Origin of the sequence: Actinoplanes sp. NPDC051343 (assembly GCF_044455125.1) — a bacterium.
In the GTDB taxonomy this organism is placed as follows: Bacteria; Actinomycetota; Actinomycetes; order Mycobacteriales; family Micromonosporaceae; genus Actinoplanes.
Genome location: NZ_JBITEL010000015.1, coordinates 1 through 113,052, shown reverse-complemented (window position 1 = coordinate 113,052; position 113,052 = coordinate 1). Strand labels below are relative to the sequence as shown.

Below are 113,052 nucleotides of genomic sequence, written 5' to 3'. Positions count from 1 at the left end.
ACCGACGTCGTCGCGGAGTATCTGCACGAGGTCGACCTGCGGTTGACCGGGCTGCCGGTGCTGCAGCGCCGCGAACTGCTGGCCGACCTCGCCGCGCACATCGCGACCGAGCGCACCGAACGCAACATCCAGTCCGAGGGCGAGCTGATCGAGGTGCTCGAGAAGCTGGGCAGCCCCGAAGTGGTGGCCAACGCGGCGTACGAGGAAGCCGGCACCCGGCCGCCGAGGCCGGCTCCACCGCAGAAGCGGAACTGGATCCCGTACGCCGTCGCGGCCGGTGTCCTCGTGGTCGTGCTGCTCGTCTGCGGGTTCCTCGCGTTCTTCGCGACGGCCAGCCACGACGGACCGCCCCGGCCGATGCACGCCGTGCCGGGACCCCGCTAGTCGATCGGGCGCTGCTAGTCGATCTGCGGGATCGGCGGGCCGAGCACGTCGTCGGCGTCGACGATCGTGTACGCGTAGCCCTGCTCGGCCAGGAAGCGCTGCCGATGCGCGGCGTACTCGGTGTCGATCGTGTCGCGCGACACGACCGTGTAGAAGTGGGCCTGGCGGCCGTCGGCCTTGGGTCGCAGCACCCGGCCGAGCCGCTGGGCCTCCTCCTGCCGCGAGCCGAACGTGCCGGAGACCTGGATCGCCACCGCTGCCTCGGGCAGGTCGATCGAGAAGTTGCCCACCTTCGAGATCACCAGCGTCTTCAGCGAGCCTTCCCGGAACGCATCGAAAAGTCGCTCGCGCTCCTTGTTGGTCGTGGCGCCCTGGATGATCGGGGCGTCGAGGTATTCGCCGAGCTCGTGCAGCTGGTCGATGTACGCGCCGATCACCAGCGTCTGCTCGCCGGCATGGCGGGCGATCAGCGCCCGTACGACCGGCAGCTTGGTGCGGGCGGTCGCGGCGGCCCGGTAGCGCTCCTCGGCCTCGGTCACGGCGTACGACATGCGTTCCGCGTCGGTCAGCGTGACCCGCACCTCGACGCACTCGGCCGGCGCGATCCAGCCCTGGGCCTCGATGTCCTTCCACGGTGCGTCGTACCGCTTGGGGCCGATCAGCGAGAAGACGTCGCCCTCCCGGCCGTCCTCCCGGACGAGCGTGGCCGTCAGGCCGAGCCGGCGGCGGGCCTGCAGGTCGGCGGTGAAGCGGAAGATCGGCGCGGGCAGCAGGTGGACCTCGTCGTAGATGACCAGTCCCCAGTCGCGGGCGCCGAACAGGTCGAGGTGGGTGAACGCGCCGCCCTTGCGCGAGGTCAGCACCTGGTAGGTCGCGATGGTGACCGGACGGATCTCCTTGCGCTCGCCCGAGTATTCGCCGATCTCGTCCTCGGTCAGCGACGTGCGGGCGACCAACTCGCGCTTCCACTGCCGCCCGGCCACCGTGTTGGTGACCAGGATCAGCGTCGTGGCCTTCGCGGTGGCCATCGCGGCCGCCCCGACCAGCGTCTTGCCGGCGCCACAGGGCAGCACGACGACGCCCGAGCCGCCGGCCCAGAAGCCGTCGACGGCCTCCTGCTGGTAGGACCGCAGCGTCCAGCCGTTCTCGGCCAGCTCGATCTCGTGGGCCTCGCCGTCGACGTAACCGGCGAGGTCTTCGGCCGGCCAGCCCAGCTTGAGCAGCGCCTGCTTGAGCCGGCCGCGCTCAGACGGGTGCACCGCGATGGTCTCGTCGTCGATGCGGTCGCCGAGCATGCCGGCCAGCTTCTTCGACTTCGCCACCTCGACCAGTACGATCTTGTCGAGGCCGCGCAGGACCAGGCCATGCGTCGGGTCGTTGACCAGTTGGAGCCGGCCGTAGCGGTCCATCGTGTCGGCCACGTCGACCAGCAGCGCGTGCGGCACCGGGTAGCGCGAGAACTTGATCAACGAGTCGACCACGCCCTCGGCGTCGTGCCCGGCGGCCCGCGCGTTCCACAGCCCGAGCGGGGTCAGCCGATAGGTGTGCACGTGCTCGGGGGAGCGCTCCAGCTCGGCGAACGGCGCGATCGCCATCCGGCACGCCTGGGCGTCCGGGTGATCGACCTCGAGGAGAAGGGTTTTGTCCGACTGCACGATCAGTGGTCCGTCGCTCACCTGCGCGCCTTTCGCTGCGAAACCGACATTCGAGCCTACTCCCTTTCCGGGGGCTGCTAGTCCTCCGGAACAGCGGCCGTGATCCGGTGCAGGGCGAACGTGTGCAGCGTCTCGGTGCGCTCGTCCTCGGCCCGCAGGTAGCCCGCGCTCAGCGACACCGGGCGGACCAGCCGGGACAGCGTCGCGCCGTGCGAGTCGACATAGCCGACCCAGACCCGGACCTTTTCCCGCACGGCCTGCTGGAGCACGGCCATCGCCTGCCCGTGCTGCTGCACCGCGGAGAGACCGGGCACGCCCTGGCCGTTCGCCGCCCGCACGGCCACCGGGGCGCGCCGGGCGGCGCGGGTCGCGATGTCTCCGCGACGGATCTGCTCGACCACCCCCGCCAGACGGGGTCCGGCCAGGACCGGCGGTCCGGCCTGGTCGGCCACTCGCGCCGCGACGGACGTACGCGTGGGAGCCCGCCGGACCTTAGGGCGCGAGAGCACGGTCGCCCCGCCCGCGTCCTCGGCGACCGGGGCGAAACCGGCATCCCGGAGCGCGCCCAGCAACCGGGCGGTCGGTGTCGGACTGACCAGAACAGTCGGTGCGATCTGCCGCAGACTCAGGCCGGTCAGCCGCTTGTCGGTGAGCACCTCGGCGATCAGCGCCTCGTCGTCGCCGCGCAGATAGGAACCGGCCGAACCCGACCGCAGGCCGCCATGCTTGCGCGCGGCGTCGTCGATCATGTAGCTGAGCGTCTGCGGCACCGGGGTGCGCGACCGCCGCTTGAACAGGGTGTGCAGGTCGGCGGCCGAATATCCGGCGTCCAGCGCCCGGCGCACGCTGGCCGCGGTCACCCGGAACACGCTCGCCCCGCCGGCCGACTCGGGCTCCGCCACGACATCGAGCTCGGTCGCCAGGTCGGGCTCGGGCGGCCCCGGCACCACCACCGAGAGGTCGGCCTGCACCAGGATGTGATCGACCGGGGCGGGCAACTGGGCGTCGAGCACCCGGATCGCCTCGCTGACCGGGTGGGCCCGGCCGCGGCGGATCCCGAGCGGGTCACTCTCGCCCTGATCGGGATCCTCGAGCAGCAGCCTGGCGTACGACGTGATCGCTCCCAACGCGACGACACCGAGCAGGGCGGCCCCACTCAGCGCGTCCCGGTGAGCCGCCTCCCGACCACGCGCCCGGCGCGGTGCCTGCCAGGTCAGCAGGCCCAGCACCTCGTCGGCCGGGGGAGCGGTGCCCGGGGCCAGGTCGGCCAGCACGAGCAGGGTGTCGCGGCGCGCCTCCGCGGCGACCGAACGCTCGACCTCGGGGGCCAGCGCGCTGATCGGGCGGTCACGCTCGTCCCGCTGGCCGATCAGGCCCGGCTGCCGGGTCATCACCAGCCACGAACGCACCAGCGTCTCCCAGCGGTGCGCGATGCTCAACGCCCGCCACAGGTCGTAAGCCCCGGTCGGCAGGAAAATCTCCTCGACCCCGCCGGCCGCCCGGCTGATCGTGACCGCGCGGGAGATGCCGGACGCGTCGCTCTCGCCGACCAGGCCCGCCGCGTACGCCACCTCGAGCAGCAGCGCCGCCACCGGCTCGTCCAGCCCGGCCGCCCGCGCCAGCCGCTTCAGATCGCGGACGCCGAGACCGCCGGCCCGCAGAATCGGGGCCGGCTCGGCCCCGAGAGCCTCGAGCAGCGCCTCGGTGCTGCGGACCGCCTCCATGACCTGCCCGGCACCGGCCGAGTCGACCGACTTCGGGTCGCGGACCGGGCCGTCGGGCAGCGGCGGGAACGGCCGCAGTACACCGAGCGGGCCGGTGTCGCGGCGCAGCAGCATGCCCACCTCGCGGGGCAGCTCGACCAACTCGCCGTCGGCTCGGGGCGCTCGACCGGCGTCCGAGATCGGCACCAGCACGTGGTGATCGACCAGCCAGCGCACCGGCTCGGCGGCCGTCTGGAGGCTCAGCGCGCCGATCGGCGGCCCGGCGGCCAGCCGATCGAGGACGGCCCGGGCGCCGGGCGGCGCGGCCATCACCGTACGGCGGAGCTTCGCCCGGTCGGCGCACAGCGCGGCCGCCTGCGGGTCGAGAAAGTCGGCCGGACGTCCCAGCTGGGCCGGGTATGGCGACATGACCTCGTCGACCGCACCCGTGACCTGGAGCGCATCGTCGGAGCCGTGCAGCAGGAACCGGACGCGGAGGCGGTCGATCGCGACGCGTACGTCATCCGGTGCGGCCCCCGACGCCAGCGCCAGAATCTCGGAGACCGAGGTCAACGCGGTCTCGACGCCGCGGCTCAGCCGCGCCGCGTCGAGGATCTGCAGGGTGAACTCGTCCAGCGTGTCCAGGCAGCGGGCAACCGAGCCGCGGGACTGGGCGCGCACCGCCAGCGCGGAGATGTCCGCGGGCAAGGGCACGACGAGGTCGGGGCGCAGCTGCACGAGCGCGCCCAGGGCCTCGTCGGTGAGCGCCCGCAGTTGATCGGCGAATGTGGTGGCCATCGTTCTCAACGCTACTGGCCATGGGACGATGATGAGGTGTCCGGTCGCCGCCGGACCCGACTTGAACTCGTGAAGGGGATCGCTGTGGCCGCACAGAACAAGCTCCCGGGCACTGCCGTTCGCGGTGGCGCGGGAGACCGGAAGACCCAGCCGGTGGACGTCAAGGGCCACCTTGACGTCTCCGAGCTGCTGTCCAACCGGGCCGCGGCGCCATCACCCTTCGGCGACGAGCAGACGTTCCCGCTGCCGGTCGAGAGCCTGACCTACATCTCGTCCACCCCGGCGTGACACCTGCGGTCGGTTTCGATCTGGACATGACCCTGATCGACTCCCGACCGGGTATTCGCGCGGCCTACCAGGCGCTGACCGCACAGACCGGTGTGTACGTCGACGCCGATCTCGCGGTCTCCCGCCTGGGGCCGCCGCTGCGGCGCGAGATCGGCGAGTGGTTCCCGCCCGACCGGGTCGAAGAGGCGGTGACCACCTACCGGAAGCTCTCCGCGCAGTACGCGATCGAGCCGACCGTGCCCATGCCGGGCGCGCGCGAGGCGCTCGAGGCGGTGCGCGCCCTCGGGCTCCGCGTGGTGATCGTCACGTCGAAGCTGGGCCGGCTCGCCCACCTGCACCTCGACCACCTCGGCCTGGTGGCCGACGAGGTGGTCGGTGACCTCTTCGCCGAGGGCAAGGGCGCCGCGCTCGTCGAGCACGGCGTGCGCTGGTACGTGGGTGATCACGTAGGCGACATGGTGGCCGCACGCACCGCGGACGTACCCGGCGTGGGCGTCGCCACCGGACCCTGCACGGCCGACGAACTGCGCACGGCCGGGGCGGCCTACGTCCTGCCCGACCTGACCGGCCTGCCCGCGCTGCTGCGCGAGATTGCAGTTGGGTCTTAGACCGCGGCTTAAGTAGCCTTGCCGTGAGCAGTTGTTTCCATTGAGTGAAGTTGAGGTCACCGGTGCCCACGGGACGAGTGAAGTGGTACGACGCGACGAAGGGATTCGGGTTCGTCACCAGCGATGAGGGCGGCGACGTGTTCCTGCCCAAAGGTGCGTTGCCGGCGGGGGTCGCCGAGCTGAAAACGGGCCAGCGGATGGAGTTCGGGGTTGTCGACAGCCGCAAGGGCGCCCAGGCGATGGGCGTCAAGCTGATCGACGCGCCGCCGTCGCTGTCCGAGTTGCGCCGCCGTCCGGCCGATGAGCTGCACGGCATGATCGAAGACATGATCAAGCTGCTCGAGGCCCAGGTGCAGCCGGGCCTCGCCCGAGGCCGCTACCCCGACAAGAAAACAGCGCAAAAAATCGCGCAGCTGGTCCACGCGGTAGCCGGCGAATTCGAGGTCTAGCCCCAACCCCCAGCCCACAGCCAACACGTGTCGACAGGTGGCAAGTTCAAGCAGCGCGTGTCGACAGGAGTGGAGTCCCTGATAGTGGTGTAACGCGGTTGGCGTGATCGTCGGACAGCCCGTCCGGCATAGAGCGCGGCCATCGCGTGATCTTTCGAGCGAACGTCTCACGGAACTCTCGAAAGGTTTTATCGCGATGACCGCACCACACATCATCGACCCTGCCGGTCTGCTCGGCCAAGCGCTGAGCGACGCGTCACCGGATCTGATGCGGCACCTGCTGTCCACCGTCATCAACTCGCTGTTGTCGGCCGAGGCCGACGCGGTGTGCGGCGCCGAATACGGCATGACCAGCCCGGAGCGGGTCAACTCCCGTAACGGCTACCGCCATCGCGAGCTCGACACCCGGATCGGCACCATCGACGTGGCGATCCCGAAACTGCGGTCGGGCTCGTACTTCCCGGAATGGCTGCTGGAGCGCCGGAAGCGGGCCGAGGCAGCGCTGGTCAGCGTGGTCGCGACCTGCTGCTTGCTCGGCGTCTCCACTCGGCGGATGGACAAGCTCGTGCAGAGTCTGGGGATCACATCGTTGTCGAAGTCGCAGGTCTCCCGGATGGCCGCCGACCTCGACGAACAGGTCCACGCGCAGGTCTCCCGGATGGCCGCCGACCTCGACGAACAGGTCCACGCGTTCCGGACCCGGCCACTGCACGAGTCCGGGCCGTTCACCTTCGTCGCCGCCGACGCGCTGACGATGAAGGTCCGCGAGCAGGGCCGGGTCGTCAACGCCGTCGTGCTCGTGGCGACCGGCGTGAACGCCGACGGGCACCGCGAGGTCTTGGGCGTCAAGGTCGCCACCAGCGAGACGAAACAGGCGTGGAACGCGTTCTTCGCCGACCTGGTCGCCCGCGGTCTGACCGGTGTCCTGCTCGTGACCAGTGACGCTCACGCCGGTCTGGTCGACGCGATCGCTGCGAACCTGCCCGGCGCCTGCTGGCAGAGATGTCGCACCCACTTCGCGGCCAACCTCATGGGGATCTGTCCGAAGTCGGCGTGGCCGGCGGTCAAGACGATGCTTCATTCGGTCTACGACCAGCCCGACCCGGACTCGGTGCACGCCCAGTTCGGCAAGCTGCTCGACTCGACCGGCAGATCGCTGCCGACGGTGGCCGCCTACCTCGATGACGCCCGCGCCGACCTGCTCGCTTTTACCGGCTTCCCGCAGCAGATCTGGCGCCAGATCTGGTCCAACAACCCGAACGAACGTCTGAACAAGGAGATCCGCCGTCGCACCGACGTCGTCGGTATCTTCCCCGACCGCGACGCCGTCATCCGCCTCGTCGGCGCGGTCCTGGCCGAACAGCACGACGAATGGACCGAAGGCCGCCGCTACTTCGCCCTCGACGTCCTCGAACGCGCCCGCAAAACACCCGCCGCAGCCGCCACCACGGACCAGCCCGAACTGGAGACCGCCGCATGACCCACCCGACCGGCGACCCCGCCATCCCCGACCCCGCCGAACGCGCACGGCGCAACGCCGCCCTGCACACCGACAACATCGAGACCGGCTTCTTCGACGAGGACGGCCGTCCCGCGCCCTGGCCCGACGACATCGACCAATGGCGACCCGAAACCGGCGAACCCGTCACCGGCCAAGCCGGCGACCACCCCTTCTAACCAGAACAACTCGAAAGATCAGCCGTTACACCACTCCCAGGGGCTTGACCTCGACAGGTGGCACGTTAAAGCCAGCGCGTGTCGACAGGTGGCACGTTAAAGCCAGCGCGTGTCGACAGGTGGCACGTTAAAGCCAGCGCGTGTCGACAGGTGGCACGTTAAAGCCAGCGCGTGTCGTCAGGTGACAGGTTTTAGCAAGCGCCTGTCGATGAGATGGCAGCCGATTTCCTGACGCCCGCCGGTTTTGCGGGTGACAGGAAATCGTCTCCCATCTCATCGACCTAAAAAGGCGCTTGTACGCGGAGCGAAGCGCAGCCAGCAAATACAGCCAGCAAATACAGCCAGCAAGCTCAGACAAACGGCTTGATGGGCGGCGTCAGGCCCGCCGCCGCCGCCCGTCCGAGCAGGGCGTCGGCGGCGGCGAGTCCGTCTCGGCCCAGTTCGAGCGTGAACTCGTTGACGTACAGCTGGATGTGCTGGTCGACGACGTCGGGCTCCATCTCCTGCGCGTTCGCGAGGATGAAGTCACGGCTCGCGGCCGGGTTGGCCCAGGCCATGCTCACCGAGGTGCGGATCCACTCGGTCGCCTCGGTCGGGTCGACGACGCCTTTCCGGGCCAGGATCGCGCCGAGCGGGATCGGCAGGCCGGTGTCGCCCTCCCACCACTCGCCGAGGTCGGCCAGCGAGACCAGGTCGTAGCGCTGGTAGGTGAAGCGGGCCTCGTGAATGACCAGGCCGGCGTCGTAGGTGCCGTCGGCCACGCCCGGCATGATCTGGTGGAACGGAACGACCTCGATGCGGGCCGGCGGAGTTTTCGCCGCCCAGAGGCGGAAGAGCAGGTAGGCCGTGGTGCGGTCACCCGGCACGGCGACGGTTTTGCCGGTGAGGTCGAGTTTGCCGTCGCGGGCCAGCACGAGCGGCCCGCAGCCGCGGCCGAGCGCGCCGCCGGTCGGCAACAGCTCGTAGTCGTCCATCAGCCAGGGCAGCGCCGCGTAGCTCACCTTGACCAGGTCGAACTCGCCTCGTTCGGCCGCCGTGTTGGTGACGTCGACGTCGGCGAACGTCAGGTTGACCTCGGGGGCCGCGGGGATCAGCCCGTGCACGAGGGCGTGGAAGACGAACGTGTCATTGGGGCACGGGGAGACCGCGAGTGAAAGCGCCACGTTGTTCACGCTAAACGCGTCCGGCCCCGTTCGTCCGTAGCGGCGCCTGTCTGTAATCCCACAACCGGTTATCCACAGGCTGTCCACAGAGCCTCGGAAGCTGTGGACAATGCGGCGAACGCCTCTTTGAGCCGCCAGGCGGCGCGGTCGCGGGGACCGATCGGATTGGAGATCGCGCGCAGCTCGGCGAAGGGCAGGTCACCGGCGGCGACGGCCACGCCGAAGCCTTCCATGGCCTCGGCGACCGCGGCCGGGTAGCGGCTTCGGAGCTGCTCGGCGGTTGTCGCGGTGCCGGTGACCGTGGCCAGGGTGAGCACGTCGCCGACGATGGCGCCGGGCAGGGCCGAGGTCAGGTTCTTGAGCAGTGCCGGGTCGGCGTCGACGCGGCTGAGGCCGAAGCCTAGCTCTTCGATCGGCAGGAAGCCGTCGGGCGATTCGGCGCCCAGGTCGGCGGCGATGCTGCGGGCGCCGATCACGGTCGCGCCGACCGGGGCGCGGCCGGGGAAGCCGCCGGCGATGCCGGCGCTGATGACGGCTCGATAGCGGCCGGTGGCGAGCAGCCGGGCGGTCCCGGCGGCGGCCGCCGCCGGTCCGACCCCGACAGGCTCGACGACCACGTGGCCGGCGTCGGCACCCGCGCGCACGGCGTCGGCCTCGGCGGCGACCGCGGTCACCACGAGCAGGGGAAAGACCATGAGGAAAGCCGTCCTTGCGGTGCCTGTGGAAAGCGGTGCCTGTGGAAAGCGTGCCGGTTGGAAGCGTGCCTGTGGATAACTGCCGTCAGAGGTCGTCTTCGTCGTCCGGCAGAGGAGGGGTGCCCGGAGTGGATCGCCCGGTCGAGGTCGGCCGGTAGACGTGGAAGCCGGGCGGGGCCAGTGCCGGATCGGGCTGGGTGGGAGCGGGGTCGGCCGGCAGGTCGTCCGGGACCGGAGCGGCCGGGACCGGAGCGGCCGGGGTCGAATCTCCCGGCGATTGCGGCGGCACGTCCTTGTCCTTGCGGCGGCCGAACCAGCCCTTGCGGGCCGGCTTCGGGTCGACCAGCGTCGGGTCGATCGGCCGGTCGGTGGCCCGAGCGCCCGGAGCCGGCGGTGCCAGGCCGGACCCGGCGGGTCGTGCGGGCCCTCGCGCGCCACCGCGGGCCGGTGGAGGTGGCACCCGTTCGCTCCCACGGGATCGCCGGGGCGGTGCCGGTGGGAGGTCGGAGGTCGAAGCGTTGCGGGGATGGGGCGGGTTGGGTCGGGTTCGCTCGGGCACCGTCGGCGCCTCGGGCCACGGGTCGGCCGGGGCGCTTCGGCGACGTTCGGCGGTCGACGGCTCGGCCCACGAACCCCCGATGCCGCCCGACGACCCACCGGCGGCTCCCCCTGACGGCCCACCGGCGGCTCGGCCCGATGGCCCAGTGGTCGCTCCGCCCGACGACCCGCCGGCGGCTCGGCCCGACGACCCAGCGGTGGCTCCGCCTGACGGCCCAGCGGTGGCTCCGGCCGACGGGCCAGCGGTGGCTCCGGCCGACGGGCCAGCGGTGGCTCCGGCCGACGGGCCAGCGGTGGCTCCGGCCGACGGGCCAGCGGTGGCGCGGGCGGGCTCTGACGGGGCGGTTTCTCCGGCGGCGGCGGAGGGCTCGGTGTCGTGGGAACGGCCGCTCAGGCGCTCGTTGTGGAGGCGGGTGGCGACTATCCCGGCGCGTACGGCTCCTGCGACCGCGAGAAGCGCGCCCAGCGCGACCCCCAGGCGGCCCGGCAGCGGGATGAGGCCGATTCCCCCGCCGGTCACCCAGGCGATCATCAGGACCGTTTCGGAGTGGGCGAAGGCGCTCGCCCGCAGCCGCTCGGGGATTCGCTCCTGGATGCTCGCGTCGATGGCCAGCTTGGCGATGCCGCTGAAGATGGAGGTGATCAGGGCGAACAGCGCGACCATGAGCAGGCTGTAGAAGACGGCGGCCAGCACGGCGACGGCGGCCGTGACGGTCAGGCCGGCCGCCTGCAGGGCGAGCGGGCGGCGGATGCGCAGGCGGGTGCCGACCGCGGTGGAGAGGAACGTGCCGACCGCGAGTGCGCCGCCGACCACGCCGACCGCCGCCTTGTGGCCGACGTCGGTGCCGAAGATGTGGGTGTCGAGTTGGTTTCCCACCACCACGAAGGTGAGGAACAGCAGCAGGAAGCCGTAGAGCAGCCGCAGGCTGGCGCTGCCGATCAGGCTGGCCACGACGAGTTTGCCGGACAACGGGCGGTCGGCGCCGCGGCCCAGGCGCAGCATGGCCCGCCATGGCTGGGGGACCGCCTCGGGCGGATCGGAGTCGGCGCGTGGGGGCAGGCGGAGCGCGATGACCATGCCGACGATGAAGATGATCGAGGACACCCGCAGTGGCCACTGCGGACCGAACTTGAACGCGAGCAGGCCGATCGGGGCGACCACCGCGCCCGCGAACGTGCCGTAGACACTGGCCCGGGCGCCGACCTGGGACAGGCCGACGCCCTCCGGCAGCAGTCGGGGGACGGCGGCCGAGCGGGCTACGCCGTACGCCCGGGAAAGCGCAAGCACCCCGAAAGCCGCCGGATAGAGTCCCCAGCCGAAAAGGTGATCGGAGATCACATAGGCCAGGAAGGCCCGGCCGAGCATGGTGACCGCGAGCGCATAGCGCCGGCCGTGCCGGAAATGGTCGAGCAGCGGGCCGACCACCGGCGCCAGCAGGGCGAACGGCACCATGGTGATGAGCAGGTAGAGCGCGACCTTGCCGCGCGCCTCGCCCAGCGGCACGTTGAAGAAGATTGTGCCCGCGAGTCCGATGGCGATCAGCGCGTCGCCGGCACAGGAGACCGCGTGCAGGTCGAAGAGCCGGATCATGCCGATCTCGCCGGCGGCGCCGCGGGCGCGAGCCGACCCGACCCGGCGGGTCGCCCACGCGCCGGAGCGCACCGAACCGCGCACCAGCATGCGGGTGGCCTTGACCGCGGTGCCGACGGTGCGTCCGATCGAAGGAAGCAGCGGCATGGGAACCATCCTGACTGATCGAGGCGACCCGCGTCGCCTCCCGGGGGCCGGTTATCTGGGGGAGTCGCTGCGGACAAGCCGTGCGAGTAGGGGACAATGGATACGTGACGACCAGGACCACCTCTCGCGCTGCCCGTCTCGACCAGGTTTGTGCCGATGCGGTGGGGATCGCGCGCGGCGCGATCACCGACGTCGATCCGGCCGACATCGGTGAACATCTCGACGCGATCGCCGAAGGCGACCGTGTCGTGACCCACTTCTTCGAAAGTCATCTCGCGGGCTACCGCGGATGGCGCTGGGCGGTCACCGTCACCCGGGCGCCGCGCAGTCGCCATGTGACGATCTGCGAGACCGTGCTACTGCCCGGCCCCGACGCGCTGCTCGCCCCCGGCTGGGTGCCGTGGAACGAGCGCCTGCAACCCGGCGACCTGGGCGTCGGCGACCTCATGTCGACCGCGCCGGACGACGAGCGGCTCGCACAGGGCTATGTGCTCAGCGACGATCCGGCGGTCGAAGAGGTCAGCTGGGAACTCGGCCTCGGCCGGTCGCGGGTGATGTCCCTCGAGGGTCGCATCGAGACCGCCCAGAGGTGGTACGACGGTGACTCCGGCCCCGAGGCGCCGATCTCCACCGCTGCCCCGCGCAACGCCCGCTGTGGCACCTGCGGGTTCTACCTCCCGCTGGCCGGCTCGATGCGGTCGATGTTCGGCGTCTGCGGCAACCTCTACGCCCCCGACGACAGCCGGGCGGTCAGCGCCGATCACGGCTGCGGCGCGCACTCCGAGGCGTTGATGGGCACTTCCGAGCCGCCGGTCGACGAGCTTCCGACGGTCTACGACGACAGCGAGGTCGAGTCGGTCGCGGTCAGCCGCGGCCACGGCTCGGTCGAGTCGGACGAGCCGGCCGAGGACTACGGTCACAGCTAGGACGTGACGCGGAACTCCGGGTGTGTCAGTGCGCGGCGCCGGCGACGGTGCCGGTCGTGCACGATCATCGTGATCAAACCGGGGATGCCGACGAAGAACCCGGCGATGCAGATGTCGAGCCATCGGTCGGGTCCGTGCGCCAGCCACACCACCAGAGCGGCCACCGCGAAACCGATCATGCCGCCGACGGCGAACGGGACCATCGGCGGGTCGAGCGGCTCCACGCGCGGCTTGCGCTGCTCAGTCACGCGGTCAGACTAAACGATCACCGGTCGGACGCTCTAAAATGCCTGCCGGTGACTGCGGTCATAGGCGTTTTCAATGTCGTTAGCCTAGCTCATTAGCTAGGCTAAGTATCGTGATGGAGCGGCTGGTGTCGGAGCCCCGAACGGCAGACGATCTGGCCAAGACGCTGCGCGAGGCCATACAGCGCCTCAACCGGCGGGTACGGCAGGCACGCCCGGTCGGTGATCTCACCTTCGGTCAACTCTCCGCGCTGACCAGCATCCTGCTGGCCGGTGCGTTGACCCCGCGGGAACTCGCCGACATCGAGCGGGTCCAGCCTCCGACGATGACCAAGATCGTCGGAAAGCTGGAGGAGCGGGGGCTGGTGATCCGGTCCCCGCACCCGACCGACGGGCGGCAGGTGATCCTGGCGCCCACGGAACAGGGGCGGGCGATCTATGCCCAGTTCGAGCTGGCCCGCAATGCTTGGCTGTCCGAGCACTTGGAACAACTGGGGCCCGAGGATCGGGACGTGTTGTTCCGGGCGGCCGAGATCATGCAGCAGGTCGCCCGGTCCTGACGGCTCACGGTCGGCGCGCTTCGTCACGCGACGATGACGCGTACGACCGAACGGAGGCCCGCGTGCGGGCAGTACTGAGCACCACATTCCGGTCCCTGAGGGTTCGCAACTATCGATTGTTCGCCACCGGCCAGCTCGTGAAGCTGATCGGCGTGTGGATGATGTTCACCGCGCAGGACTGGCTGGTGCTCGACCTCTCGCACAACTCGCCGGGCGCCCTGGGTGGCGTCTCGGCCCTCCAGTTCGCCCCCGTGCTGCTGCTCACCCTCTGGGCCGGGAAGCTGGCCGACCGGTACGACAAGCGGTTCCTGCTGATCGCCGCCAACGCCGTCTTCGCGGCCACCGCGATCGTGTTCGCGCTGCTGGTCGCCAGCGGGGCGGTCGAGCTCTGGCACGTTTTCCTCTTCGCCGCCCTGCTCGGGGTGGCCAATGCCATCGAGACCCCGGTACGCCAGTCCTTCGTCTCCGAACTGGTCGAACAGCCGCTGCTGCCGAACGCCCTGGCGCTCTCCGCGGCCACCTTCAACACCGCCCGGATCGGCGGCCCGGCCCTGGCCGGCGTCGCGCTCGCGCTCTTTCACACCGGCCCGGTCTTCCTGATCGCGACCGCACTCTCCATCGCCCCGGTGTTCAGCTACGCCGTGATGCGCCCGGCCGATCTCTACCGCGGTGAGCGCCCGGGCAAGAAGGACACCCGCATTCTGGACGGCCTGCAGTACGTCTGGAAGCGCAACGACCTGCTGCTGCCGATCGGCGTGATGGCGGCCATCGGCATGATCGGCTTCAACTTCCCGGTCACGCTGGCCTCGCTGGCAAAGATCAACTTCCACGCCGGACCGTCGTCCTTCGGACTCCTCACCACCTGCCTCGCCCTCGGCTCGCTCGGTGGGGCGCTGGTCGGGAGCCTGCGGCGGGCGCGGCCGGGCGCGTACGTCGTCCTGCTCGCCGCGATCGCGTTCAGCGTCCTCGAGTTCATCGTCGGGTTCTCGCCGAACTTCGTCACCGCGGCTCTGCTGCTGGTGCCGACCGGGTTCTTCTCGATCTTCCTGGCCCAGGCCGCCAACCACCGGGTGCAGATGGGCGTGGACCCCGAGTTCCGGGGCCGCGTGATGGCCCTCTACGTGCTGGTCTTCCTCGGCTCGACACCGATCGGGGCGTCCCTGGCCGGCTGGTGGGGGGAGCGGTTCGGGGTGCCGTCGAGCATCTGGGGAGCCGGACTGGTCTGTCTGATCGCGTCGCTGGCGGCGCTGGCGTGGCAGTTGCGCACCAGCGGGGACCGCTTGCGCGTGCGATTGTCGCCGCGGCCGCGCCTCGAGGTGCGGTCCGCCGGCGCCATCGACGCCCTTGATTCCACTCCGGTCGTCGCCGACGTGTTGGAGGACCGCACGCCTTCTAAAGTCTGAAGACTGACACGTAGCCGATTGACGGGTCGCTGTCGATCACCCAGGAGAGGTATACCGAGGTAGATTGGCATCTCGAGTCGGCCGAACGGTTATTCCGGCCGCTTGAGCCCGAGGCATAACGTCGGTTCCGTGGGCCTGACGGAAGCGGCGATGTGGGGGGCAGCGGTCGTGGCGCTGTTCGCTCTCCCGTGCGCGCTGATCGCTCTGCGGGCCGCCGACGAGGTCGCCCTGCGCCGCCGCGAGTGGGCCCGCCGCCCGCTGGAGGAAACGCAGGCCCTGCACGAGCTTGACCGGGCCATGCAGCACCGCGAAGGGCCGCCGCTGCTCGACGACGCCCCGGCCCAGGCGATCGATGACATCGCCCGCGATTTGCGGCGACTCGACCGGCAGCGCCGCGGTGGTCCGACGCTCGAGTCGGAGCGGTGGCTGGAGGCCGTACTGCAGGCCTACGACGACGGGCTCTGCCGGGCCTGCCGCTGCGTGGGCGTGCCGGAGCACCTGGAGCCGCTCGAGGGCATGGACCGCGAGATCGAACGCGTGCGGGTCGAGGGCGCGCTCGAAGCGGCCGGTGTGACCCTGCGCTGAACCGATCTCAGGACGACTCGCGAGCCGCCGGCCCGCCGCCGAACAGCACGTCGTCCCAGCTCGGCAGCCGCTTGCGCGGCTTCGCCTCGTCGCTCTCGGCCGGCTGGTTCTGCCCGACGGTGCGCCGCGGCCGCAGGACCGCCAGCGACGGCACGGCCGGCACCTCCTTGGGCAGGTCGGCGTCGTCGTCGAAGGCCGAACCGGAACCGCCGAGCAGCGCCGCGGCGCCACCGGCGACCGGGCGCCGGGACTCGGACGGCCCCGCGTCGAGACCGCGACCGGGAGTCTGACCCCCGAGCGGACGATCGAGGGAGGCGAGCAGGGCGTCGCGACCGGACCGGATCGGATCGCGGACCGGACGCGGCGCCGACACCGGCTCGGCCGCGGGCAGCCCGTGGCCACCGCGAGCGGGCTCGTTGCCGCGGGCCGGACCGGGCAGGCCGTGGCCACGGTCGGCACCGAAGCCACGGTCGGCGCCGAAGCCCCGGTCGCCGCCGAAGCCGCGCTCGGGCACCGGGTCCTGACCGAGAATCTGGGTCGGCCGCTCGGCGCAAAGGTATTGCGCCATGTCGTCGTGGGGCGAGACCACCTGGCGACCCTTGTCGAGGTCCCAGATCGCCTGGGCGGTCGCCTTGCCGGACGGCCAGGTCGCGACGATGCGCCAGGTGCCGTCCTCGCGGCGGAACGCGTCCCAGGAGATCTTTTCGGCGTCGATGCCGTGCTGGGCCAGGCGGCTGTCGACCACGTCGGCCAGCGGCGCGCCGGAGTCGGACGTCTTGAGGCGGGTGCGCCGGGCGTGCTGGGCGAGCATGGCCCGCTCCTGCAGCACCGGGCCCGCGTAACGCAGCACGCGGTCGACCGGGACACCGGCGATGCGGGCGACGTCCTCGGCCGACTCGCCGGAGCGGATGCGGGCCTGGATGTCGCGCGGCGACAGCGATGCGGTGATCTCGGGCGCCATCGTGGCGAGCGAACCGCCGGAGTGCGGCGGATGCGTCTCCTGATTGAGGGCGCCGTTGATCCGGTCGTCGAGAGGAAGTGCCAGGAGACGACCCACCTCGTCGGCGAGCACGAGAGCCTGACCGTCCTCGGAGAGGGCGACGAAGCGTACCGGCCGCATGCGTTGCCTCCGTCTCGTCGCGTTGGCGCCGTTGGGCTGTGCTCCCGAGAGTCAGCCACCCGGGCGCGCTTGGGAACACGCTACGCGCCCCGATCACCCAATGGAGGTAGGCGCGCCGTCTATTAATTCATTGAGCAGCCAAGATGATCTTAAAAGCCTTCAGGCGTACGCCCGAAGCCCTACCCGCAAGCAGGCGGCCCGAACCCGGTTCGTCGACGCGACGATCTGCCGGGTGCGGGCCGCAACGCGCCTCTCGCGATGGCGGCCGGCCGGGCTCAGATCCGCTCGGCCACGTAGTCGATGCACTCGGTCAGGGCCGTCACGTCGGCCGGGTCGACGGTCGGGTAGAGCGCCACCCGCAGCTGATTGCGTCCCAGCTTGCGGTAGGGCTCGGTGTCGACGATGCCGTTGGCCCGCAGCACCTTGGCCACCGCGGCCGCGTCCACGCCCTCGGCGAAGTCGATCGTCGCGACCGCGTGCGACCGCAGCGCCGGGTCGCCGACGAACGGCGTCGCGTACGAACTGCGGTCGGCCCAGCCGTAGATCGCGGCCGCGCTCTCCGACGACCGCTTGGCCGCCCAGGCCAGGCCGCCCTGCGCGTTCATCCAGTCGACCTGCTCGGCGGCGAGGAACACCGTGGCCAGCGCCGGTGTGTTGTAGGTCTGCTCGAGCCGGGACTGCTCGATGGCCGTGACCAGGTCGAGGAACTGCGGGATGTAACGCCCGGTCGCCTTGATCTCGAAGGCCCGCTCGATCGCGGCCGGCGACATGAGCGCCAGCCAGATGCCGCCGTCCGAACCCAGCGCCTTCTGCGGGGCCAGGTAGTAGACGTCGGTCTCGCGCAGGTCGACGTCGAGACTGCCACCGCCCGAGGTCGCGTCGGTGAGCAGCAGCGCGCCCTCGTCGGCCCCGGCTACCCGGCGCACTCCGACGGCGACGCCGGTCGACGTCTCGTTGTGGACCGACGCGTACACGTCGACGCCGGCCTCGGCGGTCAGGAAGGCCGCCTCGCCGCCCGGTGCCCTGTGCACGGTCGGGTCGGCCAGGAACGGCGCGTCCTTGGCGGCCTTCGCGAACTTCGCGCCGAACTCGCCGAACTCGGCGAACTGGGCCCGGTCGCGGATCAGGCCGAAGACCGCGGCGTCCCAGAACGCGCTGGTGCCGCCGTTGGAGAGGATCACCTCGTAGCCGTCAGGCAGGCCGAAGAACGTGGCCAGGCCGCGGCGCAGGCGGGCGACCTGGTCCTTGACCGTGCGCTGGCGGTGCGAGGTGCCCATGAATGTCCGTGACACCGCGGACAGCGCCTCGACGCCCTCAGGGCGGACCTTGCTCGGCCCGGAGCCGAACCGTCCGTCGACCGGTTTGATTTCGTCGGGAATCCGGATGTCAGTCACAGCGACTCATTATGGGCGAGAGCGTTCCAGCCCTCCACGTCCTGCGGCTTGCGCGAATTCGGTCCCACATAGCGGGCGCTCGGGCGCACGATGCGGCCCAGGCGCTTCTGCTCGAGGATGTGCGCGCTCCACCCGGCGACCCGGGCGCAGGTGAACATCGAGGTGAACATGTGCGACGGCACCTCGGCGAAGTCGAGCACCACGGCCGACCAGAACTCCACGTTGGTGGCGAGCACCCGGTCGGGCTTGCGGGCCCGCAGCTCGGCCAGCGCGGCCCGCTCCAGCGCCTCGGCGACCTCGAACCGGGGCGCGCCCAGCTCGCGGGCGGTCCGGCGGAGCACCCGGGCGCGCGGGTCCTCGGCCCGGTAGACCCGGTGACCGAAGCCCATCAGCCGCTCGCCGCGGTCGAGGACGCCGCGGACGTACCCCTCGGCGTCGCCGCCGCGCTCGACCGCCTCGATCATGTGCAGCACCCGGGACGGCGCCCCGCCGTGCAGCGGGCCGGAGAGCGCACCGATGCCGGACGAGATGCAGGCCGCCACGTCGGCGCCGGTCGAGGCCACGACCCGGGTGGTGAAGGTGGACGCGTTCATGCCGTGCTCGGCGGCCGAGATGAAGTACGCGTCGACGGCCTTGACGTGCCGCGGGTCCGGGTCACCCCGCCACCGCCGCATGAACCGCTCGACGATCGTCCCCGCCTTGTCGATGTCCTTCTGGGGCACCGCCGGCAGCCCGAGCCCGCGGGCCGCCTGGGCGATGAACGACAGTGCGGTCACCGACACCCGGGCCAGGTCGCGGCGGGTCTGCGCGTCGTCGATGTCGAGGAGCTGGGACAGCCCCCAGTAGGGCGCCAGCATGGCGACCGCGGACTGCACGTCGACCCGGATGTCACCGGAGTGCACCGGCACCGGGAACGGCTCGGCGGGCGGCAGGCCGGTGCCGAACCGGCCGTCGACCAGCAGACCCCAGACGTCGCCGAACGAGACCTGGCCGATCAGGTCCTCGATGTCGACGCCCCGGTAGCGCAGCGAGCCACCGGCCTTGTCGGGTTCCGCGATCTCGGTTTCGAACGCGATCACGCCCTCGAGTCCGGGTTTGAAATCGGTCACGGCACTCCCTGCGGCTCAATCCGGCTGCGACTAAATCCGGTAAGTGTTTCATCTTCCCCGTCGGGTACCGGGTGGTCGAGGTCGCGCAGTGTGCTCTCCGCGACATCCCATCCTGACCGACCTGACGGACGGCTCGCGGCGACTTACGGTGATGACCGAGAGTCAGCTAGGAGCGTGGTGAGTCTGCAACCCCCCTCACCCGCAGGGATGCGCCGCGATTACGCGCAGCACGAGGCCCTGCTCGAGACCGGGCTGGCCGCCGACTGGACAGCCCAGTTCGCGGTCTGGTTCGCCGACGCGGCGGCCTTCGGCCTGCCGGAACCCAATGCCATGGTGGTGGCGACGGCCGACCGGGACGGTCGCCCTTCCGCGCGTACGGTGCTGCTCAAGGAGTACGACACGCGTGGTTTCGTCTTCTTCACCAACTACGAGTCCCGCAAGGGCCGCGAGCTTGCCGCCAACGCGTACGCAAGCCTGGTCTTTCCCTGGTTCCCCATGCAGCGCCAGGTGCTGGTGGAAGGGCCGGTCGAGCGGGTGAGCCGGGCCGAGACCGAGGCCTATTTCGCCTCCCGGCCGCGCGGCTCGCAGCTCGGCGCCTGGGCCAGCCCGCAGTCGCGGGTGCTGCCCGACCGGGCGGCGGTCGAGGCCGGGCTGAGCGCGGCGGTCGAGCGGTTCGGCGACGGACCGGTGCCGGCGCCGCCGCACTGGGGCGGCTTCCGGGTGGATCCGGCGACCGTGGAGTTCTGGCAGGGCCGCAGCAGTCGGCTGCACGACCGGTTGCGCTACCGGCGCACCGGGGAACGGGGCTGGATCGTGGAGAGGCTGGCCCCGTGAGCCAGGAGTCCGTCGAGTCGACCGAGCAGGTCGTCGAGGAGCACGAGCAGCACAAATCGGCGTTGATGGACATCCGGCCGTTGCGCGTGACGGCCTACCGCCGCCTCTGGGTCGGCAACGGCGTCGCGTACTTCGGCTTCCAGTTCACCTCGGTGGCCGTGCCGGTGCAGATGTTCGCCATCACGCACTCGTCGGCCTGGGTCGGCCTGATCGGCATCGCGGGCCTGGTCCCGCTGCTGATCTTCGGGCTGTGGGGCGGCGCCGCGGCCGACGTCGTCGACCGGCGCAAGCTGCTGCTCGCCAGCTCGACCCTGGCCTGGCTGTCGACCGTCGGACTGCTGGTGCAGGCCCTGGCCGGGGCACACAGCGGCTACCTGCTGCTGGGGCTGACCGCGGTGCAGTCGGCCGGTTTCGCGGTCAGCTCGCCCGCCCGGCAGGCGATCATCCCGCGGATCGTGCCCGGTCCGCTGGTGCCGTCGGCCAACACGCTGAGCTATACGACTACGACCGCGGGTGGCGTGCTCGGTCCGCTCGCGGCCGGTCTGATCTTCGGGGCGTACTCGACACACACCGGCGTCGTCGCGGCCTATCTGGTCGACGCCGCGCTGTTCACGATCTCGTTCTGGGCGACCTGGAGGCTCCCGGCGATCCCGCCGGTCGAGCACGAGGAGGGCATGCAACGGCCGACCGCCGGGCTGAGCGGCGTCATCGGCGGCCTCAAGTTCCTGGTCACCCAGCCGGTGCTGCTGCTCTCGTTCGGGGTCGACATCATCGCGATGGTCTTCGCCATGCCCCGCGCGCTGTTCCCGGAGGTGGCGGCCGACCGGTTCCACAGCAGCGCCGCGGTGGGTTACCTGTTCAGCGCCATCGCGGTCGGCTCGGTGGTCGGCGGCATCTTCTCGGGCTGGATCGGCCGGGTGAAGCGGCAGGGCGTGGCCCTGGTCGGCGCGGTGGTCGCCTGGGGTGTCGCGATCGGCTTCAGCGGGTTCGCCCACCAGCTCTGGCTGGCACTGCTGCTGCTCGCCGTGGGAGGCGCGGCCGACCTGGTCAGCGCGGTCTATCGACAATCGATCCTGCAGGTCTTCGCGCCCGACCAGCTCCGCGGCCGCCTTCAGGGCGTGTTCACGGTCGTGGTCGCCGGCGGCCCCCGGCTCGGCGACCTGCGGGCCGGCGCCACGGCGTCACTCACCGGCTCGACCGCGTCCTGGGCCGGAGGCGGCTTCGTCGCGGCCGGCCTGGCCGTGGTGCTCGCCCTGGTCTTCCCGGCCCTCGTCCGCTATCGGCCACCTTCCTCGCCGACCGGACCGAACCGATAATGTCCAACCCATGACGAGCGTGGTAGCCGCGACATCCGGAACGCAGTGGTCGATCGAGGCGGACGGCCATCGCGCCGTCGTCGTGGAGGTCGGTGGCGTGCTGCGCCACTATTCGGTCGGTGACACCGAGGTCCTCGACGGGTTCTCGACCGAAGAGGTGTCGCCGGCGTCGGCCGGTCAGATCCTCGCCCCCTGGCCCAACCGCATCCGCGACGGGCACTACGAGTTCGGCGGCCAGACGTACCAGCTGCCGCTGACCGAGCCGGCCCGGCACAACGCGATCCACGGCCTGGTCAACTGGTCCCGGTGGAGCGCGGTCGAGCAGTCGGCCGACGCGGTGATCCTCGAGGTCGACGTGCCGGCCCAGATCGGTTACCCGTGGTGGCTGCGGCTGCGCACCCGCTGGTCGGTCTCGTCCGCCGGCCTGCGCTGCGACCAGGAGGTCGTCAACAACAGCGGCACCACCGCGCCCTGGGGCTACTCGATCCACCCGTACCTTCAGCTCCCCGGCGTGTCGGTCGACGAAACGCTGCTGCAGGTGCCCGGGAAGACCCGCATTGTGGCCGACGCCCGGCTGCTGCCGATCGGCGCGGTCAAGGTCGCCGGCACCGACTACGACTACTCCGAGCCCCGCCGCATCGGCATCCAGGTCCTCGACACCACGTTCGGCGACATCGATCACGACGCGAACGGCATCACCGAGGTGACCATCGCCGACCCGCACTCGGACGCCAAGGTCACCGTCTGGGCGGACGACAAGTTCAAGTACTGGCAGGTCTTCTCCGGCGACACCCTGCACGGCGAGCGGTTCCGCCGGTCGGTCGCGATCGAGCCGATGACCTGCCCGCCCGACGCGTTCCGCACCGGCCGCGACCTGATCGTCCTCGAACCGGGCGAGACCTGGACCGCCTCCTGGGGAATCCGGCCCTGATGGAGTTCGACGAGGTAGTACGCCGTCGCCGGATGATCCGGCGCTACGACCCGGACCGCCCGCTCGCGCCCGAACTCATCGACAAGATCGTCAACCACGGGCTGCGGGCGCCGTCGGCCGGGTTCTCCCAGGGCTGGAGCTTCCTGGTCCTCACCGAGCCCGCCGACCGCGACCTCTACTGGGCGGTCACCACCGGCGGCAAGGCCGAGGAGGGCTGGCGCGGGGAATGGCTCGAGCGCATCCGCACCGCGCCGCTGCTCGTGGTCTGCCTCTCCAACAAATCGGCCTACCTCGACCGGTACGCCGAACCCGACAAGGGGTGGACGGACCGGGACGAAGCGCGCTGGCCGGTGCCCTACTGGGACATCGACACCGGGTTCGCCGCGCTGCTGATGCACCTCACCGCGGTCAACGAGGGGCTCGGGTCGTGCTTCTTCGGGCTGCCGCCGGTGACCATCCCCGACTTCAAGAAGGCCTTCGGCGTACCGGACGAATTTGCCCCCATCGGCACCCTGACCGTCGGATATCGGGCGGACGACAAGAGGTCACCGTCACTTAAGCGCGGGCATCGCCCGGTAGACGATGTGGTGCATCATGGCCGATGGGTCGAATCGCCGATCACCGTCGCGGAGCGATGAGGGGTGACCGGAGCCGGACTAGGCTGGCACCCGCAGGCAGCGCGGGTCGATGTGGGAGGGGGCAGCCGCCGTGATCTTTAAAGCGGTCCGAGACGGAGCCCCGTACCCCGATCACCACACCACGCTGAAGGCGTGGGCCGAGATCCCGCCCCGGCCGATCCGGCTGGCCGATCTGATCACCACGAAGCGTGAGCTGGCGCTCGACAAGCTGCTGGCCGAGGACTCGACCTTCTACGGCGACCTCTTCCCGCACGTCGTGGAATACAAGGGCGCGCTCTACCTCGAGGACGGCCTGCACCGCGCGCTGCGGGCCGCGCTCCAGCAACGCAACCAAATCCACGCCCGGGTGCTGGTGGTCCAATGATTCCCCCGCTCGACCTGATCGACTTCGACGACCTGCTCTCCGACGAGGAACGCGAGATCCGCGCGCTCACCCGCCGGGTGGCCGACGACCGGGTCCGCCCGTTCGTCGCCCAGTGGTACGAGGAGGGTCGCGTCCCCGTCCGTGAGCTGGCCGTCGAGTTCGGCAAGCTCGGCCTGCTCGGCATGCACCTGACCGGTTACGGCTGTGCCGGCGCCTCGGCGGTCGCCTACGGCCTGGCCTGCCACGAGCTCGAGGCGGCCGACTCCGGCGTCCGCTCGCTGGTCAGCGTGCAGGGTTCCCTCGCGATGTACGCGATCTGGAAGTACGGCTCCGAGGAGCAGAAGCAGCGCTGGCTGCCCGGCATGGCAGCCGGCGAGCTGATCGGCTGCTTCGGCCTGACCGAGCCCGACCACGGCTCCGACCCGGCCAACATGTCCACCCGGGCCCGCCGCGACGGCACCGACTGGGTGCTCAACGGCGGCAAGATGTGGATCACCAATGCCCCGGTCGCCGACGTCGCGGTGATCTGGGCGCGGACCTCCGACTCCGTCCTCGGCTTCGCAGTGCCGACCGACACTCCCGGCTTCCAGGCCCGCGAGATCAAGCACAAGATGTCGTTGCGGGCGTCCAGCACCGGCGAGATCACGCTCGACGACGTACGCCTGCCGGACGGCGCCCGGCTGCCTGATGCGGCCGGGCTCAAGGCGCCGCTGTCCTGCCTCACCGAGGCGCGGTTCGGCATCATCTGGGGAGCGATGGGTGCGGCGCGCGACTGCCTCGACACGGCCCTCTCCTACGCGACGACCCGCGAGCAGTTCGGCCGTCCGATCGGCGGCTTCCAGCTGACCCAGGCCAAGCTCGCCGACATGGCCGTCGAGCTGCAAAAGGGCATGCTGCTGGCGCTCCACCTCGGCCGGTTGCGCGACAGCGCCGGCAAGCTGAGGCCCGAGCAGGTGAGCGTGGGCAAGCTCAACAACGTGCGCGAGGCTCTTCTGGTGGCACGCACGTGCCGCACGATCCTCGGCGGCAACGGCATCAGCGGCGAATACCCGGTCATGCGGCACGCCAACAACCTCGAAAGCGTCCTCACCTACGAGGGCACCTCGGAGATCCACCAGCTGGTCATCGGCCAGAAATTGACTGGTTTGAACGCCTTCGCCGGCTGACAAGTCGAAATTGTCGTACGCGTCTTCTACCTTTGAGTCATGGCAAACTCACCGGATGTCGAGGAACCGACCAGGGAGTACCCGGTCCCCGACGAGGCCGCCGGTCCCGCCGTTCCTCCCCCCGCCACCCCGACCGCTGACGACCCGACCGCCGACTCGCCGAGCCGCCCCAGCGGCTTCGCCCGGCTGCTGATCTTCACGGCGTTCGTCTTCGCGCTGATCGTCGCCGCCTGCCTGGGGCTCCGCGCGGTGCACGTCCTGCCCAGCTTCAGCAACCCGTTCGCCGGCAAGACCACCGACCGCAGCCAGCCGGTCCTCCTGCAGTCCATGCGCGACCTGAGCCGTTACGTCGCCGCCGACGGCACGTTCCAGGTGATCGTCGACCTCCAGCAGGACAAAAACAACATCCCCGACTTCCTGATCAACGACCGCACCCTGTTCGTCGGGTCGGGCACCGTCGAGGAGTACGTCGACTTCGGCGCGCTGAGCACCAACGCCCTCAAGGTCGACGACACCAAGAAGTCGGTGACGATCACGCTGCCCCCGCCGCAGCAGTCCACGGCCGCCCTCGACATGAACAAGAGTTACGTCGTGGCCGAACAGCGGGGCCTGCTCAACCGCATCGGCGACGCCTTCAAAAACAATCCCAACCAGCAGCAGAAGGTCTACCAGCTGGCCCAGCAGCGGATCACCGACGCGGCCAAGGGCAGCGGCCTCGACCAGCGGGCCCAGGCCAACACCGAGAAGATGCTGGAAAGCCTCTTCACCCGCCTCGGCTTCACCTCGGTCTCGGTAACCTTCACCAACCCATAGCCCTCACCCGCCCACCGGAGCTCGCTCACCTTGGGCTCCGGCCCACCTCACCGCCCGGCCCGTCGCACACCGTGCCGTTCCGTCCAGCCTCCTGGCCAGCGCGGTCTTGGCCGAGCGCGCGGGCCCTCGATGCTGGCGGCCGGTGCAGGGCGGGCGTGGTGCGCGGGCGAGGACGGCTTTGGTCGGACGCGGTCTCTTGATCCAGGCGGCCCTTTCCGGGTGGTGTGGTGCGCGGGCGAAGTGGCCTTGGCCGAGCGCGGCCTCGTGACTCGGGCGCCGGTTGTGGGCGGCCGGTTGTGGGCGGGGGGTCCGCGGGCGAGGTGGCCTTGGCCGGACACGGGCTCTTGATCCTGGCCGCCGGCTCCGGACGAAGGTGACCTTTCAGGCAAAGCGACGACAGTCGTTCGAGCGAACGCGGCCTCGGATGAACGCGGCTCTCGGGAACGTGACCCGCGGGCTCTCGCCGTGAGTGCCTTGCGCAAATTACTCAGGCGGCTTCCGGCCGACGCGGGCTCAGGTCAATTCGGTCGCACTGTGAGCTGCGGCGTCGTACGTTGCCGGTCATGGACGCCTTCGAGTCGCTCATGGCCGAGGTGATGACTTGCGCCGACCGCTTCGGACACCGCGAACACCTGCACCTGGCCTGGCTTGCGGTCCGCCGCCACGGCCCCTCGGCCGCACCCGACCTGCTCGCGGCCGGCATCCGCCGCACAGCGCGCTACGCCGGCGCCCCGCAGAAATATCACGCCACCATGACCCAGGCCTGGACCCACCTGGTCGCCCACCACGTGCCGGAGGGCCCCGACGACTTCGGCGCCTTCCTGCAGCGCTTCCCCCGGCTCCTCGACAAGCGCCTGCTGACCGCCCACTACTCCAGCTCCCGCCTGGCCTCCGCCGAGGCCCGCGCTTCCTGGATCACGCCCGACCTGGCGCCCTTCCCCACCACACCGGAATCCCCGCAGCCAGGCACCACCCCTTCCGAAGGCCCGTAAACCAAGCACAGTGTCGGCGCCCACCGGCCCGGACCGGTCACCGACCAGAGCCCGGTCCCTGAGTCCACCGACGACGGGTTGCGACCGATCCCGTGGCTGCATCCGCGGAGCGCCGGCGTCGAGACGCCACGCCGGACACAGACCGGTGGTCGGCGCCGAGGTTGCCTGCCGGCTCCGACACAGGCGCCGAGGTCGCGGCATGGTTTGAGCCAGCGGCGCGGCTCCTCGGTCTTCCCTGGACGTGCTCGAGGTGGCGGGGGTGGAGCCCGGTCCACCGGGGTCCGGGGAACGAGCCGCGGTCCGGGGAACGAGCCGCGGTCGGACCGGGACGCACGCGGACCGGCGAGGCCGGGTCGCGGCAGAGACCGAGACCGAGGCCACGGCCGCCCGACGAAGCCGTCCCGCAGTGCGAGAACCGCGGCTCAGACCCGTGAGCCCCCCGGCCGTCGCCGAATCCCCTGGAGACTTTGAAGCGGATTTCGGCTGGGCTTGAGGGTGGGGGGAGGCGCGCTGACGCCGGTTTTCCCTGAGGCCGTGGAGCGGGCGAGGCTGAATCGGGACTGACGCCGTTGGAACGGGGCCGGCCGTGACCAGGGCCGAGACTGCTGCCGAGAGTTCGGGCGGACCTCAGCCGGCTAGGTGAAGGGAAGACGGCGGCGATCTGACGCCGGGCTCGGCTGTCGATGTCGGCGACGCCTTCGCGGCGAGTAACTCCGCGCAACCCGAAGGCGGCCGCCTGCCCCGCTCCAACAACTGAGCGCAACCAACGCCGCACCTTGAGCGGCAATGCTTCGGTGGCCGGTGAGGTGACGCCCTCAGCCGACGGCGATTACCGCGGCATGGACGGCCAAACGGAGCGTTGTCAATGCCGGAAGAGTCGCTGCCCGGTCTGGATCAACGAGATGCCCCGGCGGCGGCATTCGGCGGCGATTTCGGGGGAGCGGGCCGACCCGCCGGGCTCGGCGATGGCGGAGACGCCGTGGCGGTGAGCTTCGGCGATGTTGTCGGTGAACGGTAGTGCGCCGTCCGAGACGAAGGCTATGCCGTTGAGCCGGGCCAGCCAGGCGGACGGATCGGGGACCGCCTGGGCGGCGGTGAGCTGCGCGTTTACCCGATCGTGGATGCGGGTGGCCGGCGAAGCAGGCACTGACGGATGTCGCCGCAGCCACCAGGTGTCTACCTTTGATCCGGCCAGCGCCGTGCAGTCGATGCGGGACTGTTGTCCGGCCGCTACGCCGAGGGCCATCCCGTCGGTTACGTAGACCACCGAGTTGGACTGGGTGTAGCGGGCGATCACCGCGCCGAGGAGCAGGTCCCCGGACAGCGGTGGAAGGGGGAGGTCGACCGGCTGCGTGATGCGGAGGCCGTACACCTCGCGGACCTCGATGGGCGGCGGTGTGAACGAGGGGTCGGCCTCGAGGATCAGGAAACGGCCGTTCTTCTTGGCGGCGAGCGCGGCCACGACGCCCGGTTCGAAGCCGGGGGCGATGATGCCGTCCGACACGACTTCGCGCAGGAAGGCGGCCAGTTCGAGGTCGACCGGGTGCGAGACGGCCACGAAATCGCCGTAGGAGCTCTTCGGATCGGCGTCCCGGGCGCGCACATAGGCGCTGGTCAGGGAGCCGACGTGGCCGGGGTCGAGGCGGTAGGCGGCGGCCATCGCCGGGTCGATCCGGCCGGCCACGGCCGCGCCGGCCGGGGAGACGTGCTTGAAGGACGCCGCCGAAGGAAGACCGAGGGCCAGGGCGGCCTCGCGGACCAGCTGCCAGCTCCCGAGGGCGTCGAGCAGATTGACGTACGAGGGAAGCCCGCTGACCACCCGCAGGGGCGCCGCTCCCGGCTCGACGGGTGCCCAGGTCGCGGGGGTCTGGTGAGGGTTGATGCCGTAGCGGAGCACCCCGACGTTTTCCAGCACTGTGCCTCCAAGTTACGGAGGCACCCAGGCGGTCGGCACCCGACAAATCGGCCGGGCCGCTCCCCGGTGGTGCTCCACCCTCGCCAGTCGCGGCCCGGCACCGACTCTACTCGTTGGGCATCAACGCCCAGAGGATCAGATAGATGATGAACTGGGGCCCGGGGAGCAGGCACGAGACAACGAAGATGAGGCGCATCACGCCGGAGGACACTCCGAAGCGGCGGGCCAGGCCGGAGCAGACCCCGGCGATCCAGCGGTCGTTGCGGGGTCGGGCGAGGCGGGTCACGGTCACCACTCCTTCAGGCTCGGCCGCGGCGGGCGCCGCGACCTGATTCGACGGTATGGGCGTCCGGCCGCCCTTCCCTCGATCTGGAGGTGGAGATCGGCGACCGGATCCCCGTACGGGTGACCCGTACCCCCTGAGCACCCGCTGTTAAGCTCTCTTTCAGCTCCCAACCCTTAGATTTCCCGCGCCGATTTTCATCAGACATGTCGGGCGGGCCGAGGAGGCAAGCGGTGATGCTGGGGTGACGCTGGCCGTCCTTTACGCCGGTCCAGGCAACTCCCTCGATCCCGCCGACGCCGTCCGGCTGGCCGACGATCTGACCGCCGCTCTGCGCGCGGCCGGCGCGTCCGAGGTCGACCGGGTGACCGTGGGGAGCGAGATGGCGACGCTGGCACGAGACGAACCGGTGCTGTTGTGCGCCGACAACCTGGTCGCCCACCCGAGTCTGTTGTGGACACTCGCTACCGAGCCGGCCGGGCGCACGACGGCGCTGGTCGTCCCCGACCCGTCCGGTGACCTGCGCGACGACCGGGGCCGGGTGGTGCCGGCGGCCGACGGGACGGGCACGGCCCGGTTCGCCGGAGCCATCATGATCGCCCCGGCCGATCTGCCGGTGCTGGCCAGGTCGGCCGGGCAGATGCGGTCGGCCGACGATCTGCTGCCGGCTCTGCTGGCCAACGGCCTGGTGCCGATCGCCACTCCGGTCCGTCTGCTGCACGCCGAGCAGGTGCGCACCACCGAATCGTTGAGAAAGGCGCAGGCCGCGGTCGCGGGGATCGACGAGGACCGGGCGCGCCTGCGGCTCGCGGTGAAGGAGAAGGACGACTTCTTCACGACGTACGCGGTGAGCTCCTGGTCGCCCCGGGTGACCAAGATCGCCGCCCGGTTGGGTCTGACCCCGACCGCGGTGACCGGGTGGTCGGTGCTGTTCGCGGTCGCCGCCGCGCTCTGTTTCTGGCAGGCCTCGCGCCCGGCGATGATCCTCGGCGGCATCCTGCTCTACCTGGGCTTCGTGCTGGACTGTGTGGACGGTCAGCTGGCCCGCTACACCCGCACGTTCAGCACGTTCGGCGGCTGGCTCGACACGATGGCCGACCGCGCGAAGGAGTACGCGGCCTATGCCGGTCTCGCGGCCGGCGCCGACCGCATCGGGCTGCACTACGCGTGGCCGCTCGCGATCACCGCGATCCTCATGCAGACCGTCCGGCACATGACCGATACGTGGTACGGCGCCCTGCACGACGAGGCGGCGTCCCGGCCCCGCCCGCAGGCCATGGGTGGGGTGGGCGCGAAACTGAGCGCCGCCTCCAACCGGGTGCAGGGCGACACCGGCTCGGCGGCGTACTGGCTGAAGCGAATCGTGGTCTTCCCGATCGGCGAGCGCTGGGCCCTGATCGCGCTGCTGGCGATCTTCACCGACGGGCGGGTCGCGCTGACCGCGGTCGTGGGTTGGGGTGCGCTGGCCTTCGCGTACACCCTGGCGTTGCGCTCTCTGCGCTCGCTCTCGATGAAGGTCGGTGTTCTCGACACCGTCGACACGATGCGGCACCGCGACGACGGCCTGCTGACGCGCCGGGTGCTGTCGCGGGCCGGACTGCCGGCCCCGCTGGCGGGTGCGGCGCTCGGTGTGGTCGGCGCACTGGGTCTGGTCGTCGTGGCCTTCGCCGGGGGGCCGGCGCGGCCGCTGCTCGCGGTTGCGGCCCTGTTGATGCTCGCCGCCGGTGCGGCCGCTCGGGCGCGGCACGGCGGCCCACTCGACTGGCTGGTGCCGGCGGCGTTGAGGGCCGGCGAATACCTGCTGGTCGTTGCGGTCGGCGTGATCGGAAAAACGCCGCCGCCGGTGGTGTTCCTGCTCCTGTTCCTGCTTGCGCTCCGGCACTATGACTTGACCGCGCGGATGGAGAAGGGCGCCCCGGCGGGAACCGGTGGCTCGGCTGGGCTGGGCTGGGACGGGCGCGTGGTGGTGCTCGCGGTGGCCGGCCTGACCAGTTGGGCCACGCTCGGTGAAGCGCTGCTCTGCGCCGCGGTGGCCGTCTCCTTCCTCGACAAGATGCGCCGAGATCGGGGCCTGGACGCGAACCGCCGCGCCGTCGGCGAAGCGGCGGGAGTCCGGGCGTGAAACTGCTCAGCATCGTTCTGCCGGTCTACAAGGTTCAGGGTTACCTGCGCCAATGCCTCGACTCGCTGCTCGAACAGTCCTATCCGGACTTCGAGATCGTTGCCGTCGACGACTGCTCGCCCGACCGCAGCGGCGAGATCCTGGCCGAATACGCGGCCCGCGACCCCCGCGTCCGCGTGATCACAGCGCCGGAGAACCTCGGGCTCGGCCGGGCCCGCAACCTGGGCCTCGAGCACGCTAAAGGCGAGTACGTCTGGTTCCTCGACAGCGACGACTGGCTTGCCATGGGTGCGCTCGCCGCGGTCGTCCGGCGCCTGCAGGAGACCGGCGCCGACCTGCTGATCGCGGGTTGGGACCGGGTGCACTGGAACGGCAAGGTCGACGCCGGCACGGCCAAGAAGCTGCTGTCCAAGGCGCCGGAGACGTTCACCGCCGAGCAGTGGCCGGCCGTGCTCGACGTGCTGCACGTGGCGTGGAACAAGGTGGTGCGCCGTGACCTGCTGACGCGGCTCGGGCTGGAGTTCGAGACCGGCTGGTACGAGGACGTCTCGTTCACCTATCCGCTGCTGGTCGCCGCCGACCGGATCACGACCCTGCCCCGCACGTGCGTGCACTATCGGCAGCGGCGCACCGGGGCGATCACGCGTACGGTGGGCGACCGGCATTTCGAGGTCTTCGACCACTGGGAGCGGGCGCTCGAACTGGCCGGCGACCCGGGTAACGACCTGAAGGGCCGGCTGTTCCGCCGGATGATCTGGCACTACCTGCAGGTGCTGCGCCACGAGACCCGGGTGCCGGCCGCCTCCCGCCGCCGATTCTTCGCCCGGATGGCCGAAAACTATCAGCGTTTCCGGCCGCCGACGGGCTTCCCGGAGCCGTCCTCCCGGCTCGAGCGGCTGCGTTTCGACCTGGTCGGCCGCGGTTCCTACCCGGCGTTCCGGGTGACCGACGTGACGTTGCGCCGCGCCCGCCAGGCCCGGCGTGGCCTGCGCCGATGGAAGCGCCGGGCGAAGCGGCCGATCATGCAGGCCCGCCAGGGCGTCTACCAGCTTGCCTACCATGCGATGCGCCGGTTGCTGCCGATCGACCAGTCACTCGCGCTCTACGCGGCGTACTGGTACCGCGGGGTGACCTGCAATCCGGCCGCCGTCGCGGCGAAGGCGGCCGAGCTCGCACCGCAGGTGCGGGCGCTCTGGGTGGTCGGCCGGGGCCGCGCCGCGAGCGTGCCACCGGGCACCGGATACGTGGTCTCCGGCAGCTTCGCCTATTACCGGGCGATCGCCCGGGCCCGCTACCTGATCAACAATGTCAACTGGCCCAACCATCTGATCAAGCGGCGCGGCACCACCCACGTGATGACCCATCACGGCACGCCGCTGAAGATGATGGGGATGGACCAGCTCGACCATCCGGCGAGCATCCGCGACACCGACTTCGCGGCCCAGATGCGGCGGGCCGACCGCTGGGACTACAGCGTGTCCGCTAATGCACACACCACGATTGCCTGGGAGCGGGCCTATCCGTGCCGCTACGAGACGCTCGAGGTCGGTTATCCCCGCAACGATCGGTTGGCGACGGCCACGGCCGCCGAGGTCCGGGGCGTACGCGAGAGGCTTGGTCTAGGGCCCGGCCGGCGGGTGGTCCTCTACGCCCCGACCCACCGCGAGTGGCTTCCGGCCGGGCAGCCGGTCCTCGACGTCGAGCAACTGGCCGAGATGCTCGGGCCGGACACGGTGCTGCTGGTGCGGGCACACTATTTCAACGTTCCGCCACCTTCGGCCGGCTCTGTGGCGGCCGGCTCTGTGGCGGCCGGCTCTGCGGCGGCCGGCACCGCGGCGGCCGGGTCCAAGGCAGCCGACTCCGTTCCGCCGAGCAGCGCCGGCATCGTCGATGTCTCGGCCTATCCGGTGATCGAGGATCTGTACCTTGCGGCCGACGTCATGGTGACCGACTATTCATCGGCGATGTTCGATTTTGCGGTACTCGATAAGCCGATTGTGGTTTTCGTTCCGGATTGGCAGGTCTATCAGGAACTGAGAGGCACGTACTTCGATCTCCTCGCCGAACCGCCGGGTTCGGTGGCCGTCGATTTCCGGTCGTTGCGGGAAATTTTCGATCTGGGCACGTACGCCGGACCGCAAGCCACCAGCGCGCGAGCGGCATTTCGCAAGAAGTTCTGCTACCTCGACGACGGGGGTGCGGCCGAGCGGGTGGTGCGCAAGATCTTCTTTAAGTCCGGGTTAACGGCCTGAGCTACTGTGAGCGCTTGATCACTCTGCGCAAATGGCACGTTCACCCGATGGCGGCATATCGATACTCCTCGTCAAGGTAGGCGTCGGGTCGCGGTCCGTAATGGGACCGGGCTCACACACGCAATCCCCTGCAGGAGGTCGACGGTGTCCACCGTCTCGCTCAAGGACGTCACCAAGATCTGGCCGGACGGCACGGTCGCCGTCAACAACGTCAGCCTCGATGTGAATGACGGCGAGTTCATGGTGCTCCTGGGTCCCTCCGGATGCGGGAAATCGACAATTCTGCGGATGATCGCCGGCCTGGAGGATCCGTCCGAAGGGGACATTCTTCTCAACGGAGAACCGGTTTTGGAGGTTCCCCCGCGCGACCGCAGTATCGCGATGGTTTTTCAGGACTTCGCCCTTTATCCACATATGACGGTGGGCGACAACATCGGCTTTCCGCTGAAACTCTCGGGCGTCGAGCACAGCCCTCGGCTCGAGCGGGTCGGCGACATCGCCAGCGCGCTCGGCATCGGCGACGTGCTCGCCCGTAAGCCCAGCCAGCTCTCCGGCGGCCAGCGCCAGCGGGTGGCGATGGGCCGGGCGATCGTCCGCCGCCCCGGCCTCTTCCTGATGGACGAGCCGCTCTCCAACCTCGACAGCGGCCTGCGGGCCGAACTGCGGGCCGAGATCACCAGCCTGACCACCGAGCTGGGCGTCACCACCATGTACGTGACCCACGACCAGGCCGAGGCGCTGACCATGGCCGACCGCGTGGCGATCATGCGTAAGGGCGTGCTGCAGGACGTGGGCACGCCGACCGAGGTGTACGGCCGTCCGGCCACCCTCTACGTCGCCGCCTTCCTCGGCGCGCCCCGGATGAACCTGCTCGAGGCCCAGGTCTACGTGCATCTCGACCGCTACGTCGCGCTCAACTTCGGCGAGCAGGCGCTCTACCTGCCCTGGAGTGACCTCCGGGCGCGAACGGTGGCGCACTTCCACGGCGAACGGATCGTGGTCGGCATGCGGGCCGAGGCGCTCACCCCGGTCGCCCCCGATTTCCAGGGCGACGTGCTGCACGGCCGCATCCGCTACCTCGAGCACCACGGCCACGAGTCGCTCGCCTTCCTCGACATCGGCGCGACCGCGATCGTGGTCGACGAACTGGCCGGCAAGGCGAGCCGCGACCCGATCGAGAGCACCGGTGCGCTGCGGCGGTTCGGCGGTGCGCTGCAGCGCCTGACCGGCCGGGGCGGCGCGGCCACTCTGGAGCAGGGCGAGCAGGAGCGGGCCAGCGTGCTCAGCGACTCCGGCCGGCACGCCCGCCGCCCGGCCGAGCTCGGGGTGCGGTTGGCGCCCTACCCGGCGATCTCGCCCGGCAACTCGCTCTCGGTCGCCGTACGCATGGACTCGCTGCACTTCTTCGACGATCGCGGATATCGGATCGACGTCGGCTGGCGCTGATCAGGCACTGATTCGACCGGGTTCTTCACAGACTTGCATCGATGGCCTAGTGTTCCGCCCACACGACGGATCGATACCGTATCGACGTGGCGTGACTCGAGGAGGGCACCGTGGCTAACTCGTCCGGTCTGCTGGTGATCGAACGCATCCTGCGCGACCGACAGGGAATCTGGCAGCAGGTGGTCGAGGACCGTGGTCTGCCTCGGCTCACCGTCCAGATGCTGATCAGCTCGGGTATCGCGCTCGCCGTCTACGGTGCGGTGCTCGGCTCCTTCCACAGCGCGCTGATGGCGCTCACCTCGGCGGTCAAGCTGCCACTGCTCTTCCTTGTCACGCTGGCCATCTGCCTGCCGACGCTCTACCTGTTCAACCTGGTTTTCGGGGCCCGGCTGTCGATCCGGCAATCGCTGGCGCTGGTCATGGTGGCGCTCACGGTCACCGCAATGCTCGCCCTCGCGTTCGCGCCGATCAGTCTCTTCTTTCTGATCACGGCGCCCAACTACGCGTTCTTCAAGCTGCTCAACGTGGCGATCCTGGCGTTGTCGGCGCTGGTCGGGCTGCGCTTCCTGACCGGCGGCATGAAGGTGCTCAACCAGCACGGGCTGCTGTCGGCCACTCCGGACCGGCCGGTCGAGGCTCCGGTGTCGCCGGCCGTTACCGGGCCGGCCTTTGCCGCCCCGGCCGTTACCGGGCCGGCCGCGGAGAACCCGGCGGCCAACGGCGCCCAAGCGGCCCCGGTGGCGGTCGCCCTGGCGCCGCACCAGCACCCGCAGCCGTTCCCGCACCCGCGTCCGGTCCGGCAGAGCGAACCCACGCCGCCGAGCATGACCCTGCTCTACATCTGGATCCTGCTGTTCGGGTTCGTCGGCACCCAGCTCGCCTGGACCCTGCGCCCGTTCTTCGGCAGCCCCGGCAAGCCGTTCAGCCTCTACCGGGAGATCGACGGAAACTTCTACGCCGAGGTCTTCCGCACACTGTCGCATCTCTTCTGAGGGCGATCGCGGGCGCCTGCTGCCCACGCGGCCGTTCACCGCGTAGGCTGCACCACGGTGGAGGACAGCTTGAGTCAGAGCGTGCGCTCGGTCCCCGGCAGGCAGCCGGGAGGGTCCGTCGCACCCACGCTCGGCGCCCCTCTCGATGGTGACTTGATCGACCGGCGGTTCGGCCGGGAAGAGATCACAATGGTCCGGCACGAGGTCACGAGCTCGCTGACCGCCGTCGGGCTGACCGGCGACCGGCTGCACGGCTTCGTGCTCGCGGTCAACGAGGTGGTCACCAACGTCGTCCTGCACGCCGGCGGTCAGGGGCGCATCACGCTCCGGGTCGCCGGCGACTCGGCCTGGTGCACGGTCACCGATTCGGGGCCCGGCATCCCGTCGCCCTATCTGTCCAGCCCGGAGGCGCCGGGGGCGTTCGAGGTCGGCGGCCGCGGCATCTGGCTGGCCTATCAGCTTTGCGACGAAGTCACCATGGCGACCGGCCCGATCGGCACGACGATCGGCCTGCGCATCGCGCTCGACCTGCCCTTCAGCGGACGGCCCGACGGACCCGCGGTGCGCTGAAACAGCATCTTGAACGGCATGTGAAGCACCGAGCAAGTGTGAACCCGCCCTTCCGGGCTCGCGGACTGCGCCGTGCGACTACATTGGGCCAGTGCTCGGACTTCCCGCCCCAGTGACGGCATGCCTTTTCGATCTTGACGGCGTGCTCACCCAGACCGCCGCGGTGCACAATGCCGCGTGGAAACAAACGTTCGACACGTTCCTCAAGACGTGGTCGGAGCAGCACGAGCAAGCTTTCGTGCCGTTCGATTCCGGCGCCGACTATCACAAATATGTCGACGGCCGGCCGCGCGCCGACGGCGTCCGCACCTTCCTGTCCTCTCGAGGCATCACCCTGCCCGAAGGCACCCCCGACGACGGCACCGACCAGGAGACCGTCAACGGCATCGGCAACCGTAAGAACCTGCTCGTCCTGCAGAAGATCAAGGAAGGTGCGGTCGAGGTCTACCCGGGCTCGGTCGACTACCTGAAGGCGGTCAAGGCCGCCGGGCTGCGCCGGGCCGTGGTCTCGGCCAGCGCCAACTGCAAGGACGTGCTCGAGGCGGCCGGCATCGACGGCTACCTCGAGGCGCGGGTCGACGGCGTCGTCGCCCGCGAGCAGCATCTGCCGGGCAAGCCGGCTCCCGACACCTTCCTCTACGGCGCGAAGCTGCTCGGCACGCCACCGGAGCAGTGCGTCGTGTTCGAGGACGCCCAAGCCGGCGTGGCCGCCGGCAAGGCCGGAGGTTTCGGGTTCGTGGTCGGGGTAGACCGTGGGGGTAACGCCCAGGGGCTGGCCGACAACGGTGCCGACATCGTCGTGCAGGATCTCTCCGAACTTCTCACGCGCTGAGCGCGTACTCCTGACGTCTTTTCTGTCTTCTTTCCTTCGAGAGGCACCACCGTGATCCGTGAACGGGCATATCCCGTCGACCCCTGGCACATCCGGGAGACCCGACTCGACCTGGACCTCCTGGCCCAGTCCGAGTCGGTCTTCGCGCTGGCCAACGGTCACATCGGGATACGCGGAAACCTGGACGAGGGCGAGCCGCACGGCCTGCCCGGCACCTATCTGAACTCGTTCTACGAGCTTCGTCCGCTGCCCTATGCCGAGGCCGGCTACGGTTTCCCCGAGTCCGGCCAGACGATGGTCAACGTCACCAACGCCAAGCTGATGCGGCTGCTGGTCGACGACGAGCCGTTCGACGTGCGCTACGGCGACCTGCGCTCCCACGAGCGCGTGCTCGACCTGCGGGCCGGCACCCTGGAGCGCACCGCCGAGTGGGTCTCCCCGTCCGGCCAGGCGATCCGGGTCCGCACCATCCGGCTGGTGTCCTTCACCCAGCGCGCCGTCGTCGCGTTCCTCTACGAGGTCGAGCCGCTCGACGCCTCGGCCCGGCTGATCCTGCAGTCGGAGCTGGTGGCCAACGAGCAGCTGCCGCCGATGAGCAAGGACCCGCGGGTCGCGGCGGTGCTCGACCACCCGCTGCAGGCCGAGGAGATGCTCGAGCAGAAGGCCGGCGGCCTGCTGGTGCACCGCACCAAGGCGAGTGATCTGCGGATGGCCGCCGCGGTCGAGCACCTGATCGAGACGACGGGCAAGCACCAGGTCACCACCGAGGGCCATCCGGACTGGCTGCGCACCACGGTCGCCTGCAAGCTCGAGCCGGGACAGAAGCTGCGGGTGGTCAAGCTCGCGGCGTACGGCTGGTCGAGCAACCGCTCGCTTCCCGCCGTGCGTGACCAGGTCGGCGCGGCGCTGGCCAGCGCCCGGCTCGACGGCTGGGAGGGTCTGCTCGAGGCCCAGCGCGAATATCTCGACGCGTTCTGGGACCACTCCGACGTCAAGGTCGAGGGCGACCCCGAGGTGCAGCAGGCCGTCCGCTTCGGCCTCTTCCACACGCTCCAGGCGGGCGCCCGGGCCGAGCAGCGGCCGGTCGGCTCGAAGGGCCTCACCGGCCCGGGCTACGACGGCCACACGTTCTGGGACGCCGAGACGTTCGTGCTGCCGGCTCTGACGTACACCCAGCCGTCGGCGGCCGCCGACGTGCTGCGGTGGCGGCACTCGACACTCGACCTGGCCCGGGAGCGGGCCCAGACGCTCGGCCTGCAGGGTGCCGCCTTCCCGTGGCGCACCATCCGGGGCGAGGAGTGCTCGGCCTACTGGCCGGCCGGCACCGCGGGCTTCCACATCGGCGCCGACATCGCCGACGCGGTGCGCCGTTACATCCAGGCCACCGGCGACTACGACTTCGAGCGTGAGGCCGGCCTCGAACTGCTGGTCGAGACGGCCCGGCTGTGGCGCTCGCTCGGCCACCACGACCGGCACGGCCGCTTCCACATCGACGGCGTCACCGGCCCGGACGAATACACGGCCGTGGTCGACGACAACATCTACACCAACCTGATGGCGCAGCAGAACATGTTCGCCGCGGTCGAGGCGGCCAAGCGTCACCCCGACCTGGCCCACAAGTTCGGGGTCGACGACGAGGAGATGGCCTCGTGGCGGGACGCGGCGGCCGCCGTGCACATCCCGTACGACCGGGAGCTCGGGGTGCACCAGCAGTCGCAGGGCTTCACGCGGCTGCAGGAGTGGGACTTCGAGAACACGCCCCCCGAGGCGTACCCGCTGCTGCTGAACTACCCGTACTTCGATCTGTACCGCAAGCAGGTCGTCAAGCAGGCCGACCTGGTCATGGCGATGTATATCCGGGGCGACGCGTTCACGCCGGAGGAGAAGGCACGCAACTTCGCCTACTACGACGCGCGTACGGTGCGGGACTCCTCGCTCTCGGCCTGCGTCCAGGCGGTGCTGGCGGCCGAGGTGGGTCACCTCGAGCTGGCACACGACTATCTGGGCGAGGCCGCCCTGATGGACCTGCACGACCTGCACCAGAATGCCCGGGACGGCGTGCACGTCGCGTCGCTGGCCGGCACCTGGATCTCGCTGATCGCCGGTCTCGGCGGCATGCGTGACTTCAACGGCCAGCTGTCCTTCGCGCCGCGGCTGCCCAGCCGCATCACCAATCTCGAGTTCTCGATGCTGTGGCACGGGCTGCGGCTGCGGGTCGACGTCTCCGCCGAGGAGGTCACCTACTCGCTGCGCAACGGCGGCGGGGCGGCCCGGCTGACGCTGGTCCACCACGGCAAGGAGATCGAGGTGACCCAGGTCAAGCCGGTCTCGGTGCCGATCCCGCCGGCCCCGCCGGTCGGTCCGGCGCCGAGCCAGCCGCACGGCCGGGCGCCGGTGCGCCGGGCGACCAGCAGCGCCAACTGAAGCAGGAAGGGCCCCGCGAAAACGCGGGGCCCTTTTTTTAAAGCACTGATACGTGCACGTGATCCTTGTGATTACTCACACCGTGATAGGCATGCCAGTTGCCGGTCGCCGGAAACCAGATCTGCGCGTACCAGATCACGTAGTAGATGCCGAGGCGGTCCGCGTTACGCACGAGGAACGCCATCAGGTCGTTGCCGTAGTTCTTCATGTCGGCGTTGTGCGCGACCGAGAACCCGCTCTTCTGCAACGACCAGTCGCAGGCCCGGCCCTTGGGGTGCTCGTAAGGCCCGCCGTCGCGATGGCAGCCGACGAATCTATTGAAGCCCGCCTTCTTCACCTCTTGGTAGAGATGGAGCATGCGCGGCGTGATGCATCCGTTGGTGGTCGGGTCGTTCACCGTGCAGGCCTCGGGGGAGAAGCCGCCCTGGGCGTTTCGCGGCGCGGGCGCGGCGACCGGCGACTTGGCGACCACGAAGCCCTGGGTCAGGCTATCGCCACCGACCAGCTGAAGCGCCTTGTCGGCCGACTCCTTCTGCTTCTGCATCGCCAGCAGGTTGGTCTGCTGCGCCTTGACCTCGGCGTCGAGCGCCGCCTTCTTGGCGTTGACCTCGTCGATCGCCAGGTCGAGGTCGTGCAGCTTGCGATCGTGCAGCGCGTTGATCTCCTCGAGCGAGACCGCCTTGGCGAGGAAGTCGTCCGAGTCGTCGGCGCCGAGCAGGAAACGGGACGCGCTGAGGCGGCCGGTCTCGTACTGCTGGGTCGCGATCGCCGCGACCTCGGGGGTGAGGGCGTCGCGCTTGGCCTCGGCGTCCTTGATCTGACCGGCCAGCGCCTTCTGCTGGGTGGTCGACGTGGCGACCGCGGCCTTGGCCTGCACGTACTTCCGGTTGGTGCTCTCCAGCACGTCGTTGAGGGTGGAGTTGTCGGAGAGCTCGTCACCGCCCTTCTCGTCGGGGGACGTCGACGTGGAGGAAGATCCGGAGCCGGGCTCGGCCTGCGCCGGGGCGGTGACGGCGGTCAGGGTGGCGGCCACTATCAGCGGCACCAGGGCGAGATTCAGCCACCGACGGTGTCTGACGGTCATGCATGTCCTTCCGGGTGGACCGCCGACCGGGTTAGCTGACGGGTTCGGGACGGAAGCGATCCCTACCGCTCGTCATCAAGCGGATGCACCCCAACGGAAAACCTGGGTCCCCGGCTCGCCTCGCGGCGATTAGGCGGTGTTCTGCCGTGCAGATTCCGGCGCCGAGTTTACCCGAGCAGCGAGAATGCTTCAGGGTTCGAAAAGGACAAAAGCAGTTACCGTACGGCGACATCTAGTAATGGTGGGACGCATAGTGACTGGACAATTGCTCTGCGTATCAAAACTATCGATCAATCGATGGCGTCCGGTATCGTCGGCCGCGGTCTTCGAATGGAGACCGCCGCCTAATCACCCTTCGGGGTGAGCCGGGGAACCACCTTTTACACCGGGGTGAATCCGCTCGACGAAGAGCGGTAGGGATTTCTTCCGTCCCGAACCCGTCAGCTAACCCGGCCGGCGGCACCACCGGAAGGAATGCCTGTGCTGCCGAAAACCATGGCCGCGATACTGGTCGCCCTCGTCGCGGCGACCGGACTCGCCTCGCCCGCCCGGGCCGCACCCGGATCGTCGGGCGACGACGGCGAGGGCGGCTCCAAGTCGCTCACCCAGCAACTCGACACGGCCTCCCGCGGCTACCTCGAGGCCCGGGACAAACTGGCCGGCTCCAAGAAGAAGCAGACCGACCTGGCCACCCGACTCCAGCGGATCGACACCGAGATGGCGCCCCGGCAGGCCGCGTTCGACCAGGTCGTGCAGGAGTCCTACCGGGCCGGTCGGCTCGGGCCGATGAGCGCGCTGCTGACCGCCAACTCCTCGGCCGGCTTCCTCGACCGGGCCCAGGTCCTGCAGACCGTGGCGGCCCGCCAGCAGAAGGCGATGCACGACCTGCAAACCGCCCGCGAGACTCAGGGCCGGGCCAAGGCGGCGATCGACGCGACCGTGCGCGACCAGCAGAAACAGGTCGCCGTGATGGCGGCCCGCAAGGCGCAGGCCGAGGCGGCGCTCAAGACGGCGAACGCCGGACAGGACGACCCGCAACCGGGCGACGGCGGTGGCAGTTCCAAGGCGACGTCGGTCAACCGGAACTCGGACGGGTCGCTGTCACCCGAGGGATGCACGGTCAACGACCCGACCACCGACGGCTGCATCACCCCGCGCATGCTGCACGCCATGCAGCAGGCCAAGTCGGCCGGATTCACCCACTACGTGGCCTGCTTCCGGCATCAGAACAGTGGCGAGCATCCGAAGGGCCGGGCCTGCGACTTCGCGGCCGACAAGGGCGGCTTCGGCGGGGTCGCGTCGGGCGCCAGCAAGGACTACGGCAACCGGCTGGCCAACTACTTCATCAACAACTCCGACGAGTTGGGCGTCCTCTACGTGATCTGGTTCCGGCGCATCTGGCTGCCCAGCAGCGGCTGGAAGGCGTACACGAAGGGCAACGGCGACCCGTCGAGCGAGCATGAGAACCACGTACATCTCTCGGTGCGATGAAACGCAGAAGGCCGGCCCATCGGGGCCGGCCTTCTCTCATTTATTGCTGAATTCCTCGTACATCCGCATGATCTCCTCGGTCGGGCCGTCGGCCCGGATCACGCCCGACTCGAGCCAGATGGTGCGTTCGCAGGTGTCGCGGATCGTTTGTTCGCTGTGGCTGACCAGGAAGACCGTGCCGGCCTCCGCGCGTAGCTCACGCACCCGCGCCTCGCTCCGCTTGCGGAACTTCGCGTCGCCGGTGGCCAGCGCCTCGTCGATCAGCAGCACGTCGTGCTTCTTGGCCGCGGCGATCGAGAAGCGGAGCCGCGCCGCCATGCCGGACGAGTAGGTCTTCATCGGCAGCGTGCTGAACTCGCCCCGCTCGTTGATGCCCGAGAACTCGACGATGTCGGCGGTGCGCGCCTTGACCTCGGCCGGGGACATGCCCATGGCGAGGCAGCCCAGCTCGACGTTTTTCTCGCCGGACAGGTCGTTCATCAGGGCCGCGTTCACGCCCAGGAGAGACGGCTGGCCGGCCGCGTAGATCGCCCCGCCGCGCTCGACCGGCAGCAGGCCGGCGATGGCCCGCAGCAGCGTCGACTTGCCGGAGCCGTTGCTGCCGATCAGGCCGATCGCCTCGCCGCGGTAGGCCACGAAGGTGACGCCCTTGACCGCGTGCACCTCTCGGATGCTCGCCGCGTTCTTCTTCGTCATGATCCGTTTGAAACTCGCCGCCGGGCTGTTGGCGCCGGCCGCCGAGGCGCCATGGATGCGGTAGACGATGTGTGCCTCGTCCGCGATGACGGTGGGGACGCGTTCCTCAGCCACGGCCGTAACCCTTCTCTCCGCGCCGGAAGTACAGATAGCCGCCGATGACGACGAACACGGTCCAGATGATGGCTTCGATCCACAGGTGCAGCGGCGGGCCGACCAGCTCGACGTCCTTCATCAGGGCGTGCCGGCCCAGCTCGATGAAGACCAGCAGCGGGTTGGCCTTGATGATGTCGATCTTCCAGCCGTGGAACCGGTGGGTGAAGTTGGTGACCGGGTAGATCACGGCCGAGCCGTACAGCCAGAACCGCATGATGAACGGGATCAGCTGCCGGATGTCGTGCACCTTGGTGCCCAGCCGGGCGACGAACATCGCCAGACCGCCGTTGAACAGCGACTGCAATAGGAAAAGTGGCAGCATCAGCAGCCACTGCCATCGGATCGGCTCGCCGCTGATCAGCACGATGGCGAGCAGGACGCTGAGCGAGGCGATCATGTTGCGGATCTCGATCAACGTGACCGCGATCGGCAGACTCGCCCGGGGGAAATGCAGCGCCCGGATCAGACCGAGGTTGCCGGTGATGGCCGTCACACCGTTCTGCACGACCGTCTGGCTGAAGCCGAACAGGAACACACCGATGCACAGGTAGGTGATGAAGTTCGACTGGCTGCGCCGGGTGTTGATGATGACGCCGAAGATCACGTAGTAGACGCCCGCGTTGAACACGGGGGTCAGGACCTGCCAGATCATTCCGAGGCGGGTCTCGCCGAGGGTGGCGATCGTCCTCGCACGGGCGAACGCGCCGATGAAATGCCGGTAGGACCAGATCTGCTTCGCGTACTCGATGACGCTGGGCATCCGGCCGGCCGAGCCCAGACCATTCCGCTGGGCCAGCTCCTTGAGCGGCAACCCGGTTTCGGAATCGGCAACCGCCGTCTGAGACATGGGGTGGTGCTCCGATCTCGTCGGACCGATGGGGGTGTCGGACCCAGGCTTTCTTCGCGGGAACACTAGAGCAGCATGACAGCCGACCGCCGTTCCCTGCCGATGAAACGCAGTCGTATCGACGTGGCGAGACTAACCGGCCGAACGGCGGAACGCAACCGTTACGTCCTGGCGTATAGTGATCGTGTGGCGACAGGCAAGCGTGCACCCGCCGGCGCGGCGGTGCTCCGAGGAGACATCACCGCAGCAATCCGCAACGCCGTGATGAACGAACTGGCCGAGGTGGGTTACGGCCGGCTGTCCATCGAGGCGGTCGCGCGCCGGGCCGGGGTCGGCAAGACTGCGATCTACCGCCGGTGGAGCAACAAACTCGAGATGGTCCTCGAGATCGTCTCCGACGTGGCCGGGCGAGCCGTCCCGCTGCCCGACACGGGCAGTTTCGCCGACGACCTCGAACTGCTGACGATGATCGTAAGCCGTGCGCTCCAGCACCGGATCGCGTCCCAGATCATCCCCGACCTGATGGCCGAGGCGGCCCGAAACCCGCAGATCGCCGACACCCTCCAGAAGGCGCTGCGCACCCACCAGCAGGCGGTCGGCGAAAAGCTGGTCGGCCAGGCGGTGCGGCGCGGCGAGCTGCCCGAAGGCACCGATCCGGAGGTCGCCGTCGACCTGATGCTGGGCCCGCTCTACTGGCGCCTGGCGGTCGCCCGCACCCCGCTGCCCGACGGTTACCTCGAGAGGCTCCAGGCCGCGGTGATCGGCGCGCTGCGCGCCTCGGCAACCGACCGGCACCCCTGACAAATATTCGGGGCTTCGGTGGGCGCCGGCGAGGGTTAATGTGCGGCGCATGCCGATCACTGAGGACTCTGACGGGGCGGTGCTGAGCGACGGCCACGGGGTGCCGGTGGCGCGGTTCACGTGGCGGGACGAGGGCGGCGAACGGGTGGCCCTGAAGTTTCGGCCCGGGCCTTCGGTGACGGCCGACCGGGCGGCGGGGCTCGCGGTGCGGGAGCTGGCCGGGCTGCGGATCAAAAGTAACGACGAGGAGGCGGCCCGGGCGCTGATCGGCGCCGGCTGCACGCTCGTGCGGGCCGCCACCGACATGCATCGCGGGTTCGACGAGCCGATTCCCGCGGTGTCGCCGGCCGACGGGTGGACGATCGTGCCGCACGACTGGGACGACGACCTGACGACGGCCCTCGCGGCCGCCTACGCGCAGCGCGACCATCCGGACCGGGCCGACGGGATCGACCGGGTCGGCCGGCTGCGGTCGCTCACCGAAGGGGAAAACGGGCTGATCGTCCTGCCAGGGGCCACGGGCCGCCTCAAAGACCCCGGCGGGCGCAGCACGGGGCAGGTGTTCACGGTCGGTCCGGTGCCGTGGGGCAGCGCGCCGACGGCCTGGGTGCTCGACCTTTCGGTCAGCCCCGATGGGCAGGGCCGGGGGTTCGGTGCGGCTCTCCTGGCGTACGCGATGAGCGGGACCCGCCAAGCGGGCCTGACCGTCGTGGGGTTGACCGTGACCGACGGCAACCCGGCGCGGAGGTTGTACGACCGGATGGGGTTCCGGCCGGTGCTGCGGCACTTCGAGGTGCGCGCTCCGCAAGCTCCTGCTGACACACTGTGACGATGATCGATTGGTTGAACAGTGCGGCCCTCACCGTGTTCGGGGCGCCGACCACCTGGGCCGAGGTGCTCGGGTTCGCGACCGGCCTGATCACGTGTGGCTGCTGGTGCGGCAGCACCTCCTGAACTGGCCGCTCGGCATGCCAGCACCGACCGGGTCGACGCGGTGTTCTCGTCCGAGGCGTACGGGATCGAGCTGGCCTCCCGCTTCCACGCCGAGCCGGTGATCGTCGGCCTCGATCGGGCGCAGGTGCCGGTTTCCGGCACGGCGGTGCGCGCCGACCCGGTCGGCAACTGGGACCACCTCGGGCCGGGCGTCCGAGCCTGGCTGACCCGGCGGGTCGTGGTGGTCGGCGCCGAGTCGACCGGCACCACCACGACGGCGCGGGCGCTGGCCCGGCTGTTCCGGCTGTACGTCATGAGGTGCTGACCGGAAGCCCCACCTATCGTCTCCGCGCCGCAGTGGCGGCGACCGACGCCCTGCTCGCGCGGGGTTGGTCCTTCGCGCCCCCGCTAAGCCCTGGGTCGTCTGAGCCGAAGGGGGAGTAGAGGGGGACGGATGCGGCTCAGGGTGGTGGCTTTGTCGGCGTCGCTGCTGGTCCTGAGTGGGTGCGGAGCGCCGGGTGGCGTCGCGGGCGCGTCCGCCTCGGCCGGCGTCACACCCTCGCCGGCCGCCCCGTGGCTGATCGACGTGAGCGCCAACCCGGCACCGAGCCTCGGCAACCCGGTCAGCCTCCGCCCGTCGAGCGGCCTGCCCTGGTCACCGCTGCCGAGCGCCACCACCTGCGGCATACCGTGGCCGACCGACGAGCGGGTGCTGATCCCGCTGATCGTGACACCGGGGGCGGGCTCCCTGAAGGTGCAGTGGCCCTCCTGGTACGGCCCGGACTACCGGGTGGCCGCGGTCGACCAGAAGCTGGTCACCGGCACCCAGCCGGCACCCACCTGGGTCAACGTCACCGCCGGCACCGGCTGCACGGTCACCGCTACCCTGACCGGCCTGATCTCCGGCAACCCGTACGTGGTCTGGCTGGACGCCCCCGACACGCCGCGCCGCCTCGACAACTCCCGCAGCCTCTACAGCGGTCGCTCCGCCGTGGTCCGCCCGCTCTGAGCCGGCCGGGTGCCGGCTCGGTGTCAGGCGGCGATCGTGTTGCGGCCGCTGTATTTGGCGGCGTAAAGGCGGTCGTCGGCGTGGCGGAAGAGGGCCTCGCCGCTCATGCCGTCGGTGAGTTCGGCCATGCCGACGCTGACCGTGAGGCGGACGCCGGGAAGGATGTCGGAGCGCGCCACCGCCGACCGGATGCGCTCGGCGACCTCGCGGCCGACGGTCAGGTCGCCGCGCAGGAAGACCGTGAACTCATCGCCCGCATAGCGGACCGGCACGTCCTCGGTGCGGCAGTGTGCCCGCAGGATGCGGGCCACCTCGCGCAGCGCCCGGTCGCCCACCGAGTGCGAGTACGCGTCGTTGATCGCCTTGAAGTGGTCGACGTCGACCAGCAGCAGGATCAGCGGGGCGCTCAGCCGGTGCGAGTCGATGCGGTCGAGCAGCAGGTCGAAGCGGCGCCGGTTGCCGAGGCCGGTGAGCGGGTCGCGCATCACCTCGCGCTCGGCCCGGGCGCGGGCCGCCTCGACCTCTTCGCGCTGACGGGCCTGGCGCAGCATCGCCAGCCGCTGCAACCGCACCCGCCACAGCTCGCGGGTCTGGCCCTCGACCGCCTCGAACAGGTCGCGTCCGGCCCGGCCGCCGTCGAGTTCGAGGGCGTTGAGCGCCATCTCGAACCGGATGATCGTCTTTTCGTCGGGGCGGGCGCCGAAGTTGCACAGCTCGCGGGCGGCGACGAACTCGGTGCGGGCCTCGTGTGGGGCGCCCTGCGCGCGGAGGCTGATGCCGATCGCGAGGTGGGCCATCCGGGCGTACTGGAAGTTTTCCGCCTGCCGCAGCGGCAGCACCGCCTCGCGGCCCAGTTTTTCGGCCGGCACCACGTCGCCCAGCTTGGCCAGGGCCAGCGCCAGCATCGCGGCGCTGCCGAAATCGTCCGGGCGCTGGTCGACGTGCCGCCGGGTGAGGGCGGCGCTGCGGCGTAGCCGGTTGGCACCCTCGTCGTGCCGGCCGACGTGGGCCAGCCGGAGTCCCCAGTAGAGCAACGTCACGGCGTGCACCAGCTCGAAGCTGGCGTTGGCGACGCTGAGCTTCTCGTAGGTGGTGGCGGCGGTCTCGTACATCTCGGCCGCGTTGGCCGCCTCGGCGAACGAGCAGAGCGCCGAGATGCGCCGATCGGGGTTGCGGTGCGGGAGGTCGAGCAGCACCGCGGCCCGGGCCAGGTTGCGCATGCCGTCGACGTAGCGGGTGCGCAGCACGTCGAACTGGGCCAGGTCGCACAGCGTCTTGGCCTCGCCGAGGGCCGAGCCGGCGACCCGGTGCATGCGCAGCAGTTGCTCGCCGAGATCGGTCGCCTCTACCAGGCGGCCCATCTTGAGGTTGGCGTACATCTTGCCCTGGATGAGGAACGGGACGGTCCTGGTGTCCCCGGTTGCGCGGGCGATGCCGAGGTAGGCGTCGGCGGCGGCGATCGCCTCGTGGCAGCGGCCGGTGTTGGCCATCTGGTGTACTCGGAGCGCCAGCAGATGGAGCGGCCCGAACACCGTGATCGGCACCGGGAGCCGTCCATCCGACTGGACCTCACCATCCATGGTCCCAGTATCAACAAAAGCGACCAGATCAACTATGGGTGACGGCCGGGCATTACCGGCAATCTTGATATCAGAGCTGACGGTTTCCCGACATGTCGGGCGAGTGGCCGGCCGGTACGTGCCGGCTGAGGCCGCCGACGATCATGTCGAGGCCGAACTCGAACCGGTCGGTGCCGTTGATGTCGCCGACGATCTCGGCCGCGTGCTTGCGCAGGTGGGGATATGTCTCCTCGGGCAACTCGGCGTAATAGGCCTGCAAATCGGACGAGAGCTGCTCGAGGAAGGTCTCCTTGTCGGTGCCGGCCGACGAGACGTGTCCGCGCCAGATCGACAATTCGTAGGCGTCCGCGGTGATGTAGAGAAAGATGCGGTCGAGCGCCCACCCGGCTATCCGGGCCGGGACGCCGCCGGCCAGCATCAGCCCGAGCATGGACTCGGAGACCCGCATCGCGTTGGGCCCGGTCGGAACCGTGGCCAGTGCGGCCCGGGCCAGGTCGTTGTGGTCGAGCATCGCCTGATAGCAGGCGCGGGCGAGCTCCTTGACCTGCTCCTGCCAGCGGGCCGGGTCGGGCACGGGAACCGTGATCGTGCCGCACATCTCGTCGAACATCAGCTGGAGCAGCTCGTCCTTGTTGGCCACGTGGGCGTAGAGGCTGGACGGGCCGGTCTCGAACTCGGCCGCGACGCGCCGCATGCTGGCCGCATCAATGCCTTCCACGCGCACGATGCGCAGGGCGGCCTGCACGATCTCGTCGCGGGTGAGGGGGGTCCGGACGGGGCGACCGGCCGCCGACCTCTGGTGTCTCCACGGGAACTCGTTCATCGTCGCCAAATTTACCTTGACGCGAACGCTGTTCGCCAGTAGAACGGTGTTCGTAGCCACGAACAGTGTTCAGCATCCTCCGGGGGGACCTCCATGCAAGCCCTGCTCGAAGAGACCAAGGCCTCCGCGCCTTACCGATATCGCTGGGTCGCGCTCTTCGTGATCCTCGCGGCCGAGGTGATGGATCTCCTCGACTCGCTGGTCACCACCATCGCCGGTCCCTCGATCCGCGCCGAGCTGGGCGGCTCGTACGCGTTGATCCAGTGGCTGGGCGCGGCATACACGCTGGCCATGGCGATCGGCCTGCTGACCGGCGGCCGTCTCGGCGACATCTTCGGCCGGCAGCGCATGTTCCTGGTCGGGGCGGCCGGCTTCACGATCGCCTCGCTCGGCTGCGCGCTCTCCCAGGCACCGGGCGAGCTGATCGCGGCCCGGACCGTGCAGGGCCTGTTCGGCGCGGTCATGCTGCCCCAGGGCCTCGGCATGATCCGCCAGATGTTCACCGACCCCAAGGAGATGGCCAAGGCGTTCGGCGCCTTCGGCCCGGTGATGGGTCTCGGCGCCGTCGCGGGTCCCATCCTGGCCGGCTGGCTGGTCGACGCCGACTACTTCGGCTCCGGCTGGCGCATGATCTTCTTCATCAACGTGCCGCTCGGCATCTTCGCGGTCGTCGGCGCGCTCCGATTCCTGCCCGACTCGCGGCTGCCCAAGCCGCCCCGCCTCGACCTGGTCGGGGTGCTGTTCGCCGCCGGCGGTGCGTTCCTGCTGCTCTTCCCGCTGGTGCAGGGCCGCGAGCTCGACTGGCCGGTCTGGTGCTTCGTGATGCTGGCGGCCGGCGTCGTGGTGTTCGCCGTCTTCTCGTACTTCGAGAGCCGGCGTGAACGCAACGGTCTCGACTCGCTGGTCACGCCGAGCCTGTTCCGCAAGCGCGCGTTCACCGGCGGCCTGGCGGTGGGCATGGTCTTCTTCGGTGCGCTGATCGGCACCGGGCTGATCTTCACCTTCTATCTGCAGATCGGTCTCGGCTACTCGCCGCTCAAGGCCGGCCTGTCGACGCTGCCGCAGGCGCTGGGCACGATCGTCGGCTTCGGGATCGCGGCGGCGGGCCTGACCGTGAAACTGGGCCGCCGGCTGCTGCAGCTCGGCACCCTGATCATGCTGGTCGCGACGGCCGCCTTCGCCTACACGGTGTGGCTGGCCGGGGCGGGCATCAACCCCTACCAGATGATTCCGTCGCTGCTGTTCCTCGGCATCGGCATGGGCATGGCGATGGCGCCGTTCTTCAACATCGTGCTGGCCGGTGTAGACGACCACGAGACCGGCTCGGCGTCCGGCGCGCTCACCTCGGTGCAGCAGCTGGGCGGCGCGTTCGGCATCGCGGTGCTCGGCACGATCTTCTTCGCCCTGCTGCCCGGCGCGGTCACTCACCACGTCGACCACTCGGCGATCGAGCTGCGCACGGTGCTGACCGCGACCGGGGTGCCGGCGGAGGCGCAGCCGGGGGTCACGGCCGGCCTGCGGGCCTGCCTAGCCGACCGCGTCTCGGAGAACGACCCCGATGTGGTGCCGGCCAGCTGCCGCGGCGCCGGCTCGGCGCAAAACCAGGATCCGAAGATCGGGGCGTACGTGACCGAGCAGGTGCAGAGCGGCTTCCGCGACACGACGATCCGTACGACTTCGGTGACCGTGCTGCTGCTCCTGCTCGCCTTTGGACTGTCGTTCCTCCTGCCGCGACAGGCGCGGCCGGAGGAGGACGGTCACTAGCCGGCTATCCGGTGGTCGGGAGGCCGGCTGCGCGCCAAGCGGCGTAGCCGCCGGCCAGGTCGGTCGCCCGGTGCAGGCCGAGGTCCTGCAGGGCGGCCGCGGCCAGGCTGCTGGTGTAGCCCTCCTGACAGGTGATGATCACCTCCAGGTCGTAGCGGTCGGCGAACGGCAGCCGGGCCTCGCTGCGCGGGTCGAGGCGCCACTCGAGGACGTTGCGCTCGATCACGATCGCGTCCGGGATCTCGCCGTGCTCGGCGCGCTGGGCGGCCGGTCGGATGTCGATCAGCACGGCGCCGTCGCGAACGGCGGCGGCCACCGCGGCCGGGCCGAGGCGGTGCAGGCGGGCCCGGGCCGCGGCCAGCAGATCGTCGATGCCGAGCGAGCCCGGCGGCGGGGCCAGCACGCTCGCGGTCACCACTGGACTCCCGCCGCCTCGACCGTACGGATCTCCAGCCCGGCCGAGGTCAGGCGATAGCGAGTCATGGTGGCCAGCGCCGGGCCGTAGACGTGGATGCTGGTCGCCGGCCGGGCCGACCGGTTGGTGACGCGGTGGATGTGCCGGGGGCCGAAGCGGCGGCCGGCGCCGTCGCCCAGTTCGCGGGTGGTGACCTGCGGCCGCCCACCGGCCGGCCGGCCACCGGTCGGGCGCGTCTCCTCGGTCAGCGTGCCGCCGGTGACCGTCTCCTCGGTCAGCGTGCCGCCGGACACCAGGAACGCGCCCGCCGAGCCGCCGTGGTCGTGCAGGTCGGTGCCCTGCCCGGGCAGCCAGGTGAGCAGCCAGACCTCGTGGTCGTCGGCGACCGCGAGCCGGTGGTACCAGCGATCGACCGGGTTGAACCGGGGCGCGACCGGCCACTGCTCGGGTGAGGCGGCGTAGCGGGCGGCGATGGCGAGATAGTCGAGGCGGACGTCGACGGCGGTCACGGGAGCTCCTCACTTTGCATACATTGCCTATCAGTCCTATAGGTTAACCGGCGCAGGGCGGCCTTAGGGTCCGGAACGCGCGGATACGGTTGGCTGAAACGTGCTTCGGTCGCCGGAGCGACGCGAAAAAGCAGGTCAGCTAGGACAGCAGGCGCTGGCGCAGCGCGCCAGATCGACCGCCAGATCGGCGATGAGAGGGATGGCCTTCCGCTGCATGGGGCCCATGGTGGCCCGGCGCGAGAACTACCGTCAAACCGGTTCCGCCATGTGGACCCTTACCACCAGCCGCGGCGCTTGGCCCACGCCAGCCATGATCGAGAGCACCACGGCCAACGGGGTGACGTGGGTGGTGCCGTTGACGATGATGTTCATGCCGTAGATCGAGGAGGGCGCCGTATTCGCGCTCGCCGTCGGCCAGGTTGCGGATGCGGTTCATCTGGTCGGTCGCGTCGGCGATCAGCGGGCGTTCGTCGACCGGGATGCGTGCCTCCAGCGCGGCCACCCGGCCCAGCACCTCGGCGCCGAGCGCGCCCATCATGCGTACGGCGAGCAGGCCGTGCCAGGCCCCGAAGAGCTCCTCCAGGAACTCTTCCGGGTTGCCCATGTGCCCGCCGGTCACCCGCCGCTCCAGATCCCAGACGTCGCGGGTCAGATCCTCGATGAACGCCTTGAGCCGGTGGGTCAGGGCCGAAGTGATCGCGTACGACAACTCGTAGGGGGAATCCGGTCGTAGCCGGCCCGCCTCGATCCTTTTGCGCACCCCGTCCGTTTCGCGTAATGCGACGTCGATCGGAACGGTGGGATTGATCGGACCGGGCACGGTGACGACGTACTTTTCCCCGATTATCTGATCGAGTGCGAGATAGTGGACATGACTGGACGGTCCCCGTTCCGGTCCGTGCAAGATCAAAAGCTGTTGATGCGGATAAATCCGGACTCTTGGCACGCGATTGCGTTGCATACAGTCACGGACAGCCAAGGGGTGGCACTTCAGTACGTCGGTCAGCAGGGTGACGGCCTGGTCGCTGCACTCCGGAACGTCCACCCACACCAGGGTGGCGTCCCGCGCCAGAAGGGTTGCGACCTCGTCCACCGAGTGGCTCCCGATCATCCCGCCGGTCAACGACAGCACCCGGATCCCGGCAATACGATCAACCTGGACCTGAAAGAAGCTCATAGCCGTTTGCCTCTTTCCGAACAACACGTGAAAAGAGCCCCTCCGCAACCGTCTCAACACGCTCCGTCGAACAAATTGACCTGCGGATCGGCCATCTTGCCGTGGCGACTCAGCCGTTAAGGCGGAAATCCGCTCGGCATGCTCAACTGCAATCGAGAAAGCTATATGGTGACGTCCGCCGCCGAAACGGTGCCGGAGAAGCCTCGCCCGCCTCCGCCGATCCCCCCGATGAACGAGGACGGACACGTGTTGAAGTCACGCCGCGGTCTCCTTGCCGCCGGCCTAGCCGTCGCCGTGGTCGGCGCCCTGGGCGTTGCCTCGACAATGAACGCGGGCGCGGAACAGGTCTCCGGTGACCAGGGTGCCGCCACGGCGCCCGTCGCCGACCAGGCCGATGCTTCCGCCGCGTCGACCCCGCCGCCCACCCTGCCCTGGGGCGGCAAGCCGCAGCGGGCCCGCCGCGGCCGGGACGGCACCTCCAGCCGCTCGCTGAAGAACCAGGGTCTCCAGGTCGCCGCCCCCCGGCAGGGGCACACAGTGGATTTCGCGCCCAAGGGCCGATCGAGCAAGACCGGCCTGCTGCGCTCCGAGCCGACCGACCTGCAGCCGCCCGCTCCGCCCGCGTCGCCCTCGGCCACGACGACCGCGCCGGCTGACAAGACGACTACCCCCGCCACGACGTCGCCCACCACGGCGCCCGCGACGACCGCACCGACCACGACCGCACCGACCACGACTGCACCGGTGGCGCCGCTGGCGGCCACCAGCGCGGCGGCCGGCACGACGAACACCGCCCCGAGCGTCGCCGCGTCCACCACGCCGCCGGAGACCGGCAACGGTTCCACGAGCAAGTCGGCGAAGTTCTCCTACACCATCGGTTCGCAGGACGCGGTCGCCGACGGGATGTACGCGGCGATCGACATCAAGAAGCCGGTGCTGGCCAAGGGCGAATACCACACGCTCGCCGAACTGGCGGTGCAGACGGCCGACGGCTACCAGACCGTCGAGGTGGGCTGGAACGTCGACCGCGCGGTCAACGGGGACGACGATCCGCACATCTTCGTCTTCCACTGGGTCAACAACGTGCCGGCCTGCTACAACGGCTGCGGATTCCTGCCCTACGACGGCGGGGTCAAGGCCGGCGACACGCTGCCGGTCGACACTCTGAAGAAGTTCGGCATCGAGCACTTCAACAACGCCTGGTGGATCGCCTACGACACGACCTATGTCGGCTCCTTCCCGGACAAGCTCTGGACCGGCCAGGGTGTCGACTTCACCCAGGGCCAGTACTTCCAGGCCTTCGGCGAGGTCGCGGCACCGACCACCCAGCCGTGCTCGCAGATGGGCAGCGGCCAGAAGGTCAACGACGAGAAGGGCACGGGGGCGCGCATCGGCAGCGTCACCTTCATCAACGGCCCGGCGGTCAACCTGAGCATGTACTCGGACAATGCCGTCTACGGCATCAGTCCGATCCTGAAGTCGGTCAAGTCGTTCCGGTACGGCGGGCCCGGTGCGAGCGATCCCGACAACACCGCGCCCGACATCGCCAAGATTTCGCCCAAAGCCTGCTGATCAGTTCACCCACGACACGATGCCCGGTCCCGGCGAGGGGGATCGGGCATCGTCCGTTCCGGGGGCGGAAATCTGAGCCTCACAGTCGAACCGGAAACCGGTGGGAGGTGTAATACCCACTGGACGGGCCGCGATTCGAGAGGCAGGCCGGATGAGGCGACGGGGTAGCCCCGACGAGGAGCTGATGACCGCGCTCTACACCGAGCACTATGCGGTCCTGCTCAGCTTCATCCTGCGTTACGTGCACGACCGGCACCGGGCGGAAGACCTGGTGCAGGAGACGCTGTTGCGGGCCTGGAAGCACATCGGCCACCTGGACCGTGACCCCGGCCGCACCCGGTCCTACCTGCTGACGATCGCCCGCAACGTGGTGACCAACGCCTGGCGGGCCGAGCAGCGCCGGCCCCATCTGGTCGCCGACGAGGCCGCGGTCGCCGCCGTGCCGTCGGCCGACAACGTCGATCAACTGGTCGAGGGCTGGCTCGTCGCCGAGGCACTGGAGCGGCTCTCGGCCGAGCACCAGGCGGTGGTGCGGGCCATGTACTACGAGGGTCAGAGCGTCGCCGACGCGGCCCAGAAGCTGTCGGTGCCCGAGGGCACCGTGAAGTCGCGGACCTACTACGCCGTGCGCGCCTTGCGAACCGCGTTCGAGGAGATGGGGGTCCTGCGGTGAGCGCCGACCACGACGAGCTGCGCCGGCTCCTCGGCGGTTACCTGCTCGGCGGCCTCGACGAGGCCGACACCGATCGGCTCGACGCCCACCTGCGCGACTGCGACGACTGTCGCGCGGAGCTGGACGAGCTCGCCGCCGTACCGGAACTTTTGAAGCGTCTGCCGGAAGCCCAGCGTGCGGGGGGCGACGGCGGGCAGGCGCCGATCAGCCTGGCGGCCCGCCCGAGTGCCGAGAACATCGAGGGCCTGCTGCGCAAGATGCGGGACGAGCGGTCCCGGGAGAGCCGCACGGCACGCGTACGCTGGCTCGCCGCGGCCGCCGTAGTCGTGGTCGCGGCCGCCATCGGCTTCGGCGTGGTGCGCGGCAACCACGGTCAGTCGACGCCCGAGGCACTCCCGAGCCCGCAGCTGGTCACGGCCCAGTTCGAGGCGGCCGCGGGCAGCGGCATGGCCGGTCAGGCAACGTTGACGCCCAAGACGTGGGGTGTCTCGGTCTCGCTGGACGTGAGCCGGCTGCAGGGCGAGGGGCCGTTCCTCTGCCAGGTGCGTGACCACGAGGGCGAGGTGGAGCAGGCCGCGACCTGGGGGCCGACGCCGACCGGTAATGCCAAGGTGATCGGCGCCAGCTCCATCCAGCTGCGCAACGTCAGCAAGATCACGGTGGCCGACCATGCGGGCCACGTGCTCGGAACCGCCGACGTGAACTAGGTGCCGGGCGACTAGGTCACCCGGCGGAGTTTCACCAGGTAGGTCTGGGCGACCACGACCAGGGCCAGGAACGCCCCGCTGATCACCTGTTGCCAGTTGCTGTTGAGGTTGCCGACCTGGTTGATCAGGTTCTGGATGACGCCGAGCAGCAGCACGCCGGCGATGGTGCCGGCGATCGTGCCGGCCCCGCCGGTCAGCAGGGTGCCGCCGATGACCACGGCGGCGATCGCGTTGAGTTCCATGCCGCTGCCGAGGACGGTCACGCCGGAGCCGAGCTTGGCCGCGTTGATCGCCCCGGCCAGCCCGGCGAGCAGGCCGGACATCACGTAGACCCAGACCTTGGTGCGGCGTACGGCGATGCCCATCAGGGCCGCGGCGTCCTCGCTGCCGCCGAGCGCGTAGACCGCTCGCCCGAACCGGGTGCGGGCCAGCACCACGATCCCGCACACCACCAGCACCGCGACGAGCCAGACCGGGTAGCCCAGGCCGAGGAACGAGCCGCTGCCGAAGTGCGCGAACGGCTTGCTGTCGACCAGGTAGGTCTCCGAGCCTTCCCTGCTGATCGCCCGCATCAGGCCGCGGGCGCCCAGCAGGGCGGCCAGGGTGACGATGAACGGCGCCATCCGGGTGTACGCGATGAGCAACCCGTCGATGAGCCCGATCGCGCCGCAGACCAGCAGCGGGGCGGCGAACGCGGCGACCCAGCCGTACTGGGAGGCCCACGCCGCGACCACACCGCCGAGCACGTAGAGCGATCCGACCGACAGGTCGATGCCGCCGGTGATGATCACGAAGGTCATGCCGAGCGCGATCAGCATCGGCGGCGCGGCCGCGACCAGGATCGTCGCGGCGTTGTCGAAGCTGCGGAAGTTGGGGAAGGCGGCCAGCGACACCACGACCACGACCAGGAGCACGGCGAGCGCGCCCTGGCGTTGCACGGTCCCGACGATCCGGTCGGTGCGCTCGGCCCGGCGGATATCCTCGGCGACGATCGCTGCCGGGGCCTCGGACACGATCATCGGGTTTTCCTTTCCCGGGCGACGTAGACGGCGATCAGGATGATCACGGCCTGCACCATCTCGGTCGTCGACGGCTGCAGGTTGTGCTTGATCATCGTGGCGATGACCAGTTGCATCAGCAGGGCGCCGGCGACCGTGCCGACGACGCGCACCCTGCCGCCGGTGAGCGGGGTGCCGCCGACCACGACCGCGGTGATCGCGGACAGTTCGATCAGCAGGCCGACCGACGACGCGTCGCTCGACTGGATGCGGGAGACCGACAGCAGCCCGGCGATCGAGGCGAGCACCGAGCACACCACGTACACGGTGATCAGGACCCGTTTGACCGGGACGCCGGCGAGTTCGGTGGCGGGCCGGTTGCCGCCGATCGCGAGCAGCCGGCGGCCGAAAACGGTGCGCCGCACCACGAACGCGACCACCGCCACCAGCAGCGCGGCGATCCAGACCAGCACCGGGATGCGGAGCACGTCACCGGAGCCGAGGTAGAGGAAGTTGGCGTCGTGGATGTCCACCAGTTTGCCCTTGGAGATCACCACGGCCAGGCCTCGTCCGCCCACGAACAGCGCGAGTGTGGCGACGATCGGTTGTAACCCGACCTTCGCCACCAGCACCCCGTTGATCAACCCGACGACCACGCCGGCGATCAGCGACACGACGATCGCGGCGACCACGCCGTACCCCAGGTAGAGCGGGATGACCGCGGCCGCGAGGGCCATCACTGAGCCGACCGAGAGGTCGATGCCCTCGGTGCCGATGACCAGCGCCATGCCGAGCGCCACGATGACGATCGGGGCCACCTGGATCAGCTGGATGCGCAGGTTGCTCCAGGTCAGGAAGTACGGTGTGAAGAAGATGTTGTAAAGCACGAGCAGCACGATCGCCAGGTAGACGCCGTACTTCGGCAGCCAGGTCCGGACGCGGGCCAGGTCCACGGTGGACCGGCCGGCTACGGCTTCGCCGGTCATCGGGTGCCTCCCGCGATCTGAGCCAGCAGTTCCTCGGTCGTGACGGCGTCGCCGGTCAGGATGCCGACGACCACGCCGTCGCGGAGCACCACCACCCGGTCGGCGCCCTCGATCAGCTCTTCGGCGTCCGAGGAGACCAGCACGACGCCCAGGCCCTCGGCGGCCAGTTCGTCGATCAGCGACTGCACCTCGGCCTTGGCACCGACGTCGATGCCACGGGTCGGCTCGTCGAGCAGCAGCACCTTGGGGCCGGTGGCGAGCAGCCGGGCCAGCAGCACTTTCTGCTGGTTGCCGCCGGAGAGGTCGCCGACCAGCTGGTCGGGGCTGGACGCCTTGATGCGCAGGCGGGTCATGTACTTCTCGACGATCTCGTCGATCCGCTTGTCGGACACCAGTCCGAGGCGCGACATGCGGGGGAGGACGGCGAGCGCGATGTTCTCGCGTACGGAAAGACCCGCGACGATGCCCTCGGCCTTGCGATCTTCCGGTTGCACCGCGATGCCCGCCTTGACGGCCTTGACCGGGGTCGGTTTTCCCAGGTCGGCGCCGTCGACCTCGACGTCGCCGGAGTCCAGCGGGTAGGCACCGCCGATCGCCTTGATCGTCTCGCTGCGGCCGGCGCCGAGCAGTCCGCCGAGGCCGACGACCTCGCCCGGGCGCACCTCGAAGCTGATCTCGTGCAGCTTGTGCCGGTCGGTCAGGCCGGTCGCCTTGAGAACCGGGGCGGCGGCGTCGTCGCCCGTCGTCTCGCCGCTGCCTCGGTTGGCGGAAAAGGCGGTCAGTCCTTTTCGTCTTACTTCGGTCATGTCGCGGCCGAGCATCAGCGACACGAGCCGGATCCGCTCCAGTTCGGCGAGCTTGCCGGTGTGCACGACCTTCCCGTCCCGCAGGATCGTGACCGCGTCGCAGATGCGGTAGAGCTCGTCCAGCCGGTGGCTGACGTAGACGATGCCGATGCCCCGCTCGTGCAGCGTGCGGATGACGCCGAACAGCGTCTCCACCTCGCGCGGCTCGAGCGACGACGTCGGCTCGTCCATGATCACGACCTTGGCGTCGACCATCACCGCCCGGGCCAGCGCGACCATCTGCTGCGCGCCGAGCGGCAGCGTCCCGAGTGGGCGGGCGACGTTTGTCGTGACGCCGTAGCCGGCCAGGGTCTCAGCCGCCTCGCGTCGCATCCGGCGCTCGTCGAGGAGCCCGAACGCCGTGCGCGGCTCCCGGCCCAGGAACAGGTTGTGGGCGACGCTCATCAGCGGGACGAGGTTGACCTCCTGGTAGATCGTGGAGATCCCGGCCCGCTGGGCGTCCATCGGCGAGCCGAACGTCACGGCCTCACCGGCATAGCGAAGCTCACCGGAGTCGGGTCGGTACACCCCGGTGAGCACTTTGATCAGAGTGGATTTCCCGGCGCCGTTCTCGCCGACCAGAGCATGGACCTCACCCGGTTGCAGGGCGAAGGAGACCTGGTCGAGCGCGCGTACGCCGGGGAAGGTCTTGCTGACTCGGGTGACCTCGAGCATCTCTTCCCCAAAAGCTTGCGGGAGCGCCTTGCGGCGCTCCCGCTGACGGACTCAGTACGCGCTGTTGACGTCGGTCTTGGCGTTGCCCTCGTCGTACTGCCGGTCCTGGATGACGATGTCCTCGCCGACCGGGGTACCGCTCAGGAACTTGCTCGCGGTGTCGAACGCGAGCGGGCCGAACCGCGGGTTGGACTCGATGACCGCGCTGGCCCAGCCGTCGACGATCGCCTGAACGGCGTTCTTGGTGCCGTCGACCGAGACCACCTTGACGTCGCCGGCCTTCTTGCCGGCGCTCTTGAGCGCGGTGATCGCGCCGAGGGCCATCTCGTCGTTCTCGCCGTAGATGCCGTTGATATCGGGGTTGGACTGCAGCAGCTGCTCGGCGACCTTTTGCCCGTCCTCGCGGGCGAAGTTGCCCGTCTGTTCAAAGACGATCTTTACGTCGGGCGCGACCTTGGCGATCTCGTCCTTGAAACCGCTGGTACGCAGCGTGGTGACGTTGTTGCCGGGCGAGCCGAGCAGGATCGCGACCTTGCCCTTGTTGCCCAGCGCCTTGGCCATCTCGTCGGCCGCCCGCTTGCCCTGCTCCGCGAAGTCCGACCCGATGAAGGTCAGGTAGTCCTTGCAGGCAGTCGCGTTGATCTTGCGGTCGATCGTGATGATCGGGATGTGCTTGGCCGAGGCCTTGGCGAACACCGAGTCCCAGCCGTCCGAGTTCAGCGGCGCGATGACCAGCACCTGGACGCCCGAGTCGATCATCTGCTCGACGTCGCTGATCTGCTTGTTGAACTCGGAGTTCGCGTTGGTGGCGGTCAGCTTGGTGATGCCCAGCTTGGCCGCCTCGTCCTTGATGGACTTGGTTTCCGTGATACGGAACGGGTTGGCCTCCTTCTCCGACTGGGAGAAGCCGACCTTGGCCGTCTTGAGGTCGATCTTGGTGCCGCCGTACTGGTCGATAGAGCAGGTCGGCCCGCTCGCCGAGGCGGAGGCGACGACCTGGGCTCCGGCCGAGGCCGGGGCGGAACCGGAGTTGCTCGAGCCGCTGTCTTCCGACTTGGCGCATGCACTGACCATGAGCAGGGCAGCACCTAGAGTGACGGCCGCGGGGCGTAAGCGGCCGGGATATGTGCGCATGTTTGAGCTCCTTGGTGGGTCGAACATCGGGGAGTAACCACCTGGAAACACATTCACGCACTATCAAACTTTTCCTGTCAAGCATGAGCACCAAACCAATCACAAGCGAACGCCGCGCACGGACGTCGATGCGAAATGGGGAAAGATCAAATAGCGATGGTCGATGTGCGCGCCAGGTCCCAGCGCGCCGACAACGCCGAGTAGAGACTCCGGGCCTCCTCCGGTCGTTCACCGCTCAGCAGCGCCGCGTCCTCCAGTGCGACCGCCCGCTCGAACACCCGCCCCACCTGGCGGTAGTGCTCGGCCGCGGCCAGCGCCGGAGCCGGATCGCCGAGCAGCAGTGCCTGGCAGCGCAGGTTCGCCGCGTACGCCCGGGCGGGCCGGACCTCCCGGGCCGCCTCCGCCGCGCAGATCGCCGCCGCCTGTTCGGCAATGTCCGAACGCGACAGGGTGCGGGCGAGGCGCACGACATCGGGTAGCCACTGGTGCCGCAGCATCATCGGGGCGTACGCCGGCTGCAGCAGCGGCGCCAGGACCTCGAGCGCCTCCTCGCCCCGGCCCCGCTGCTGGGCCGCGAGCGACCGGGCCACCAGCAGGAAGTCGCAATTTTCCCGCTCAGCCTCGCTCGCCGGCACCGCGTCGGCCGCGCCGAGATGCGCCGCGGCCAGGTCGGGGGCGTCGCGATGCAGGGCGATCAGGGCGGCCACGCCGTGCAGCAGCATCGTCACCGCGCCCGGCTCGCGCAGCCCGTGGAAGCCGATGCCCGGAGCGTCCTCGGTCACCGCACTCACCTCGGCCAGCGCCTCGTCCCACCGGCCGAGCCAGTAGTCCTGCACCGCGGTCGCCACGTGCAGGCTGGCCGGCAGCCGATGCGCGGCGGAGAACGCGACGGCAGTCTCCAAAGTGGTCTGCGCCTCGTCGAGGCGGTCGAGATTTTGCAGCGAGAACAGCCGGTTGTCGAGCAGGTCGACAGCGGTGCCGGCCAGCTCTTCATGGCCGCTGACCACGGCGAGAGCACGGTCCACATGGGCCAGCGCCCGCTCGTGGTCGCGCCGGATCGAGCTCGTCATCCAGATCGTCTGCAGGGCGTACGCGCTCTCGTACGGCTCCCCCGCCGCCATCGCCTCGGACAGCACGATCTCGGCCCGCCGCTCGGCCAGGTCGAGATCGTCGAGGTCGCCGCGGCGGAAATTGGCCAGCAGCTGGCGGTGCCGGGTGCGCCAGATCGTCGGCACTCGGGAGTCGTCGACCGCGTCGCGCAGCATGGCCACCGCCTCGGCGATCTCGCCCCGCCGGTAACGCATAGTGGCCAGCAACTGCCGCATCTCGGCCTTGTCGGCCGGATCGGTGGCGAGAGTCAACGCCTGTTCGGCCTCGGTCATCGGGTAGTGCTCGCGCCGGAACTCCAGCCGCACGAGGGCGACCAGCAGCACGCCGCGCTGCCCGGCCGACGGCAGGGCGGTCGCGAGCGTACGGCGGATCAGCTCCCCGGCGATCTGCGGCGCCCGGCGGACGACCTCGGCGTGATGGTCGAGCAGCCAGCCCAGCACCCAGCTGTCGACCACCGGGGTCTGCGCGGTCAACTGCTCGGCCACCCGGGTCACCGGGCTCCCGCCGGCCGCCAGCACCTCGGCCGCGTGCCGGTGCAACCCGGCCCGCAGCGCCGGCGGCACGCTCTCGACCAGCACCTCGCGCAGGTAGGGATGCCGGAACGCCAGGTCGGTTCCGCTGTTCACCAGCAGATCGGCGGTCAACGCCTCCTCCAGCGCGCCGACCAGCTCCAGCGCCGACCGCCCGGTCACCGCGACGACCTCGCTGACCGAGAACTCGAAGCCGAGCAGCGCGGCCAGCCGCAGCACCTCCCGGGTCTCCGGCGACAACAGGTCGAGGCCGGCGTGCACGGCGTCGAGCAGGGTCTGCGGCGGATCGACGGTCACGTCGGGGGCGGTGTCGGCGCAGCCGCCGGCGATCTGGATCGCGTCCCGCTGGCGGAGCGCGCCGATCAGCTCGCGGGCGAACAGCGGATTGCCGCCGGCCCGGGCGGTCAGGGCGCGCAGGTGCGGGCCGGGCGGAGCGCCGACCAGCGATTCGACGAGCCGGTCGATCTCGGGCGCGGCGAGCGGGCGGAGCCGGACCGGCCGAGGCTGGCGGGACTGCACGGCCCGGCGCAGCATCGCCAGCCGCGGTTCGCTCCGGGCGCTCGCCACCAGCAACAACGGCAGGCGGGGGGTGAGCGCCAGGAGGCGCTCCCAGACTCGTACGGTCGCCGAGTCGGCCCACTGCATGTCGTCGACGATCAGCACCAACGGGGTGGCCGCGCAGGCCCCGCGCACCGCGGCCACAACCTGGTCCTCGGCCACCGCCGGCTCGGCGACCGGGCTGCGCGGCCGCCGCGACGCGGTCTCCAGGCCGAGCGCCCGCGACAGCACCTGCAGGGGCACGCGGGAGCCCAGCTGGTCGGCGGCACCCCAGGCCACCCGGCACCCGGCGTCGGCCGCGTCGGCGAAGGCGAGGGTCAGCAGCTCGGTCTTGCCGATGCCGGGCTCGCCCTCGATCCAGACCGCCGACCCGCTGCCCGCGGCCGCCGTACGCACCAGCCCGCGCAGCTGATCGATCTCGGCCGCCCGCCCGAACGAGTCGCGCCCGGCCAGACCGTCGCGCAACGCCTTGGCGACCGCGGTCGGCACGACCGTGCGCGACGGTTCGGGCACCGGGATCGCGGCCGGCCGCTCGGCCGAACCGGCCAGCACCTGGCGTTGCAGGTCGCGCAGCGCCGGACCGGGCTCGATGCCCAGCTCAGCGACCAGGGTGCGGCGGGCCGACCGGAAGACCTCGAGTGCCTCGGCGTGCCGGCCGGCCCGGTGCAACGCGCGCATCAGCAGCTCATGCAGCGGCTCGTGCAGCGGGTTGTCGCGGACCAGGCCGGTCAGCTCGGCGACCAGGCCGTCGTCGCCACCCTCGTCGAGCAGGATGCGGGCCCGCTGCTCCGCCGCGGCCAGGCGCAACTCGGCCAGGCGCTGACGGTCCAGCTCGAGGAAGGGTCCGGCCAGGGTCGCGTACGCGTCGCCGCGCCAGAGCGCGAGCGCCTCGTCGAGCCGTTCCGCCGCCTCCCGGCCCCGGCCCGCCGCGAGAAGCTCGGCCGCGATCGCCCGCAGCCGCTGGAACCGGCTCGCGTCCAGGTCGTCGGGGGCCACCCGCAGCAGGTATCCGCCCGAGGCCGAGCTGAGCATGCCCGGCTCGAGCCCGCGGCGCAGACCGGACACGTACGTGTAGACGCTGCCGGCGGCGGTGGCCGGCGGCGAGTCACCCCAGATCGCGGTGATCAGCTCGTCGCGGCCGACCAGCCGCCCGGCGTGGGCGGCGAGCACGGCGAAGACGGCCCGCTGCCGCCCGGGACCCAGCTCGATCTCGAGCTCGTCGACCCAGGCACGCACCGGACCGAGCACGCAGATGCGCAACGTGTTCGGCACGTGTCCTCCCCGATCGGTGATTGCCAACTTCACCGGAGACGGCCCGGGTGTCAATGGATAACGGAAACCGGACGTACGGGCACTCCTGCTTCGCCCCGCTTCCGCCGTCCTTCGGACCTCTGGTGAACTGGGCTGTCGCTCGTTACGGTCGTGTGAAGGATCCATGAAGATTCTCTGAAGGAGCTTCTCCGAGACTGACTCCACTTCGCTACTGGGAGGTGGAGTCATGGAACAGGTCCGGGTCTCGTTGCAGGCGACCGATCCGCTCAGCCACGCCGGTCTGGCCGCGCTGATGCAGTACCGCACCGACGTCACGGTGCTGCGCCCGGCGCAGCGAGCCGAGGCCGACGTGCTGGTGATGGCGGCCGAACGGCTCTCCTCCGATGTGGTCGCCTCGCTGCGGCGAGCCGGCAGCGAATCGGGCATTCCGGTCGTGCTGGTGGTCCAGGAGATCGCCGAGGCGGAACTGCTCACCGCGGTCGAGTGCCGCGTGGTGGCGATCTTGCCCCGGGCGGCGGTCACCGCCGAACGGCTCGCCCACAGCGTGAAGGCGGCGGCCGCGGGCGGCGGGGTCATGCCGCCCAACCTGGTCGGTGAGCTGCTCAAACACGTCGAGCGCATGCAGCGCGACGTGCTCACGCCGAACGGCCTCAACCCGTCCGGCCTGACCCCGCGCGAGATCGACGTCCTCCGCCTGATGGCCGACGGCTTCGACACCAACGAGATCGCGGGCAAGCTCTGTTACTCCGAGCGCACGGTCAAGAACGTCATCTACGGCGTGACCCACCGCCTCAAGCTCCGCAACCGCTCGCACGCCGTCGCCTACGCCCTCCGCGCCGGCATGATTTAGAGCGGCCATAATCTAGCGCCGGGCCAGGGCGGCCCGGCAACGTTCGGCGTGCTTCGAGACCCGGTCGGCGAGCCGGCCGGGCAGTTCCGAACCCAGCACGACGACATCTGCGTCGTCGGCGGCGCTCCGGAACGCGGCCGGAAGGCGACCGGCGAGTTCGTCGATGCGGGCGATGACGCGTTCCGGGTCGAGCCGATTGCGGTCGGCGAACGACGCCCAGTGCCGCCCGGTGATCGCGGTGACCCGGTATTCCGAGCCGATCCGCATGGCCAGCTTCAGGGGCGCGTTCGCGCGCATCACTGTGCTCGTACGTGCACAGGGGCTCGACTGCGCACGGTCGTGCGCAAGGTCAGTTGCCGAGGCCGGCGGCGAAACGGCGTTTCATCGGTGGCACGGCACTGACCGTGCGGAGGGTGGTGCGCAAGGCGAGGCGCGCCGGGCGGTTGGCCGAAGCGCCCATGCGGGCGTTGCGCAGGGACTTGGCGACCGCGGCGAAGCCGTAGCCGCGCATCTGCTCCTCATAGGTGTGCACCGCGGTGCGCAGGTCGCCGGCCGTCAGCGTGCGGCGCAGCAGGTCGGCGTCGCGCAGGGCGGTGTTGGCGCCGATGCCGGCCATCGGGGTCATGTTGTGGATGGCGTCGCCGAGGAGCGTGACCGGGCCGGGCTCCCACGGGCCGACCGGGGTGGCGCTGCGCACCCGGATGGCGTTGATCGTGTCGGGGTCGGAGTCGCCGACCAGGTCGCGCAGACCCCGCGCCCAGCCGGTCGTGCGGTCGAGGACGAGCCGGCGCAGGTCGGCGCCGGCCAGCGCTTCCACGCCGGGCGGGAAGGTTGCGGTCACATCGGAGAAGCCCCAGAGCGCGTACGCCGTGGAGCCGGTCGCCGGGTCGGGGTGCCAGACCGACGTGAAGAGCGAGCCTCGCCGGGCCGGCAGCACGAGGTTGGTGTCGTCGGTGAGGACCCTCGGCAGGGTCGCGTCGGGAAGAGGGTGCTTCCCGGCGATCGCCAGAACGCCGGTGTCGATCCTCTCTGCGTGGGGGAGGAGCTGACGGCGTACGCGGGAATTGGCGCCGTCCGCACCGACCAGCAGGTCGCCGGTCGCCGTGCCGCCGTCCGTGAAGTGCGCGGTGACGCGCCCGTCCGGCGCGACCGTGTAGCGCTCGAATTCGGCGCCGAGCCGCAGCACCTCGTCGTCGAGGCCGGTGAGCAGCGCCTCCCGGAGCCCGAGCCGGCTCGCGCCGTGGTGTCCCTCGGCCGGATCGGTCTCCGGCAGGATCTCGGACGCGGTGAATCGCAGCAGGTCACGCAGGTGTTCGGTGACGAAGCCGAAGCCGCCGCCGCGCACCGACACCGTGTCCAGGAACCGCTGCCAGGCCTCGAGCGGGAGGCAGTCGTGCAGCGCCCGGCTGCCGTGCGGGTTGATGTGGATGCGGTAGCCCTGCAGCCAGTCGGTGCGGGCGTTCGTGCGTTCGAAGACGGTGACCCGGACGCCGGCTCGGAGCAGGCCGTGAGCGAGGCAGAGGCCGCCGATGCCACCGCCGATCACCAGTACGTGGATGCTTCTCATGCATCGAGTCTCAGACGTATGTATGACTTTGTCAAACGTACGTTTGATTAGTTCACCTGCTAACGTGATCGCCGTGACCCAGCCTCGCCGCTCGCCGCGCGGGCCGGACCGCAAACGCGACCCCGAGCGCACCCGCGAGCGCCTGCTCGAAGCCGCGCTGCTCGAGTTCGCCGAGCATGGATACGCGGGCGCCCGGATCAGCGCGATCGCCAAGCGGGCCGGGGTCAACCAGCAGCTGATCTCGTACTACTTCGACGGCAAGGAAGGCCTGTTCAAGGCCCTGCAGGGCCGCTGGCGGGACACCGCCGCGCAGGCCGGTCCCCCCGACCGGCCGCTGGCCGAGGTGGCGGCCGAGTTCCTGCGGCTCAACGCGGAGAACCGGCCGTGGGCCCGCATGCTCGTCTGGGGCGCCCTGGCCGACGGCGGTGCCGCCCCGGACGGCGGTGGTGCCGCCCCCGACGACGAGCCGTTCTTCCTCGGCATGGTCGACGACCTGCGCCGGCGCCAGGAGGCGGGCGAGATCGCGGCCGACCTCGATCCGGGCCATCTGATGCTGCTGCTGTTCGGTGCGGTGCTGGCGCCGACCGTGGTTCCGCACATCGCCCGGCAGTTCACCGGTCTCGACCCGGATTCCGGCGAATTCCGCGAGGCGTACGCGGCCCAGCTGAAACTCGTTATCGCGCGTCTGGCCGGACCGGTTCAATGAGGACATGAGTCCGAATCCGACCGTTCCGCCCAAGCTGCAGCCCGGTGACCGGGTCGCCATCGTCTCGCCCTCGTTCGCCGCGCCCGGCCCCTTCCCCGACGTGCATGAGCTCGCCATGCGCCGGGTCCGCGACGAACTCCAGCTGGAGCCGGTCGAGTTCCCGGCCACCCGCAAGCTCGGCTCGACCCCGGCCGAGCGGGCCGCCGACCTGATGGCGGCCTGGTCGGACCCGTCGATCCGGGCGGTCTTCGCGACGATCGGCGGCGACGATCAGATCACCGTGCTGCCGCATCTCGATCCGGCGCCGTTCCGCGCCGATCCGAAGCCGTTCTTCGGCTACTCCGACAACACCAACCTGCTCAACTGGCTCTGGAGGCAGGGTCTCGCGGCCTACCACGGCGGCTCCACCCAGGTGCACCTCGGCCGGGGTGCCGGCGTGCAGACCCAGCACCTGGCATCGCTGCGCGCGGCGCTCTTCGAGACCACCGATCTTCAGATCACGCCGGTCGAGCGGTTCAGCGACGAGGAGCTGGACTGGGCGTCGCCGGAGGCGCTGACCTCGGCGCCGCCCGACTGGCCCAGCCCGGGCTGGCAGTGGCACCGGCCGGACCGGGTGGTGAGCGCGCCGACCTGGGGCGGCAACCTCGAGATCATGTCGTGGAACCTGGCCGCCGACCGGTGGATCCGGCCGTCCGCCGACTACTCCGGCTGCGTGCTGCTGCTGGAGACGTCGGAAGAGATGCCGCCGGCCGAGGAGGTCTTCCGGATGCTGCGCAACGCGGGCGAGCGCGGCCTGCTCGAGCAGTTCCCGGCGGTGGTCGTGGCGACCGCCAAGGCGAGCAATATCGGCCACCGGCCGCCGCCGGACGAGCGGCAGAAGTTCCGCGACGAACAGCAGGCGGCGGTGGTGCGCGCGCTCGAGATGTACAACCCGGCGGCGATGGCCGTCTTCGGGGTGGACTTCGGGCACACGTCACCGCAGTGGGTGCTGCCCTACGGGGGCCGGATGACCGTCGACGGCCCGGCCCGCACGATCACCGCGCACTTCTGATCCGCAGATCGCTTGATTCAGAGATCGCGGCGCATGGCCAGGCGGGGCCACTCGTCGAGGCCGTGCGCCGCCTCCTCGGCCCGGAGCGCCCGCAGGCCAGGCGTCAGTTCGTCGTCGGCCAGCCGCCGGAAGCCGAGCCGCTCGTAGTAGGGCGCGTTCCAGGCCACCTCGGCGAACGTGGTCAGGGTCAGCGCGGGCGAACCCTGCGAACGGGCCCAACCGGCGACGTGTTCGATCAGTGCCGCCCCGATGCCGTGCCCGGCGTGGGCCGGGTCGACCGAGACCTGCTCGACGTGGGCCACCCCGTCGACCCAGAGGGCGAGCAGATAGGCGATCGGCTGGTCGTCCTCGTCGGCCGTGACCCAGGCCCGGCCGTCGCGCTGGAAGGTCAGCATCTCGTCGGCCGGCAGCGCCTCGTCGCCCGCGACCTTCGCCATGCCGACCTGCGCGAATGCCTTCCCGGCGGCCACCTCCAGGCGTCGCAGGGCCGGGATGTCTTCGGGTCGTGCCGTTCTGATCATCCGGCCAGTCTGACTAACCGGCCCGAGGGAAAGAAAGCGGGAAACGGGCGTAGCGTCGGCGCCATGGATGATCGCCTGGTCCGTTACGGCACCGCCCCCGGTCGCTGGGTTCTGCTCGCGACCGTGCTCGGTTCGAGCCTCGCGTTCATCGACGCGACCGTCGTCAACATCGCGCTACCGATGATCGGCCGCGACCTGCACTCGTCGGCCGCCGGTCTGCAGTGGACGGTCAACGGCTACGCGCTCAGCCTGGCCGCCCTGGTCCTGCTCGGCGGCTCGCTGGGCGACCGGTTCGGCCGCAAGCGGATCTTCATGATCGGCGTGGCCTGGTTCGCCGCGTCGTCCCTGCTCTGCGGCCTCGCCCCGAACATCGGCCTGCTGGTCGGCGCCCGGGTGCTGCAGGGCATCGGCGGTGCGCTGCTCACGCCGGGCGCGCTGGCCATCCTCGAGGCGTCGTTCGTGGCCGGCGACCGCTCGCGGGCGATCGGCGCCTGGTCGGGGCTCGGCGGCATCGGCGGCGCGCTCGGCCCGTTCCTCGGCGGCTGGCTGGTCGAACTGGGCAACTGGCGTTACATCTTCCTGATCAACGTGCCGCTGGCGCTTTTCGTGCTGGCGGTGGCGGCCCGGCACGTACCGGAGTCGCGCAGTCCGATGGCGGCGCAGAAGTTCGACGTGGCGGGCGTGCTCACCGGTGCGGTCGGGCTGGGCGGACTCACGTACGGCTTCACCGCCTGGACCGCTCGCGGGCCGGGCGATCCCGCGGTTTTGATCTCGCTGCTGGTCGGCGTGGCCGGCCTCGTCGCGTTCGTGCTCGGCGAGCGGTACTCGAAACACCCGATGCTGCCGCTGGAGATCTTCCGGAGCAAGGCGTTCAGCGGCGCCAACCTGGTCACGCTGCTGGTCTATGCGGCCAACGGCGGCGTCTTCTTCCTGGTCGTGGTCAACTTGCAGGTGGTCGCCGGGTTCAGCCCGCTGACCAGCGGCATCGCGCTGCTGCCGGTGACCGTGCTGATGCTGCTGCTGTCGGCCCGCTCGGGCGCGCTCGGCCAGAAGATCGGTCCGCGCATCCCGATGACCGTCGGACCGATCGTCTGCGCGGTCGCCCTGCTGCTGATGAGCCGGATCGGGCCGGGCGCCAACTACGTGACCGCGGTGCTGCCGGCCGTCATCATCTTCGGTCTCGGGTTGTGCGCGCTGGTCGCGCCGCTCACGTCGACCGCTCTCGGCTCGCTCGACGACATGCACGCCGGCATCGCCTCGGGGGTCAACAACGCGGTCGCCCGGGCGGCCGGCCTGCTGTCGGTGGCGATCCTGCCGCTGGCCGCCGGGCTCGGTTCGGGCAATCTGACCGTCGCGGCCGATCTGCACCCGGTCTATCGCCACTCGATGCTGATCTGCGCCGCGATGATGGTCGCCGGGGGCGTGCTGGCCTTCCTCACGATCCCCAACCGGCTCGCCAAGCACGACGTCGACCCGGTGAAGACGTACTGCGATCCGTGCAGTCCGCCGGTCCACCCGCGCGACCGCCAATCGGCTTAGGGTTGGAGCATGCGCGCAGCCGTCTTCACCGAGCCCGGTCCCGTCGATGTCCTGAAGATCGTCGAACGCGAGATGCCGCCGGTCGGACCCGGCGAGGTCCGGGTGCGGATCGTGCTTTCCGCGGTCAACCCGACCGACACCGGCACCCGGGCCGGCCGCGGCGTGCCCGACGGCGTGCAGCCGCCGCGGGTGCCCGACCAGGACGGCTCCGGCGTCGTCGACGAGATCGGCGAGGGCGTCACCGGCCTGCAGCCGGGCGACCGGGTCTGGGTCTGGGACGCCGGTTACGGCCGGGCGGACGGCACGCTCCAGGAGTACGTGACGATGCCGCGCCGCCAGGTCGTGCGGATGAACGACGACGTGCCGTTCGAGGTCGGTGCCGACCTGGGCATCCCGGCCCTGACCGCGCACCGTTGCCTGACCGTCGCCTCGGACGGGCCGGACCGGCTCGCCCCGGGCGCGCTGGCCGGCCGCACCGTGCTGGTCGCGGGCGGGGCGGGCGCGGTCGGCAACGCCGCGATCCAGCTCGCCAAGTGGGCCGGCGCCACCGTGCTGACCACGGTCAGCTCCAAGGAGAAGGCCGATCTGGCGTCCGCGGCCGGCGCCGACGCGGTGATCAACTACCGCGAGGAAGACCTGGCGGCCCGGGTGCGCGAGCTGGCACCAGGCGGGGCCAACGTGATCGTCGAGGTGAACACCGACAACCTCGAGGCCGACATCGACGCGATCGCGCCGGGCGGCAACATCGCGATCTACGTGGGCGGCAAGTTCTCGGTGCCGTCGTTCAAGGCGATGCTGAAGAACGTCAGCCTCGATTTCGTGCTGACCTACACGACCACCGACGCCGAGAAGGACGCGGCGGTCGCGGCGGTCGCCGAGGCGGTCAACGCGGGCGCGTTCCGGGTCGGCGAGCAGGCCGGGCTGCCGATCGTGCGGTTCGGTTTCGAGCAGGCCGGTGACGCGCACGCCGCGGTCGAGCAGCACGTCACCGGCAAAGTGGTGATCGAGATCAGCGAAGGCTGAGGAGCAGGGCGTCGGCGACCCGCTCGACGCCCCGACCGTCCACCGCTCCCCACGCCCGCGCCGCCAGCGCGCTCCGCGAACCGGGCCGGGTCAGCAGTTCCCGCAGCACGTCGACCGACCGGTCGGTGAACTGCCCGAGCCGGCCCAGCCCGGCCGCGTAGCCGTGCGCGATCGTCCGCTCGTACCCCTGAATCTGGTTGTCGACCACCCAGACCAGTGCCGACGCGAGGCCGAGGCAGAGCAGTTCCCAGGTCGACGTGCCGCTGGCGCTGACCGCGAGGTCGGCGCCGGCCAGAAGCTCGGGCAGGTCGTCGGTCGGCGCGATGATCTCGAAGTGCTGGCCCGGCCCGGCTTCGACCGCGAGCAGGTCGGCGCGCAGGCTGTCGTCGGCCGCCACCACGGTCGCGTCGAAGGCGGCCCCGGTCGCGACGAGCAGGCGGGCGATCTGCGGAGCGGCGCGGTAGGCGTCGGTGCCGCCGAAGAAGGCGATCACCTTGGGAGTACGCGACGAGAGGTGCGTGGAGGCGTCGATCGGCCGCAGTCGCCGCACCGACGTGCGCAGCAGCGCATAGTCCAGCCCGGCCAGGCCGATCGCGTCCGGGACGTCGATCGCCGCGTCCAAATTCTGGTCGACGTAGATGTCGGCGCTCTGGCCCCGGAAGCCACCGTCCACGATGGCCAGAACCGGTCGTCCCGTTCGGCGCACCGCGGCGCTGTGCTCCGGCGGCAGGGTGTACGAGTCGACCACCAGCGCGTCCAGCCGGAGCCGATCGCACGCCGCGACCAGTGCCGCCGGGTCGCGCGGCGCCGGATGCCCGGGCAGGCCGCGGCGGGTGAGCTGGTGCTCGGCCCAGGCGAGGCCGCCAAGGTCGCTGAGAAACTTCACCGCCACGCCGCGCTCGACCAGTTCCTCGGCGAGCGCGACACAGCGCACCAGATGCCCGACGCCGCGCTGGGCCCCGGCGTCGGCCCGGATCCCGACCGTAACGGTCATGCCTGGGTGAGGACCTTCTGCTCGACGTGCGCATTGAGGAGCACCAGATCCGGCTGGCCGGCGAGCCAATCGGCGAGTTCGCGTACCTCGACCGGCTCGTCGCCGAAGTGGCCGATGATCGCCTCGATCAGCTTCCAGTCGTCCTCGGTGTCGAGGGTCAGCCGCAGGTGCGAGAGGTCGGGCTGCATGGTCAGCCCGATCACGTCGAACTCGTCCGCGTGGGTGTAGATGTACGAGGTCACGTGGGTGCGGTGGTGCTCGGTGGCGAGCGTGTCGATGCCCCTGAGGACGGGCGCACGCACGATCTCGACATCGAGCCCGCGGGGCAGCGTGCGCGCGATCGAGGTCGTCAGGTAGTCGACGCCCGCCGCGTCGAAGACCCGCGCGGCCATCGCGACCAGGCGCGAATCGAGCAGCGGGCAGTCGGCCGTGAACCGCATGACGTTGTCGCAGTCGCGGGTCCCGAGCACGCCGAGGAACCGGCTCAGCACGTCGTCGACCGGGCCGCGGTAGCACTCGACGCCGATTGCCGCGCACTCCACCTCGACCGCGTCGTCGATCGCCTCGGTGGTGGTGGCCACCACCAGGTCGTCGAGGGCGCCGCTGGCCCGGGCCGCGCGCACCACGCGGTCGAGCACCGTGCGCCCGGCCAGCTTGCGCAGCACTTTGCCGGGCAGCCGCGTGGAGCCCATCCGGGCCTGGATTATGCCCAGATTGGCAGCCTTCAGGCTTTTCTGGGTGGCGGGTGGGGCGGCGGCTGGGGTCATCATTTTCCTTTGCGGAGGTGGTTGCGTGCCGTGCGCGCGGCCCGGAAGCCGAGCCGCGCGACGCGGTAGGAGAGGTGGCCGCTGAAGGCTTCGATCTTGATAAGGGCGTCGGCGAGCTGGTCGTCGCGCTTGGCGAGCTCGTCCTCGTACCACTGCACCTGCGAGGCGGCATCGGCGAGCTGCCGATGCAGCGCCCGGATCTGCTCCTCGTGCTCCCGGCGGGAGTCGGGCGCCGGTGAAACGTCCGCCGCAGCCGGCCTCGGGGTGCCGTCCGGCCCGGCCGCGCCGCGCAGGATCGCGGTGAGGGTGTCGAGGTCGGTGACGGCCGGCCACGGGTGGGGGTAGGCCCCGCCGAGCAGGGTCTGCCCGAACCGGCGCAGGGGGTCGGCCGATTCGGGGGCCGCCGGGTTGAGCGGGGCGAAACGATCGTGGTCGACGAGCACGTTGTCGGCGGTCGCGTGGGGGAGCGCGGCCATCCAGCCGGTCAGCAGCCGGCGCAGCCCCGGCAGGTCGTGCCGCAGAGCCGCTCCGAGCAGCAGTTCCTCGAGCAGACGGCCGGCCGGCAGCGGAGTCCAGCGGCCTTCACCGTCCGGGCCTGCCTCGACGACCGATTCCCCGCCGAGCAGCACCGGGGCGATCAGGGCCGGTGGCAGGTCGAGGACCATGGTCGGGCGGGGCGCACGGTAGGCGACGACCAGCCAGGCGGCGGCCAGCTCGGCACCGAGGCCGCCGCGCACGGCCGCGGCGGCCAGCCGCCGGGGATCGGAGAGCACGCTCCTTTTTTCGTACGCGCGGGCGACCGCGCTCGCCGCCATCGCGGCCAAGGCGTCGACCGGCCCGTCCTCGAGCGCGTTCGGGGTGGCGATGAGGGCCGGCGCGTCCGGAAGAGGCCAGGCCGCGCCCAGCCAGTCGACGGTCAGGCCGGCGGCGGCGAGCCGGGCGGCCAGGCGGCTCGGGTGGCCCGGCTTGGTGTCGAACTCGCCGAGCGGCTGCCAGGCCGCGTCGTCCCTGGCCGCGGTCGCGGGGCCCGGGTCGACCAGCCGGTGCACGCCGAGCTCGTTCTCGACCGCGAGCAGCAGCAGGCCGCCCGGGCGCAAAGTCCGCTTGAGCGCCTGGAGGGTCTCCGACCAGTCGTACTGCGGGCCCTCGGGCGAGCAGAGCCGGTCGAGGCCGTCCAGCGCGACGACCACGTCGTACCGTTCGACGTCGGTGAGCTTGGAGATCGTGCCGCACTGCACGCTGACGCCCCGGCCGTCCAGCTCGATCGCGTCCGGCTGCGCGCGCAGCAGGCAGGTCACCGTGGCCCGGGCCGCGAGAGCTTCGACCAGATCGCCGGCGTGCGGACCGGCGACCAGCACGTCCGCCCCGGGCGGCAGCCGGTCGAGCAGGTAGCCGTAGAGCACGCCGCCGGCCGGCGGCCGCACCTCGGTGAAGGCGGGCATCTCCCCGCCGATCATCCGGATCATGCCGTCGCCGCCCGCTCGTCGCCCCACCCGATCATGATGCGCAGCTCCTCCGGCGAGGCGAGGTAACCTTCGCCGAGCTCGGCCAGGGCGACCGCGCGAGCCGCCTCCGGGTCGGGGTGGGTGCCGTGCAGCTCCGGCCACTGCCGGCGGATGCGGTCGGCGGTCGGGCGGTGCTCGTGCTGCAGGCGCATCGGGTCGCCGTAGACCGCGGGGGCGCAGCCGGCCGCCACGCCGTAGAAGACCGCGCTGCTCAACCGGTTGGAGGCGACGCGCTCGTGCCGGCGCAACTCGTCGAGCTGGTGGTGCAGGAACCGGGTCTCGGTGTCGCGGAAGCGGAAGCCGCGGTAGCCGTGGCAGATTACCCGGCCGGCTTTCTCGTACGCGGACCGGATGCGGTCGTTGCGGAACTCGTGCCAGTAGAGGCAGAACGTGATCGGCCCCGGCTCGGTGTCGGCGATCTCGGCGATCATCCGCTGGTGGTCGCCCTTGACGTACTGGCCTTCCCAGCCGTGGAACGGGTACCAGATGGTGCCCTTCCGTTCGTTCTTCGCCGGCGGGGTCATGTGCAGCAGATAGAGGAAGGGCGCGCCGACCACCGTCGCGTGCCGCCGGCCCATCGACCAGGCCCGGCGGCGGGTCTGCTCCGACCACACGAAGATCGGCCGGCCCGGCAGGTACGGCGTACCCTCGCCGAGCCCGTCCTCCACGTTCCACCCGTGCTGCAGATAGCCGTTGATCCGGGGCGGATTTTCCCGGTCCAGGCCGCAGTACTCCGCCAGCACGTGGGCGTGGCCGTAGAAGTGGTTGCCGTGGTGCACCCGGCTAACTCCCCAGAACGATGCGCAGCGCCTCGACGACGCGGTCCTGGTCGGCGTCGGTGAGGTCGTAGAAGAGCGGCAGCGACAGCTCCTCGGCGTAGAAGGCCTCGGCGACCGGGCACATGCCACGCCGGTATCCGAGGTCTTCGAACATCGGGTGCCAGTAGACCGGGATGTAATTGACCTGCACGAGGATGCCCTGCGCGCGGAGCCGGTCGTAGACCTCGCGGCGGCGGCCGCCGAGCACCCGCACCGGGTAGAGGTGGCGCATCGGGTCGACGCCGTCGCGCTGCACCGGCAGGCGCAGGCCGGGCACGCCGGCGAGCAGCTTGTCGTAGCGGGCCGTCAGCTGCTGGCGGCGGCCTTTGAAGGCGGCGATCCGGCGCAGCTGGGAGCTGCCGAGCGCGCAGAGCACGTCGGGCAGCCGGTAGTTGAGCCCGAATCCCTGCACCTCGTAGTACCAGCCGCCCTCGTCGGGATGCCGGAGCCGGTCGCGGTCGCGGACCATGCCGATGTTGCGGAAGGTGCGCGCCCGGTCGAGCAGGTCGGGGCGGGTCGAGGCGACCGCGCCGCCCTCGGCCGTGGTCAGGTTCTTGGTCGGGAAGAAGCTGAACGTGGTGAGGTCGGCAAGCGTGCCGACCGGCCGCCCGTGGTACGTCGAGCCGATCGCGTGCGCGGCGTCGCCGATCACGACCGCGTCGACCCGCTCGGCGATCTTGCGGAGGACGTCGTACTCGGCCGGGTGGCCGGCGTAGTCGACCGCGCCGATCGCCCGGGTCTTCTCACTGACCAGCGCCTCGACGGCGGCCGGGTCGATGTTGGCGGTCTCGTCCTCGACGTCGGCGAACAGCACCGTGGCGCCGTGCAGCATCGCGGTCGACGCGGTGGCCACGAACGTCATCGGGGTGGTGACGACCTCGTCGCCCGGACCGACCCCGGCCGCCGCGTACGCGGTGTGCAGCGCGGTCGTGCCGTTGGTGACGGTGACCGCGGGCGCACCGGCGACCGCCGCGATGTCGGCCTCGAAGTCGGCGACCCGCGGGCCGGTCGTGAGCCAGTCGCTGGTCAGGGCCGCGACCACGGCCTCGACGTCGGACGGGTCGATGGACTGCCGCCCGTACGGCAGGTTTGAACTTTTTTCAACGTGGCGAGAGATCCCGTGCCCGGCGGCGGACGACGGCCCGGAGTCTGTTCGCCCGAAGTCAGGTTGAAAAAGGTTCACTACTTCTTCTCCTCGAGCAGCTTGCGCATGTCGTCGATGGAGAGCCACAGGTCGTTGTTGTCCGACCGGTAGTTGAAGCCGTCCGGCACCTCTTCGCCGCCGGTCGGGGTCTCGTAGCCCCAGCTCGCGACCACCGGCTGCACCACGTAGCGGTCGGGGAAGCGTAGCGTCCGGCGGCTGTCGTCGGAGGCGATCATCTCCTCGTGCAGCTTCTCGCCCGGGCGGATGCCGGTCTCGTGGGTCGCCGAGTCGGGCGCGACGGCCTCGACCAGGTCCATGATCCGCATGCTCGGGATGCGCGGCACGAACAGTTCGCCGCCCCGCATGGTGCCGAACGAGTCGACGACGAACTTCACGGCCTGGGGAAGGGTGATCCAGAAGCGGGTCATGCGCTTGTCGGTGATCGGCAGGCTCTTGCCGTCGGCGGCGAGCTTGCGGAACAGCGGGACGACCGAGCCGCGGCTGCCCATCACGTTGCCGTACCGGACGACCGAGAACCGGGTCGGGTGGGTGGCGGCGTAGTGGTTGCCGGCGATGAACGACTTGTCGGCGACCAGCTTGGTGGCGCCGTACAGGTTGATCGGGCTGGACGCCTTGTCGGTGGAGAGCGCGACGACCTTCTTGACGCCGGCGTCGATCGCGGCGTCGATCACGTTCTGTGAGCCGTTGATGTTGGTGGCGACGAACTCGGAGGGGTTGTACTCCGCGGTGTCGACCTGCTTGAGGGCGGCCGCGTGCACCAGGTAGTCGACGCCGTGCATGGCCCGCGCCAGCCGTTCCCGGTCGCGGATGTCGCCCAGGAAGAATCGGATCCGCTTGTCGTCGCCGAACATCTGGCGGACCTCGTACTGCTTCAACTCGTCCCGGGAGAAGACGACGATCCGCTGCGGGTCGAGGTGGGTCAGCGCGTAATCCAGGAACGCCTTCCCGAACGAACCGGTGGCTCCGGTGACGAGGATCGAGGATCCACTGATTTCAGACACGATAGGGCTCCCGGGGGTGGGCAAGAAAGCTAGCCTTCAGTCCGCTTTAGGGCGGCGGTTGGGGCGGTCGCATGGGTACGAGGCGGAAGCATAACCAGCTCCGGAGCCATTTCCAGGGCGGATGAAAAACGCCAGCACGCGTTCATATCTCGTTCAACTTACCGTGGTCGGGTAGACCATGAGGCTGTAAGAAAGTAGTAGTCCTCTGTCCCCGTCGAACCCACCCCTTCTTGGAGTCACCCCGTGATTGAGCTGCAGAGACTGCGTGACGCGTTCCGCACCGCCCTCGACCTCGAGGCGGACGCGCCCGTGGACGACCTGCACTATCAAGACAACGAGAAGTGGGATTCGCTGGCGCACATGTCCTTGATTGCGACCCTCGAAGATGAATTCGGGGTTATGATCGACACGGACGACGTGATCAACTTGTCCAGCTTTGCCGAGGCCGTACGAATTCTCGGTAAATACGGGGTGTCGTTCGATGAGTGATCGGGTTGCCCTTGTCACCGGGGCTTCCCGCGGTATTGGTTTCGCTACCGCAGTCCGGCTTGCCGGCAACGGTTATGACCTCATGCTGCACGGCCATCGGGCCGAGGCGGTCACGGAAGCGGCCGAGACGATTACCGAGAAGTACGGCGTGACAGTTCTCACCGCGCACGGCGACATTGCCGACCCGGCCACGAGCAAGGCGCTCATGCAGGTCGCCTTTGCGAACTTCAAGCGCCTCGACGCCCTCGTCGTCAACGCCGGCACGCACGCGGCCGGCCTGCTCGGCATGACCGACGACGCGACGATCCAGCGACTCTTCGCGGTCAACGCGGCCGGTGCGGCGTACACCTTGCGCGGTGCGGCCCGGCTGCTGACCCGCGGGAGCAACCCCGCGGTGGTCCTGGTGTCCTCGATCACCGGGACCCGCGGCATCGCCGGCCAGACCGTCTACGCCGCGTCGAAGGCCGCCGTGGCGGGCCTGGCCCGCTCGGCGGCCAAGGAGTGGGGGCCGCAGGGCATCCGGGTGAACGCCGTCGAACCGGGGTTCATCGCCACCGACATGCTCGACTCGCTCGACGAGAAGGGCCGCGCCGAGCGCATCGCCGACACCGCCCTCGGGCGGCTCGGTGATCCCGGCGAGGTGGCCGACGTCATCGTGTTCCTCCTCTCCGACCAGGCCCGCTTCGTCACCGGTCAGGTGGTCGGGGTGGACGGAGGCTTGTCGCTGTGAATCTGCTCCATCCCGCGGCCCGCGTCATCGACGCGGTGACCGGCGAGACCCTGACCGAAGCGCTGATCGAGGCCGAGGCGGCCGCGCTGGCCGGCGAGACGATCGTCATCCTGCCGATCGAGACGACGGTCGCGTCGATCGCGCGTTACCTGGCCGCGCTCCGCCTCGGCAAGCCGGTGCTGCTGCTCGATCCGGACGGCGGCCACAACCAGTTCGCCGAGCGGTTCCGGACCGATGAGGTGCACCCCGACCTGGCGCTGCTGCTGACCACCAGCGGCTCGACCGGCAACCCCAAGCTGGTGCGGCTCTCGCGTACGGCGGTGCTGACCAACGCCGAGCAGATCGCCGAGGCGCTGGGCATCGACGGCAACGAGGTCGCGATCACGACGCTGCCGCTCTTCTACTCGTACGGTCTCTCGGTCCTGAATTCGCACCTGGTCCGCGGCGCGACGGTCGTGCTCGAGCGCACCGGCATCATGCAGCGCACCTTCTGGAACGCGGCGGTCGACCACCAGGTGACCTCGATGGCCTTCGTGCCCTCGCAGTACGAGATGCTGCGGCGCCTGCGCTTCGACCCGGCGAAATATCCGGCGCTGCGCACACTCACCCAGGCCGGCGGCCGGCTGCGCACCGAGCGGGTCACCGAGTTCGCCGACAAGATGGCGACCGTCGGCGGCAAGCTCTTCGTGATGTACGGCCAGACCGAGGCCGGCCCCCGCATGGCGACGCTGCCCGCGGACCGGCTCGCCGACAAGCTCGGCTCGGTTGGCCGAGCGCTGCCCGGCGGGGAGTTCACCATCTCCGACGAAGAGGTCGTCTACCGCGGTGCCAACGTGATGATGGGGTACGCCGAGACCGGCGCCGACCTGGCCAAAGGCGACGAACAGGGCGGCGTGCTGCGCACCGGCGACCTGGGCCGGCTCGACGACGAGGGCTTCCTGTTCATCACCGGCCGGCTCAAGCGGATGGCCAAGGTCTTCGGTGTCCGCATCAACCTCGACGACGTCGAGAAGAACTTCCCGGTCGCGGCCGTCGCGGGGGACGACAAGCTGGTCGTCTTCACCGACGACGCCGACGCCTCCGCTCTCCGCAGCAAGATCGCCGAGTGGCTCGGCACCCACCACACCGGCGTGGTCGTGCACCCCATCGAGGCGCTGCCCCTGCTGCCCAACGGCAAGACCGACTACCGGGCCCTGGAGGCGTCGCTGTGAGTGTCTTCACCCTGAGTCAGGCGGAGAAGGAAAAAGTGCTGCTCGAGCAGCTTTCCGGGCTCGTCGAGCACCATCGGGAGCGGTGCGAGCCGTACGCCCGGATCCTCGCCGCCAACGGTTACACCGGCGCCGACTCGGTCGCCGATCTCCCTTGGCTGCCCGTACGCCTGTTCAAGAACCTCGACCTGAAAAGCATCGACGACGACGAGGTCTTCAAGGTCCTCACGTCGAGCGGCACCACCGGCGAGGTCAGCAAGATCTACCTCGACAAGGCGGCCGCCGCCACGCAGACCAGGCAGCTGGCCGCCACCGTGCAGACCGTGCTCGGCCCCAAGCGGCTGCCGATGCTGCTGGTCGACACCAAGGCGATGCTGAAGGACCGTAGGTCGTTCAGCGCCCGGGGCGCGGGGGTGCTCGGCATGTCGACGTTCGGGCGTGACCACGTCTGGGCGCTCGATGACGACGGCCATGTTGATCTTGATAAGATTCGCGCCTTCCTGGAGAAGCACGGCGACGAGCCGTTCCTGATCTTCGGCTTCACCTTCATGGTGTGGCTGCACCTCTACGAGGTCGCGATCGACAACGGGCTCGACCTCAGCAACGGCATCCTGATCCACTCGGGCGGCTGGAAGAAGCTGATCGACCAGGCGGTGTCGCCGGAGGAGTTCCGGCGCCGGCTGGCCGGTGTGGGCCTGACCCGCACCCACAACTTCTACGGCATGGTCGAGCAGATCGGCACCATCTTCCTGGAGGGGCCGCCCGGTGGCTCGCTGTACTGCCCGGACTTCGCGGACGTGGTGGTTCGCGACCCGCAGACCTGGGCGGAGCTCCCGCCCGGCCAACCGGGCCTCCTCGAGGTGGTGAGCACGCTCCCCACGTCCTATCCGGGGCACGTGCTGCTCACCGAGGACCTCGGCGTGGTGCACGGGATCGACGACGGGGACTGGCCGGGCAAGCACTTCTCGGTGCTCGGGCGGCTGCCGCGGGCCGAGGCGCGCGGGTGCTCCGACACGTACAAGGAGGCGGCATGACCGACTGCACCGGAGAAGGCGCAGCGTACGTAGGGCCGGGAGGGCACGCCCGATGAAGCACAGCGTGAACGGCGTACGTTTCCGGTTCGGGGCCGAGATTGACCTCACCGCACCCGCTCGGCCGGAGGATCGTCTCACCGTCGGTGACCCGCGGGTCGTCGACTTCCTCAGCAAGCTGGCCCGCAAACTGCTCGCCCCGGCCGTCGCCCGGCGGCACCCGGAACTGGGCTCGCTCGGCTACTTCATGCGTCCGGCCGAGCTCACCCGGGCCGTCACCCGGATGCGGCGCGAGGACGCCTTCGTCTTCCCGCGCGGCAACGTCTTCCACGTGCCGCCCGCCAACGTCGACACGATCTTCGTGTATTCGTGGGCGCTGTCCGCGCTGGCCGGCAACCACAACGTCGTGCGCATCTCCGAGCGTTCGGCGACCGCGGCCGACACGATCCTGGAGGCGCTCAACGCCACGCTGGCCGACGCCGACCCGGTGATCGGCCGCACCCAGCGCATGATCACGTACGGCCGGGACGACGCGGTCACCGCCGCCCTGAGCCAGTGGTGCGACCTGCGGGTGATCTGGGGTGGCGACGCCGCGGTCACGACGATCCGCAGGCAGCCGCTGCGGCCGTCCGGGCGCGACCTGACCTTCCCCGACCGCACTTCCTGGGCCGCGCTGTCGGTCGCCGGCTGGCGGGCCGCCGATCCGGCCGCGCGGCGCCAGGCCGTGGTCGGGTTCTCCAACGACGCGTACTGGTTCGACCAGGCCGCCTGCTCCTCGCCCCGCACGGTGTTCCTGGTCGGTGCGAACAGCGAGGACGTACGCGAGGAGTTCCTGACCCTGCTGCTGGATGTCGTCGGGCAGCGGGGCTGGGAGGTCGACGCGGCGATGGCGGTCGAGAAGCGGGTCAACGCGTACGGGATGGCCGCCACCGGTGCGGTCACCCGGATGGATTTCCCGGCCAACACGGTGACCTCGATGTCGCTGGCCGCCGTGCCGGACGCGCCGCGGCACTGGATCGGTGCCGGCGCCTTCCCGTTCGCCGAGGTGGGCTCCCTGCTCGACCTGGTGCCGGCGATGAACCGGCAGGACCAGACCTTCAGCCACTTCGGCTTCGCGCCGGAGGAGTTGCAGGCGTTCGCGATCGCGCTCGGCGGACGCGGGGTGGATCGGATCGTGCCGTTCGGTCAGGCGCTGACCTTCGGCGCGATCTGGGACGGCTACGACCTGCCGCGTGAATTCACGCGCTTGACCGTTCTGCAGAACTGACGGGCAATGACCTCCACGGGGCAAATCGACAAGAAGGTCGCGGATGTGCCGGCGGAGGTCTCGCCGCCGGCCGACCTGTCTCGTCCACTGAGGACTTTCTGGGCGCTGCTTCCGTGGCTGGTCGCCGCCGCAGTGGCCGGCGGCGTCCTGCACCACTACGGCACCCCGGAACGGGACACCGCCGGCTACGCCGTCTATCTCACGCTGGCCGTGGTCGCGCCGGGCACGCTGGTCTTCCGCGCGCTCTGGGGGAGCCGGGGCAACCTGCCCGAGGACCTCGGTCTCGGCGCGGCCACCGGCTTGGTGGTGCAACTGGCCGGCTGGGCGCTCGGCGCGGCCACCGGCCTGCACCTGATCCCGACGATCTGGCCGCTGCTGATCCTGGCCCTCTTCGCCGCCCTGCCACGGCTGCGTCGGCACTGGAGGATCGCCGAGCCGGCGCCACTGCCACTCGTCTGGTCGTGGGCGATGGCGGCGGTGCTGATCCTGCTGGCGTTCTGGACCGCGGCGCAGTTCGCGATCACGCCGCTGCCGCCGGTCACCGCCCAGCTCTACCCGGACCTCTATTACCACCTCGCGCTGGTGCACGAGATGATGCGCTCGACGCCGTTCCAGGTGCCTCAACTGGCCGGCGACACCCTGCGCTACCACTACCTGTCGGACGCCGACATGGCCGCGGCGAGCCTGGTCACGCACATCGCGCCGTCGACCGTGTTCCTGCGGCTCTGGATCCTGCCGGTGCTGTCGGCGGCCGCGATGTCGATTGCGGCGCTCACCCGTACGGTCGCCCCGCGCTGGTGGGCCGGCCCGGTGGCCGCCGCGGTGGCCTTCGGCGGGGAACCCCTGTTCGGCACCTCTCCGATCCAGGTGATCGGCGACTCCACGATCGCCCTGGCCAGCCCGTCCCAGGCCTACGCGATGCCGCTGCTGGCGCTGTTCGTGCTGGTCGCGGTCCAGAGGCTCGGCGGCCGCCGGTGGGCCGCCGGCCGGGTCGGATGGGTGGCGCCACCGGTGCTGGCGGTGGCCTGCGCGGGTGCCAAGTCGAGCGCCCTGCCGCCGCTGCTCGCCGGGCTGGTGCTGGCCGGCGCCTACCTGTGGTGGCGGCGCCGGTCGGCGCCGTGGGCCGCCGTGGGCCTGGTGGCCTCGGTCGGATTCGGGATGGCCGTCGGTTACCGGCTCTTCGCCGGTGGCGGCGCGGGCACCCTGGGCGTGCAGCCGCTCAGCCTGCTCCGCTGGATGGAGCCGTACTCCGAGACCCTGGGCCGCCACGACGGCGTGTCGCCGGGCGGCCTGTTCCCGCCCGGGATGCAGCATGCCGGCGCGGCCGGGCGGTGGTTCGTCGCGCTGGTGGTGGTGTGGTTCCTGCTCATGCAGGCGCCGCGGCTGATCGGGCTGTTCGTGCCGGACCGCGACGGCGACCCGGCGCCGTGGCTGCTCGGCGGCATGATCGTGGCCGGCATGGCCGCCGCGCTGTTCTTCTGGCACCCCTCCGCGAGCCAGGTCTACTTCCTCTCCGGCGCGGTGCCGTTCGGGGTGGTGCTGGCCGTACGGGCGGTGGCCCGGCGCAGCCGCGGTTGGCGGGTGCTGGTCGCCGGGGTGGCGGCCGGGGGCCTGTGGACGGTGTTCGGCCTCAAATTCAATCCGCCCGACGTCGCGACCCTCCATAGTTGGACCGTGGCTCTCGTCGTTCCGGCGCTGGTCGCCGCCGGGATCGCGGTGGTTCTCTCGGCCGTCGCGGTGGTGATCTGGCGGCGCCGGGCGCTGCGAGCGCTGCCGGTGGCGCTGCTGGCCGCCGTGCTGGCGGGCAGCATGGCGAGCGGCGCCGAGAACATCGCCCGCGAGGTGCACGCCCGGCGAGGCCCGACGCCGCTGCGGGTCGAGGTCACCGCGACCGAGATGCGGGCCGCGCTGTGGCTGAACGACCACGCCGGGCCCGACGACGTGGTCGCCACCAACGTGCACTGCATGCCGATGAACTTCCGGACGTGCGACGCGCGTGCGTTCTGGGTCGCCGGGCTGGGCGGCCGGCGCAGCTACGTGGAGAGCTGGGCCTATTCCGACCAGACGGTCGCGGCGAACGGGACGAACAACTTGAAGTACTTCTTCCAGCCCGCGCCGTACCCGGACCGGTACGCGGTCAACCAGCAGGCCTTCACCACCGGCGATCCGGCCGCGGTGGCCCGCCTGCACGCGGCCGGTGTGCGGTGGCTCTTCGCCGACACCCGGGCCGGGATGGTGGCGCCCGGTCTCGCCGGCCTGGCCCATCTCAGCTACACCGCCGGACCCGTGACGATCTACGACCTGGGACGTGTTGCGTGAGCCTGCTTGCTGAGCGCGCGGTGGGGCTCCCCACCGGCGAGACGACTTCGGGCGTACGCCGGCGATGGCCCTGGGCACTGCTGCCGTGGCTGCTCCCGGCCGCGGCGTGGGCGTACGGCGTGCTGCATTTCGGCACCCCGGCCTGCGACGTCGCCGTCTACGCGATTTATCTGGCCGTCGCGCTCGTGCTGCCCGGCACGCTGGTGCACCGGGCCCTGCGGGGAAGCCGGGGCAACCTGCCCGAGGACCTCGGGCTGGGGTCGGCCACCGGCCTGTTCGTGCTGATCATCGGGTGGGTGCTCTGCGCGGCCACCGGGCTGCAGGTGCTGCTCCCGGCCTGGCCGCTGCTGGTCATCGCGCTGTTCGTGGCGGTGCCGAAGCTGCGGCGGCACTGGCGGATCCGGCCCGACGAGCGCCGCCCGCTGCCGGTCGCCTGGTCCTGGATCATGGCGGCCGCCGCGCTTGCCCTGGTGGCGGCGACCTGGACGTTCTGGCGGACCACCCCGCTGCCGCCGGCGACCGTCACCTATTACCAGGACCTCATGTACCACCTGGCCCTGGTGCACGAGATGACCCGGTCGATGCCGTTCCAGGTGCCCCAGCTGGCCGGGGACACCCTGCGCTACCACTACCTGTCCGACGCCGACATGGCCGCGGCCAGCATGATCACCCATATCCCACCGGCCACCGTGATGTTCCGGCTCTGGATCGTCCCGATCGGGGTGAGCGCGACTCTGGTCTGCGCGGCGATCACCCGCGAGCTGACCGGCAAGTGGTGGGCGGGCGCGCTCGGCGGCGCCGCCTCGCTGCTGGCGTTCCCGCTGCTGCTGGGCTCGGCGACCGACGCGTCCGGTGGGTTCGCGCTGTCCTACCTCAGCCCGTCCCAGTCGTACGCGCTGCCGCTGTTCGGCCTGCTCATCGCGATCGCCCTGGACGTGTTGCGGGGGCGCCGGCTGGGCTGGGCCTGGGCGGTGGTGCTCCCGCTGGCGCTGGCCTGCTCGGGCGCGAAGGAGAGCACGCTGCCGCCGTTCGTGGCCGGTCTGGTGCTTGCCCTGCTCGTATTGCTGCTGCGGCACCGCGATCGGCTGCGGGCCGGCCTGCTGCTGCTCGGGCTGACCCTGCTGGCGATGCTGATCGGGCTCAAAATCTTCGCCGGGGGCGGCGCGAGCGTTCTGACCCTGCAGCCGTTCGCGATCCTCTACTGGGTGGCGCCCTATTCCAAGACCTACGGCATACACGACCGGGCCACCGGCGACACCTTCCTGCCACCCGGCATCGCCGACCACGGCGCGACCGGGCTGGCCTTCGGGCTGGGGCTGTTCGCGTGGTGGGCGCTGCTCCAGTCGCCGCGCCTGTTCGGGCTCGTCGGACTGCCCCGGCGGCGCATCCGTACCGATCCGGCGGCGTGGCTGCTCGCCGGCATCGGGGTGGCCGGGACCGGCGGGATGTGGCTGCTCTGGCACCCGTCGGCCAGCCAGATCTACTTCTACCTCTGCGCGGTGCCGTTCGTGACGCTGCTGACCGTCTGGTTGCTGGCCGATCAGGCTCGCGGCTGGCGGCCGGTGGTGGCCGGCCTGGTCGCCGGGGCGCTGTGGTCGATCTTCGCGCCGGCCGGCCCGCGGCCCCGGCACAACTGGCCCCACGAGTGGGCCTGGGCACTCGCCGAGCCGCTGCTGCTGACCGCGGGCGTGGCGGTGGCGGTCGCGCTCGTGGTGCTGCTCGTCTGGCGGCTCGCAACCGGCCGCTTCGCCTGGCGGGCGGTCCCGGCCGGGCTGACCGCGGCGATCCTCGGCGCGGGCCTGGCCGCCGCCGTGGCTCCGCAGGTGAGAACCGATCTGCACGGCCGGCCGAACCGGCCCAACCCGGAGAAGGCGATCGGCGCCGACGAGATGCGGGCCGCGCTCTGGCTGGGCGACCACTCCGGGCGCGACGACGTGATCGCCACCAACGTGCACTGCCAGCGGGTGCCCCGGGCCAAGGTGTGCGACGCCCGGGCGTTCTGGGTCGTCGGCATCTCCGGCCGCCGGGCGCTGGTGGAGAGCTGGGGCTACACCGATCAGGCGGTGGCCGCGAACAACCTGAACGGCCTGCGCTACATGTTGCAGCCGGCCCCCTACCCGGACCGGTTCGGGCTCAACGAGCGGGTCTTCGCCCAGGGCGACGCGGCCGACGTGGAACGGTTAGGGCGCGACTATCACGTGCGCTGGCTCTTCGCCGACGCCCGCACGAGCCCGGTCTCGGCCGCCCTGGACCGCGTCTGCCACCTGCGGTACCGGTCCGGCCCGGTCAGCGTCTACGAGCTTTAGATCCGGAAGGCGGCGACCGTCGTCCGCAGCTCGGCCGCGGTGGTGGCCAGCTCGGCGGCGGTCGTCGAGGTCCGGGTGGCGCCGGCGGTCACCTGCTGGGCGGCCTCGGTGACCCCGTGGATGTTCTCGGCGATGCTCGACGAGCCCTCGGCCGCCTCGCTCACGCTGCGGGCGATCTCGTTGGTGGTGGCGGTCTGCTCCTCGACCGCCGAGGCGATCGTGGTGGTGTAGTCGCTGATCGTCGAGATCACCGTGGCGATCCGGCCGATCGCGCCCACCGCGCCGTCGCTTTCGACCTGGATGGCGGCCACCTGGGCGGTGATCTGCTCGGTCGCCTTGGCCGTCTCCTGGGCCAGGTCCTTGACCTCGGAGGCGACCACCGCGAAACCCTTGCCCGCCTCACCGGCCCGCGCGGCTTCGATTGTCGCGTTGAGCGCCAGCAGGTTGGTCTGCTCGGCGATCGAGGTGATCAGGGCGACCACGGTGCTGATCTGGTTCGACGCCTCGCCCAGCTTGGCCACGCCGGCGTTGGTCTCGGCCGCGGTCCGCGCGGCGTCGGCGGCCACCCCGGCCGCCTCGCCGGCGTTGCCGGCGATCTCCCGGATCGAGGCGCCCATCTCCTCGGCCCCGGCGGAGATGGCGCGTACGCCGTCGCTGACCCGGTCGGCCGAGTCGGACACCGTGCTCACCTGGGCCGACGCCTCCTCGGCCGAGGCGGACAGCTGGGCCGAGACGGCGGAGAGGCGGTCGGACGCCGAGGCCAGCAGGTCGGAACTGCCGTGCACCTTGCCGACCATGGTGCCGACCGCGGCCGCGGTGCGGTTGAGGGTGTCCGAGAGCCGGCCGATCTCGTCCTTGCTCTCCACCGGGATGCGGGTGGTGAGGTCGCCCCGGCCGATCCGGTCGAGCGCGGCCACGCACCGGCCGAGCGGTCCCACGATGAGCCGGGCGATGCCGGCGGCCAGCCCGATCCCGACCACTGCGCTGGCCACCAGCAGCACGATCACCCAGATCTTGGTCGACTGGTAGCGGCTCTCGGCGGTGTTCTCCTGGGCCGCGGCGTCGGCCACGGTTCGGGTGGAGAGGCTGGTCAGGGCCGTGCGTACGGTCGCCATCAGCGGGGCCACCTGGCTCGCGCGTACGGCATCGAGGCGGGCCCGGCCGGCCCGGCCGGCCAACGGCAGGACCTGGTTCTGCAGCACCGTGAGATAGCGCGCCCAGTCGGCGTCGAAGGAGGCGACGTCGGCCGCGGCGGCGGTGCTGAGCGGGTAGCTCCGATAGGTCGCCGCGTCCTGGTCGACCTGGGCCCGGGCCGCGGTGAGCGCGGTGCCGGCCGAGTCGCGGGCCGCCTGGTCGGAAGCCAGCAGGTAGTCGTCGGCCGCGAGCCAGGCCTGATTGACCGCGCTGTGCAGTGCTCCTATCGCATCGAGTTCTTGACTGTGCCGGTAGACGGTCTTCACCTGCCGGTTGGTCGCGCTGAGGCTGTCGAGCGCCCACAGCCCGTCGAAGACGCTGAAAAATGCGACGATCAGCACCGCGATCATGATTTTGGTGCCGACTCGGCGATCGGTCAGAGGACGCAACCAGCTCATGCTTCCACAAAATCACAACCGGGTTGAGCCGGTGGTCGGGTTAACCCTACTGTCGGTCGGGCGGTAAGCGGGATCGGAAGGAGGGGCTCCGATGCCTACGGTCAATGACATGACCACGACCTACGCCGACTTCGCTCCGAGCCGGCCGCTGCGGATGCTTCGCCAGCTCGGCATCGACACGCAGTACGCGCTGCTCGGATTCCCCCTGGGCATCCTCACCGTCGCGCTCCTGCTCCCGTTCTTCTTCCTCGGCCTGGGCACGACGGTGATCTGGATCGGCATCGTGATCATGCCCGCCACGCTGATCATGGCGCGTGGCTTCGCCGCCGTCGAGCGGGCCCGCATCCGCCCGGTGCTGCACCGCGACATGCCGCACCCCTACTACAAGAAGCGCAAGGACGCCGGCTGGGTGCGGCGCATGATCACCCCGCTCACCGACGGGCAGGCGTGGCTCGACCTGGTGCACGGCGCGTTCCGCTTCATCCCGAGCACGATCGCTTTCATCTTCACCGTGACCTGGTGGGCGGGCGCGCTGGGCGGCCTCAGCTGGTCGCTCTGGGGGTGGGCGACGCTGGGAGAGGGCAACGACGGCCTGCCCGAACTGCTCGGCTTCAACTCCGACTACACCACCGACGTCGTCTTCTACCTGATCATCGGCGCGTTCTTCGCGGTCACGCTCTACCCGGTGGTGCGCGGGGTGGCGCTGCTCGAGGCGTTGTTCGCCCGGGGCCTGCTCAGCGGGGTCAACGAACTGCGCACCCAGGTCGCCGAGGCCAACGCGGCCCGCGAGGTGGCCCAGGCGCAGAAGGCGGCCGCGGTATCGGCCGAGGCGACCGCGCTGCGCAAGCTCGAGCGGGACATCCACGACGGCCCCCAGCAGCGGCTGGTCCGCCTGGCGATGGACCTCGGCCGGGCCGAGCAGCAGTTCGCCACCAACCCCGAGGCGGCCCGGGCGACCCTCGCCGAGGCGCTCACCCAGACCCGCGAAACCCTCGACGAGCTGCGGGCGTTGTCCCGCGGCATCGCCCCGCCGATCCTGGTCGACCGGGGGCTCCAGGCCGCGCTGACCGCCCTGGCCGGCCGCTGCACCGTCCCGGTCGACCTCGACGCGCCGATCGTGGAGCGCCTCGACCCGGCCGTCGAGTCGACCGCCTACTTCGTGGTCGCCGAGTCGCTGACCAACGTCGCCAAGCACAGCCGGGCCGGCGAGGTGCAGGTGAGCGTGCAGCGGCTCGCCACCGGCCTGCTCGTCTCGGTCAGCGACGACGGCATCGGCGGGGCCAGCCTGGCCAAGGGGCACGGGCTCGCCGGGCTCGACGACCGGGTGCGGGCGGCCGGCGGGGTGCTCTCGCTCGACAGCCCCGAGGGCGAAGGCACGCGCATCACGGCGGCCCTGCCCCTCTGAGAGGGCTCTCATCTGACAGCATGGCGGCATGCGTGTGGTGATTGCCGACGATGCGGTGCTGCTGCGTGAGGGTCTGATCAGGCTCGTCGAGGAGAACGGCCACACGGTGGTGGAGGCCGTCGGCGACGGGCCTTCCCTCGTACGCGCGGTGGTCGCGCACCGGCCCGACGTGTCCATCGTGGATGTTCGGATGCCGCCCTCGCACACCGACGAGGGCCTCCGGGCGGCGGTCGAGGCCCGCTCCCAGGTGCCCGGCAGCCCGATCCTGGTGCTCTCGCAGTACGTCGAGGTGTCGTACGCCGACGATCTGCTGGCCGACCGCCGCGGCGCCGTCGGCTACCTGCTCAAGGACCGGGTCGCCCAGGTCGCCGACTTCCTCGACGGGCTGGCCCGGGTGGCCGACGGCGGCACGGTGCTCGACCCCGAGGTGGTCGGCCAGTTGCTGGTGCGGCGGCGCCGCGACGACCCGCTGCGTAACCTCACACCGCGCGAGCGCGAGGTGCTGGAGCGGATGGCCGAGGGTCTCTCCAACACCGCGATCGCCCGCAAGCTGGTGGTCACCGAGGGCGCGGTCGAGAAGCACGTGCGCAACATCTTCACCAAGCTCGACCTGCATCAGGACGAGGAGCAGCACCGGCGGGTGCTGGCCGTGCTGGCGTATCTCCGCCCGTAACAGGTGCGTGGGCGGCCGGGACGGGCGTGGCGGCTGCGTGGGCGGCCGGGACGGGCGTGGCGGCGCTCGTCCCGGCCGCGTCATGCGTCCTGGCCAGGGCGACCGCGCTGGGGTGCGGCGCCGGGGGCAAGTTTCGCCAGGACAGTGGGGCAATGCTCACGTCCACTGTAGGCGTTGATCTTGCCCGCCGCGCCGCGGGTCCCCGTTTCAGCCCAGTGAGCAGCACTTTCCGTCCGGCCGGGAGCCGGTCATGATCGAGCGCAACTCGACCCCGGCGGCCTGTTCGACCACGATCGGTGACCACGAGTCGCCACTGCCGGTGCCGTTGATCGAGCAGTCCCGGATCAGCGCGTCCCGATAGGTCAGCACGCTGACCACGCCGTCGACCTCGCTGCGGCCCCATCCGGCGACGCGTACGCCGTAGCGCGGCCCGTTCCAGTCGACGCAGCAGTCCGCGATCTCGATGCGCGACCCGATGTCGACGGCCAGGCTGGCCGAGTGGGTGTCCTCGGCGTAGGCCGACGGCACGAACCGGTTGGTGTTGTCGCCGGGCAGCAGCCGGAAGCCCATCTCGACGTCGCGCAGGCAGGCGCCGCTGACCCGTACGTCGTGGACCGAGCTCAGATAGAAGCCCTCGATCGCGTCGCGCACCCGCAGGTCGGTGAGCGTCAGCTGATGCGGGTGGAAGGTCGGCCCGACGATCGACGACACGTCCGCCCCGACCGCGCCCCAGTGCACCGCCACCGCCGTGTAGCCGCCACGGACCAGCACGTCGTGCACGGTGATCTCGCGGACCGCGCCCATGATCGCGATGCAGTTGGCGTGCCGTTCGCCGGGCCGCGTGACGAGCACCCGGCGCACGTCCACGCGCTGGATCCACTCCGGCATCGACTCGTACAGGTAGTCGCCGATGGTGATCGCGGTGCCGCGGTCGCCGCCGTGCTCGCCCGGGTCGGCGGGCGGCGGCTTCAGTCCGAGGTCGCTGATCGTGACGTCGGAGCCGAGCACGTGCAGGATCGGGTGGCCGGTGCGGCCGGCCGACACCAGCGTGCCGGCCGGTGCCTCGGCGGCCGGGTCGACCGTCTCGGCGCCCCGGATCGTCCACCCGGAGGGCACCCGCAGGCCGTCGGTGATCGTCCATTCGCCGCGCGGCACTTCCAGCTCGCCACCGCGATGGGCGTCCAGGGTCTGTTGGAGCACCCGCCGGTTGTCGTCGGCGTCCGAGGTGAGCGCCGGGCGGTGGGTCATCGCGTGGTCACCACCCGGCAGGACACGCCCGGATGGGCGCGGTCGAGGCCGACCAGGACCGGCGCACCGGGCGGCGGGTCGAGCTTCACGTCGAGGCTGCCGGAGCGGCGTCCGACGATCGAGACGTCGACCGGTTCGCCGTTGCTCAGATCGACCGCCCGCACACCCAGGCTGCTGCCGGGCCGGTCCGGTTTGACCCGGGAGCCGGCGCTCACGGCCACCCGGCGGGCCATCCGGCCCGCCTTGAAAACGGCCCGGGCGGGCGTACGCCTCGTGATCCTGCCGGTGGGCGTGCGCGGCAGGGGCGGAGCGTACTCGACCGTGTCGACGTCGAGGCGGAACGAGCTCGGCCCGTCCGGCGGCAGCAGGGCCAGGTCACAGTTGGTGGGCCGGTAGGCGAACCGCACCGGCTCGCCGTCACCCTGCTCGCGCACCGTGATCCGGTCGATCCGCAGGCCCAGCGCCGACTGCCGGGACAACCGGCCCTCGGCCCACGGCGGGCGCGGCGCCTCGGCCAGTTCGACGACGAGCAGCCCGTCGCGGTCGAGTTCGCCGGCGGTCAGGTCGAAACCGATCTCCACAATCGAGTTGGTCGCCCGGCGCCACGCCTGCCGGCGGGCCAGAAGCGCGGCGCCCTTCAGGTCGCCCTGGGCCCGCACGAGCACGAGCCGCGGGCGCTCCGGGGTCAGCCGCGGCGGCCGCACCCGGTCGGACCACCAGCGGGTGCTCATGTCGTCGAGCTGGATCGTGACCGCCACGTGTACCGGCCGGCCGGTGCCCCGCACCTTGAGCGCCACCGCGCCGAAGTCGCCCGTCGCCCGGCCGACGATCGCGGTGCCACGGATCACCTGGTCGACGATGCACAGGCCCTCGTCGCGCCCGCTGGTCACCTCGACCGGCAGCTCAAGGGTGTGGCGGGGCTCGTCGTACTTGGTGGCGAACCAGGAGCCGATCATGCCGACCAGTCCGTCCGGGTCAGCATCGGCTCGTGCCGGTTCCACATGCGCTCGACGGTCTCGAACAGCGGGTCGGCGTCGCTCTCGATGTGCCGGAATGTCGCCCGGATCGACTTGAGCAACACGTCGGCCGGCCAGACCTCCCACTGCGGCACCACCGGCGTGACGACGTCGGTGCCGCTGCGGTAGAGCCACAGCCAGAGCCGGGCCCGCTCGACCTGCTCGGGCGTGACCAGCTCGATGCCCTCCCGGATCTGGTTGATGCTCTGCTCGAGGGTCTTGAAGTACTGCTCCTGGTCGTCGACCACGGTGGACAGGCCGCACGAGCTCCACTCCGACCAGCCGGCCTGGATCACCGGGATGCCGTACGCCGGGAGCTCGTTGCTGACGCTGCCGCGAACCGTGACGCCGAGGTCGGTGAGGCTCCACAGCGCGTTCTTGCTGAACGCGGTGCTCGGCCGGAAGACCATGTGATCTTCCTTCTTGTACTCCCTGGCCAGCGACGTGAAGAAGCCGGTCGAGTCGTAGAGCGCCTGGCTCGGGTGTTCCAGGAACAGCCACTGCGCCTCGCGGTGCTTGGCCGCCCAGGCGGCGGTGTCGGCGAACCAGTCGGCCAGGCTGGGGAACAGCTCGCGGTTGGTGCCCAGCGCGTCACTGACGGCGTGGTTGTAAACGGTGATGATCGGGCGGTCGGCGTCGAAGCCCAGTCGGGTCACCGCGCTGCGGCGCAGTTGCTTGCGCTCGTCCGGGTTGTTGAGGTCGACCGACGCCGCCGCCCCGCCCCGCCACCAGCTCGGCCGGCCCAGGTTGACCTTGGACCGCCACGCGATCAGCTCGGCCGCGTCGCGCAACTTGTCGCGCCGGGACCACACCTGACGCTCGAAGGTGTCGCCGATCTGGCGCGTCAGTTCCTCGCGGAAGGTGCCGGTGTGGGTGTCGTTCTCGGGGAACAGCCCGTACGCCTTGAAACAGCCGGTCTGCTGGGTGTGGATGATCGGCACGCGGTGGTCGCGGGCCGCCTCGGCCGCCAGGCCCCACTGGTCGTAGTCGACGTGGCTGGTGACCAGCGCTACCACGTTCTGTTCCATCTGCTGCTCGTAGAAGTGCTTGAGCGTCGCCGCGTACGCCAGGCGCTGCCGATAATCGGCCCGGCTCTGATAGTCGGCCGGAAGCCGCGGCACTTTGGCCAGGCGGCAGTAGGTAGCGTCGGCGTACGCGGTGACCACCTCGTCGACCGGGGCGGGCGCGCTGCCGCGCACGATGTCCCAGACGTCGATCGTCTCGGACGCGCCGAACGCCTCGGCGATCTGCCGGACCAGCCCGATGTCGAACGCCGTCCACAGCGTCTTCTTCCAGGCGGCCTCGACACCTGTGAAAACGACCATCCGGGCCGGCCGGATCCTGCGGATGGCGTTCGCGAACGCCAGGTTCCGCAGGGTCACGCGAATGTCCTGATGGAAGGCCTCGACCAGGATGACCGCGTCGTCGGTCGGCCGGGGGAGGTTCTTTTCCCAGTAGACAGTCGCCGACTCCAGGAACACCTGCAGTTCCTTGGGGTTCGCAATGAGCCACACGGTGACTTGGTGCCTTTCTTGACGTCGAACGGGGGGTTTAGATCAAGTCCCAGGTCAGCGGGGTGCCTTTGGCCGCGTCGGCGGTGAAGGTCCGCCCGAGGACCGTGCCGATCATGTCCGGCTCGAGGCCGCCGGTCGGGCGGATCGAGCGGACGTTCTGTTCGGTGACCGGGTCGCCGGCCGTCACGTCGGCCACGACGTAGAGCGAGCGGCGGAACCGCAGGCTCTCCTTCTCGGCCTCGGTCGGGCCGATGTGTGTAGTGCCGAGCGCTTGCCAGGCCCGCTCCGACTCCTCGCGCAGCAGCTTGACCTCGTGCGGTTCGAGCGAGAACGCCGAGTCGACGCCGCCGTCGCCCCGGTCGAGGGTCACGTGCTTCTCGATCAGGCAGGCGCCGTACGCGACCGCGGCGATCGGCACGCCGATGCCGAGCGTGTGGTCGCTGAGCCCGATCGGCAGCTCGAGCATCCGGGCCAGCACCGGGATGCGCCGCAGGTTGGTCTCCGCCGGCGGCGCCGGGTAGGAGGCGGTGCAGCTGAGCACGGTCACGTCGGGCGAACCGGACCCCTGAGCGGCCTCGACCGCGGCCGCGATCTCCTTCACGCTCGCCATACCGGTCGAGATGATCATGGGCTTGCCGGTGCTCGCGGCGAGCCGGATCAGCGGCAGGTCGGTGATCTCCGAGGACGCGATCTTGTACATCGGAGCGTCCAGCTTCTCCAGCAGCTCGATCGCGGTGCGGTCGAACGGGCTGGAGAATGGGGTGATGCCCCGCTCGCGGGCCCGTTCGAAGATCGGCTGGTGCCAGTCCCACGGCGTGTGGGCCTTCTCGAAGAGCTGGTAGAGGTACTGATCGCCCCAGAGCTCGTGGCCCTTGGAGATCTGGAAGCGGGGGTGCTTCACGTCCACCGTCATGGTGTCGGCGGTGTAGGTCTGGATCTTGATAGCGTCCGCTCCGGCGTCGGCCGCGGCATCCACCAGGGCCAGCGCGCGGTCGAGCGATCCGTTGTGGTTGCCCGACATCTCCGCGACGATGTACGGCCGCTTATCGGGTCCGAATTTAGTCATTTCTGCCTTTCTCCGTCACCACGACGGTTTTCATGATGCCGTCGACGGAGCGCTCGTAACGTCGGATCTCCCGGAAACCGAAGCGTCGATGCAGGGCCAGGACCTGCTTGTTCTCCTCCAGGGTCTCGCCGCCGAGGCGGTCCAGGCCCAAGGTGGTGAACGCGTACTCGATCGCCTCTTTCTCCAGCCGCATCCAGGCGGGCAGCATGCGCCGGCCCAGCCCCTCGACGTCGAGGTAGAACGCCCACGTCTCGCCGTTGAAAATCACCACACCGGCCGGCGTCCCCTCGTCTTCGAAGATGAGGACGGTCGGCCAGTTCTTCGCCCACCAGGCGGCATGCTCCACCGGTCGAATTTCGTGCGTGGTCATGCTGACCGCGCGTACGGCAGGGTGATTGCGCCAGGAAAGGACGAGGTCGCGTTCGGATTCGAGGGCAGCTCTCAGCACCGCGTCAAAGTATGGACGCCGGCTGAGGCCGCGGTGTCGAATGCGGAACTTCCGCCGGAACGAGGGGTGGCCGTTCGGTGCCACTGCTTACCCGGTAGCCGAACCTGAGCAGGGCGTACAGGGCGTAGCTGTCGATCGCGACGAGTCGGTGCTTGAGGCCCTTCGAGCCGCTCGGCGGTGCGTAACCGGCCGGACGGTGCCGCCGGTACAGCTCGGCCAGGCGGCGGAAGAAGGGCCGGCGCCGGCTCGGATGCATCCGACCCTCGTTGCCGACCACGACCAGCAGGTGGCTGATCATGAGACTGAAGAGTTTGATCTTGAGGGCCGGGTCGACCTCGCGCGTGCCCATCCACTGGTGAAGGTTGTCGTACTGCTCGAAGGCCTCGAAGTGGCGGTCGCTGCGGGTCGAGGTGATCGCGCCGGCCCGGCCGATGCGGTAGTGGTAGCAGACCCGGTCGAGCGCGGCCAGGCGGTCGGCCGCCAGCACGACCGGGTGGCTGAACGGGACGTCCTCGTACCACCCGGGGCCGAACCGCAGGTCGTTGCGGCGCAGGAAATCGCGCGAGACGATCCGGTTCCAGGCCGTGTGCTGCACGCCGAGCATGCGCTCGGTGGTCGCCGGGCCGGCCAGCAGATATGAGCTGGCGTCGACCTCCATGCGGCCGTCCTCGTGCGCGCGGAGGTGGTCGACGAGCAGCACGTCCGGCCTTTCGGTCAGCGCGGAGAGAACCGCGCTCACCGACCCGGCGGGCAGCCAGTCGTCGCTGTCGACGAACCAGACGTAGTCGCCTGTCGCTTCGGCCAGCCCGGCGTTACGGGCCAGGCCCAGGCCGACGTTCTGCGGCAGGTGGACGACCGTGAGGTCGCCGTGGGTGGCGGCGTAGGAGTCGAGCATCGTGCCCGAGCGGTCAGGTGAGGCGTCGTCGATGGCGATGACCTCGACCGACGCGTTCTCCGCGGCGGTGAGGCCGGCCCGGATGGAGTCGAGGCACTGGATCAGATAGCGCTCGACCGCATGGACGGGCACCACGACGCTCAAGGTGACCATCGGCTCAACCTGCGCCCCTTCGATGAAGGGAAGGCAAATTCGGACTGAAGGACGAACTCTCAGGCCGGGAACAACAGCTCGTTCAGCGCGGCGCCGGTCAGCGGCTCCGCAAAGAAGTAGCCCTGCCCGAGCTCGCAGTTGCCGCCCGCGAGCGAGCTGAGCTGGCCCGCGTGCTCGATCCCCTCGGCGATCGTCGAGAGCTGGAGCGCCTGCCCGAGCTGGATGATGCCGAGGGTGAGCGCGGCCGCGGTCGGCTCGTCGACCACGTCGTCGACGAACGACTTGTCGATCTTGATGATGTCGACCGGGAACTGCCGCAGGTAGGCCAGCGAGGAGTAGCCGGTCCCGAAGTCGTCGATCGCCAGGCGGCAGCCGAGCGCCTTGAGCGCCTCGAGCCGGTGCAGCGTCTCCGGCCGGTGGTCGACCATCAGCGACTCGGTCAGCTCGAGCACCAGGCTGTACGGCGGCAGACCGGTCTCGTCGAGAATCGCCCGCACCATGTCCGGCAGGTCCGCCTGCTCGAGCTGGACCGCCGAGATGTTCACGCTCACCGAGAGCGGCCCTCTTGTCGCAGTTCTGGGTGTGGCGGAAGGGTCGGACCGGCGCTCGTTCCACTCGGCGACCCGGGCACACGCCTCGCGCAGCACCCACTCGCCGATCGGCACGATCATGCCGGTCTCCTCGGCCAGCGGGATGAAGTCGAGCGGCGGGATCACGCCCACCTCCGGGTGCCGCCAGCGGATCAGCGCCTCCACCCCGGTTATCTCGCGCGTGCGCAGGTGCACGATCGGCTGGTAGCGCAGCTCGAACTCGTGGCGTACGACCGCCCGGCGCAGGTCGGTCTCCATCGCGATGGTCGCCTGGAAGACCTCCTCCATCTCCGGCGCGAACAGCTCGACCCGGTCCTTGCCCTGCTTCTTGGCCTGATACATGGCCAGGTCGGCGTGCACCATCAGCTCCTGGGCGCCGTGCTCGGCCGCCCCGCTGAACGCCACCCCGATGCTTGAGCTGATGTACGACTCGCCGGCCGCCGGCTGGAGCTGGAACGGCTCGCGCAGCGCCTGAAGGATCCGGTCGGCGATCGGCTTGGCCTCCTCCGCCCCGCCGATGCCCGGCAGCAGCACCGCGAACTCGTCGCCGCCCAGCCGGGCCGCGGTGTCCTGGTCGCGCAGGCAGGCCCGGATCCGGTCGGCCACCTCGACCAGCAGCCGGTCGCCCGCCGCGTGCCCGAGCGAGTCGTTGATGACCTTGAAGCGGTCCAGGTCGACGAAGAGCACGGCCAGGCTGCCCGCGGCCAGCTGCTCCTCCATCCGGGTCAGGAAGAGGGCGCGGCTGGCCAGCCCGGTCAGCGAGTCGTGGAAGGCCTGGTTCATCGCCTCGAGCGTGCGTGCGTCGGTCAGCGCCAGGCTGACGTGCTCGGCGTACGCCTTGAGCACCTCCTGGGCCGGCTTGTCCCACTCCCGGGTGCGGCCGTACGTGCCGACGGTCAGGCTGCCGACGACTACGCCGTTCTCGTGCACCGGGGTGGCCATCACCGAGGCCAGCCGGTGCGCGCTCATCGACGGCATGGCGATCGGGGAGGCCGCATAGTCGGTCACCATCATCAGCTCGTCGCCCAGTATCGCGAGGCCGGAGACCCCGGCCGTGGGCAGCGGCAGGTGCTGCAGCCGCATCGCGGTCTCCGCCCTGACCCCGGCGAACGCGGTCATGCTGGCCCGGCTCGGGTCGTCGCGGTCGAGCAGGTTGAGGCAGCACATGTCGACGTCGAGCAGCCCGCGCAGGCTGACCGTGACGGTGTCGAAGATCTGGTCCAGCGGGGCGCGCCGGGCGATGGCCCGCTGCACCTCGGTGAGGTGTTCGAACAGGCGCTGACGCTGGTTCAGGAAGTCGAGGAGGCGGTCGTTCTCGCGGGCGTACCGGCGTTCCGACTCGGTGGTCTGCAGCGCGCGCAGGCTCAGCTCGAGCACCCGGGCGAGGCCGCGGAGCAGGCAGATCTCCTCGGCGGTGAACGGCGCGGACTCCCGGCCCAGCACCAGCAGCCCGGCCGGGTCACCGTCGATCGTCGCCACGGCGGCGGCGTACCGCCGGCCGCCGACCTCCAGTGCGCTGCGCCGGCCGGCGACAACCTCGCTGATGGCGTACGCGGGTACGTCCTCGACGGTGACGCCGTACGCGGCCACCACGCCGTCATCCATCATCAGCATCGCGATGTCGGCGTCGAGGGCCCGGGCCGCGCACTCCACGGCGGCATGCTGAGCGGCCGGTCCGCCGGGCCGGTCGGCCACCACGGACAGGAACTCGGTGAGTTGCTGGGTCGCTAGCACGCCGGGCAGATCGGCCGCCCGCGCGGTCACTTGAGCAAAAGGGGCGCCCGGAGGCCACACGACGGGCAAGAACCGGGCATGTTTTCTGGCCAAACGGTCAGGCAATTTGCGAGTTCTAGCCGCTTTGATCATGAATCGTGGCGACCTTGACAGGCATCGAAGCGGGCAAGTAAACAACCAACTGGCCTAGTTTGTGATGGGCGCCACAGGTTTCCCCGGTGTTAAAAATAGTCGTCGGTTGATCAGGAGCCCAGTCTTCAGGCTTTATGAGGGTTGGTGGGCGGGGCGGTTGGAGGGGTGGATGAATGCGGACGAGAGGCAGCATCAGATCGTCGCCCTCGCGCGTCAGCACGGTGAGGTCGAGGTTGCCAAACTCGCCGCGGAACTGAACGTCTCGGCCGAGACGATTCGCCGCGATCTGCGGCTGCTCGAAAAGCACGGTCTGCTCCGGCGTACGCACGGCGGCGCCTATCCGGTGGAGACCGCGAAATTCGAGACCGACCTCGCCATCCGCACCACCCGGGGCGTTCCCGAGAAGCGCCGGATAGCGGCCGCCGCGGTCGCCCTGATCGGTGACGCCGAGACCATCTTCATCGACGAGGGCTTCACCCCCCAGCTCATCGCCGAGGCGCTCCCCACCGACCGCCCCCTCACCGTCGTCACCGCGTCCCTGCACACCGCGGCGTGGCTGGCCGCCTCCAGCCCGGCCACGGTCTTACTGCTCGGCGGCCGGGTGCGCGGCCGCACGCTGGCCACCGTCGACCACTGGGCGAGCAACATGCTGTCCGGCTTCGTCATCGACCTGGCCTTCGTCGGCGCGAACGGCATCTCCCGGGAGGCCGGTCTCACCACGCCCGACCCGGCGGTCGCCGACGTGAAGGCGCACGCGGTCCACGCGGCCCGGCGACGGGTCTTCGCCGGCATTCACACCAAATTCGGCGTGCGCACGTTCTGCAAATTCGCCGAGGTTTCCGATTTCGAGTCACTGGTCACGGACACCGCTTTGCCGGCGTCCGAGGCGCAACGCTATTCCCGGATGGGCCCACAGGTAATCCGGGTTTAAAAATCCACCCCCGTTCCACTCGCCGTTTTCCATAAACGGAGGTTTCACCATGCCCAAAAAACTTGCGTTCCTCGCCGTCGGTTTGCTGGCGTTCACGGCGGCCTGCTCGGGCGCCGGGTCGACCGGTGGCTCGAGCGGCTCCGATGACCAGACCATCACCGCGCTCATGGTCGGCAACCCGCAGATGGAGGACATCCAGAAGCTGACCGCCGACAACTTCACCAAGCAGACCGGGATCAAGGTCAAGTTCACGATCCTCCCGGAGAACGAACTGCGCGACAAGGTCACCCAGGACGTGGCCAACCAGGGCGGCCAGTACGACGTGGCGACCGTCGGCGCGTATGAGGTGCCGATCTGGGCCAAGAACGGCTGGCTGCAGCAACTGTCCGACAAGGCCAACGCCGACCCGAGCTACGACACCGGCGACCTGCTCAAACCGATGGTGGCCGCGCTGACCGGCGCCGACGGCAAGATGTACGGCGCACCGTTCTACGGCGAGTCGTCCTTCCTCATGTACAACAAGGACCTCTTCGCGGCCAAGGGCCTCACCATGCCCGAGCACCCCACGTGGGACCAGGTCGCCGGGTTCGCGGCCAAGCTCAACGACAAGAACAAGGGCGTGGCCGGCATCTGCCTGCGCGGGCTGCCCGGCTGGGGTGAGTTGTTCGCCCCGCTGACCACGATCGTCAACACGTACGGCGGCACCTGGTTCGACAAGGACTGGACGCCCAAGGTCAACGCGCCCGAGTTCAAGCAGGCCACCCAGTTCTACGTCGACCTGATCAAGAAGTACGGCGAGTCGGGTGCCCCGCAGTCCGGCTTCACCGAGTGCCTGAACACGTTCGGCCAGGGCAAGGCCGCGATGTGGTACGACGCCACCTCGGCCGCCGGCACGCTCGAGGACCCGAAGGCCAGCAAGGTCTCCGGTCACGTCGGCTACGTCTACGCGCCGGTGAACAAGACCGACTACTCGGGCTGGCTCTGGACGTGGTCCTGGGTGATGCCGAAGACCACCAAGAAGGCCGAGGCCGCCTGGAAGTTCGTCTCGTGGGCGACCAGCAAGGACTACGAGAACCTGGTCGGCACCAAGCTCGGCTGGTCGCGGGTCCCGTCCGGCAAGCGCACCTCGACCTACTCGATCCCGCAGTACAAGGAGTCGGCCAAGGCGTTCGCCGACGTCACGCTCGGCTCGATCGAGCACGCCGACCCGCAGAACCCCGGCCTCCAGCCTCGGCCGGCGCTGGGCGTGCAGTACGTCGGCATCCCCGAATTCGCCGACCTGGGCACCAAGGTGTCGCAGGAGGTGAGCGCGTCGATCGCCGGCAGCACGACGGTCGACAAGGCGTTGAACGACGGCCAGCAGCAGGCCGAGGCCGTCGCCAAGATCCACCGCAAGTAGTCGACCAGATGACCACCATGGTCGCCCGGCCGGACGAGCGGATCCAGCCGCCCGTCCGGCCCACCAAGGGCGCAGCCAAAGAACGCTGGGTACGCCGGGCCCCGCTCCTGCCCGCTCTGATCTTCGCCGTCGTCGTGACCCAGATTCCGTTCCTCTACACGCTCTATCTCTCGACGCTGAGCTGGAACGCGTTGCGGCCGGGCAAACACGGCTTCGTCGGGTTGTCGAACTACGGCACCGTGCTCTCCGACTCGCGGCTGCGGGCGGCGCTGCTCAACACGGTGGTGCTGACCGCCGGTGCGGTGATCTTCTCGATGATCATCGGGCTGGCGCTGGCCCTGCTGCTCGACCGCAAGTTCATCGGGCGGTCGGTGGTCCGCACCCTGCTGATCACGCCGTTCCTGGTGATGCCGATCGCCGCCGCGCTGCTCTGGAAGCACGCGATCTTCAACCCCGCCTACGGCCTGGTCAACGGGCTGCTCGGCGGTCAGACCGACTGGATCTCGTCGTATCCGAAGGCCGCGGTCATCACGACGCTGGTCTGGCAGTGGACGCCGTTCATGATGCTGATCCTGCTGGCCGGTCTGCAGTCGCAGTCGAACGAGGTGCTGGAGGCGGCGCGGGTCGACGGGGCCAACGCGTTCCAGATCTTCCGCCGGATGACGCTGCCACACCTGCGGCAATATCTGGAGCTGGGCGGCCTGCTCGGCTCGATCTACCTGGTCAACACGTTCGACGCGGTCTTCAGCATCACCCAGGGCGGTCCCGGCACGGCGACCACGAACCTGCCGTACGAGATCTACCTGACCACGTTCCGCAAGTTCGAGTACGGCGAGGCGTCCGCGGCCGGCGTCGTCGTGGTGGTCCTGACGATCATCGTGGCGACCTTCGCCCTGCGGGTCATCTCCAGCCTGTTCCGGATGGAGGAGGGCCGGTGAGCAAGCGCCTCAACAACACCGTCTGGGGCATCGTCGCCTGGATCGCCGGGATCGTCTTCGTCTTCCCGGTGATCTGGATGGTGCTGACCAGCTTCAAACAGGAGCAGGACGCCGCCAGCAACCCGCCGACCTGGATCTTCAAGCCCACGTTCGCGCATTATCACGAGGTCTTCGACCGCAACATCCTGCCGTTCCTGCTCAACTCGCTGATGGCGGCGATCTTCTCGACCGTGCTGGTGATCGTGCTGGCCACCCCGGCCGCGTACGCGCTCTCGATCCGCCCGGTACGCAAGTGGACGGACACGCTGTTCTTCTTCATCAGCACCAAGATGATGCCGGCCGTGGCCGCCCTGTTGCCGGTCTATCTGCTGGCCAAGCAGCTGCACATGCTCGACAACGTCTGGACCATGGTCATCCTCTACACGTCGATGAACCTGCCGCTCGCGGTCTGGATGATGCGCTCGTTCCTGCTCGAGGTGCCGCGTGAGGTGCTCGAGGCGGGCGAGGTGGACGGCGCCGGGCTGACGACCTCGATCCGGAAGATCATCCTTCCGATCGTTTCGCCGGGATTGGCGGCTACCGCACTGATCTGCTTCATTTTCGCCTGGAACGAGTTCTTCCTCGCGGTTAACCTGACCGCGACGAACGCCGGCACCGCGCCGATCTTCCTGGTCGGCTTCATCACCTCCGAGGGGCTGTTCCTGGCCAAGCTCTGCGCGGCCGCGACGCTGGTGTCGCTGCCGGTGCTGATAGCGGGCTGGCTCGCTCAGAACAAGCTGGTCCGCGGCCTCTCGATGGGAGCCGTCAAGTGAAAGCAGCAGTCGTCACCACCCCCGGGACGATCGCCATCGAGGAGGTGCCGGACCCGAGCCCCGGCGCCACCGAGGTGGTGGTCAAGCCGGCCGCGACCGGGATCTGCGGCACCGACCTGCACATCATGGACGGCGAGTTCGCCCCGGCCTATCCGATCGTGCCGGGCCACGAGTTCGCCGGCGAGATCGTCGCGGTCGGTTCCCGGGTCACCGGCTATGCGATCGGCGACCAGGTGGCGGTCGACCCGTCTCTCTACTGCGGACACTGCTATTACTGCAAACGGGCGCGGGGCAACCAGTGCGAGAACTGGGCCGCGATCGGGGTGACCGACGCCGGGGCGGCCGCGGAATACGTCGCCGCCCCGATGGCCAACCTCTTCAAGCTGCCCGCTCACCTGGCGGCGCGGGACGCGGCTCTCATCGAGCCGCTGTCCTGCGCGCTCCGCGGCTTCGACGTGCTGCCCCGGACGATGGCCTCGAGCTATCTCATCTACGGCTCGGGCACGATGGGCCTGATGATGCTCTCGCTGGCCAAACGGGCGGGCGCGGAGTCGGTGTCGGTCGTGGATCTCAATCCGGCGCGCCTGGAAACGGCACGCCGGATCGGCTGCTCCGCAGCCGTGACCTCGGCCGAGGAGATCGAGGCGCCGCGCGGTTTCGACGTGGTCATCGACTGTACGGGCGTGGAAGCGGCGATTCGCGACGGACTGCAGCGGGTCGGACGGGGCGGCACATTCCTGCAGTTCGGGGTGGCCGCCTACGACGCGCGGGTGGCGATCGAGCCGTACGAGATCTATCGCCGGGAAATCACGATCACCGGCTCGATGGCGGTGCTGCACACCTTCGACCGGGCCGGCGAACTGCTCGCCGCGGGCGTGCTCGATCCATCGATCTTCGTCAGTCACCGGTACCCCCTGACCTCGTACGCCGAGGCCCTGAGTCAGTTCCGAGCCGGTCTAGGTAGAAAGATCCTCATTGAGCCCTAGCTGGTCGGCAAGGGTTTGTGCCATCTTCATCCACGATCAGTGAATGAATGGTCACGGACGGTTGTCGATCGGTATCCGGTCAAGCTCAATGGATCGGTGGAGAACGAGGCAGGGTCCGACACCAATAAGCCGCCCACTCTCGCCGCCGACCGGATCGGTCCGGCCTCCGTCCTCGTCTCGGCGCTGGGCGCCACCGCGCCGCTGGCCGTCCTGACCACGGTGATCCCCGCCGCGTACGCCCGCGGCGGGGGCCCGCTCGTCCCGCTCACCTTCGCCGCGCTCGCGGTCGTGCTGCTGCTCTTCTCGGCCGGCTACGCCGCGATGGCCAACCGGGCCCCGTTCGCCGGCGCCATGTACGCCTACGTCGCCCGCGGACTCGGCCGCCCGGCCGGCCTCGGCGCGGCCTGGGTCGCGCTGCTCTCCTACACCGCACTCCAGGCCGGTCTCTACGGCGTGGCCGGGGCGGCCGCCGCGCCCCTGCTCGGGAACTGGTTCGGCGTCCACGAGCCGTGGTGGGTCGTGGCCGCCGCCTGCTGGTTCCTGGTCGCGATCGCCGGCACCGTACGCGTGGTCGCCCTCGGCGCCCTGCTCGCCGTCGTCGTGGTCGCCGAGGCCGCGGTCCTCTCCGGCTTCGCCGCGGCCGACGTCATCCACCCGGCCGGCGACCCCCTCACCCGGGCCGCGATCGTGCCCACGGTGATCAACCGGCCCGTGCTCGGCCTGCTCCTCGCCTTCGGTGCGCTCGCCTTCGTCGGCTTCGAGACCAGCGGTGCGTACGCCGAGGAGACGACCCGGCCGCGCCGGGACGCCGGCCGGGCCACGTACGCCGTGGTCATCTGCTCCGCGCTGCTCGTGGCCGTGCCGGCCTGGGCGCTCGCGGCGGGAACGGGCCCGGGGCGGGTGGGCATGCTCGCCGACACCCGCGGCTCCGAGATGGTGTTCGACCTCGCGGCGGAACGGCTCGCGCCGTGGGCGGTCACGCTGGGCCGGGTCGTGCTGGTCACCGCACTGCTGGGGGCCATGATCGCGTTCCAGTCGACGATCTCGCGCTATCTCTATGCCCTCGGCCGCGAACAGATCTTTCCTCGTGTGCTCGGCCGCGCTTCCCGGCGTACGTCAGCACCTCGCGCCGCCTCCCTCACCCAGACCGTTCTCACCGGGGCGGCGCTCGGCGCCGCGGTGCTGGCCGGCGTCGACGCACCCGGCGTCCTCGCCCGCCGCCTGACCGCCCTGGGCGGCCTCGGCATCCTGGTGTTGCTGCTGGCCACCTCGCTGGCCGGCCTGCTGCACCTCAACCGCGTCCCGAACGTCAAGCCGGAGGGCGTCCTGACCCGCTTCGTCGCGCCCATTTTGTCCACTGTGTCCCTCGGTGTGCTCTGCTACCTGGCCTTCCGCAACCTCCCGGCCCTGCTGAGCATCCGCCCGGCCGACAACCTGATCTGGATCGTGCCGGGCACGCTCGGCGCGGTCGCCCTGATCGGCCTGCTGCACGCCGCCATGCTGCGGGCCACCCGCCCCACCATTTATGCCGGCATCGGCCACGGCGGCGCCCCGGTCGTCGTCACCCCCAAGCTCCCTCGACCCCGGAAGCCGAAGGAACCGGGCGCACACCGCCCCGAGCGCGTCCAGGGGTGACACCGGTCGCGTCGGCTCGCCGAGCCGGGCAGGATGGTGGCATGAGTCCGGTGAGCCGAGGTCGTAAAGGTGCCGAGTCACGCAAGCGCGGCGGCGACGCACGGGTGCTACGGGCGGTTCCGGCCCTCCCGGCCGAGCCCGAGCCGTGCGACTGCCCGGCCTGCACCGGCGAGGGAGTCGACGTCGAAGCGATGCACGCCGACCTGCGCGGCGCCGCCACCGACCTGCTCACGGTGGACGATCCGATCGACGCGGAACTGCTGGCGGCGATGTTCGTCAACGCGGGCGCCCTCGACGACACCTTCCTGCCCGGAGTGATCCCGATGCTCGTCGCGCTCGGCGACCGGTCAGCGCTCGCCATGCTGACCGCGTTCGAGTTGGTCAGCGACTCGGCCGAGGCGGAAACGGCGGCCCGCGAGCTGGTCGCGGCCGGCGTGGCGGAGCCGCGGTGGGCGGCCGAGGCCCGCGAACCGGTGGCCACGGTGGAACTGCGCGCCTACCGGGCCGGCGACGTCGCCTCGGTCCTGATCTGCTCGTTCGACCGGGCCGGTCGCCGGCACGGCTTCGTCGTCCAGATCGACCACACCGACTGCTTCGCGGCCGGCAACCTCATGCTCGTTCCCGGCGAAACCGTCGACGAGGTCATAGCCGACCTGGCCGAACGGCCAGTTCGTGACGGTCTGACAATCGTCGAGGAACGGCTGGCGCCGGAGGACTTCCGCTGGGAGATCGAGCGTGCACTGGACGCACGGGCGGTGCACGACGAGGAGGACGGCGACCCGGAGCCGGACGACCCCGACGACGACAGCGCCGACTACTACCCCGCGGCGGCGCTGCTCCGGGCCCGCATGCGGGCGCTGCCCCAGCCCACCCGCCCGCCGTGGGCGCACGGCGATGTCGGCCCGCTGGCGGGGATAGCCGAGTTCGGCCGTGCATACGAACTCCGTCGGCGTAAGCGAGCGGGAGAGCTGAGCCTGCCACCCAAGCCGAAGCGCAAGAAGGCCGACGGGCCGGCGCCCATCTACCGCATCAAGGTCGGCCTGCGCGACACGAAGCCGCCGATCTGGCGCCGCCTCGAGGTCCCGGCCGACATCACGCTGGCCCGGCTGCACCGGGTCATCCAGGTCGCCTTCGGCTGGACCGACAGCCACATCCACGTCTTCGAAACCCCGTACGGCGAGTACGGGGTCGCCGACGCCGAACTGGGACACCGGTCCGAGAAGCCGGTGACCCTGGAACAGGTGGCGCCGGCGGCCAAGGAACGGTTCCGCTACGTCTACGACTTCGGCGACAACTGGCTCCACGACATCGAGGTCGAGGCCGTGCTCGACCGCGACCCGTCGGCGTCCTACCCCCGCTGCACGGCCGGCCGCCGCGCCGCCCCGGCCGACGACTCGGGCGGCGTCTGGGGCCACGACGAGCTGGTGACAATCCTCGCCGACCCGTCCCACCCGGAGCACGCGGACCGCCTGGAGTGGCTGGGCCTGGAGTCGGCGGCCGATTTCGACCCGGCCCACTTCGACCCGGCCGAGATCACCAAGGCCCTGAACGCCTTGCGCTAGGCCGGCTCAGAACCCCAGGCCTCGTTCCATGGCCTGGATCAGCTCCCGCCGGCGCCCAACCAGAGCTGTTCGGTCTGACATGTTGTTCAGCGAAACTGAACAGCACCGAAAACCGAACAGGCCATCGGAGCGGCTGTTCAGCCGAAGAATTCCTGGATCTGGGCCAGCGTGAGGTAGCCCTGGGGCTCCAGGTCCGCCGAGATCTCGGGTAGCGGCTTGGTCGTGACCGTGACGTCGGGTACGTCGGCCGGCAGGCGGGGGAGCGGTGGGGTCGGTGGCAGGGCGGGCATTGACATGGCCTGGCGGATGACCTCGAACATGGACCGGACCTCGGAGGTCGCGCGGGCCGGCAGGTCGGTCTCCTCGCGGCGGGGGAGGGCGCACGTGAAGTTGGCCCGCAGGCGGTCTTCGAGGCGGCGGATGTCGGCGCTCGGGCGCAGGTGGTCGAGGTTGCCCTCGGCGACTATGCCCAGCTCGCAGGCGGCCAGGCCGGAGCGGCGCCACCAGGAGCGCCAGGACGGGTCGGCGTCCAGGGTCAGGGCTACGTGCTGCAGCGCGATCATGTAGTTCTGCGGGGCGCCGCCCTCGCCGGTCGTGGTGCCCATGTGCGGGTGCAGCCAGGAGCTGCCCCACGCTGCCGTGTTGGCGCCGGTGCCGGTGTCGACGGCCGGCTGGTGTTGCCAGTCGGTGCGGGTGGAGATGCGGTAGGCGCGCTCGGCGACCGGGAGCAGCTGGGCGGCGGGCCGGTCGGTGAAGCCGGCCAGGCGGTCCGGTGCGGACAGGACCTGACGGTACGCCGAGGCTCCGGCGGCCACGGCTGCGCAGCGTACGGCCAGAAACGATGCGCCGGACCGCTGCACCGCGCGAAAATGTGCGGGGGTATCGAGGGCGTGCAACGCGCGCGCCAGGTGGTCGGCGAAGTCGCGGATGTCGTCCGCGCCGTGGTCGGAGAGTGCGTCGGCGAGACGGTCGTAATCGTGGCCGATCGAGTCGACCAGGCCCCAGAACGTCTGCTCGTCCATACCCCGCATGGTGACATCGCGATCACTCTCCGGCTGGAATGCGGCGCGGCACGTAAGGGCGAATCGCCGTTCTGAGACGTTGAGTGCTTCATCACGGTAGATAACCTGCTTCTATAAGCAGGTGATATAAATCTTTGCGTGCAGCACACAGTGATTCCGGTCGAGGATGCGGCCGTCGCGACCGGCTTCGAGCGCTTCTTCGAAACGCTTCGCCGGATCACCCCGCGTGAGGAGCTCAGCCTCACCGCCGCGTCGACGCTGCGCCGGCTCGAGCGGTCCGGCCCGCACCGGCTGTGCGAGCTGTACGCCCCCGAGGGAGTCAGTCAGCCCGCGATGACGCAGCTGGTGACCCGCCTCGAGAAGGAGGGCCTCGCCGAGCGGGGCAGCGATCCGGCCGATGGGCGGGCCGTGGTCGTCAGCATCACCGATGCCGGGCGGGCCGCCGTGGCCCGCCGCCGGGAGGGCCGTGCCCAGGCGCTCTCCGGTTTGCTGCAGGGCCTCACTCCGGCCGAGCACGCCGCCCTCGTCGCGGCGCTGCCGGCGCTGGAGCGGCTCGGGGACCTGGTCGCCGAGCAACCTACGAGCTGACCCGACCTGACCGTCGGATCGTCTGCCCGCGCCGACGCGGGCCCGACCCGAGCTGCCCAAGAAGGGGGTATTTGCGTGTTATCCGTGGACCATCCGCGCTACAAGTGGATCGCTCTGTCGAACACCACACTCGGCACACTGCTGGCGACGATCAACTCCTCGATCGTGCTGATCTCGCTGCCCGCCATCTTCAAGGGCATCAAGGTCGACCCGCTGGGCGCCGGCAACGTCAGCTATCTGCTGTGGATGCTGATGGGTTACATGCTGGTGACGGCGGTGCTGGTGGTGACGCTGGGCCGGATGGGCGACATGTACGGCCGCGTCAAGATCTACAACGCCGGCTTCGCGATCTTCACCGTCTGCTCGGTCATCCTGTCGCTCGACCCGTTCAACGGCGGGAGCGGTGCCCTGTGGCTGATCGGCTGGCGGGTGCTGCAGGCCGTCGGCGGCGCGATGCTGATGGCCAACTCGGCCGCGATCATCACCGACGCGTTCCCGACCCGCCAGCGCGGGATGGCGCTCGGCGTCAACATCGTCTCGGCGCTGGCCGGCTCGTTCATCGGCCTGGTGCTGGGCGGCGTGCTCGCGGAGTGGGACTGGCGGTCGATCTTCTGGGTCAACGTCCCGGTCGGTGTGATCGGCACGATCTGGGCGTACCGCTCCCTGCACGACACCGGCGTACGCCGCAAGGCCAAGATCGACTGGTGGGGCAACGCGACCTTCGCGATCGGGCTCACCGCGCTTCTCGCGGCGATCACGTACGGCATTCAGCCGTACGGCGGCCACACGATGGGCTGGACCAACCCGTGGGTGCTCACCGGTCTGATCGGCGGCACGGCCGTGCTGGTGGCCTTCGGCTTCATCGAGACGAAGGTCGCCGAGCCGATGTTCCCGCTCAAGCTCTTCCGCAACCTGGCCTTCACCAGCGGCAACGCGGCCAACCTGCTGGCCAGCATCGCCCGCGGTGGCCTCCAGTTCATGCTGATCATCTGGCTGCAGGGCATCTGGCTGCCGCAGCACGGCTACACGTACGAGTCGACCCCGCTGTGGGCCGGCATCTACCTGGTGCCGATGACCATCGGCTTCCTGGTCGCGGGTCCGCTGGCCGGCTTCCTGTCCGACAAGTTCGGGCCGCGTCTGTTCGCTAGCGGCGGCCTGGTCGTGATGGCGGCGTCGTTCTTCGGCCTTCTGCTGCTGCCGGGCAACTTCAACTACCCGGTCTTCGCCGTCCTGATCTTCGTCAACGGGCTCGGCGGCGGCCTGTTCGCGGCGCCGAACACCTCGCTGGTCATGTCGAGCGTCCCGGCCAACATGCGCGGCGCCGCGTCCGGCATGCGGGCCACCTTCCAGAACTCGGGCATGGTGCTCTCGATCGGCGTCTTCTTCTCGCTGATGGTGGCCGGTCTGGCCAACTCGCTGCCGGGCAGTCTGAGCAGCGGCCTCACCGCGCAGGGTGTGCCGGCCGCGACCGCGAACACGATCGCCCAGCTGCCGCCGGTCGGCACGCTGTTCGCCGCGTTCCTCGGCTTCAACCCGATCAGCCAGCTGCTCGGCCCGGCGGTGCTCGGCGCGCTGCCGCAGGCCAACGCGGCCAAGCTGACCGGCCTGGAATTCTTCCCGCAGCTGATCTCGAAGCCGTTCCACGACGGTCTGGTGATCGTCTTCTGGCTGGCGATCGCGATGGCCCTGGTCGGCGCCGCCGCCTCGCTGATCAAGGACCGCAAGCCGGTCGCCGGGACGGAAACCGAGTCGGCGGCGGTCGAGCAGACCGGCGAGTTCATCGCCCACGAGGCCGAGCTCCAGGCCGAGCTGGCCGACGCGGTGCCGGTCGCCCCGATGACGGCGATCCCGGAGCCGCTGGAGGACAAGGTGGTGCCGGACGACCCGGCCTCGCTCACCAAGTAACCCCGGACGGAACGGGGCCCGCCGGTTCGGCGGGCCCCATCGCCATATCAGCAGCTGTGGCTCTGTGACACGGCGCCGATGGCGCCGAACAGACCCGGGTCGAACTTGAACGTGCGGTCCCAGTGATAGACCGGCGGCGGGTTGCCGTCGCTCATGCCCGGGCTGTCGAGCGAGCCGATGGAGGCCAGGTGGGTGCCGCCCGCCGTGGAGAGGTTGAAGGTGGCGTGCCACACGTCGTGCGTGTGAGTCTGGAACGTGAGTGTGTCGGCGCTGAAGTCGCCCGTTCCGTCGGAGTTCAGGGTGAGCCGTCCGTTCGTCTCCTGGCAGTCCCCCGAGCGCAACGTACCCCAGGTCCACACCTGCGACAGGGCGGGTGCCACCCTGGCCTGCTTCGCAGCTCCGGAGTTGCTGTCGGCGAGCGCCGGTGCGGCCGAGACCGCGATGGCCAAGAGGCCCGCGGCGATTCCGGCCGTCGCGCCACCGAGCAGCTTTGGAACGTTCATTTACTTCCCCCTCAGGTCGGGATGTTGTCGAACCGTGAGAACGGTGACATCCAGGCCTGAAGCGGCACTGATGCGGCGCTGAAGCGGCTGCTAGGCGGGCGCGGTGGCGGCGTCGATCAGGGCGGCGGCCACACCGCGGGCGGTCACGGCGGCGGCCGCCCGGCGGTCCATCCGCGCTCCGGCGTTCGAGCCGTCGTAGAGGACCATCAGCTGCTCGGCCAGCGCGATCGGGTCGCGGGCCCCGGCCTCGCGGGACAACTCGGTGAACAGGCCCCGCGTCCAGGCCCGGTTGGCGGTCGCGACCTCGTCGACCACGCTGCCCTGCGCCGACTCGGCCGACGCGTTGTAGAACGCGCAGCCGCGGAAGCCGTTGTCGGCGGCCATCTCGGCGAGCACATCGAAGATGCCGAGCAGACGGTCGCGGGGGTCCTCGTGGCGTTCCAGGCCGGCCAGCAGCCGGCTGCGCCGGACCTCGTGCCGGCCCTCGAGGTAGGCCCGGATCAGCTCGTCCTTGCTGCCGAAACAGCTGTAGAGCGAGGCCTTGGCGACGCCGGCGCGCTCGATGATGCGGTCGATGCCGACGGTGTGCACGCCTTCGGCGTAGAAGAGCTCGTCGGCGGCGGCCAGCAGGCGGTCGCGGGCGGACGCCCTACGCGGGGAGGTCGGTCGGGTAGTTGCAGGTGACGCAGCGGACATAAGGTTGACGATAACAGACGGGTCTGTCTAGTGTCCTGGCATCAGACAGATCTGTCTGGAAATCGATCGGGAGGAACCCGAGATGACCACCGTTGCCGAGAGGGTTCGGCCGGACGTCGCGCGCAGCGCCGGTCGGCGGCTTTCCCGCCCGGTCGCGTTCGCCGCGATCGCCGCGATCTTCGTGACGTTCGCCGCCGCGTCTGCTGCCCCCTCCCCGTTGTACGTCGTTTACCAGCACCTGTGGGGCTTTTCCGCGACAACGCTCACCGTTGTTTTCGCGGTTTACGTCGCCGGGCTGATCGGCTCGCTGCTCATGCTGGGCGCGCTGTCCGACCACATCGGCCGCCGCCCGGTGCTCGCCGCCGCGATCGCCCTCGAGGCGGTGTCGCTGATTCTCTTCCTGACCGCCGGCAGCGTGCCGGTGCTGCTGCTGGCCCGGTTGCTGCAGGGCGTGGCCACCGGCGCCGCGATGACCACGCTCGGCGCCGCGCTGGTCGACCTCAACCCGCCGCACGCGCCCGGCCGGGCCGGCCTGCTCAACGGCATCGCCCCGACCTCCGGCCTGGCGATCGGCGCCCTCGGCTGCGGTGCCCTGGTGCAGTACGCCCCGTCGCCCACCCACCTGATCTGGGCCCTCCTGCTGGTCGGCATGGCCCTGGCCGCGATCGTGGTGGCCCGCATCCCGGAGACCTCGGCTCTCAAGCCGGGCGTGGCCGCCTCGCTGCGTCCCCGGCTCGGCGTCCCGGCCCGGATCCGCGCCGACGTGCTCGCCCTCGCCCCGATCATCGTGGCCAGCTGGGCGATCGCCGGCCTCTACATGTCGCTCGGCCCGTCGGTCGCGGCCGGCGTCTTCGGGCTCACCAACCACCTGATCGGCGGCCTGGTGGTGACGCTGCTCTGCGGTGTCGGCTCGGTCGCCTCGTTTGCCCTGCGTAAGGTGCCCGCCGCCCGGGTCCTGACGCTGGCCGGCATCCTGCTGACCGTCGGCTCGGTGGTCAGCGTGTTCGGCGTCGAGTTCGAGAACATCTGGCTGGCCGTGGCGGGCACGGTGCTCAGCGGGATCGGGTTCGGCGCCTCGGCGCTGGCCCAGTTCGGCACCCTGGCGACCCTGGCCGCGCCGCACGAGCGCGGTGAGCTGTTCGCGGTCGCGCTGGTGATCGCGTACACCGCGTTCAGCGTTCCGGCGGTGATCGCCGGTTTCGCCGCCACCTCGGCCGGGCTGCACCCGACCGCCCTGGTCTATGGCTCGGTGGTGGCGGTTTTCGGTGCCGCCGCTCTGGTGGCCCAGCGGGTCCGTAAGGCCGCGTAACCGGCCATCTTTCGTGTCGCCCCGGCGTGGGGGGGGGCCCCGGGGGGGGGCCCCCCCCCCCCCCCCGGGGGGGCCGGGGGCGCGCGGGGGGGGGTGGGGTGGAAAAATGGGGGGCCCCACCCCCGTTGCCCGGGGGGGGGAGGGGGCGGG

At 70.3% G+C, this 113,052-nt stretch carries 102 protein-coding genes, 1 pseudogene and 3 riboswitches (1 of these 106 only partly in view); of the genes and pseudogenes, 59 read left to right on the top strand and 44 right to left on the bottom strand.

Annotation, left to right across the window (positions count from 1 at the left end):
- On the top strand, positions 1–384 hold the 3' portion of the coding sequence (locus ACIA5C_RS38890) for an HAAS signaling domain-containing protein (RefSeq protein ID WP_396064291.1). The gene continues 15 nt to the left of window position 1, outside the view; the window shows 384 of its 399 coding nt (coding positions 16–399); the start codon falls outside the window, past its left edge; the stop codon is at positions 382–384.
- Between the two features lie 14 nt (positions 385–398).
- On the opposite strand, the gene ACIA5C_RS38885 is transcribed toward ACIA5C_RS38890, so the two are convergent.
- Together ACIA5C_RS38885 and ACIA5C_RS38880 are read right to left on the bottom strand one after the other, a co-directional pair.
- A complete protein-coding gene (locus ACIA5C_RS38885) occupies positions 399–2,060 on the bottom strand; it encodes a DNA repair helicase XPB (protein WP_396064289.1) in 1,662 nt (553 codons plus the stop codon).
- Between the two features lie 56 nt (positions 2,061–2,116).
- Entirely contained in the window at positions 2,117–4,540 is a 2,424-nt protein-coding gene (locus ACIA5C_RS38880) for a helicase-associated domain-containing protein (protein WP_396064287.1), read from the bottom strand.
- Between the two features lie 69 nt (positions 4,541–4,609).
- Here ACIA5C_RS38880 and ACIA5C_RS38875 point away from each other — a divergent pair, with 69 nt between their 5' ends.
- The 5 genes from ACIA5C_RS38875 (at position 4,610) to ACIA5C_RS38855 (ending at position 7,562) form a co-directional block, all read left to right on the top strand.
- Positions 4,610–4,828, top strand: a complete 219-nt coding sequence (locus tag ACIA5C_RS38875; protein WP_396064285.1) for a hypothetical protein — start codon at positions 4,610–4,612, stop codon at positions 4,826–4,828.
- Positions 4,825–5,436: an HAD family hydrolase gene (locus tag ACIA5C_RS38870; RefSeq protein ID WP_396064283.1), complete on the top strand. Its 612-nt coding sequence runs from the start codon at positions 4,825–4,827 to the stop codon at positions 5,434–5,436. Before ACIA5C_RS38875 ends, ACIA5C_RS38870 begins: the two co-directional genes overlap by 4 nt.
- Before the next feature lie 62 nt (positions 5,437–5,498).
- Entirely contained in the window at positions 5,499–5,885 is a 387-nt protein-coding gene (locus ACIA5C_RS38865) for a cold-shock protein (RefSeq protein WP_396064648.1), read from the top strand.
- A gap of 196 nt (positions 5,886–6,081) precedes the next feature.
- Positions 6,082–7,365: an IS256 family transposase gene (locus ACIA5C_RS38860; protein ID WP_396064281.1), complete on the top strand. Its 1,284-nt coding sequence runs from the start codon at positions 6,082–6,084 to the stop codon at positions 7,363–7,365.
- The gene (locus ACIA5C_RS38855; protein ID WP_396064279.1) at positions 7,362–7,562 is read left to right on the top strand and encodes a hypothetical protein; all 201 of its coding nucleotides are present in this window, start codon (positions 7,362–7,364) and stop codon (positions 7,560–7,562) included. Before ACIA5C_RS38860 ends, ACIA5C_RS38855 begins: the two co-directional genes overlap by 4 nt.
- 350 nt (positions 7,563–7,912) lie before the next feature.
- Here ACIA5C_RS38855 and ACIA5C_RS38850 read toward each other — a convergent pair whose 3' ends face one another.
- The 3 genes and pseudogenes from ACIA5C_RS38850 to ACIA5C_RS38840 form a co-directional block, all read right to left on the bottom strand.
- Complete coding sequence (locus ACIA5C_RS38850; RefSeq protein ID WP_396064277.1) at positions 7,913–8,725, bottom strand: 1,4-dihydroxy-6-naphthoate synthase; 813 nt, start codon at positions 8,723–8,725, stop codon at positions 7,913–7,915.
- A gap of 68 nt (positions 8,726–8,793) precedes the next feature.
- Entirely contained in the window at positions 8,794–9,420 is a 627-nt protein-coding gene (locus ACIA5C_RS38845) for a futalosine hydrolase (protein ID WP_396064274.1), read from the bottom strand.
- 763 nt (positions 9,421–10,183) lie between these two features.
- Positions 10,184–11,716: pseudogene (locus ACIA5C_RS38840) on the bottom strand (MFS transporter); the annotation flags it as partial.
- A gap of 104 nt (positions 11,717–11,820) precedes the next feature.
- On the opposite strand from ACIA5C_RS38840, the gene ACIA5C_RS38835 reads away from it, so the two are divergent.
- Positions 11,821–12,642, top strand: a complete 822-nt coding sequence (locus ACIA5C_RS38835; protein WP_396064271.1) for a DUF3027 domain-containing protein — start codon at positions 11,821–11,823, stop codon at positions 12,640–12,642.
- Here ACIA5C_RS38835 and ACIA5C_RS38830 read toward each other — a convergent pair.
- The gene (locus tag ACIA5C_RS38830; protein ID WP_396064269.1) at positions 12,639–12,890 is read right to left on the bottom strand and encodes a DUF2530 domain-containing protein; all 252 of its coding nucleotides are present in this window, start codon (positions 12,888–12,890) and stop codon (positions 12,639–12,641) included. The two genes, ACIA5C_RS38835 and ACIA5C_RS38830, sit on opposite strands and share 4 nt — an antisense overlap.
- 113 nt (positions 12,891–13,003) lie before the next feature.
- Between ACIA5C_RS38830 and ACIA5C_RS38825 the strand changes: the two genes are divergently transcribed.
- The 3 genes from ACIA5C_RS38825 to ACIA5C_RS38815 all read left to right on the top strand — a co-directional run bounded on the left by ACIA5C_RS38825 (position 13,004) and on the right by ACIA5C_RS38815 (position 15,435).
- Entirely contained in the window at positions 13,004–13,447 is a 444-nt protein-coding gene (locus ACIA5C_RS38825) for a MarR family winged helix-turn-helix transcriptional regulator (RefSeq protein ID WP_396064646.1), read from the top strand.
- Between the two features lie 62 nt (positions 13,448–13,509).
- On the top strand, positions 13,510–14,850 hold the full coding sequence (locus tag ACIA5C_RS38820) for an MFS transporter (RefSeq protein ID WP_396064267.1): 1,341 nt from the start codon (positions 13,510–13,512) through the stop codon (positions 14,848–14,850).
- A gap of 129 nt (positions 14,851–14,979) precedes the next feature.
- Positions 14,980–15,435, top strand: a complete 456-nt coding sequence (locus tag ACIA5C_RS38815; protein ID WP_396064265.1) for a hypothetical protein — start codon at positions 14,980–14,982, stop codon at positions 15,433–15,435.
- 7 nt (positions 15,436–15,442) lie between these two features.
- Here the strand turns inward: ACIA5C_RS38815 and sepH are convergent, their stop codons facing one another.
- The 3 genes from sepH to ACIA5C_RS38800 form a co-directional block, all read right to left on the bottom strand.
- On the bottom strand, positions 15,443–16,555 hold the full coding sequence (sepH, locus tag ACIA5C_RS38810) for a septation protein SepH (RefSeq protein WP_396064263.1): 1,113 nt from the start codon (positions 16,553–16,555) through the stop codon (positions 15,443–15,445).
- 275 nt (positions 16,556–16,830) lie between these two features.
- Positions 16,831–17,949 (bottom strand): phosphoserine transaminase, encoded by a 1,119-nt coding sequence (serC, locus tag ACIA5C_RS38805; RefSeq protein ID WP_396064260.1) that lies wholly within the window; start codon positions 17,947–17,949, stop codon positions 16,831–16,833.
- A complete protein-coding gene (locus ACIA5C_RS38800) occupies positions 17,946–19,058 on the bottom strand; it encodes a citrate synthase 2 (RefSeq protein ID WP_396064258.1) in 1,113 nt (370 codons plus the stop codon). Before ACIA5C_RS38800 ends, serC begins: the two co-directional genes overlap by 4 nt.
- A 207-nt stretch (positions 19,059–19,265) precedes the next feature.
- On the opposite strand from ACIA5C_RS38800, the gene pdxH reads away from it, so the two are divergent.
- The 8 genes from pdxH (at position 19,266) to ACIA5C_RS38760 (ending at position 26,112) form a co-directional block, all read left to right on the top strand.
- Entirely contained in the window at positions 19,266–19,892 is a 627-nt protein-coding gene (gene pdxH, locus ACIA5C_RS38795; protein WP_396064644.1) for a pyridoxamine 5'-phosphate oxidase, read from the top strand.
- Positions 19,893–19,957: 65 nt separating this feature from the next.
- Entirely contained in the window at positions 19,958–21,208 is a 1,251-nt protein-coding gene (locus tag ACIA5C_RS38790) for an MFS transporter (protein WP_396064642.1), read from the top strand.
- Positions 21,209–21,218: 10 nt separating this feature from the next.
- Positions 21,219–22,139 carry an aldose 1-epimerase family protein gene (locus tag ACIA5C_RS38785; RefSeq protein WP_396064255.1) on the top strand — a complete coding sequence of 307 codons (921 nt, stop codon included), beginning with the start codon at positions 21,219–21,221 and terminating at the stop codon, positions 22,137–22,139.
- Positions 22,139–22,777, top strand: coding sequence for a nitroreductase family protein (locus ACIA5C_RS38780; RefSeq protein ID WP_396064253.1), 639 nt, complete (start codon positions 22,139–22,141; stop codon positions 22,775–22,777). The genes ACIA5C_RS38785 and ACIA5C_RS38780 overlap by 1 nt, the downstream gene beginning before the upstream one ends.
- Positions 22,778–22,847: 70 nt before the next feature.
- Entirely contained in the window at positions 22,848–23,141 is a 294-nt protein-coding gene (locus tag ACIA5C_RS38775) for a type II toxin-antitoxin system VapB family antitoxin (protein ID WP_396064250.1), read from the top strand.
- The gene (locus tag ACIA5C_RS38770) at positions 23,141–24,307 is read left to right on the top strand and encodes an acyl-CoA dehydrogenase family protein (protein ID WP_396064640.1); all 1,167 of its coding nucleotides are present in this window, start codon (positions 23,141–23,143) and stop codon (positions 24,305–24,307) included. Before ACIA5C_RS38775 ends, ACIA5C_RS38770 begins: the two co-directional genes overlap by 1 nt.
- A 39-nt stretch (positions 24,308–24,346) precedes the next feature.
- Positions 24,347–25,120 carry a DUF4230 domain-containing protein gene (locus tag ACIA5C_RS38765; protein WP_396064248.1) on the top strand — a complete coding sequence of 258 codons (774 nt, stop codon included), beginning with the start codon at positions 24,347–24,349 and terminating at the stop codon, positions 25,118–25,120.
- 563 nt (positions 25,121–25,683) lie between these two features.
- Positions 25,684–26,112 carry a hypothetical protein gene (locus ACIA5C_RS38760; protein ID WP_396064246.1) on the top strand — a complete coding sequence of 143 codons (429 nt, stop codon included), beginning with the start codon at positions 25,684–25,686 and terminating at the stop codon, positions 26,110–26,112.
- Positions 26,113–26,974: 862 nt separating this feature from the next.
- Here the strand turns inward: ACIA5C_RS38760 and ACIA5C_RS38755 are convergent.
- The gene (locus ACIA5C_RS38755; protein WP_396064244.1) at positions 26,975–28,027 is read right to left on the bottom strand and encodes a phosphoribosylaminoimidazolecarboxamide formyltransferase; all 1,053 of its coding nucleotides are present in this window, start codon (positions 28,025–28,027) and stop codon (positions 26,975–26,977) included.
- Positions 28,028–28,042: 15 nt separating this feature from the next.
- A riboswitch (ZMP/ZTP riboswitch) is annotated at positions 28,043–28,128 on the bottom strand.
- Positions 28,129–28,133: 5 nt separating this feature from the next.
- Positions 28,134–28,313, bottom strand: coding sequence for a PspC domain-containing protein (locus tag ACIA5C_RS38750; RefSeq protein WP_396064242.1), 180 nt, complete (start codon positions 28,311–28,313; stop codon positions 28,134–28,136).
- A 241-nt stretch (positions 28,314–28,554) separates the two neighbouring features.
- Here ACIA5C_RS38750 and ACIA5C_RS38745 point away from each other — a divergent pair, with 241 nt between their 5' ends.
- The 7 genes from ACIA5C_RS38745 (at position 28,555) to ACIA5C_RS38715 (ending at position 38,948) form a co-directional block, all read left to right on the top strand.
- Positions 28,555–30,432 carry a DUF5941 domain-containing protein gene (locus ACIA5C_RS38745; RefSeq protein ID WP_396064240.1) on the top strand — a complete coding sequence of 626 codons (1,878 nt, stop codon included), beginning with the start codon at positions 28,555–28,557 and terminating at the stop codon, positions 30,430–30,432.
- Entirely contained in the window at positions 30,429–32,684 is a 2,256-nt protein-coding gene (locus ACIA5C_RS38740) for a CDP-glycerol glycerophosphotransferase family protein (RefSeq protein ID WP_396064238.1), read from the top strand. The genes ACIA5C_RS38745 and ACIA5C_RS38740 overlap by 4 nt, the downstream gene beginning before the upstream one ends.
- Before the next feature lie 144 nt (positions 32,685–32,828).
- On the top strand, positions 32,829–34,130 hold the full coding sequence (locus ACIA5C_RS38735; RefSeq protein ID WP_396064236.1) for an ABC transporter ATP-binding protein: 1,302 nt from the start codon (positions 32,829–32,831) through the stop codon (positions 34,128–34,130).
- Positions 34,131–34,240: 110 nt separating this feature from the next.
- Positions 34,241–35,122 carry a hypothetical protein gene (locus ACIA5C_RS38730; RefSeq protein ID WP_396064234.1) on the top strand — a complete coding sequence of 294 codons (882 nt, stop codon included), beginning with the start codon at positions 34,241–34,243 and terminating at the stop codon, positions 35,120–35,122.
- A 153-nt stretch (positions 35,123–35,275) separates the two neighbouring features.
- Positions 35,276–35,692 (top strand): ATP-binding protein, encoded by a 417-nt coding sequence (locus ACIA5C_RS38725; RefSeq protein WP_396064232.1) that lies wholly within the window; start codon positions 35,276–35,278, stop codon positions 35,690–35,692.
- 91 nt (positions 35,693–35,783) lie between these two features.
- Positions 35,784–36,524 (top strand): HAD family hydrolase, encoded by a 741-nt coding sequence (locus ACIA5C_RS38720; RefSeq protein ID WP_396064229.1) that lies wholly within the window; start codon positions 35,784–35,786, stop codon positions 36,522–36,524.
- Positions 36,525–36,575: 51 nt separating this feature from the next.
- Complete coding sequence (locus ACIA5C_RS38715; RefSeq protein ID WP_396064227.1) at positions 36,576–38,948, top strand: glycoside hydrolase family 65 protein; 2,373 nt, start codon at positions 36,576–36,578, stop codon at positions 38,946–38,948.
- Positions 38,949–38,985: 37 nt separating this feature from the next.
- Here ACIA5C_RS38715 and ACIA5C_RS38710 read toward each other — a convergent pair whose 3' ends face one another.
- Entirely contained in the window at positions 38,986–40,032 is a 1,047-nt protein-coding gene (locus ACIA5C_RS38710) for a coiled-coil domain-containing protein (protein WP_396064225.1), read from the bottom strand.
- A 5-nt stretch (positions 40,033–40,037) separates the two neighbouring features.
- Positions 40,038–40,178, bottom strand: a riboswitch (cyclic di-AMP (ydaO/yuaA leader).
- Between the two features lie 185 nt (positions 40,179–40,363).
- A riboswitch (cyclic di-AMP (ydaO/yuaA leader) is annotated at positions 40,364–40,509 on the top strand.
- On the opposite strand from ACIA5C_RS38710, the gene ACIA5C_RS38705 reads away from it, so the two are divergent.
- Positions 40,507–41,523 carry a coiled-coil domain-containing protein gene (locus ACIA5C_RS38705; protein WP_396064223.1) on the top strand — a complete coding sequence of 339 codons (1,017 nt, stop codon included), beginning with the start codon at positions 40,507–40,509 and terminating at the stop codon, positions 41,521–41,523. Its footprint overlaps the riboswitch before it by 3 nt.
- 36 nt (positions 41,524–41,559) lie before the next feature.
- Here the strand turns inward: ACIA5C_RS38705 and ACIA5C_RS38700 are convergent, their stop codons facing one another.
- Both ACIA5C_RS38700 and ACIA5C_RS38695 read right to left on the bottom strand, forming a co-directional pair.
- Positions 41,560–42,333 carry an ABC transporter ATP-binding protein gene (locus ACIA5C_RS38700; protein ID WP_396064221.1) on the bottom strand — a complete coding sequence of 258 codons (774 nt, stop codon included), beginning with the start codon at positions 42,331–42,333 and terminating at the stop codon, positions 41,560–41,562.
- Positions 42,326–43,222, bottom strand: a complete 897-nt coding sequence (locus ACIA5C_RS38695; RefSeq protein WP_396064219.1) for an ABC transporter permease — start codon at positions 43,220–43,222, stop codon at positions 42,326–42,328. Before ACIA5C_RS38695 ends, ACIA5C_RS38700 begins: the two co-directional genes overlap by 8 nt.
- Before the next feature lie 186 nt (positions 43,223–43,408).
- On the opposite strand from ACIA5C_RS38695, the gene ACIA5C_RS38690 reads away from it, so the two are divergent.
- The 5 genes from ACIA5C_RS38690 (at position 43,409) to ACIA5C_RS38670 (ending at position 45,965) form a co-directional block, all read left to right on the top strand.
- Positions 43,409–44,023: a TetR/AcrR family transcriptional regulator gene (locus ACIA5C_RS38690; protein WP_396064217.1), complete on the top strand. Its 615-nt coding sequence runs from the start codon at positions 43,409–43,411 to the stop codon at positions 44,021–44,023.
- Positions 44,024–44,072: 49 nt separating this feature from the next.
- Entirely contained in the window at positions 44,073–44,852 is a 780-nt protein-coding gene (locus ACIA5C_RS38685) for a GNAT family N-acetyltransferase (RefSeq protein ID WP_396064215.1), read from the top strand.
- A gap of 2 nt (positions 44,853–44,854) precedes the next feature.
- On the top strand, positions 44,855–44,977 hold the full coding sequence (locus ACIA5C_RS38680) for a hypothetical protein (RefSeq protein WP_396064213.1): 123 nt from the start codon (positions 44,855–44,857) through the stop codon (positions 44,975–44,977).
- Positions 44,978–45,017: 40 nt separating this feature from the next.
- On the top strand, positions 45,018–45,281 hold the full coding sequence (locus ACIA5C_RS38675) for a hypothetical protein (RefSeq protein WP_396064211.1): 264 nt from the start codon (positions 45,018–45,020) through the stop codon (positions 45,279–45,281).
- 129 nt (positions 45,282–45,410) lie between these two features.
- Positions 45,411–45,965 carry a hypothetical protein gene (locus ACIA5C_RS38670; protein WP_396064209.1) on the top strand — a complete coding sequence of 185 codons (555 nt, stop codon included), beginning with the start codon at positions 45,411–45,413 and terminating at the stop codon, positions 45,963–45,965.
- A 23-nt stretch (positions 45,966–45,988) separates the two neighbouring features.
- Here ACIA5C_RS38670 and ACIA5C_RS38665 read toward each other — a convergent pair whose 3' ends face one another.
- Positions 45,989–47,545: a diguanylate cyclase gene (locus ACIA5C_RS38665; protein ID WP_396064207.1), complete on the bottom strand. Its 1,557-nt coding sequence runs from the start codon at positions 47,543–47,545 to the stop codon at positions 45,989–45,991.
- A 70-nt stretch (positions 47,546–47,615) separates the two neighbouring features.
- Positions 47,616–48,368 (bottom strand): TetR/AcrR family transcriptional regulator, encoded by a 753-nt coding sequence (locus ACIA5C_RS38660; protein ID WP_396064205.1) that lies wholly within the window; start codon positions 48,366–48,368, stop codon positions 47,616–47,618.
- A 93-nt stretch (positions 48,369–48,461) separates the two neighbouring features.
- Here ACIA5C_RS38660 and ACIA5C_RS38655 point away from each other — a divergent pair, with 93 nt between their 5' ends.
- Positions 48,462–50,132, top strand: coding sequence for an MFS transporter (locus tag ACIA5C_RS38655; RefSeq protein WP_396064203.1), 1,671 nt, complete (start codon positions 48,462–48,464; stop codon positions 50,130–50,132).
- A 4-nt stretch (positions 50,133–50,136) separates the two neighbouring features.
- Here ACIA5C_RS38655 and ACIA5C_RS38650 read toward each other — a convergent pair whose 3' ends face one another.
- The 3 genes from ACIA5C_RS38650 to ACIA5C_RS38640 all read right to left on the bottom strand — a co-directional run bounded on the left by ACIA5C_RS38650 (position 50,137) and on the right by ACIA5C_RS38640 (position 52,233).
- A complete protein-coding gene (locus ACIA5C_RS38650) occupies positions 50,137–50,547 on the bottom strand; it encodes a rhodanese-like domain-containing protein (protein WP_396064201.1) in 411 nt (136 codons plus the stop codon).
- Positions 50,544–51,056, bottom strand: coding sequence for a cysteine dioxygenase (locus ACIA5C_RS38645; protein ID WP_396064199.1), 513 nt, complete (start codon positions 51,054–51,056; stop codon positions 50,544–50,546). The genes ACIA5C_RS38650 and ACIA5C_RS38645 overlap by 4 nt, the downstream gene beginning before the upstream one ends.
- Before the next feature lie 139 nt (positions 51,057–51,195).
- Complete coding sequence (locus ACIA5C_RS38640; RefSeq protein ID WP_396064197.1) at positions 51,196–52,233, bottom strand: CorA family divalent cation transporter; 1,038 nt, start codon at positions 52,231–52,233, stop codon at positions 51,196–51,198.
- A 246-nt stretch (positions 52,234–52,479) separates the two neighbouring features.
- On the opposite strand from ACIA5C_RS38640, the gene ACIA5C_RS38635 reads away from it, so the two are divergent.
- The 3 genes from ACIA5C_RS38635 (at position 52,480) to ACIA5C_RS38625 (ending at position 55,185) form a co-directional block, all read left to right on the top strand.
- Positions 52,480–53,805, top strand: coding sequence for a neprosin family prolyl endopeptidase (locus ACIA5C_RS38635; RefSeq protein ID WP_396064195.1), 1,326 nt, complete (start codon positions 52,480–52,482; stop codon positions 53,803–53,805).
- A 151-nt stretch (positions 53,806–53,956) separates the two neighbouring features.
- Positions 53,957–54,478, top strand: coding sequence for a sigma-70 family RNA polymerase sigma factor (locus ACIA5C_RS38630; protein WP_396064192.1), 522 nt, complete (start codon positions 53,957–53,959; stop codon positions 54,476–54,478).
- Positions 54,475–55,185, top strand: coding sequence for an anti-sigma factor family protein (locus tag ACIA5C_RS38625; protein WP_396064190.1), 711 nt, complete (start codon positions 54,475–54,477; stop codon positions 55,183–55,185). Before ACIA5C_RS38630 ends, ACIA5C_RS38625 begins: the two co-directional genes overlap by 4 nt.
- An 11-nt stretch (positions 55,186–55,196) precedes the next feature.
- Here ACIA5C_RS38625 and ACIA5C_RS38620 read toward each other — a convergent pair whose 3' ends face one another.
- From ACIA5C_RS38620 to ACIA5C_RS38600, 5 genes are all read right to left on the bottom strand, one after another.
- The gene (locus ACIA5C_RS38620; RefSeq protein ID WP_396064188.1) at positions 55,197–56,204 is read right to left on the bottom strand and encodes an ABC transporter permease; all 1,008 of its coding nucleotides are present in this window, start codon (positions 56,202–56,204) and stop codon (positions 55,197–55,199) included.
- A complete protein-coding gene (locus ACIA5C_RS38615) occupies positions 56,201–57,169 on the bottom strand; it encodes an ABC transporter permease (RefSeq protein ID WP_396064186.1) in 969 nt (322 codons plus the stop codon). Before ACIA5C_RS38615 ends, ACIA5C_RS38620 begins: the two co-directional genes overlap by 4 nt.
- On the bottom strand, positions 57,166–58,689 hold the full coding sequence (locus ACIA5C_RS38610) for a sugar ABC transporter ATP-binding protein (RefSeq protein ID WP_396064184.1): 1,524 nt from the start codon (positions 58,687–58,689) through the stop codon (positions 57,166–57,168). The genes ACIA5C_RS38615 and ACIA5C_RS38610 overlap by 4 nt, the downstream gene beginning before the upstream one ends.
- A gap of 51 nt (positions 58,690–58,740) precedes the next feature.
- On the bottom strand, positions 58,741–59,763 hold the full coding sequence (locus ACIA5C_RS38605) for an ABC transporter substrate-binding protein (RefSeq protein WP_396064181.1): 1,023 nt from the start codon (positions 59,761–59,763) through the stop codon (positions 58,741–58,743).
- Positions 59,764–59,969: 206 nt separating this feature from the next.
- Positions 59,970–63,293, bottom strand: coding sequence for a BTAD domain-containing putative transcriptional regulator (locus tag ACIA5C_RS38600; protein ID WP_396064179.1), 3,324 nt, complete (start codon positions 63,291–63,293; stop codon positions 59,970–59,972).
- Positions 63,294–63,519: 226 nt separating this feature from the next.
- Here ACIA5C_RS38600 and ACIA5C_RS38595 point away from each other — a divergent pair, with 226 nt between their 5' ends.
- Positions 63,520–64,143, top strand: coding sequence for a LuxR C-terminal-related transcriptional regulator (locus ACIA5C_RS38595; protein ID WP_396064177.1), 624 nt, complete (start codon positions 63,520–63,522; stop codon positions 64,141–64,143).
- Positions 64,144–64,155: 12 nt separating this feature from the next.
- Here the strand turns inward: ACIA5C_RS38595 and ACIA5C_RS38590 are convergent, their stop codons facing one another.
- Both ACIA5C_RS38590 and ACIA5C_RS38585 read right to left on the bottom strand, forming a co-directional pair.
- Positions 64,156–64,440, bottom strand: coding sequence for a hypothetical protein (locus tag ACIA5C_RS38590; RefSeq protein ID WP_396064175.1), 285 nt, complete (start codon positions 64,438–64,440; stop codon positions 64,156–64,158).
- 52 nt (positions 64,441–64,492) lie between these two features.
- Entirely contained in the window at positions 64,493–65,710 is a 1,218-nt protein-coding gene (locus ACIA5C_RS38585) for an FAD-dependent oxidoreductase (RefSeq protein ID WP_396064173.1), read from the bottom strand.
- 73 nt (positions 65,711–65,783) lie between these two features.
- Here ACIA5C_RS38585 and ACIA5C_RS38580 point away from each other — a divergent pair, with 73 nt between their 5' ends.
- Together ACIA5C_RS38580 and ACIA5C_RS38575 are read left to right on the top strand one after the other, a co-directional pair.
- Positions 65,784–66,416: a TetR/AcrR family transcriptional regulator gene (locus ACIA5C_RS38580; RefSeq protein ID WP_396064171.1), complete on the top strand. Its 633-nt coding sequence runs from the start codon at positions 65,784–65,786 to the stop codon at positions 66,414–66,416.
- A 4-nt stretch (positions 66,417–66,420) separates the two neighbouring features.
- Entirely contained in the window at positions 66,421–67,467 is a 1,047-nt protein-coding gene (locus ACIA5C_RS38575) for a S66 peptidase family protein (protein WP_396064169.1), read from the top strand.
- Between the two features lie 17 nt (positions 67,468–67,484).
- On the opposite strand, the gene ACIA5C_RS38570 is transcribed toward ACIA5C_RS38575, so the two are convergent.
- Positions 67,485–67,988: a GNAT family N-acetyltransferase gene (locus tag ACIA5C_RS38570; protein ID WP_396064166.1), complete on the bottom strand. Its 504-nt coding sequence runs from the start codon at positions 67,986–67,988 to the stop codon at positions 67,485–67,487.
- Between the two features lie 63 nt (positions 67,989–68,051).
- On the opposite strand from ACIA5C_RS38570, the gene ACIA5C_RS38565 reads away from it, so the two are divergent.
- Together ACIA5C_RS38565 and ACIA5C_RS38560 are read left to right on the top strand one after the other, a co-directional pair.
- Entirely contained in the window at positions 68,052–69,527 is a 1,476-nt protein-coding gene (locus ACIA5C_RS38565; RefSeq protein ID WP_396064164.1) for a DHA2 family efflux MFS transporter permease subunit, read from the top strand.
- A gap of 9 nt (positions 69,528–69,536) precedes the next feature.
- Positions 69,537–70,550, top strand: coding sequence for an NADPH:quinone reductase (locus ACIA5C_RS38560; protein WP_396064162.1), 1,014 nt, complete (start codon positions 69,537–69,539; stop codon positions 70,548–70,550).
- Here ACIA5C_RS38560 and ACIA5C_RS38555 read toward each other — a convergent pair.
- From ACIA5C_RS38555 to pseB, 6 genes are all read right to left on the bottom strand, one after another.
- Positions 70,537–71,544 (bottom strand): PseG/SpsG family protein, encoded by a 1,008-nt coding sequence (locus ACIA5C_RS38555; protein WP_396064160.1) that lies wholly within the window; start codon positions 71,542–71,544, stop codon positions 70,537–70,539. The genes ACIA5C_RS38560 and ACIA5C_RS38555 overlap by 14 nt on opposite strands.
- Positions 71,541–72,311, bottom strand: coding sequence for a cytidylyltransferase domain-containing protein (locus tag ACIA5C_RS38550; protein ID WP_396064637.1), 771 nt, complete (start codon positions 72,309–72,311; stop codon positions 71,541–71,543). The genes ACIA5C_RS38555 and ACIA5C_RS38550 overlap by 4 nt, the downstream gene beginning before the upstream one ends.
- Complete coding sequence (locus tag ACIA5C_RS38545; protein ID WP_396064158.1) at positions 72,311–73,804, bottom strand: class I SAM-dependent methyltransferase; 1,494 nt, start codon at positions 73,802–73,804, stop codon at positions 72,311–72,313. The genes ACIA5C_RS38550 and ACIA5C_RS38545 overlap by 1 nt, the downstream gene beginning before the upstream one ends.
- Complete coding sequence (locus ACIA5C_RS38540) at positions 73,774–74,595, bottom strand: hypothetical protein (protein ID WP_396064156.1); 822 nt, start codon at positions 74,593–74,595, stop codon at positions 73,774–73,776. Before ACIA5C_RS38540 ends, ACIA5C_RS38545 begins: the two co-directional genes overlap by 31 nt.
- 4 nt (positions 74,596–74,599) lie before the next feature.
- Positions 74,600–75,721 (bottom strand): DegT/DnrJ/EryC1/StrS family aminotransferase, encoded by a 1,122-nt coding sequence (locus tag ACIA5C_RS38535; RefSeq protein ID WP_396064635.1) that lies wholly within the window; start codon positions 75,719–75,721, stop codon positions 74,600–74,602.
- Positions 75,722–75,816: 95 nt separating this feature from the next.
- A complete protein-coding gene (pseB, locus tag ACIA5C_RS38530) occupies positions 75,817–76,800 on the bottom strand; it encodes a UDP-N-acetylglucosamine 4,6-dehydratase (inverting) (RefSeq protein WP_396064154.1) in 984 nt (327 codons plus the stop codon).
- A 243-nt stretch (positions 76,801–77,043) separates the two neighbouring features.
- Here pseB and ACIA5C_RS38525 point away from each other — a divergent pair, with 243 nt between their 5' ends.
- Genes ACIA5C_RS38525 through ACIA5C_RS38495 form a run of 7 tightly spaced genes read left to right on the top strand, consistent with a single transcriptional unit; the run spans position 77,044 to position 86,150 of the window.
- A complete protein-coding gene (locus tag ACIA5C_RS38525) occupies positions 77,044–77,289 on the top strand; it encodes an acyl carrier protein (protein ID WP_396064152.1) in 246 nt (81 codons plus the stop codon).
- A complete protein-coding gene (locus ACIA5C_RS38520) occupies positions 77,282–78,019 on the top strand; it encodes an SDR family NAD(P)-dependent oxidoreductase (protein ID WP_396064150.1) in 738 nt (245 codons plus the stop codon). The genes ACIA5C_RS38525 and ACIA5C_RS38520 overlap by 8 nt, the downstream gene beginning before the upstream one ends.
- Positions 78,016–79,230: an AMP-binding protein gene (locus ACIA5C_RS38515; RefSeq protein ID WP_396064148.1), complete on the top strand. Its 1,215-nt coding sequence runs from the start codon at positions 78,016–78,018 to the stop codon at positions 79,228–79,230. Before ACIA5C_RS38520 ends, ACIA5C_RS38515 begins: the two co-directional genes overlap by 4 nt.
- Positions 79,227–80,261: an acyl-protein synthetase gene (locus tag ACIA5C_RS38510; protein ID WP_396064146.1), complete on the top strand. Its 1,035-nt coding sequence runs from the start codon at positions 79,227–79,229 to the stop codon at positions 80,259–80,261. Before ACIA5C_RS38515 ends, ACIA5C_RS38510 begins: the two co-directional genes overlap by 4 nt.
- Before the next feature lie 52 nt (positions 80,262–80,313).
- Positions 80,314–81,525, top strand: a complete 1,212-nt coding sequence (locus ACIA5C_RS38505) for an acyl-CoA reductase (protein ID WP_396064144.1) — start codon at positions 80,314–80,316, stop codon at positions 81,523–81,525.
- Between the two features lie 6 nt (positions 81,526–81,531).
- Positions 81,532–83,844: a hypothetical protein gene (locus ACIA5C_RS38500; protein ID WP_396064142.1), complete on the top strand. Its 2,313-nt coding sequence runs from the start codon at positions 81,532–81,534 to the stop codon at positions 83,842–83,844.
- A complete protein-coding gene (locus ACIA5C_RS38495) occupies positions 83,841–86,150 on the top strand; it encodes a hypothetical protein (protein ID WP_396064140.1) in 2,310 nt (769 codons plus the stop codon). The genes ACIA5C_RS38500 and ACIA5C_RS38495 overlap by 4 nt, the downstream gene beginning before the upstream one ends.
- Here the strand turns inward: ACIA5C_RS38495 and ACIA5C_RS38490 are convergent.
- Positions 86,147–87,742: a methyl-accepting chemotaxis protein gene (locus ACIA5C_RS38490; RefSeq protein ID WP_396064137.1), complete on the bottom strand. Its 1,596-nt coding sequence runs from the start codon at positions 87,740–87,742 to the stop codon at positions 86,147–86,149. The genes ACIA5C_RS38495 and ACIA5C_RS38490 overlap by 4 nt on opposite strands.
- Before the next feature lie 91 nt (positions 87,743–87,833).
- Between ACIA5C_RS38490 and ACIA5C_RS38485 the strand changes: the two genes are divergently transcribed.
- Together ACIA5C_RS38485 and ACIA5C_RS38480 are read left to right on the top strand one after the other, a co-directional pair.
- Positions 87,834–89,147 (top strand): sensor histidine kinase, encoded by a 1,314-nt coding sequence (locus ACIA5C_RS38485; RefSeq protein ID WP_396064135.1) that lies wholly within the window; start codon positions 87,834–87,836, stop codon positions 89,145–89,147.
- Positions 89,148–89,175: 28 nt separating this feature from the next.
- Complete coding sequence (locus ACIA5C_RS38480; protein WP_396064133.1) at positions 89,176–89,820, top strand: LuxR C-terminal-related transcriptional regulator; 645 nt, start codon at positions 89,176–89,178, stop codon at positions 89,818–89,820.
- A gap of 207 nt (positions 89,821–90,027) precedes the next feature.
- Here the strand turns inward: ACIA5C_RS38480 and ACIA5C_RS38475 are convergent, their stop codons facing one another.
- From ACIA5C_RS38475 to ACIA5C_RS38445, 7 genes are read right to left on the bottom strand one after another with little or no spacing between them, the layout of a single operon-like run.
- A complete protein-coding gene (locus tag ACIA5C_RS38475; protein WP_396064131.1) occupies positions 90,028–91,068 on the bottom strand; it encodes a hypothetical protein in 1,041 nt (346 codons plus the stop codon).
- Positions 91,065–92,069, bottom strand: coding sequence for a hypothetical protein (locus ACIA5C_RS38470; RefSeq protein ID WP_396064129.1), 1,005 nt, complete (start codon positions 92,067–92,069; stop codon positions 91,065–91,067). The genes ACIA5C_RS38475 and ACIA5C_RS38470 overlap by 4 nt, the downstream gene beginning before the upstream one ends.
- Complete coding sequence (locus tag ACIA5C_RS38465) at positions 92,021–93,598, bottom strand: hypothetical protein (protein ID WP_396064126.1); 1,578 nt, start codon at positions 93,596–93,598, stop codon at positions 92,021–92,023. Before ACIA5C_RS38465 ends, ACIA5C_RS38470 begins: the two co-directional genes overlap by 49 nt.
- A gap of 37 nt (positions 93,599–93,635) precedes the next feature.
- Complete coding sequence (pseI, locus tag ACIA5C_RS38460) at positions 93,636–94,664, bottom strand: pseudaminic acid synthase (RefSeq protein ID WP_396064124.1); 1,029 nt, start codon at positions 94,662–94,664, stop codon at positions 93,636–93,638.
- Positions 94,657–95,112, bottom strand: a complete 456-nt coding sequence (locus ACIA5C_RS38455; protein ID WP_396064122.1) for a GNAT family N-acetyltransferase — start codon at positions 95,110–95,112, stop codon at positions 94,657–94,659. The genes pseI and ACIA5C_RS38455 overlap by 8 nt, the downstream gene beginning before the upstream one ends.
- A gap of 4 nt (positions 95,113–95,116) precedes the next feature.
- Positions 95,117–96,160 carry a glycosyltransferase family 2 protein gene (locus ACIA5C_RS38450; RefSeq protein ID WP_396064120.1) on the bottom strand — a complete coding sequence of 348 codons (1,044 nt, stop codon included), beginning with the start codon at positions 96,158–96,160 and terminating at the stop codon, positions 95,117–95,119.
- A gap of 59 nt (positions 96,161–96,219) precedes the next feature.
- Positions 96,220–98,514 (bottom strand): putative bifunctional diguanylate cyclase/phosphodiesterase, encoded by a 2,295-nt coding sequence (locus tag ACIA5C_RS38445; protein ID WP_396064118.1) that lies wholly within the window; start codon positions 98,512–98,514, stop codon positions 96,220–96,222.
- A 271-nt stretch (positions 98,515–98,785) separates the two neighbouring features.
- Here ACIA5C_RS38445 and ACIA5C_RS38440 point away from each other — a divergent pair, with 271 nt between their 5' ends.
- The 7 genes from ACIA5C_RS38440 to ACIA5C_RS38410 all read left to right on the top strand — a co-directional run bounded on the left by ACIA5C_RS38440 (position 98,786) and on the right by ACIA5C_RS38410 (position 106,879).
- Positions 98,786–99,547, top strand: coding sequence for a DeoR/GlpR family DNA-binding transcription regulator (locus ACIA5C_RS38440; RefSeq protein WP_396064116.1), 762 nt, complete (start codon positions 98,786–98,788; stop codon positions 99,545–99,547).
- A 49-nt stretch (positions 99,548–99,596) separates the two neighbouring features.
- On the top strand, positions 99,597–100,946 hold the full coding sequence (locus ACIA5C_RS38435) for an ABC transporter substrate-binding protein (RefSeq protein WP_396064114.1): 1,350 nt from the start codon (positions 99,597–99,599) through the stop codon (positions 100,944–100,946).
- 8 nt (positions 100,947–100,954) lie between these two features.
- Positions 100,955–101,884, top strand: a complete 930-nt coding sequence (locus ACIA5C_RS38430; protein ID WP_396064112.1) for a carbohydrate ABC transporter permease — start codon at positions 100,955–100,957, stop codon at positions 101,882–101,884.
- Complete coding sequence (locus tag ACIA5C_RS38425; protein WP_396064110.1) at positions 101,881–102,696, top strand: carbohydrate ABC transporter permease; 816 nt, start codon at positions 101,881–101,883, stop codon at positions 102,694–102,696. The genes ACIA5C_RS38430 and ACIA5C_RS38425 overlap by 4 nt, the downstream gene beginning before the upstream one ends.
- Positions 102,693–103,682, top strand: coding sequence for a zinc-dependent alcohol dehydrogenase family protein (locus ACIA5C_RS38420; protein ID WP_396064108.1), 990 nt, complete (start codon positions 102,693–102,695; stop codon positions 103,680–103,682). The genes ACIA5C_RS38425 and ACIA5C_RS38420 overlap by 4 nt, the downstream gene beginning before the upstream one ends.
- Before the next feature lie 96 nt (positions 103,683–103,778).
- Positions 103,779–105,317: an APC family permease gene (locus tag ACIA5C_RS38415; RefSeq protein ID WP_396064106.1), complete on the top strand. Its 1,539-nt coding sequence runs from the start codon at positions 103,779–103,781 to the stop codon at positions 105,315–105,317.
- Between the two features lie 41 nt (positions 105,318–105,358).
- Positions 105,359–106,879 (top strand): plasmid pRiA4b ORF-3 family protein, encoded by a 1,521-nt coding sequence (locus ACIA5C_RS38410; protein WP_396064104.1) that lies wholly within the window; start codon positions 105,359–105,361, stop codon positions 106,877–106,879.
- A gap of 137 nt (positions 106,880–107,016) precedes the next feature.
- Here the strand turns inward: ACIA5C_RS38410 and ACIA5C_RS38405 are convergent, their stop codons facing one another.
- A complete protein-coding gene (locus ACIA5C_RS38405; RefSeq protein WP_396064101.1) occupies positions 107,017–107,901 on the bottom strand; it encodes a DUF4240 domain-containing protein in 885 nt (294 codons plus the stop codon).
- A gap of 138 nt (positions 107,902–108,039) precedes the next feature.
- Between ACIA5C_RS38405 and ACIA5C_RS38400 the strand changes: the two genes are divergently transcribed.
- On the top strand, positions 108,040–108,489 hold the full coding sequence (locus tag ACIA5C_RS38400; protein ID WP_396064099.1) for a MarR family winged helix-turn-helix transcriptional regulator: 450 nt from the start codon (positions 108,040–108,042) through the stop codon (positions 108,487–108,489).
- An 84-nt stretch (positions 108,490–108,573) separates the two neighbouring features.
- Positions 108,574–110,394, top strand: coding sequence for an MFS transporter (locus tag ACIA5C_RS38395; RefSeq protein ID WP_396064097.1), 1,821 nt, complete (start codon positions 108,574–108,576; stop codon positions 110,392–110,394).
- A gap of 47 nt (positions 110,395–110,441) precedes the next feature.
- Here the strand turns inward: ACIA5C_RS38395 and ACIA5C_RS38390 are convergent, their stop codons facing one another.
- On the bottom strand, positions 110,442–110,897 hold the full coding sequence (locus ACIA5C_RS38390) for a DUF6294 family protein (RefSeq protein WP_396064095.1): 456 nt from the start codon (positions 110,895–110,897) through the stop codon (positions 110,442–110,444).
- Between the two features lie 90 nt (positions 110,898–110,987).
- Positions 110,988–111,593, bottom strand: a complete 606-nt coding sequence (locus ACIA5C_RS38385; protein WP_396064093.1) for a TetR/AcrR family transcriptional regulator — start codon at positions 111,591–111,593, stop codon at positions 110,988–110,990.
- Between the two features lie 82 nt (positions 111,594–111,675).
- Here ACIA5C_RS38385 and ACIA5C_RS38380 point away from each other — a divergent pair, with 82 nt between their 5' ends.
- Positions 111,676–112,902: an MFS transporter gene (locus ACIA5C_RS38380; protein ID WP_396064091.1), complete on the top strand. Its 1,227-nt coding sequence runs from the start codon at positions 111,676–111,678 to the stop codon at positions 112,900–112,902.
- Positions 112,903–113,052 lie beyond the last annotated feature (150 nt).

What these genes read in the sequence shown, in the direction of transcription:
- ACIA5C_RS38880 (WP_396064287.1), bottom strand. Translation starts at nt 4,540, where the DNA reads ATGGCCACCACATTCGCCGATCAACTGCGGGCGCTCACCGACGAGGCC.
- ACIA5C_RS38860 (WP_396064281.1), top strand. Translation starts at nt 6,082, where the DNA reads ATGACCGCACCACACATCATCGACCCTGCCGGTCTGCTCGGCCAAGCG.
- ACIA5C_RS38855 (WP_396064279.1), top strand. Translation starts at nt 7,362, where the DNA reads ATGACCCACCCGACCGGCGACCCCGCCATCCCCGACCCCGCCGAACGC.
- ACIA5C_RS38845 (WP_396064274.1), bottom strand. Translation starts at nt 9,420, where the DNA reads ATGGTCTTTCCCCTGCTCGTGGTGACCGCGGTCGCCGCCGAGGCCGAC.
- ACIA5C_RS38825 (WP_396064646.1), top strand. Translation starts at nt 13,004, where the DNA reads ATGGAGCGGCTGGTGTCGGAGCCCCGAACGGCAGACGATCTGGCCAAG.
- sepH (WP_396064263.1), bottom strand. Translation starts at nt 16,555, where the DNA reads ATGCGGCCGGTACGCTTCGTCGCCCTCTCCGAGGACGGTCAGGCTCTC.
- pdxH (WP_396064644.1), top strand. Translation starts at nt 19,266, where the DNA reads ATGCGCCGCGATTACGCGCAGCACGAGGCCCTGCTCGAGACCGGGCTG.
- ACIA5C_RS38790 (WP_396064642.1), top strand. Translation starts at nt 19,958, where the DNA reads ATGGACATCCGGCCGTTGCGCGTGACGGCCTACCGCCGCCTCTGGGTC.
- ACIA5C_RS38785 (WP_396064255.1), top strand. Translation starts at nt 21,219, where the DNA reads ATGACGAGCGTGGTAGCCGCGACATCCGGAACGCAGTGGTCGATCGAG.
- ACIA5C_RS38780 (WP_396064253.1), top strand. Translation starts at nt 22,139, where the DNA reads ATGGAGTTCGACGAGGTAGTACGCCGTCGCCGGATGATCCGGCGCTAC.
- ACIA5C_RS38765 (WP_396064248.1), top strand. Translation starts at nt 24,347, where the DNA reads ATGGCAAACTCACCGGATGTCGAGGAACCGACCAGGGAGTACCCGGTC.
- ACIA5C_RS38760 (WP_396064246.1), top strand. Translation starts at nt 25,684, where the DNA reads ATGGACGCCTTCGAGTCGCTCATGGCCGAGGTGATGACTTGCGCCGAC.
- ACIA5C_RS38710 (WP_396064225.1), bottom strand. Translation starts at nt 40,032, where the DNA reads ATGACCGTCAGACACCGTCGGTGGCTGAATCTCGCCCTGGTGCCGCTG.
- ACIA5C_RS38705 (WP_396064223.1), top strand. Translation starts at nt 40,507, where the DNA reads ATGCCTGTGCTGCCGAAAACCATGGCCGCGATACTGGTCGCCCTCGTC.
- ACIA5C_RS38695 (WP_396064219.1), bottom strand. Translation starts at nt 43,222, where the DNA reads ATGTCTCAGACGGCGGTTGCCGATTCCGAAACCGGGTTGCCGCTCAAG.
- ACIA5C_RS38685 (WP_396064215.1), top strand. Translation starts at nt 44,073, where the DNA reads ATGCCGATCACTGAGGACTCTGACGGGGCGGTGCTGAGCGACGGCCAC.
- ACIA5C_RS38680 (WP_396064213.1), top strand. Translation starts at nt 44,855, where the DNA reads ATGATCGATTGGTTGAACAGTGCGGCCCTCACCGTGTTCGGGGCGCCG.
- ACIA5C_RS38670 (WP_396064209.1), top strand. Translation starts at nt 45,411, where the DNA reads ATGCGGCTCAGGGTGGTGGCTTTGTCGGCGTCGCTGCTGGTCCTGAGT.
- ACIA5C_RS38665 (WP_396064207.1), bottom strand. Translation starts at nt 47,545, where the DNA reads ATGGATGGTGAGGTCCAGTCGGATGGACGGCTCCCGGTGCCGATCACG.
- ACIA5C_RS38660 (WP_396064205.1), bottom strand. Translation starts at nt 48,368, where the DNA reads ATGAACGAGTTCCCGTGGAGACACCAGAGGTCGGCGGCCGGTCGCCCC.
- ACIA5C_RS38655 (WP_396064203.1), top strand. Translation starts at nt 48,462, where the DNA reads ATGCAAGCCCTGCTCGAAGAGACCAAGGCCTCCGCGCCTTACCGATAT.
- ACIA5C_RS38640 (WP_396064197.1), bottom strand. Translation starts at nt 52,233, where the DNA reads ATGAGCTTCTTTCAGGTCCAGGTTGATCGTATTGCCGGGATCCGGGTG.
- ACIA5C_RS38630 (WP_396064192.1), top strand. Translation starts at nt 53,957, where the DNA reads ATGAGGCGACGGGGTAGCCCCGACGAGGAGCTGATGACCGCGCTCTAC.
- ACIA5C_RS38620 (WP_396064188.1), bottom strand. Translation starts at nt 56,204, where the DNA reads ATGATCGTGTCCGAGGCCCCGGCAGCGATCGTCGCCGAGGATATCCGC.
- ACIA5C_RS38615 (WP_396064186.1), bottom strand. Translation starts at nt 57,169, where the DNA reads ATGACCGGCGAAGCCGTAGCCGGCCGGTCCACCGTGGACCTGGCCCGC.
- ACIA5C_RS38610 (WP_396064184.1), bottom strand. Translation starts at nt 58,689, where the DNA reads ATGCTCGAGGTCACCCGAGTCAGCAAGACCTTCCCCGGCGTACGCGCG.
- ACIA5C_RS38605 (WP_396064181.1), bottom strand. Translation starts at nt 59,763, where the DNA reads ATGGTCAGTGCATGCGCCAAGTCGGAAGACAGCGGCTCGAGCAACTCC.
- ACIA5C_RS38595 (WP_396064177.1), top strand. Translation starts at nt 63,520, where the DNA reads ATGGAACAGGTCCGGGTCTCGTTGCAGGCGACCGATCCGCTCAGCCAC.
- ACIA5C_RS38590 (WP_396064175.1), bottom strand. Translation starts at nt 64,440, where the DNA reads ATGCGCGCGAACGCGCCCCTGAAGCTGGCCATGCGGATCGGCTCGGAA.
- ACIA5C_RS38585 (WP_396064173.1), bottom strand. Translation starts at nt 65,710, where the DNA reads ATGAGAAGCATCCACGTACTGGTGATCGGCGGTGGCATCGGCGGCCTC.
- ACIA5C_RS38575 (WP_396064169.1), top strand. Translation starts at nt 66,421, where the DNA reads ATGAGTCCGAATCCGACCGTTCCGCCCAAGCTGCAGCCCGGTGACCGG.
- ACIA5C_RS38570 (WP_396064166.1), bottom strand. Translation starts at nt 67,988, where the DNA reads ATGATCAGAACGGCACGACCCGAAGACATCCCGGCCCTGCGACGCCTG.
- ACIA5C_RS38565 (WP_396064164.1), top strand. Translation starts at nt 68,052, where the DNA reads ATGGATGATCGCCTGGTCCGTTACGGCACCGCCCCCGGTCGCTGGGTT.
- ACIA5C_RS38560 (WP_396064162.1), top strand. Translation starts at nt 69,537, where the DNA reads ATGCGCGCAGCCGTCTTCACCGAGCCCGGTCCCGTCGATGTCCTGAAG.
- ACIA5C_RS38555 (WP_396064160.1), bottom strand. Translation starts at nt 71,544, where the DNA reads ATGACCGTTACGGTCGGGATCCGGGCCGACGCCGGGGCCCAGCGCGGC.
- ACIA5C_RS38550 (WP_396064637.1), bottom strand. Translation starts at nt 72,311, where the DNA reads ATGACCCCAGCCGCCGCCCCACCCGCCACCCAGAAAAGCCTGAAGGCT.
- ACIA5C_RS38520 (WP_396064150.1), top strand. Translation starts at nt 77,282, where the DNA reads ATGAGTGATCGGGTTGCCCTTGTCACCGGGGCTTCCCGCGGTATTGGT.
- ACIA5C_RS38505 (WP_396064144.1), top strand. Translation starts at nt 80,314, where the DNA reads ATGAAGCACAGCGTGAACGGCGTACGTTTCCGGTTCGGGGCCGAGATT.
- ACIA5C_RS38500 (WP_396064142.1), top strand. Translation starts at nt 81,532, where the DNA reads ATGACCTCCACGGGGCAAATCGACAAGAAGGTCGCGGATGTGCCGGCG.
- ACIA5C_RS38490 (WP_396064137.1), bottom strand. Translation starts at nt 87,742, where the DNA reads ATGAGCTGGTTGCGTCCTCTGACCGATCGCCGAGTCGGCACCAAAATC.
- ACIA5C_RS38485 (WP_396064135.1), top strand. Translation starts at nt 87,834, where the DNA reads ATGCCTACGGTCAATGACATGACCACGACCTACGCCGACTTCGCTCCG.
- ACIA5C_RS38480 (WP_396064133.1), top strand. Translation starts at nt 89,176, where the DNA reads ATGCGTGTGGTGATTGCCGACGATGCGGTGCTGCTGCGTGAGGGTCTG.
- ACIA5C_RS38475 (WP_396064131.1), bottom strand. Translation starts at nt 91,068, where the DNA reads ATGACCCACCGCCCGGCGCTCACCTCGGACGCCGACGACAACCGGCGG.
- pseI (WP_396064124.1), bottom strand. Translation starts at nt 94,664, where the DNA reads ATGACTAAATTCGGACCCGATAAGCGGCCGTACATCGTCGCGGAGATG.
- ACIA5C_RS38450 (WP_396064120.1), bottom strand. Translation starts at nt 96,160, where the DNA reads ATGGTCACCTTGAGCGTCGTGGTGCCCGTCCATGCGGTCGAGCGCTAT.
- ACIA5C_RS38440 (WP_396064116.1), top strand. Translation starts at nt 98,786, where the DNA reads ATGAATGCGGACGAGAGGCAGCATCAGATCGTCGCCCTCGCGCGTCAG.
- ACIA5C_RS38435 (WP_396064114.1), top strand. Translation starts at nt 99,597, where the DNA reads ATGCCCAAAAAACTTGCGTTCCTCGCCGTCGGTTTGCTGGCGTTCACG.
- ACIA5C_RS38430 (WP_396064112.1), top strand. Translation starts at nt 100,955, where the DNA reads ATGACCACCATGGTCGCCCGGCCGGACGAGCGGATCCAGCCGCCCGTC.
- ACIA5C_RS38410 (WP_396064104.1), top strand. Translation starts at nt 105,359, where the DNA reads ATGAGTCCGGTGAGCCGAGGTCGTAAAGGTGCCGAGTCACGCAAGCGC.
- ACIA5C_RS38405 (WP_396064101.1), bottom strand. Translation starts at nt 107,901, where the DNA reads ATGGACGAGCAGACGTTCTGGGGCCTGGTCGACTCGATCGGCCACGAT.
- ACIA5C_RS38390 (WP_396064095.1), bottom strand. Translation starts at nt 110,897, where the DNA reads ATGAACGTTCCAAAGCTGCTCGGTGGCGCGACGGCCGGAATCGCCGCG.
- ACIA5C_RS38385 (WP_396064093.1), bottom strand. Translation starts at nt 111,593, where the DNA reads ATGTCCGCTGCGTCACCTGCAACTACCCGACCGACCTCCCCGCGTAGG.
- ACIA5C_RS38380 (WP_396064091.1), top strand. Translation starts at nt 111,676, where the DNA reads ATGACCACCGTTGCCGAGAGGGTTCGGCCGGACGTCGCGCGCAGCGCC.